This window comes from Aeromicrobium ginsengisoli, from assembly GCF_004134905.2.
Classification (GTDB): Bacteria; Actinomycetota; Actinomycetes; order Propionibacteriales; family Nocardioidaceae; genus Aeromicrobium; species Aeromicrobium ginsengisoli.
In genome coordinates, this window is the sequence record NZ_SDPQ02000002.1 from 57,672 (window position 1) to 169,768 (window position 112,097).

The 112,097-nt window shown below is 69.4% G+C and carries 109 protein-coding genes, 1 tRNA gene and 1 pseudogene (2 of these 111 cut by a window edge); 84 read left to right on the forward strand and 27 right to left on the reverse strand.

Annotated features, from left to right (window positions below; translation table 11 throughout):
• The 7 genes from ESP70_RS07020 to ESP70_RS07050 form a co-directional block, all read left to right on the forward strand.
• Window positions 1-1,193, forward strand: the 3' portion of a protein-coding gene (locus tag ESP70_RS07020) for a glycosyltransferase family 2 protein (RefSeq protein ID WP_149688642.1). It extends 271 nt beyond the left edge of the window; only the last 1,193 of its 1,464 coding nucleotides appear in the window; its start codon lies beyond the left edge, outside the window; it ends in the stop codon at window positions 1,191-1,193.
• A gap of 106 nt (window positions 1,194-1,299) precedes the next feature.
• The gene (locus ESP70_RS07025) at window positions 1,300-2,202 is read left to right on the forward strand and encodes a Rossmann-like and DUF2520 domain-containing protein (protein ID WP_149688643.1); all 903 of its coding nucleotides are present in this window, start codon (window positions 1,300-1,302) and stop codon (window positions 2,200-2,202) included.
• Between the two features lie 3 nt (window positions 2,203-2,205).
• The gene (panC, locus tag ESP70_RS07030) at window positions 2,206-3,039 is read left to right on the forward strand and encodes a pantoate--beta-alanine ligase (protein WP_149688644.1); all 834 of its coding nucleotides are present in this window, start codon (window positions 2,206-2,208) and stop codon (window positions 3,037-3,039) included.
• A 2-nt stretch (window positions 3,040-3,041) separates the two neighbouring features.
• Entirely contained in the window at window positions 3,042-3,476 is a 435-nt protein-coding gene (gene panD / locus ESP70_RS07035; RefSeq protein ID WP_149688645.1) for an aspartate 1-decarboxylase, read from the forward strand.
• 4 nt (window positions 3,477-3,480) lie between these two features.
• Complete coding sequence (locus tag ESP70_RS07040) at window positions 3,481-4,260, forward strand: type III pantothenate kinase (RefSeq protein WP_149688646.1); 780 nt, start codon at window positions 3,481-3,483, stop codon at window positions 4,258-4,260.
• Between the two features lie 191 nt (window positions 4,261-4,451).
• Window positions 4,452-5,909 (forward strand): lysine--tRNA ligase, encoded by a 1,458-nt coding sequence (lysS, locus tag ESP70_RS07045; protein WP_149689692.1) that lies wholly within the window; start codon window positions 4,452-4,454, stop codon window positions 5,907-5,909.
• Window positions 5,910-6,040: 131 nt separating this feature from the next.
• Window positions 6,041-8,554, forward strand: a complete 2,514-nt coding sequence (locus ESP70_RS07050) for an ATP-dependent Clp protease ATP-binding subunit (RefSeq protein ID WP_149688647.1) — start codon at window positions 6,041-6,043, stop codon at window positions 8,552-8,554.
• An 81-nt stretch (window positions 8,555-8,635) separates the two neighbouring features.
• Here the strand turns inward: ESP70_RS07050 and ESP70_RS07055 are convergent, their stop codons facing one another.
• The gene (locus ESP70_RS07055; protein ID WP_149688648.1) at window positions 8,636-8,962 is read right to left on the reverse strand and encodes a DMT family transporter; all 327 of its coding nucleotides are present in this window, start codon (window positions 8,960-8,962) and stop codon (window positions 8,636-8,638) included.
• A 69-nt stretch (window positions 8,963-9,031) separates the two neighbouring features.
• Between ESP70_RS07055 and ESP70_RS07060 the strand changes: the two genes are divergently transcribed.
• Window positions 9,032-9,592, forward strand: a complete 561-nt coding sequence (locus tag ESP70_RS07060; protein ID WP_149688649.1) for a TetR/AcrR family transcriptional regulator — start codon at window positions 9,032-9,034, stop codon at window positions 9,590-9,592.
• Here ESP70_RS07060 and ESP70_RS07065 read toward each other — a convergent pair.
• Entirely contained in the window at window positions 9,574-10,467 is an 894-nt protein-coding gene (locus ESP70_RS07065) for an HhH-GPD family protein (RefSeq protein WP_149688650.1), read from the reverse strand. The genes ESP70_RS07060 and ESP70_RS07065 overlap by 19 nt on opposite strands.
• 80 nt (window positions 10,468-10,547) lie before the next feature.
• On the opposite strand from ESP70_RS07065, the gene ESP70_RS07070 reads away from it, so the two are divergent.
• Window positions 10,548-11,243: a hypothetical protein gene (locus tag ESP70_RS07070; protein WP_149688651.1), complete on the forward strand. Its 696-nt coding sequence runs from the start codon at window positions 10,548-10,550 to the stop codon at window positions 11,241-11,243.
• A 115-nt stretch (window positions 11,244-11,358) separates the two neighbouring features.
• Here ESP70_RS07070 and disA read toward each other — a convergent pair whose 3' ends face one another.
• The 4 genes from disA to ESP70_RS07090 all read right to left on the reverse strand — a co-directional run bounded on the left by disA (window position 11,359) and on the right by ESP70_RS07090 (window position 15,404).
• On the reverse strand, window positions 11,359-12,459 hold the full coding sequence (disA, locus tag ESP70_RS07075) for a DNA integrity scanning diadenylate cyclase DisA (RefSeq protein WP_056209901.1): 1,101 nt from the start codon (window positions 12,457-12,459) through the stop codon (window positions 11,359-11,361).
• 41 nt (window positions 12,460-12,500) lie between these two features.
• Entirely contained in the window at window positions 12,501-13,877 is a 1,377-nt protein-coding gene (gene radA, locus ESP70_RS07080; protein ID WP_149688652.1) for a DNA repair protein RadA, read from the reverse strand.
• Window positions 13,878-13,979: 102 nt separating this feature from the next.
• Window positions 13,980-14,618 carry a VOC family protein gene (locus ESP70_RS07085; RefSeq protein ID WP_149688653.1) on the reverse strand — a complete coding sequence of 213 codons (639 nt, stop codon included), beginning with the start codon at window positions 14,616-14,618 and terminating at the stop codon, window positions 13,980-13,982.
• 42 nt (window positions 14,619-14,660) lie between these two features.
• The gene (locus tag ESP70_RS07090) at window positions 14,661-15,404 is read right to left on the reverse strand and encodes a DUF3109 family protein (protein WP_149688654.1); all 744 of its coding nucleotides are present in this window, start codon (window positions 15,402-15,404) and stop codon (window positions 14,661-14,663) included.
• A 65-nt stretch (window positions 15,405-15,469) separates the two neighbouring features.
• Here ESP70_RS07090 and ESP70_RS07095 point away from each other — a divergent pair, with 65 nt between their 5' ends.
• From ESP70_RS07095 to ESP70_RS07110, 3 genes are all read left to right on the forward strand, one after another.
• Entirely contained in the window at window positions 15,470-16,381 is a 912-nt protein-coding gene (locus ESP70_RS07095; protein WP_149688655.1) for a Ppx/GppA family phosphatase, read from the forward strand.
• 242 nt (window positions 16,382-16,623) lie between these two features.
• Window positions 16,624-17,409 (forward strand): sugar phosphate isomerase/epimerase family protein, encoded by a 786-nt coding sequence (locus ESP70_RS07105; protein ID WP_149688656.1) that lies wholly within the window; start codon window positions 16,624-16,626, stop codon window positions 17,407-17,409.
• Window positions 17,410-17,438: 29 nt separating this feature from the next.
• Window positions 17,439-18,083 carry a LysE family translocator gene (locus ESP70_RS07110; protein WP_149689693.1) on the forward strand — a complete coding sequence of 215 codons (645 nt, stop codon included), beginning with the start codon at window positions 17,439-17,441 and terminating at the stop codon, window positions 18,081-18,083.
• Here the strand turns inward: ESP70_RS07110 and ESP70_RS07115 are convergent.
• Window positions 18,080-19,030, reverse strand: coding sequence for a bile acid:sodium symporter family protein (locus ESP70_RS07115; RefSeq protein WP_149688657.1), 951 nt, complete (start codon window positions 19,028-19,030; stop codon window positions 18,080-18,082). The two genes, ESP70_RS07110 and ESP70_RS07115, sit on opposite strands and share 4 nt — an antisense overlap.
• Window positions 19,031-19,053: 23 nt before the next feature.
• Between ESP70_RS07115 and proC the strand changes: the two genes are divergently transcribed.
• From proC to ESP70_RS07145, 6 genes are all read left to right on the forward strand, one after another.
• Window positions 19,054-19,860: a pyrroline-5-carboxylate reductase gene (gene proC / locus ESP70_RS07120; protein ID WP_149688658.1), complete on the forward strand. Its 807-nt coding sequence runs from the start codon at window positions 19,054-19,056 to the stop codon at window positions 19,858-19,860.
• Between the two features lie 25 nt (window positions 19,861-19,885).
• On the forward strand, window positions 19,886-21,061 hold the full coding sequence (locus ESP70_RS07125; protein WP_149688659.1) for an acetoin utilization protein AcuC: 1,176 nt from the start codon (window positions 19,886-19,888) through the stop codon (window positions 21,059-21,061).
• A gap of 156 nt (window positions 21,062-21,217) precedes the next feature.
• A complete protein-coding gene (locus tag ESP70_RS07130; protein WP_056209883.1) occupies window positions 21,218-21,403 on the forward strand; it encodes a helix-turn-helix domain-containing protein in 186 nt (61 codons plus the stop codon).
• 200 nt (window positions 21,404-21,603) lie between these two features.
• The gene (locus ESP70_RS07135; protein WP_019143756.1) at window positions 21,604-21,705 is read left to right on the forward strand and encodes a 30S ribosomal protein bS22; all 102 of its coding nucleotides are present in this window, start codon (window positions 21,604-21,606) and stop codon (window positions 21,703-21,705) included.
• 6 nt (window positions 21,706-21,711) lie between these two features.
• Window positions 21,712-22,695 (forward strand): NAD-dependent epimerase/dehydratase family protein, encoded by a 984-nt coding sequence (locus tag ESP70_RS07140; protein ID WP_149688660.1) that lies wholly within the window; start codon window positions 21,712-21,714, stop codon window positions 22,693-22,695.
• Entirely contained in the window at window positions 22,692-23,924 is a 1,233-nt protein-coding gene (locus tag ESP70_RS07145; protein WP_149688661.1) for a lysophospholipid acyltransferase family protein, read from the forward strand. The genes ESP70_RS07140 and ESP70_RS07145 overlap by 4 nt, the downstream gene beginning before the upstream one ends.
• A 14-nt stretch (window positions 23,925-23,938) precedes the next feature.
• Here the strand turns inward: ESP70_RS07145 and ESP70_RS07150 are convergent, their stop codons facing one another.
• From ESP70_RS07150 to ESP70_RS07160, 3 genes are all read right to left on the reverse strand, one after another.
• Window positions 23,939-24,991: a DUF5667 domain-containing protein gene (locus tag ESP70_RS07150; protein ID WP_149688662.1), complete on the reverse strand. Its 1,053-nt coding sequence runs from the start codon at window positions 24,989-24,991 to the stop codon at window positions 23,939-23,941.
• Between the two features lie 97 nt (window positions 24,992-25,088).
• A complete protein-coding gene (locus ESP70_RS07155; protein WP_149688663.1) occupies window positions 25,089-25,790 on the reverse strand; it encodes a sigma-70 family RNA polymerase sigma factor in 702 nt (233 codons plus the stop codon).
• Between the two features lie 46 nt (window positions 25,791-25,836).
• Window positions 25,837-26,721 (reverse strand): HAD family hydrolase, encoded by an 885-nt coding sequence (locus ESP70_RS07160; protein WP_149688664.1) that lies wholly within the window; start codon window positions 26,719-26,721, stop codon window positions 25,837-25,839.
• A 53-nt stretch (window positions 26,722-26,774) separates the two neighbouring features.
• Between ESP70_RS07160 and ESP70_RS07165 the strand changes: the two genes are divergently transcribed.
• The 10 genes from ESP70_RS07165 to ESP70_RS07210 all read left to right on the forward strand — a co-directional run bounded on the left by ESP70_RS07165 (window position 26,775) and on the right by ESP70_RS07210 (window position 38,434).
• Window positions 26,775-28,346: a class I adenylate-forming enzyme family protein gene (locus tag ESP70_RS07165; RefSeq protein WP_149688665.1), complete on the forward strand. Its 1,572-nt coding sequence runs from the start codon at window positions 26,775-26,777 to the stop codon at window positions 28,344-28,346.
• Window positions 28,343-28,600, forward strand: a complete 258-nt coding sequence (locus tag ESP70_RS07170) for a glutaredoxin family protein (RefSeq protein WP_149688666.1) — start codon at window positions 28,343-28,345, stop codon at window positions 28,598-28,600. The genes ESP70_RS07165 and ESP70_RS07170 overlap by 4 nt, the downstream gene beginning before the upstream one ends.
• Before the next feature lie 241 nt (window positions 28,601-28,841).
• Entirely contained in the window at window positions 28,842-29,525 is a 684-nt protein-coding gene (locus ESP70_RS07175) for a redox-sensing transcriptional repressor Rex (protein WP_056399605.1), read from the forward strand.
• 79 nt (window positions 29,526-29,604) lie between these two features.
• Window positions 29,605-30,900 carry a glutamyl-tRNA reductase gene (locus ESP70_RS07180; protein ID WP_149688667.1) on the forward strand — a complete coding sequence of 432 codons (1,296 nt, stop codon included), beginning with the start codon at window positions 29,605-29,607 and terminating at the stop codon, window positions 30,898-30,900.
• The gene (gene hemC / locus ESP70_RS07185) at window positions 30,897-31,817 is read left to right on the forward strand and encodes a hydroxymethylbilane synthase (RefSeq protein WP_149688668.1); all 921 of its coding nucleotides are present in this window, start codon (window positions 30,897-30,899) and stop codon (window positions 31,815-31,817) included. The genes ESP70_RS07180 and hemC overlap by 4 nt, the downstream gene beginning before the upstream one ends.
• 47 nt (window positions 31,818-31,864) lie before the next feature.
• Window positions 31,865-33,475: a bifunctional uroporphyrinogen-III C-methyltransferase/uroporphyrinogen-III synthase gene (locus tag ESP70_RS07190; RefSeq protein ID WP_149689694.1), complete on the forward strand. Its 1,611-nt coding sequence runs from the start codon at window positions 31,865-31,867 to the stop codon at window positions 33,473-33,475.
• An 8-nt stretch (window positions 33,476-33,483) separates the two neighbouring features.
• A complete protein-coding gene (gene hemB, locus ESP70_RS07195) occupies window positions 33,484-34,461 on the forward strand; it encodes a porphobilinogen synthase (protein ID WP_149688669.1) in 978 nt (325 codons plus the stop codon).
• Window positions 34,462-34,533: 72 nt separating this feature from the next.
• A complete protein-coding gene (locus tag ESP70_RS07200) occupies window positions 34,534-35,103 on the forward strand; it encodes a PadR family transcriptional regulator (RefSeq protein WP_149688670.1) in 570 nt (189 codons plus the stop codon).
• Window positions 35,100-35,840 (forward strand): ABC transporter ATP-binding protein, encoded by a 741-nt coding sequence (locus ESP70_RS07205; protein ID WP_149688671.1) that lies wholly within the window; start codon window positions 35,100-35,102, stop codon window positions 35,838-35,840. Before ESP70_RS07200 ends, ESP70_RS07205 begins: the two co-directional genes overlap by 4 nt.
• A complete protein-coding gene (locus ESP70_RS07210; RefSeq protein ID WP_149688672.1) occupies window positions 35,837-38,434 on the forward strand; it encodes an FtsX-like permease family protein in 2,598 nt (865 codons plus the stop codon). Before ESP70_RS07205 ends, ESP70_RS07210 begins: the two co-directional genes overlap by 4 nt.
• A 164-nt stretch (window positions 38,435-38,598) precedes the next feature.
• Here the strand turns inward: ESP70_RS07210 and ESP70_RS20065 are convergent, their stop codons facing one another.
• Entirely contained in the window at window positions 38,599-39,753 is a 1,155-nt protein-coding gene (locus ESP70_RS20065) for a lytic transglycosylase domain-containing protein (protein WP_246161950.1), read from the reverse strand.
• 218 nt (window positions 39,754-39,971) lie between these two features.
• Here ESP70_RS20065 and hemL point away from each other — a divergent pair, with 218 nt between their 5' ends.
• The 8 genes from hemL to ESP70_RS07255 all read left to right on the forward strand — a co-directional run bounded on the left by hemL (window position 39,972) and on the right by ESP70_RS07255 (window position 47,965).
• Window positions 39,972-41,297: a glutamate-1-semialdehyde 2,1-aminomutase gene (gene hemL, locus ESP70_RS07220; protein WP_149688673.1), complete on the forward strand. Its 1,326-nt coding sequence runs from the start codon at window positions 39,972-39,974 to the stop codon at window positions 41,295-41,297.
• A gap of 9 nt (window positions 41,298-41,306) precedes the next feature.
• The gene (locus tag ESP70_RS07225; protein ID WP_149688674.1) at window positions 41,307-41,957 is read left to right on the forward strand and encodes a histidine phosphatase family protein; all 651 of its coding nucleotides are present in this window, start codon (window positions 41,307-41,309) and stop codon (window positions 41,955-41,957) included.
• Window position 41,958: 1 nt separating this feature from the next.
• The gene (locus ESP70_RS07230; RefSeq protein ID WP_223148656.1) at window positions 41,959-42,546 is read left to right on the forward strand and encodes a TlpA family protein disulfide reductase; all 588 of its coding nucleotides are present in this window, start codon (window positions 41,959-41,961) and stop codon (window positions 42,544-42,546) included.
• Window positions 42,543-43,295, forward strand: a complete 753-nt coding sequence (locus tag ESP70_RS07235) for a cytochrome c biogenesis CcdA family protein (RefSeq protein ID WP_149688675.1) — start codon at window positions 42,543-42,545, stop codon at window positions 43,293-43,295. Before ESP70_RS07230 ends, ESP70_RS07235 begins: the two co-directional genes overlap by 4 nt.
• On the forward strand, window positions 43,292-44,836 hold the full coding sequence (gene resB, locus ESP70_RS07240; RefSeq protein ID WP_149688676.1) for a cytochrome c biogenesis protein ResB: 1,545 nt from the start codon (window positions 43,292-43,294) through the stop codon (window positions 44,834-44,836). The genes ESP70_RS07235 and resB overlap by 4 nt, the downstream gene beginning before the upstream one ends.
• Before the next feature lie 76 nt (window positions 44,837-44,912).
• Entirely contained in the window at window positions 44,913-45,872 is a 960-nt protein-coding gene (ccsB, locus tag ESP70_RS07245; protein ID WP_149688677.1) for a c-type cytochrome biogenesis protein CcsB, read from the forward strand.
• Window positions 45,873-45,992: 120 nt separating this feature from the next.
• Complete coding sequence (locus ESP70_RS07250) at window positions 45,993-46,895, forward strand: ABC transporter ATP-binding protein (protein WP_149688678.1); 903 nt, start codon at window positions 45,993-45,995, stop codon at window positions 46,893-46,895.
• Window positions 46,892-47,965, forward strand: coding sequence for an ABC transporter permease (locus ESP70_RS07255; protein ID WP_223148657.1), 1,074 nt, complete (start codon window positions 46,892-46,894; stop codon window positions 47,963-47,965). The genes ESP70_RS07250 and ESP70_RS07255 overlap by 4 nt, the downstream gene beginning before the upstream one ends.
• Here the strand turns inward: ESP70_RS07255 and ESP70_RS07260 are convergent.
• The gene (locus ESP70_RS07260) at window positions 47,962-48,231 is read right to left on the reverse strand and encodes a PLDc N-terminal domain-containing protein (RefSeq protein WP_149688679.1); all 270 of its coding nucleotides are present in this window, start codon (window positions 48,229-48,231) and stop codon (window positions 47,962-47,964) included. The genes ESP70_RS07255 and ESP70_RS07260 overlap by 4 nt on opposite strands.
• Window positions 48,232-48,299: 68 nt before the next feature.
• Here ESP70_RS07260 and ESP70_RS07265 point away from each other — a divergent pair, with 68 nt between their 5' ends.
• Both ESP70_RS07265 and ESP70_RS07270 read left to right on the forward strand, forming a co-directional pair.
• The gene (locus ESP70_RS07265) at window positions 48,300-48,566 is read left to right on the forward strand and encodes a DUF4229 domain-containing protein (RefSeq protein ID WP_149688680.1); all 267 of its coding nucleotides are present in this window, start codon (window positions 48,300-48,302) and stop codon (window positions 48,564-48,566) included.
• The gene (locus tag ESP70_RS07270; protein ID WP_149688681.1) at window positions 48,547-49,632 is read left to right on the forward strand and encodes a PLP-dependent cysteine synthase family protein; all 1,086 of its coding nucleotides are present in this window, start codon (window positions 48,547-48,549) and stop codon (window positions 49,630-49,632) included. Before ESP70_RS07265 ends, ESP70_RS07270 begins: the two co-directional genes overlap by 20 nt.
• Here the strand turns inward: ESP70_RS07270 and ESP70_RS07275 are convergent.
• Window positions 49,629-50,123 carry a metallophosphoesterase family protein gene (locus tag ESP70_RS07275; RefSeq protein WP_246161953.1) on the reverse strand — a complete coding sequence of 165 codons (495 nt, stop codon included), beginning with the start codon at window positions 50,121-50,123 and terminating at the stop codon, window positions 49,629-49,631. The genes ESP70_RS07270 and ESP70_RS07275 overlap by 4 nt on opposite strands.
• Before the next feature lies 1 nt (window position 50,124).
• Window positions 50,125-51,015 (reverse strand): 1,4-dihydroxy-2-naphthoate polyprenyltransferase, encoded by an 891-nt coding sequence (locus tag ESP70_RS07280; protein ID WP_149689698.1) that lies wholly within the window; start codon window positions 51,013-51,015, stop codon window positions 50,125-50,127.
• A gap of 73 nt (window positions 51,016-51,088) precedes the next feature.
• Between ESP70_RS07280 and ESP70_RS07285 the strand changes: the two genes are divergently transcribed.
• Together ESP70_RS07285 and ESP70_RS07290 are read left to right on the forward strand one after the other, a co-directional pair.
• Window positions 51,089-51,649: a hypothetical protein gene (locus ESP70_RS07285; RefSeq protein ID WP_149688682.1), complete on the forward strand. Its 561-nt coding sequence runs from the start codon at window positions 51,089-51,091 to the stop codon at window positions 51,647-51,649.
• A complete protein-coding gene (locus ESP70_RS07290; protein ID WP_246161955.1) occupies window positions 51,646-52,686 on the forward strand; it encodes an AMP-binding protein in 1,041 nt (346 codons plus the stop codon). The genes ESP70_RS07285 and ESP70_RS07290 overlap by 4 nt, the downstream gene beginning before the upstream one ends.
• A 28-nt stretch (window positions 52,687-52,714) precedes the next feature.
• Here ESP70_RS07290 and ESP70_RS07295 read toward each other — a convergent pair whose 3' ends face one another.
• Complete coding sequence (locus tag ESP70_RS07295) at window positions 52,715-53,374, reverse strand: SDR family oxidoreductase (protein WP_149688683.1); 660 nt, start codon at window positions 53,372-53,374, stop codon at window positions 52,715-52,717.
• A 37-nt stretch (window positions 53,375-53,411) separates the two neighbouring features.
• Between ESP70_RS07295 and ESP70_RS07300 the strand changes: the two genes are divergently transcribed.
• The 7 genes from ESP70_RS07300 (at window position 53,412) to ESP70_RS07325 (ending at window position 63,295) form a co-directional block, all read left to right on the forward strand.
• On the forward strand, window positions 53,412-54,356 hold the full coding sequence (locus ESP70_RS07300) for an o-succinylbenzoate synthase (RefSeq protein WP_246161957.1): 945 nt from the start codon (window positions 53,412-53,414) through the stop codon (window positions 54,354-54,356).
• Window positions 54,353-55,936: a 2-succinyl-5-enolpyruvyl-6-hydroxy-3-cyclohexene-1-carboxylate synthase gene (menD, locus tag ESP70_RS07305; RefSeq protein ID WP_149688685.1), complete on the forward strand. Its 1,584-nt coding sequence runs from the start codon at window positions 54,353-54,355 to the stop codon at window positions 55,934-55,936. The genes ESP70_RS07300 and menD overlap by 4 nt, the downstream gene beginning before the upstream one ends.
• A gap of 69 nt (window positions 55,937-56,005) precedes the next feature.
• A complete protein-coding gene (locus ESP70_RS07310) occupies window positions 56,006-57,589 on the forward strand; it encodes a GMC family oxidoreductase (protein ID WP_149688686.1) in 1,584 nt (527 codons plus the stop codon).
• Window positions 57,586-59,100: an aldehyde dehydrogenase family protein gene (locus ESP70_RS07315; RefSeq protein ID WP_149688687.1), complete on the forward strand. Its 1,515-nt coding sequence runs from the start codon at window positions 57,586-57,588 to the stop codon at window positions 59,098-59,100. Before ESP70_RS07310 ends, ESP70_RS07315 begins: the two co-directional genes overlap by 4 nt.
• Window positions 59,101-59,215: 115 nt before the next feature.
• The gene (locus ESP70_RS20070; protein WP_188110544.1) at window positions 59,216-59,371 is read left to right on the forward strand and encodes a hypothetical protein; all 156 of its coding nucleotides are present in this window, start codon (window positions 59,216-59,218) and stop codon (window positions 59,369-59,371) included.
• A gap of 41 nt (window positions 59,372-59,412) precedes the next feature.
• Window positions 59,413-62,298 carry a helix-turn-helix transcriptional regulator gene (locus ESP70_RS20545; RefSeq protein ID WP_188110545.1) on the forward strand — a complete coding sequence of 962 codons (2,886 nt, stop codon included), beginning with the start codon at window positions 59,413-59,415 and terminating at the stop codon, window positions 62,296-62,298.
• Window positions 62,299-62,326: 28 nt separating this feature from the next.
• Entirely contained in the window at window positions 62,327-63,295 is a 969-nt protein-coding gene (locus ESP70_RS07325) for an SGNH/GDSL hydrolase family protein (RefSeq protein WP_149688689.1), read from the forward strand.
• On the opposite strand, the gene ESP70_RS07330 is transcribed toward ESP70_RS07325, so the two are convergent.
• Window positions 63,201-63,614 carry a hypothetical protein gene (locus ESP70_RS07330; protein WP_149688690.1) on the reverse strand — a complete coding sequence of 138 codons (414 nt, stop codon included), beginning with the start codon at window positions 63,612-63,614 and terminating at the stop codon, window positions 63,201-63,203. The genes ESP70_RS07325 and ESP70_RS07330 overlap by 95 nt on opposite strands.
• An 87-nt stretch (window positions 63,615-63,701) precedes the next feature.
• On the opposite strand from ESP70_RS07330, the gene ESP70_RS07335 reads away from it, so the two are divergent.
• Window positions 63,702-64,475, forward strand: a complete 774-nt coding sequence (locus ESP70_RS07335; protein WP_149688691.1) for a helix-turn-helix domain-containing protein — start codon at window positions 63,702-63,704, stop codon at window positions 64,473-64,475.
• Here ESP70_RS07335 and ESP70_RS07340 read toward each other — a convergent pair.
• Window positions 64,472-65,734: an isochorismate synthase gene (locus ESP70_RS07340; RefSeq protein WP_149688692.1), complete on the reverse strand. Its 1,263-nt coding sequence runs from the start codon at window positions 65,732-65,734 to the stop codon at window positions 64,472-64,474. The two genes, ESP70_RS07335 and ESP70_RS07340, sit on opposite strands and share 4 nt — an antisense overlap.
• Window positions 65,735-65,761: 27 nt before the next feature.
• On the opposite strand from ESP70_RS07340, the gene ESP70_RS07345 reads away from it, so the two are divergent.
• From ESP70_RS07345 to ESP70_RS07420, 16 genes are all read left to right on the forward strand, one after another.
• Window positions 65,762-66,454 (forward strand): demethylmenaquinone methyltransferase, encoded by a 693-nt coding sequence (locus ESP70_RS07345; protein WP_149688693.1) that lies wholly within the window; start codon window positions 65,762-65,764, stop codon window positions 66,452-66,454.
• Window positions 66,455-66,615: 161 nt separating this feature from the next.
• The gene (locus tag ESP70_RS07350) at window positions 66,616-66,975 is read left to right on the forward strand and encodes an NADH-quinone oxidoreductase subunit A (RefSeq protein ID WP_056209772.1); all 360 of its coding nucleotides are present in this window, start codon (window positions 66,616-66,618) and stop codon (window positions 66,973-66,975) included.
• A gap of 102 nt (window positions 66,976-67,077) precedes the next feature.
• Window positions 67,078-67,632 (forward strand): NuoB/complex I 20 kDa subunit family protein, encoded by a 555-nt coding sequence (locus ESP70_RS07355; RefSeq protein ID WP_149688694.1) that lies wholly within the window; start codon window positions 67,078-67,080, stop codon window positions 67,630-67,632.
• Window positions 67,633-68,382, forward strand: a complete 750-nt coding sequence (locus tag ESP70_RS07360) for an NADH-quinone oxidoreductase subunit C (RefSeq protein ID WP_149688695.1) — start codon at window positions 67,633-67,635, stop codon at window positions 68,380-68,382.
• Window positions 68,379-69,707 (forward strand): NADH-quinone oxidoreductase subunit D, encoded by a 1,329-nt coding sequence (locus ESP70_RS07365; RefSeq protein ID WP_149688696.1) that lies wholly within the window; start codon window positions 68,379-68,381, stop codon window positions 69,705-69,707. Before ESP70_RS07360 ends, ESP70_RS07365 begins: the two co-directional genes overlap by 4 nt.
• Window positions 69,704-70,516: an NADH-quinone oxidoreductase subunit NuoE gene (gene nuoE / locus ESP70_RS07370; protein ID WP_149688697.1), complete on the forward strand. Its 813-nt coding sequence runs from the start codon at window positions 69,704-69,706 to the stop codon at window positions 70,514-70,516. The genes ESP70_RS07365 and nuoE overlap by 4 nt, the downstream gene beginning before the upstream one ends.
• A complete protein-coding gene (gene nuoF, locus ESP70_RS07375) occupies window positions 70,509-71,825 on the forward strand; it encodes an NADH-quinone oxidoreductase subunit NuoF (RefSeq protein WP_149688698.1) in 1,317 nt (438 codons plus the stop codon). The genes nuoE and nuoF overlap by 8 nt, the downstream gene beginning before the upstream one ends.
• Window positions 71,825-74,242, forward strand: a complete 2,418-nt coding sequence (locus tag ESP70_RS07380; protein ID WP_149688699.1) for an NADH-quinone oxidoreductase subunit G — start codon at window positions 71,825-71,827, stop codon at window positions 74,240-74,242. The genes nuoF and ESP70_RS07380 overlap by 1 nt, the downstream gene beginning before the upstream one ends.
• Window positions 74,239-75,465 (forward strand): NADH-quinone oxidoreductase subunit NuoH, encoded by a 1,227-nt coding sequence (gene nuoH / locus ESP70_RS07385; RefSeq protein WP_149688700.1) that lies wholly within the window; start codon window positions 74,239-74,241, stop codon window positions 75,463-75,465. The genes ESP70_RS07380 and nuoH overlap by 4 nt, the downstream gene beginning before the upstream one ends.
• Before the next feature lie 79 nt (window positions 75,466-75,544).
• Window positions 75,545-76,132: an NADH-quinone oxidoreductase subunit NuoI gene (nuoI, locus tag ESP70_RS07390; protein WP_149688701.1), complete on the forward strand. Its 588-nt coding sequence runs from the start codon at window positions 75,545-75,547 to the stop codon at window positions 76,130-76,132.
• Window positions 76,129-76,908 (forward strand): NADH-quinone oxidoreductase subunit J, encoded by a 780-nt coding sequence (locus tag ESP70_RS07395; RefSeq protein ID WP_149688702.1) that lies wholly within the window; start codon window positions 76,129-76,131, stop codon window positions 76,906-76,908. The genes nuoI and ESP70_RS07395 overlap by 4 nt, the downstream gene beginning before the upstream one ends.
• Window positions 76,905-77,198, forward strand: a complete 294-nt coding sequence (gene nuoK / locus ESP70_RS07400; RefSeq protein WP_056209744.1) for an NADH-quinone oxidoreductase subunit NuoK — start codon at window positions 76,905-76,907, stop codon at window positions 77,196-77,198. Before ESP70_RS07395 ends, nuoK (ESP70_RS07400) begins: the two co-directional genes overlap by 4 nt.
• 10 nt (window positions 77,199-77,208) lie before the next feature.
• On the forward strand, window positions 77,209-79,086 hold the full coding sequence (gene nuoL, locus ESP70_RS07405) for an NADH-quinone oxidoreductase subunit L (RefSeq protein WP_149688703.1): 1,878 nt from the start codon (window positions 77,209-77,211) through the stop codon (window positions 79,084-79,086).
• Window positions 79,083-80,630 (forward strand): NADH-quinone oxidoreductase subunit M, encoded by a 1,548-nt coding sequence (locus tag ESP70_RS07410; protein ID WP_149688704.1) that lies wholly within the window; start codon window positions 79,083-79,085, stop codon window positions 80,628-80,630. The genes nuoL and ESP70_RS07410 overlap by 4 nt, the downstream gene beginning before the upstream one ends.
• Window positions 80,627-82,249 (forward strand): NADH-quinone oxidoreductase subunit NuoN, encoded by a 1,623-nt coding sequence (gene nuoN / locus ESP70_RS07415; RefSeq protein ID WP_149688705.1) that lies wholly within the window; start codon window positions 80,627-80,629, stop codon window positions 82,247-82,249. Before ESP70_RS07410 ends, nuoN begins: the two co-directional genes overlap by 4 nt.
• A 21-nt stretch (window positions 82,250-82,270) precedes the next feature.
• Complete coding sequence (locus ESP70_RS07420; RefSeq protein ID WP_149688706.1) at window positions 82,271-83,260, forward strand: polyprenyl synthetase family protein; 990 nt, start codon at window positions 82,271-82,273, stop codon at window positions 83,258-83,260.
• 7 nt (window positions 83,261-83,267) lie between these two features.
• Here the strand turns inward: ESP70_RS07420 and rarD are convergent, their stop codons facing one another.
• Window positions 83,268-84,173: an EamA family transporter RarD gene (gene rarD / locus ESP70_RS07425; RefSeq protein ID WP_246161958.1), complete on the reverse strand. Its 906-nt coding sequence runs from the start codon at window positions 84,171-84,173 to the stop codon at window positions 83,268-83,270.
• Between the two features lie 106 nt (window positions 84,174-84,279).
• Between rarD and ESP70_RS07430 the strand changes: the two genes are divergently transcribed.
• From ESP70_RS07430 to ESP70_RS07490, 13 genes and pseudogenes are all read left to right on the forward strand, one after another.
• Entirely contained in the window at window positions 84,280-84,867 is a 588-nt protein-coding gene (locus tag ESP70_RS07430; RefSeq protein WP_149688708.1) for a class I SAM-dependent methyltransferase, read from the forward strand.
• A 55-nt stretch (window positions 84,868-84,922) separates the two neighbouring features.
• Window positions 84,923-85,765 carry an SDR family oxidoreductase gene (locus ESP70_RS07435; RefSeq protein ID WP_149688709.1) on the forward strand — a complete coding sequence of 281 codons (843 nt, stop codon included), beginning with the start codon at window positions 84,923-84,925 and terminating at the stop codon, window positions 85,763-85,765.
• Between the two features lie 29 nt (window positions 85,766-85,794).
• Window positions 85,795-86,535 (forward strand): YwaF family protein, encoded by a 741-nt coding sequence (locus tag ESP70_RS07440; protein WP_149688710.1) that lies wholly within the window; start codon window positions 85,795-85,797, stop codon window positions 86,533-86,535.
• Window positions 86,536-86,544: 9 nt separating this feature from the next.
• Window positions 86,545-86,910: an NADH-quinone oxidoreductase subunit A gene (locus ESP70_RS07445; RefSeq protein WP_149688711.1), complete on the forward strand. Its 366-nt coding sequence runs from the start codon at window positions 86,545-86,547 to the stop codon at window positions 86,908-86,910.
• On the forward strand, window positions 86,901-87,500 hold the full coding sequence (locus ESP70_RS07450) for an NADH-quinone oxidoreductase subunit B (RefSeq protein WP_425458388.1): 600 nt from the start codon (window positions 86,901-86,903) through the stop codon (window positions 87,498-87,500). Before ESP70_RS07445 ends, ESP70_RS07450 begins: the two co-directional genes overlap by 10 nt.
• Window positions 87,497-88,060, forward strand: coding sequence for an NADH-quinone oxidoreductase subunit C (locus tag ESP70_RS07455; RefSeq protein WP_149688712.1), 564 nt, complete (start codon window positions 87,497-87,499; stop codon window positions 88,058-88,060). Before ESP70_RS07450 ends, ESP70_RS07455 begins: the two co-directional genes overlap by 4 nt.
• Window positions 88,053-89,021, forward strand: coding sequence for a complex I subunit 1/NuoH family protein (locus tag ESP70_RS07460; protein ID WP_149688713.1), 969 nt, complete (start codon window positions 88,053-88,055; stop codon window positions 89,019-89,021). The genes ESP70_RS07455 and ESP70_RS07460 overlap by 8 nt, the downstream gene beginning before the upstream one ends.
• 157 nt (window positions 89,022-89,178) lie before the next feature.
• Window positions 89,179-89,403: pseudogene (locus ESP70_RS20415) on the forward strand (4Fe-4S binding protein); the annotation flags it as partial.
• A gap of 161 nt (window positions 89,404-89,564) precedes the next feature.
• Window positions 89,565-90,062: an NADH-quinone oxidoreductase subunit J family protein gene (locus ESP70_RS07470; protein ID WP_149688715.1), complete on the forward strand. Its 498-nt coding sequence runs from the start codon at window positions 89,565-89,567 to the stop codon at window positions 90,060-90,062.
• Window positions 90,062-90,364, forward strand: coding sequence for an NADH-quinone oxidoreductase subunit NuoK (nuoK, locus tag ESP70_RS07475; protein WP_149688716.1), 303 nt, complete (start codon window positions 90,062-90,064; stop codon window positions 90,362-90,364). Before ESP70_RS07470 ends, nuoK (ESP70_RS07475) begins: the two co-directional genes overlap by 1 nt.
• A complete protein-coding gene (locus tag ESP70_RS07480) occupies window positions 90,361-92,046 on the forward strand; it encodes an NADH-quinone oxidoreductase subunit 5 family protein (RefSeq protein WP_149688717.1) in 1,686 nt (561 codons plus the stop codon). The genes nuoK (ESP70_RS07475) and ESP70_RS07480 overlap by 4 nt, the downstream gene beginning before the upstream one ends.
• Window positions 92,043-93,560 carry a complex I subunit 4 family protein gene (locus ESP70_RS07485; RefSeq protein WP_149688718.1) on the forward strand — a complete coding sequence of 506 codons (1,518 nt, stop codon included), beginning with the start codon at window positions 92,043-92,045 and terminating at the stop codon, window positions 93,558-93,560. The genes ESP70_RS07480 and ESP70_RS07485 overlap by 4 nt, the downstream gene beginning before the upstream one ends.
• A complete protein-coding gene (locus tag ESP70_RS07490; protein ID WP_149688719.1) occupies window positions 93,557-94,963 on the forward strand; it encodes an NADH-quinone oxidoreductase subunit N in 1,407 nt (468 codons plus the stop codon). Before ESP70_RS07485 ends, ESP70_RS07490 begins: the two co-directional genes overlap by 4 nt.
• A 74-nt stretch (window positions 94,964-95,037) precedes the next feature.
• Here ESP70_RS07490 and ESP70_RS07495 read toward each other — a convergent pair whose 3' ends face one another.
• On the reverse strand, window positions 95,038-95,529 hold the full coding sequence (locus tag ESP70_RS07495) for a YajQ family cyclic di-GMP-binding protein (RefSeq protein ID WP_056399438.1): 492 nt from the start codon (window positions 95,527-95,529) through the stop codon (window positions 95,038-95,040).
• Window positions 95,530-95,621: 92 nt separating this feature from the next.
• On the opposite strand from ESP70_RS07495, the gene ESP70_RS07500 reads away from it, so the two are divergent.
• Window positions 95,622-95,703 (forward strand) — tRNA-Tyr (locus ESP70_RS07500).
• Window positions 95,704-95,796: 93 nt separating this feature from the next.
• On the opposite strand, the gene ESP70_RS07505 is transcribed toward ESP70_RS07500, so the two are convergent.
• Complete coding sequence (locus ESP70_RS07505; protein ID WP_149688720.1) at window positions 95,797-96,204, reverse strand: VOC family protein; 408 nt, start codon at window positions 96,202-96,204, stop codon at window positions 95,797-95,799.
• 300 nt (window positions 96,205-96,504) lie between these two features.
• On the opposite strand from ESP70_RS07505, the gene ESP70_RS07510 reads away from it, so the two are divergent.
• Together ESP70_RS07510 and ESP70_RS07515 are read left to right on the forward strand one after the other, a co-directional pair.
• Window positions 96,505-100,404, forward strand: a complete 3,900-nt coding sequence (locus ESP70_RS07510) for a Pls/PosA family non-ribosomal peptide synthetase (RefSeq protein WP_246161959.1) — start codon at window positions 96,505-96,507, stop codon at window positions 100,402-100,404.
• A complete protein-coding gene (locus ESP70_RS07515) occupies window positions 100,371-101,720 on the forward strand; it encodes a M1 family metallopeptidase (protein ID WP_246161960.1) in 1,350 nt (449 codons plus the stop codon). Before ESP70_RS07510 ends, ESP70_RS07515 begins: the two co-directional genes overlap by 34 nt.
• Here the strand turns inward: ESP70_RS07515 and ESP70_RS07520 are convergent.
• Window positions 101,692-102,240: a 4'-phosphopantetheinyl transferase family protein gene (locus ESP70_RS07520; protein WP_149688721.1), complete on the reverse strand. Its 549-nt coding sequence runs from the start codon at window positions 102,238-102,240 to the stop codon at window positions 101,692-101,694. The genes ESP70_RS07515 and ESP70_RS07520 overlap by 29 nt on opposite strands.
• Window positions 102,241-102,332: 92 nt before the next feature.
• On the opposite strand from ESP70_RS07520, the gene ppk2 reads away from it, so the two are divergent.
• Window positions 102,333-103,238, forward strand: coding sequence for a polyphosphate kinase 2 (gene ppk2, locus ESP70_RS07525; RefSeq protein WP_149688722.1), 906 nt, complete (start codon window positions 102,333-102,335; stop codon window positions 103,236-103,238).
• A 29-nt stretch (window positions 103,239-103,267) separates the two neighbouring features.
• On the opposite strand, the gene ESP70_RS07530 is transcribed toward ppk2, so the two are convergent.
• Window positions 103,268-104,545, reverse strand: coding sequence for a DUF6716 putative glycosyltransferase (locus tag ESP70_RS07530; protein ID WP_223148658.1), 1,278 nt, complete (start codon window positions 104,543-104,545; stop codon window positions 103,268-103,270).
• Window positions 104,546-104,803: 258 nt separating this feature from the next.
• Here ESP70_RS07530 and ESP70_RS07535 point away from each other — a divergent pair, with 258 nt between their 5' ends.
• Genes ESP70_RS07535 through ESP70_RS07545 form a run of 3 tightly spaced genes read left to right on the forward strand, consistent with a single transcriptional unit; the run spans window position 104,804 to window position 108,264 of the window.
• Window positions 104,804-106,054: an acylneuraminate cytidylyltransferase gene (locus ESP70_RS07535; RefSeq protein WP_149688723.1), complete on the forward strand. Its 1,251-nt coding sequence runs from the start codon at window positions 104,804-104,806 to the stop codon at window positions 106,052-106,054.
• A complete protein-coding gene (locus ESP70_RS07540; protein WP_149688724.1) occupies window positions 106,047-106,940 on the forward strand; it encodes an N-acetylneuraminate synthase family protein in 894 nt (297 codons plus the stop codon). The genes ESP70_RS07535 and ESP70_RS07540 overlap by 8 nt, the downstream gene beginning before the upstream one ends.
• A 31-nt stretch (window positions 106,941-106,971) precedes the next feature.
• Complete coding sequence (locus tag ESP70_RS07545) at window positions 106,972-108,264, forward strand: DUF6716 putative glycosyltransferase (RefSeq protein ID WP_149688725.1); 1,293 nt, start codon at window positions 106,972-106,974, stop codon at window positions 108,262-108,264.
• Between the two features lie 55 nt (window positions 108,265-108,319).
• Here ESP70_RS07545 and ESP70_RS07550 read toward each other — a convergent pair whose 3' ends face one another.
• From ESP70_RS07550 to ESP70_RS07570, 5 genes are all read right to left on the reverse strand, one after another.
• Window positions 108,320-109,081, reverse strand: a complete 762-nt coding sequence (locus ESP70_RS07550) for an alpha/beta hydrolase (protein WP_149688726.1) — start codon at window positions 109,079-109,081, stop codon at window positions 108,320-108,322.
• 171 nt (window positions 109,082-109,252) lie between these two features.
• Window positions 109,253-110,041 (reverse strand): SAM-dependent methyltransferase, encoded by a 789-nt coding sequence (locus ESP70_RS07555; RefSeq protein WP_149688727.1) that lies wholly within the window; start codon window positions 110,039-110,041, stop codon window positions 109,253-109,255.
• A complete protein-coding gene (locus ESP70_RS07560; RefSeq protein WP_149688728.1) occupies window positions 110,038-110,691 on the reverse strand; it encodes a winged helix-turn-helix transcriptional regulator in 654 nt (217 codons plus the stop codon). Before ESP70_RS07560 ends, ESP70_RS07555 begins: the two co-directional genes overlap by 4 nt.
• A 54-nt stretch (window positions 110,692-110,745) precedes the next feature.
• Window positions 110,746-112,062, reverse strand: a complete 1,317-nt coding sequence (locus tag ESP70_RS07565; protein ID WP_149688729.1) for an SAM-dependent methyltransferase — start codon at window positions 112,060-112,062, stop codon at window positions 110,746-110,748.
• On the reverse strand, window positions 112,059-112,097 hold the final stretch of the coding sequence (locus ESP70_RS07570) for an anti-sigma factor (RefSeq protein WP_149688730.1). 663 nt of this gene lie beyond the right edge of the window; only the last 39 of its 702 coding nucleotides appear in the window; the start codon falls outside the window, past its right edge; the stop codon is at window positions 112,059-112,061. The genes ESP70_RS07565 and ESP70_RS07570 overlap by 4 nt, the downstream gene beginning before the upstream one ends.

The window sequence follows — 112,097 nt, forward strand, 5'->3', positions numbered from 1 at the left end:
GCGTCGGCGAGGCCCGGCGGGCGGCCGTCGCGGTGGCGACGGGGGAGTTCCTGACGTTCCTCGACGCGGACGACTCGCTGACTCGCGGCGGCCTCAGGGCGGCGATGGACGTGCTCGAGGTGACCGGCTCCGACGTCTCGGTGATGCCCTATCAGCGGCAGGAGGGCACGGCGATCCGTCCGCCCGCGCCGTGGATCCGCAACCTGCACGCCCACCCGGCTCGGCACACGACTCTCGTCGAGCGGCCCGACGTGCTCGTCAACGCCGTCGCGTGCGCCAAGATCTTCCGGCGTACGTTCTGGGATGCCACCCAGCTGTCGTTCCCCACGGTGCTGCTCGCCGGCGACCAGATCGTCACGGCGACGGCCTACCGCGACGCCCACGGCATCGACATCTCGGGGGTCATGGGCTACACGTGGCGCCGCCAGGAGTCGTCGATCTCGCAGGGGCAGGTGACCGCCGAGGCCGTGCACGCCCGCCAGGACGCGATCGACGCGGTGCTCGAGGTGCTCGCGCCGCTGCCGGACGTACGAGCCGAGCGGGCGCTGCAGTATCTCCGCTACAACATCCCCAACTCCGTGCTGAAGCTCGAGCGCGCGGACGACACCTACCTCGACGCGCTCGTCGCGCGCGTGCCGCGCATCGTCGAGGCCGCGCCCGCTGACCGCTATGCGCGTGAGGTCCCGGCCCAGTACCGCGTGCTCTACGCGCTGTTCGCGACCGGCGACCGCGAGGCGATCTGGCGCTACGTACGTGCTGAAGGCATGCAATCGGAGATGCATCCTTCGGGCTTTGAGCCGTCCGGCCTCACGTCGTACCTGCCGGGCTGGCAGAGCGACCCGGTGCCGCCTGAGGCGTACGTGCTGACGGCCGAGCAGACCGCGCTGAAGGCGACCGTGCGGGCGATCCACCACGACGGCGCCAACCTGGTCCTCGATGTCGCGGCGTGGTTCCCCAACGTCGACCCGAGCGAGCCGTCGCTGACGATCAAGACCGACGGCGACCTCGTCGACGTCGTCCAGTGGGGCGAGCCGGTGGTCTTCACGTCGCGAACGGGCAGCGAGCGGGCCTACCCGGGCTCCGGCTGGATCGTGACCCTCCGCGGCGCGGCTCGTCGGGCCCCGCGGGCCATCACGGTGACGCTGCAGGACGGCCCGCTCGAGGGCACCGCCACTGCCAAGATCCCCATGTGACTCATGGCATAGGTCGTAGCCCTGTCGCCAGAGCCTCTCGAAGGTAAACTGAAGTCGTCAGTTTGTCTGGTACCCGCTCGCGGGACTGGAACGAAAGGCACCACGCATGCAGCGTTTCTCCATGGGCGTCATCGGAGCCGGCAGGGTCGGCGCCGTTCTCGCTTCACGATTCCGTTCCGCCGGCTATCCCCTCGTGGGCGTGTCCGGCCGGTCCGAGGCCTCACAGCTTCGCATCACCACGCTGCTGCCCGGCGTCGCCGTACGCACGCCCGTCGAGCTCGCTGCCGCCAGTGACATCCTCGTGCTCGCCGTCCCCGACGACGACCTCATCGCGATCGCCGAGGAGCTTGCCGCCTCCGGCGCCGTCCGCCCCGGCCAATACGTGCTGCACACCAGCGGCCGCCACGGGCTCGACGCGCTCGCCTCGCTGACCCGCCTCGGCGCGCGGCCCATCGCGTTCCACCCCGCCATGACGTTCACCGGCACCCCGGTCGACCTCGACCGTGCACCGGTCTTCGGCCTGACCGCCGCCGCGGCTGAGCGCCCGCTCGCCGAGGAGCTCGTCGCAGCACTCGGTGGCACTCCGATGTGGGTCGACGAGGCCGATCGCGTGCTCTATCACGCCGCCCTCGCCCACGGGGCCAACCACCTCGTCACCCTCGTCGCCCAGTCCATGGACCTGCTCCGCACGGCCGGCGCCGCCGATCCCGCCGCGGTGCTCCGGCCCCTGCTGACCGCGGCCCTCGACAACGTTCTCGCCTACGGCGATGCCGCGCTCACCGGGCCGGTCGTCCGCGGCGACGTCACCACGATCCGCGCGCACGTCGACGCACTCGCCGCCGCTGATGTCGACGACGCAACGGTCGACGCCTATCTCGAGATGGCCCGCGCCACGGCCGGCCGCGCCGAGTCCGACGGCCGCCTCGCCCCGGTCCAGGCCAGCACGATCCGCCAGGTGCTCGACGAGGCCGACTGGGACACGCTCGCCGAGATCGCCGCCGGGATCTGAGCCGTGGCAACGCCGGCCATCGCGCGTACGCGCGCGGAGCTCGACGCCGCGCACGGTGACTCGACCGTGTCGTTCGTGCCCACGATGGGCGCGCTGCACGACGGTCACCTGCAGCTGCTCAAGCACGCCCGGCCGCTCGGCGAGACGCTCGTCGCGTCGATCTTCGTCAACCCGACCCAGTTCGCGCCCGGCGAGGACTTCGACGCCTATCCCCGTACGTTCGACGCCGACCTCGAGCGTTGTGCGGAGGCGGGCGTCGACATCGTGTTCGCGCCGACCGTCGAGACGATGTATCCGACCGGTCTCGTCGACACGGTCACGGTCGACCCGGGCCCGCTCGGCTCGGTGCTCGAAGGCGCCGTACGCCCGACGCACTTCCGCGGCGTGCTGACCGTCGTGGCCAAGCTGTTCGGACTCGTACGCCCCGACGTCGCGGTGTTCGGCGAGAAGGACTATCAGCAGCTCACCCTGATCCGGCACATGGCACGCGAGCTCGCCCTGGGCGTCGAGATCGTGGGCTGCCCGACCGTACGCGAGCATGACGGCCTGGCGATGAGCTCCCGCAATCGTTACCTCTCGGCCGACGAGCGTCGGCAGGCTGCCTACCTGTCCGCCGCCCTCCGGGCCGGCGTCGCCGCGGGACCCGACGGCGCCGACGCCGTCCTCGCCGAGGCGCACGCTGTGCTCGAGTCCGCCGGCATCACGCCCGACTATCTCGTCCTCACCGACGCCGACATGGGCGAGCCCCGGCCTGGCGTCGACGCCCACCTGCTCGTGGCCGCCAAGGTCGGCACCCCACGACTCCTCGACAACACCGCCCTCACGCTAGGAGCCTGACGTTGATCCGCACCATGATGAAGTCCAAGATCCACCGCGCGACGGTGACGCAGGCCGACCTGCACTACGTCGGCTCGGTGACGGTCGACCAGGACCTGCTCGACGCCGCCGATCTGTTGCCGGGTGAGCTCGTCCACATCGTCGACATCGACAACGGTGCCCGCCTCGAGACCTACACGATCGCCGGCGAGCGTGGCAGCGGCGTGATCGGCATCAACGGCGCCGCGGCCCACCTCGTGCACCCCGGCGACCTCGTCATCCTCATCGCCTACGCGCAGATGGACGACACCGAGGCGCGTACGTTCGAGCCGAGCGTCGTGTTCGTCGACGCCGACAACCGGGTCGTCGGCACCGGCAGCGACCCGGCCGAGGTGCTGGCCGGGTCGGGCCTCGTACGCGGCGACGTCATCGACAACCCGCTCGTGGCCTCGCGGTGATCACATGACTCTGTTGTGTCTGGACGTCAGCAACAGCCACACGACGATCGGCGCGTTCGACGACGACGAGCTGATCGCGCACTGGCAGGTGTCGTCGGACGAGCGGCGTACGTCCGACGAGTGGTACATGCTGCTGATGGGCCTGGTCGACCAGGAGGGCATCTCGCACATCAGCGCAGTGGCGTTGTGCTGCACCGTGCCGGCGATCCTCGTCGAGCTGCGATCCATGCAGGACCGCTATTGGACCGATCTCCCCGTCGCGATCGTCGGGCCCGGCGTCAAGACCGGCGTACCGATCCACACCGACAACCCCCGCGAGGTCGGCGCTGACCGCATCGTCAACGCCCTCGCGGCTGCCGAGCTCTACGGCGGACCCGCGATCGTCGTCGACCTCAACGGCACCGCCACGATCTTCGACGTGGTCGACGACGCCAACCGCTACATCGGTGGCGCCATCGCTCCCGGCGTCGAGCTCTCCCTCGAGGCTCTGGCCCGTCGCGGTGCCCAGCTCCGCAGCGTCGAGCTCGCCCTGCCGCGCGACGTCATCGGCAAGAACACCGTCGAGGCCCTGCAGTCCGGCATCGTCTACGGCTTCGCGGGCCTCGTCGACGGCCTCGTCACCCGCATCATCGAGTCCCTCGACGCCGATCCCGACCACGTCACGGTCATCGCCACCGGCTCCTATCCCGAGGCCGTCGTCGACCACTGCGCCACCATCACGACTCGCGACCCCTGGCTGACCCTCACGGGCCTGCGCCTCATCCACGAGAAGAACCACGAGTGATGCTGGCTGTCTGACGAGAGAATCTGGTTTTGTCCGCCCATAGCCGGACAAAACCAGATTCTTCGGTCCGGGACCGCGAGCCGGAGCTCTGCGCGGCCGCCGGCTGAGGGCCACCGCCCGCACCGATAGGATCGACCCTCGTGAGCGACGCGACCAGCACCCCTGCCCCCGAGGACGACCTCCCCGAGCAGATGCGCGTGCGGTTGGACAAGCGCCAGCAGCTCATCGACCGCGGCGAGGAGCCCTATCCCGTCGTCGTCGGCCGCACCCACACGCTCAAGCAGATCGTCGACACGTACGACGCAGAGGCGCTCGGCCCGGACACCCAGACCGGCGACACCGTGACCGTCGCGGGCCGGGTCATCTTCGTCCGCGGCACCGGCAAGCTCGTGTTCGTCGCGCTCCGCGAGGGCGACGGCACACCGCTGCAGGCCATGATCTCGCTCGACGGCGTCGGCGAGGACCGGCTCGCGGCGTTCAAGTCGACGGTCGACATCGGCGACCACCTCGCGGTCACCGGCGAGGTCATCACCAGCAAGCGCGGCGAGCTGTCCGTCATGGCGAGCTCGTGGCAGATCGCCGCCAAGACGGTCCGCCCGCTGCCCAACGAGCACAACCCGTTGTCCGACGAGGCCCGTAGCCGCATGCGCTACGTCGACCTGATCGTGCGGCCCGAGGCCCGCGAGAACGTACGCGTCAAGGCCAAGGTCCTGCAGTCGCTCCGCTCGACCCTCGACGCGCACGAGTTCATCGAGGTCGACACCCCGGTCCTGCAGCACACCAACGGTGGCGCGGCGGCCCGGCCGTTCGAGACGCACACCAACGCGTTCGACGAGGACATGCTCCTGCGCATCGCGATCGAGCTCGACCTCAAGCGCGCGCTCGTCGGCGGCGTCGACCGGGTCTACGAGATCGGCAAGACGTTCCGCAACGAAGGCGTCGACAACACCCACAACCCCGAGTTCATGATGCTCGAGGCCTACGAGGCCTACGGCTCGTACGACACGATGGCCGAGCTCACGCGAGACCTGGTCGTCAATGCCGCACGCGCAATCGGCAAGACCGTGGTCCCGGGTCGCGACGGCTCGCAGATCGACCTCGAGGGCGAGTGGAAGCACGCCACGATCCACGAGCTCGTCTCCGCCGCGACCGGCGCGACGGTCGACAACGACACGTCCGCCGACGACCTCAAGGCGCTGGCGGCCAAGCACGAGGTCGCGCTCCAGCCGCACTGGGTCGCAGGCGACATCGTGCTCGAGCTCTACGAGAAGCTCGTCGAGCACACGCTGATCCAGCCGACATTCGTCCGCGACTACCCCGAGGCCGTGCGCCCGCTCGCCAAGAAGCACCGCACCAAGCCGGGCCTGGTCGAGGCGTGGGACCTCATCATCAACGGCGTCGAGCTGGCCCCGGCCTACTCCGAGCTCAACGACCCCGTCATCCAGCGCGAACGGCTCGAGGAGCAGTCGCGGCTCGCCGCTGCGGGTGACCCCGAGGCGATGGACGTCGACGAGGACTTCTTGCGCGCCCTCGAGTTCGGCATGCCGCCGGCCGGTGGCATGGGGCTCGGCGTCGACCGGCTCGTCATGCTGCTGCAGGGCATCGGCATCCGTGAGGCCATCCTGTTCCCGTTGTCACGGGCCGAATAGTCGGTTCTGCCGACAGCGAACTCCGGAACACCAGGACCCTGGTGAAGGTTGGGTTACACATATGGACATCGATGCGTGCAGATTTCCATACCCGACTAAACTGAACTGATAGTCCAGCAGAGGGGGACGCCATGTTCGAAAGATTCACCGACCGTGCTCGTCGCGTGGTCGTGCTTGCCCAAGAAGAGGCACGCATGCTCAGCCACAACTACATCGGCACGGAGCACATCCTCCTCGGCCTCATCCACGAAGGTGAGGGCGTTGCGGCCAAGGCTCTCGAGAGCCTCGACATCTCACTTGAAGCCGTCCGCGGCCAGGTCGAGGACATCATCGGCCAGGGCCAGCAGGCTCCGAGCGGGCACATCCCGTTCACGCCCCGCGCCAAGAAGGTCCTCGAGCTCAGCCTCCGCGAGGCGCTGCAGCTCGGCCACAACTACATCGGCACCGAGCACATCCTGCTCGGCCTGATCCGCGAGGGCGAGGGCGTCGCCGCCCAGGTCCTCGTCAAGCTCGGCGCCGACCTCAATCGTGTACGCCAGCAGGTCATCACGCTCGTCAGCGGCTTCCAGGGCAAGGAGGCCGAGCAGGCCGGCGCGCCCAGCGAGTCCGCCCCGAGCACGTCTGCCGTGCTGGACCAGTTCGGCCGCAACCTGACGCAGGCCGCCCGCGAGGGCAAGCTCGACCCGGTCATCGGCCGGGACGACGAGGCCGAGCGCGTCATGCAGACGCTGTCGCGACGCACCAAGAACAACCCGGTGCTCGTCGGTGAGCCCGGCGTCGGCAAGACCGCCGTCGTCGAGAGCCTTGCCCAGGACATCGTCCGCGGTGACGTGCCCGAGACGCTCAAGGACAAGCAGATCTACACGCTCGACCTCGGCGCGCTCGTCGCCGGCTCGCGCTACCGCGGTGACTTCGAGGAACGTCTCAAGAAGGTCCTCAAGGAGATCCGCACCCGTGGCGACATCATCTTGTTCATCGACGAGATCCACACCCTCGTGGGTGCGGGTGCCGCCGAGGGCGCGATCGACGCAGCCAGCATCCTCAAGCCGATGCTGGCCCGTGGTGAGCTCCAGACCATCGGTGCCACGACGCTGGACGAATACCGCAAGCACTTCGAGAAGGACGCGGCACTCAACCGTCGCTTCCAGCCGATCCTCGTCGACGAGCCGTCCGTGCTCGACACCGTCGAGATCCTCAAGGGCCTGCGCGACCGCTACGAGGCGCACCACCGCGTCTCCATCACCGACGAGGCCCTCGTGGCCGCGGCGACGATGGGTGACCGCTACGTCTCCGACCGGTTCCTGCCCGACAAGGCGATCGACCTGATCGACGAGGCTGGCGCCCGCCTGCGCATCCGCCGCATGGCGACGCCGCCGGAGCTCAAGGAGTTCGACGACAAGATCGTCGACGTCCGCCGCCGCAAGGAAGGCGCCATCGACGCACAGGACTTCGAGGCTGCCGCCTCCCTGCGCGACGAGGAGAAGAAGCTCATCAACGCCAAGGGCGAGCGCGAGAAGGCCTGGAAGTCCGGCGATCTCGACACCGTCGCGGTCGTCGACGAGAACCTCATCGCCGAGGTCCTCGCCAAGGCCACCGGCATCCCGGTCGGCCAGCTCAGCGAGGCTGAGTCCAGCCGCCTGCTCAACATGGAGGAAGAGCTCCACAAGCGGGTCATCGGCCAGGACGAGGCCATCAAGGCACTGTCGCGAGCCATCCGTCGTACGCGCGCGGGTCTCAAGGACCCCAAGCGTCCCGGTGGATCGTTCATCTTCGCCGGGCCCTCGGGCGTCGGCAAGACGTGGCTGTCCAAGGCGCTGGCCAACTTCCTGTTCGGCGACGAGGACTCCCTCATCCAGCTCGACATGTCCGAGTACAGCGAGAAGCACACGGTCTCGAGACTGTTCGGCTCGCCTCCCGGCTACGTCGGCTACGAAGAGGGTGGCCAGCTCACCGAGAAGGTGCGCCGCAAGCCGTTCTCGGTCGTGCTGTTCGACGAGATCGAGAAGGCACACCCCGACATCTTCAACTCGCTGTTGCAGATCCTCGAGGAGGGTCACCTCACCGACGGTCAGGGCCGCGTCGTCAACTTCAAGAACGCCGTCGTCATCATGACCACCAACCTCGGTGCGCGTGAGATCTCCAAGGGTGTCAACCTGGGCTTCAGCCAGGCCGGCGACACCGCGGGGTCCTACAACAAGATGAAGGAGCGCGTGTCGATCGAGCTCAAGCAGCACTTCCGGCCTGAGTTCCTCAACCGCGTCGACGAGATCATCGTCTTCCCGCCGCTGACGCAGGAAGAGATCCTGCAGATGGTGGACATGATGATCGACTCGCTCGAGAAGCGTCTTGCCGAGAAGGACATGAACATCGAGCTGACGATGGAGGCCAAGGACCTGTTGTCCAAGCGTGGCTTCGATCCGGTGCTCGGTGCGCGTCCGTTGCGTCGCACGGTGCAGCGCGAGATCGAGGACGTCATGGCCGAGAAGCTGCTCTACGGCGAGCTCCGCCCCGGTCAGCTCGTGCTGGTCGGCGTCGAGGGCGAAGGCGCGGAAGCGGTCTTCACGTTCGAGGGTCGCAACAAGGCCGACCTGGCGCTCGAGATGCCGGCCGACGTGCCGCCGGCCGTCGAGGCGTCAGCCGAATAACCGCCCGTACGCACGAAGCCCCCGCAGCCTGGCTGCGGGGGCTTCGTCGTGTCTCAGGCGAAGCGCTTCACGAAGGCTGTGTCAGTGCGAGGTCTGGGTGTTGAGCAGGACGACGCCGGCGATGATCAGCGCGATCGCGGCGACCTTGGCCGGGCTGACCGGCTCGTCGAGGAACACGACGCCGACGACAGCGATCGCGGCTGTGCCGAGCCCGGCCCAGATCGCGTACGTCACCGAGACCGGGATCTCCTTGACCACGACGGTCAGCAGCCAGATCGACACGGCGTAGCCGCTGACCACGATCGCGGCCCAGCCGGGATTGGTGAATCCCTCGGCGCGGGGGAGCGCGGCGGTGGCGAACACCTCGGTCGCGATGGCGACCGCCAGCAGGGCTGCTGCGACGAACATGGTTCTCTTCCTGACTTCCTGTAGCACTTGCTACATACCTGAATGTAGCACGTGCTACGTTTGCTGTCGATGACGAAGCGCGACGACCTCACCGAGGCAGCCACCGACTACGCCCTGGCCCACGGGCTGATCGGGTTGAGCCTGCGTCCGCTGGCCGCCGAACTGGGCACCAGCGACCGGATGCTGATCTATCACTTCGGCTCCAAGGACGAGCTCGTCGCCGCGGTGCTCGAGGCGTCCAACACCCGTTCGATGGCCTACATCGACGCGATGGCGCCGGCCGCGTCGCTGGGCAAAGCGGTGCTCGCGCTGTGGGCGACCTACACCGAGCACGACCAGGTGCAGCGCTGCCAGCGCATGTACGTCGAGGCCGCGGCGCTGGGCCTGCTCGGCCGGGAGCCGTATGCCTCGTCGATCCGGGCGTCGAACGCGCTGTGGATCCGGACCCTCTCGGCGTACCTCGAGCGATCGGGAGTGACCGCCACGCGAGCGCCCGGCATCGCGAACTTGATCGATGCGACGTTCAACGGAGTGTTTCTCGACCGCCCGCTCGACGACGAGGCCGAGTCACGCCAGATCGTCCAAGACCTCGCATCGGCCCTGGACCGGCCTCAGCTGGGCAACGAGTAGGTGTCATCGGGCAGGGGCTCGACCAGGCCGTCGGCGACCAGACCGTCAAGGGCGCGTTCGCGTTGCAGGGCGTCGGCCCACACGGCGTCGAGCGCTGATTTCGGCACCGGTCCGGGCGCATCGCGCAGCACCGCCATGAGCTGCCCCCGGCACTGCCGGTCGGTGCCGTGCCAGGCCTGTCCCCGGCGGGCCGGCCGGTCGTACGCCGGATAGCCCGCGGCCCGCCAGCGGCACAGGTCGGCCACGGGGCACGCATCACAGCGCGGTGACCGAGCCGTGCAGACCACGGCGCCGAGCTCCATCGTGGCGGCCGCCCACCGATGCGCATCACGTACGGGCAGCAGCACGGTGGCGAGCTCGCGCTCGGCACTCGTGACTGCGGCTGGCGGGAACTGCTCGCCGCGGACGACTCGGGCGAACACTCGCCGGACGTTGGTGTCGAGGACGGCCTCACGGCCACCGAACGCGAACGACGAGACCGCAGCGGCGGTGTAGTCGCCCACGCCTGGCAGGGCGAGCAGGTCGTCGAGCGACGACGGCACCTCGCCGCCGTGCCGATCGACCATGGCCGTCGCGGCGGCGTGCAGGCGCAGCGCACGGCGCGGGTAGCCGAGGCGGCCCCACGCGCGTACGGCCTCACCGGTCGGCTCCGCGGCGAGTGCGGCTGGGGTGGGCCAGCGGTCGACCCACGCCTCGTACACCGGCAGGACGCGTGACACCGGCGTCTGCTGCAGCATGAACTCCGAGACCATGACGGCCCACGGCGATGCATTCCGCCGCCAGGGCAGGTCGCGGGCCGTGCGGTCGAACCAGTCGAGGAGCTCGTCGTGCAGTCGCGCCAGGTCGGCGACGGGAAGCGGGGCAGGGGTCGTCATGACGCGTCGATCCTCGCACGCGGTCGCGGCGAGGGCGCGTCGGGACGCCGGAGCGGCTGATGCGCGGATAGCGTGGGTCTGTGAGCCAGCGACGGTTGCCTGCGGAGGTCTACTGGCGTCGTCGGCTGCTCGCCCTGGCCGCGGTGATCGCCCTCGTATGGCTGGCGATGCGGTTCGTCGGTGGCGACGACAAGCCGGACGCCGAACCGAAGGCCACGACGCCCACCGCCACGACTGCTGCGCCGACCGTCACGGCTCCGGTCAACGGCCTGGTCGATGTCACGCTCGTGAGTGCAAGTCGCGCGTGTGACCCCGAGAAGGTGCGGATCACCCCGACCGTCGAGCCCGGCCAGCTCACCAAAGGACCGGTCAAGATCGGCCTGGTCGTGAGCTCGACGGAGGCGACCGCATGCACCCTGACTCCCAGCGATGCCGACATGGTCGCCGTCATCAGCGCCAACAAGACCGCGATCTGGGACTCGACGGTCTGCAAGATCTCGCTGCTCGACGACCCGGTCGCTATCTCGCCGCAGTGGGCCTCGCTCGTCACGGCCACGTGGTCGGGTCGTGGCTCGGGATCGAAGTGCTCGCCCAAGGAGGGCTACGCGACGCCGGGCACCTATTCAGTGCAGGTCGGCACGCTCGGCGGCGAGCCCGGCAAGACGTCGTTCACGCTGGCCCGCAGACCCGAGCCCAAGGTCACCCCGACGACCAAGCCGACGCCGACGAAGCCCACCCCGTCGGCCAAGAACACGACCAAGCCCGCTGACGGCTAGATACGTACGCCCGCACGAGCTCGGACGTTCCGAACGACCGGCACTTGAGATCTTCCCAACGTGAGCGACGTATGGCCCACCTTTCGAGATCTGCTTCCGCCTCGTCGGGCTCCGGTCAGACGTAACGCTCGAGGATGCTCGACTCGGCGAGCCGGGACAGACCTTCGCGGACGCCGCGCGCCCGCAGGTCGCCGACGCCCTCGACGGTCTGGAGGTCCTCGATGCTCGCCGCGAGCAGCTTCTGGAGCGAGCCGAAGTGCTCGATGAGGCGCTCGACGACCGTGATCGGCAGGCGGGGGATGCGGGCCAGCAGCCGGTAGCCGCGCGGAGCCAGCGGGGTGTCGAGGGTCTCCTCGGTGCCGATGCGCAGCGCGCGAGCGACCGAGCCGAGGTCGACGAGGTCGGTCGACTCGATCGCGGCGAGCTCGGCGAGGACGGCCTCGGGCGTGCGACCGCGACGCCCGCTGGGCATGTAGTCGCGGATGATCAGCTCGCGCTCGGCGTCGACGCCGCTGATGAGCTCCTCGAGCTGGAGGGCCAACAGGCGGCCGTCGGTGCCGAGCTCGAGGACGTAGGTGTCGATCTCGCCGGCGATGCGGCTGACCATCTCGAGTCGCTGTGCCACGGCTGACACGTCGCGGACCGTGACAAGATCCTCGATCTCGAGGGCCGACAGGGCGTCGGAGACCTCGTCGAGGCGGTTGCGGTAGCGCTCGAGGGTCTGCAGAGCCTGGTTGGCGCGGCCCAGCACGGCGCCGGTCTCCTCGAGCACGTGGCGCAGGTCCTCGAGGTAGAGCGCGATGATGTGCATCGACGCCGAGACCGAGATGACCGGGACACCGGTCTGGCGGGCCACACGGTCGGCGGTGCGGTGTCGAGTGCCGGTCTCCTGCGTGACGATCGACGGGTCGGGCATCAGGTGGACGCCGGCCATCAGGATGCGGGTCGCGTCGCGGTCGAGGATGATCGCGCCGTCCATCTTGGCGAGCTCACGCAGGCCGGTCGCGGTGAACGGCACGTCGAGGGCGAAGCCGCCCGTCGAGATCGCCTCGATCTGGCGGTCGTGGCCCACCACGACCAGGGCGCCGGTGCGGCCTCTCAGGATGCGTTCGAGGCCTTCACGCAGGGACGTCCCGGGTGCGACGGTGGCCAAGGTCGCGCGCAGGCGCGCGGAAGCCTCTGCTGCCGCCGCGGCACGCTCTGCTGCTGACGCCATGGTCACTCACCTCACTCAGGTCGCACACAGTGTATGCGGCATCAGTAGGGTGCTGTGACATCGAGACAGGTCATCGCCGCCTCGATGTTGCTGACCGCCATGATCGTCATCGAGGTGCGGATGCCGTCGAGGCCCTCCGAGCCGGCTGGGACGACCGCCTGACGGAACCCGATGCGCTCCGCCTCGCGCAACCGGGCGACCAGGTTGCTGACCTTGCGGACCTCGCCGGCGAGCCCGACCTCGCCGATCGCGACGAGGTCGGCCGGCACGGCGGACTCGCGCTGGGCCGAGACCGTGGCGATCGCGAGCGCGAGATCGACCGACGGCTCGACGAGCCGTGCGCCGCCGACGGTCGCGGTGTAGACGTCGAGCTCGGACAGGTTGATCTTGCAGTGCTTGGTGAGCACGGCGAGGATCATCGCCACCCGCGAGGAGTCGAGCCCGCTGGACGTACGCCTGGGGGAGGGCGTCGAGGACTTGACCGTCAGGGCCTGCACCTCGGCGAGCAGTGGCCGACGACCCTCCATCGTGACCGTGACGCAGGTGCCGGGGACCGGCTGCTCGTGACGCGACACGAACAGCCCCGTCGGGTCGGGGACCTCGACGATGCCGTCGTCGACGAGGTCGAAGCAACCGATCTCGTCCACGGGCCCGAAGCGGTTCTTGACCGCGCGCAGCAGCCGCAGGCGTGAGCTGCGATCGCCCTCGAACTGCAGCACGACGTCGACGAGGTGCTCGAGCACGCGCGGACCGGCGACCGAGCCGTCCTTGGTGACGTGGCCGACGAGCAGTGTGGCGATGTTGTCGCGCTTGGCCCGCTGGATGACCGCTGACGCGACCTCACGCACCTGGGTGACGCCGCCGGGCACGCCGTCGACGTCGGCCGAGCCGATGGTCTGGACCGAGTCGACGATGAGGAGACCGGGCTTGACCGTCTCGACGTGCGTCAGCACCGCGCCGAGGTCGGTCTCGGCGGCGAGGTAGAGGTTGTCGTCGACGGCGCCGGTGCGCTCGGCCCGCAGGCGCACCTGGGCGGCCGACTCCTCGCCGGAGACGTAGAGCGTACGGCGGCCGGCCCGCGCCCAACGCGCGGCGACCTCGAGCAGCAGCGTGGACTTGCCCACACCGGGCTCGCCGGCCAGCAGCAGCACGGCACCGGGCACGACGCCGCCGCCCAGCACGCGGTCGAGCTCGCCGATGCCGGACGTGGTCGACCGTGCGGACTCGATCGTGACCTGGCTGATCGGGACGGCAGGGGTCGCGACGGGAGCCGCCTGCGTGCGGCCGGTGCGGACGGGGGCCGCGACGTCGACCGTGCCCCACGCCTGGCACTCGCCGCAACGGCCGACCCACTTGCTGGTCGTCCAGCCGCAGTCGGCACAGACGAATGCGGGCCGGGCGGTCTTGGTGGCTGCCATGGCCGCCAGCCTAGGCGCGCCGTATGACAGTCAGGGGCGCCACGCCCACAGCTCAGTTCCTTCGCGCCCGCCCCCCCGAGTTCAGTCGCTCGGGCTCACGGCTCAGATGCGGACGACGCCGTCCGGGGTGCTGAACTCGGCGGCGAGGATGCCGGGGGTGCCGTGCGGGGCGACCCAGCGGACCTCGATCTCCTCGAGCGCCTCGATCGCGGGCTCGCCGAGGTAGTCGGCGAGACGCTTCGGGTCGCCGGCGATCTCGAGCGCCGTGAGTGCGATCTGGGAGTCGGCCATCTGCGACGGGTGCTCGGCCGGGTCCTTCTCCCACTTGATGACGAACGGCAGCTGCGGGTCGGCCTTCATGCCGCTCGTGCCGATCTGCTGCCACTCGAGGTTGTAGCCGTCGGGGCGGCGACGGTTGCCGGGCACGGCGTGCCGGCCCATGCGGTGCTCGACCTCCGTGATGTCGTCGACCGAGACGACCCAGCCGAGCCAGCCGCCGCCGGCGTCGCGCCGGGCGCGGACCGCCTGGCCGAACGCGGCCTTGTCGGCTGCGGGGTGGTCGAGGACTTCGACGACCTCGAGGTACTGGCGGTTCTTGAGGGGCAGGATCATGTTGCGCGTGCCGAACCTGGGGTGGGCACCGCCGTCGATGAACGTGGCATTCAGCAGCCGGCCGAGCTCTGCGGTCGTACCGGCGAGGCCGTCGGGGCCAACGGCGAACGAGACGTGGTCGAGGTGCATACGGCATTGTTGCCTGACGCCGGGTCGGGGTGGTGCAGGGGGTCAGCGGTGCGGGTCGGCCGGGTGTGGTGTATTGGTGCCTCCGGCCTCATGCTCCCTGCAATAGCGGGCCAGCTCGGCATATCCGGCCTCGCCCATGAGCTCGGTCAGCTCGTCGCGGTTGGTGACGTAGACCGGCTCAAGGCCGACGTGCGCCTCGGTGTTGGAGGAGCAGTACCAGTCGAGGTCCGCCCCGCCCGGTCCCCAGCCTGCGCGGGTGTACTCGCCGATCTGTGTCTCGGTGTACGTCGTGCCGTCGCCGCGGTCGACGTCGCGGAACTGGCGGCGCAGCGGCAGCTGCCAGCACACGTCGGGCTTGGTCGTGTGCGGCTTGAGGTCCTGCTCCAGCGCAAAGCCGTGCAGGGCGCACCCGTAGCCGCCCTCGAAGCCGCGCGAGTTGTGGAAGATGCAGGCGCCCTCGAACGCGCGCGTCTTGAGCTCGCCGTCGTCGTCCTTCTCGGTCCACCCGCTCCGCTTGCCCTCGTCGTGGCGTTCCCAGTGGGCGGGAGTCAGCTGGTCGACGATCGCGCCGACGCGTTGGGCGTCGTCGTCATCGGCGAAGTGGGCGCCCAGCGTGCAGCAGCCGGCCTCGGGACTCGTCTCGTAGATGCCGGGGCAGCCCTCGCCGAAGATGCAGGTCCACCGCGACGTGAGCCACGTCAGGTCGCAGCGAAAGACCTCGGTCGGGTCCGCGGGATTGGCGAACTCCACGTACGTACGGGGGAATCCGAGCTCGACTTCTGGCATCGCCCTCATGCTAGTCCGCAGGTGTGCGCCGGCCGCTGGTCTGCTGCCAGTGAGAGGATGGACACATGCGCATGGGCGTCCTCGACATCGGCTCCAACACCGGCCACCTGCTCGTCGTCGACGCGTTCCGCGGCGGCCCGCCCGTCCCGGCACACAGCTACAAGGAGCCGCTGCGCCTCGCCGAGCACCTCGACGCCGACAACGCCGTCACCGAGGAGGGCATCTCCCGGCTGACCAAGTACGTCGTGGACGCCCGCGCCGAGGCTGAGGACAAGGGCTGCACGACGATCCTCGCGTTCGCCACCTCGGCCGTCCGCGACGCGATCAACGCCGACGACGTCATCGGCCGGGTCAACGCGGCCAGCGGCCTCGACCTCCAGGTCCTGGCGGGCGAGGACGAGGCCCGGCTGACGTTCCTCGCCGTACGCCGCTGGTTCGGCTGGTCCGCCGGACGCCTCGGCGTCTTCGACATCGGCGGCGGATCGCTCGAGATCGCAGCGGGCCCCGACGAGACCCCCGACGTCGCACAGTCGATGGCCCTCGGCGCCGGCCGGCTGACCCGTGAGTGGCTCGACGCCGGTCGCACGCACTCCGAGCTGCGGCTGCACATCCGCTCGACGATCGCCGACGAGGCCGGAGCGATCCTGCGCGGCGGGTCGTTCGACCGTGCCGTCGCGACCAGCAAGACGTTCCGTTCGCTGGCCCGCATCTGCGGCGCCGCGTCATCGCATGAGGGCCAGTACGTACGCCGCGTGCTCCACAAGCAGGACCTCTCACACCTCGTCGAGCAGCTCGCGACACTGCCGTCCGAGGACATCGCCGGTATGCCCGGGGTGTCGCCGGACCGGGCGCACCAGATGCGCGCCGGCGCCCTGGTCGCGGAGGCCACGATGGACCTGTTCGGCCTGACGGAGCTGGAGATCTGCCCGTGGGCGCTCCGCGAGGGCATCCTGCTGGAGCACCTCGACGCGCTCTAGGTTGGGTGGCATGCCCCTCGCCCACTGGCGCAGCGCGCGCCAACAGCGAACGTCCTCAACCCCGGCCCCATCGACACGGGGTGGATGGACGACGACACCCGGGGCGGCCTGGCGCCGCACCGCCGGAGGGCCGATGGGTCTCCGGACAGCTGCTGCACGCCGACGGCGGGTTCTCGGCGCGCTTCTGAGATTCACAGCGATCCCCGCGCCCATGGCTGGGAGGCCGCACTAGCCTAGAACTTGTGCCTGATCCCATCCGCGTCTCGTTGTCGACCTCCTCGGTCTATCCGGGGTCGACGGCAAGTGGATTCGAGTCGGCCGCCCGGCTCGGCTACGACGGGGTCGAGGTCATGGTCGGCATCGACGACGTCAGCGCCGACATCACCGCGATCAAGGCGCTCAGCGCGTTCCACGAGATCCCCGTGGTGTCGATCCACGCGCCGTGCCTGCTGGTGACGCAGAGGGTGTGGGGCAGCGACCCGTGGGGCAAGCTGCACCGCAGCGCCGAGATGGCGCACGAGGTCGGCGCGTCGGTCATCGTCGTGCACCCGCCGTTCCGGTGGCAGCGCGACTACGCCCGCGGGTTCGTCGAGGGCATCGCCGACCTCGAGGCCGAGCACGGTGTCACGTACGCCGTCGAGAACATGTATCCGTGGCGCACCGGCAAGCGCGAGTTCCAGGCGTACGCGCCAGGGTGGGACCCGCTGCTGCACGACTACGCGCACGTGACGGTCGACCTGTCCCACAGCTCGACGGCAGGCGAGGACCCGGTCGAGATGGCCAAGGCGCTGGGCGGCCGGCTCGCCCACATCCACATGACCGACGGTTCCGGGTCGGCCAAGGACGAGCACCTCGTGCCGGGCCGCGGGACCCAGCCCTGCCAGGAGTTCCTCGAGCTCGTCGCGGCGTCGGGCTACGACGGTGAGGTCGTCGTGGAGATCAACACCCGCAAGGCCAAGGACCAGAGCGACCGCGAGGCCGATCTCCTCGAGGCGCTGGCGTTCACGCGCCTCCACGCCACTGTCTGAGGGCGCCAGATTCTGCGAGGATGACCGGCATGATCACGGTCGACCAGTTCCTCGCCTTCGGGCTCGCGGCGTTCATCCTCATCGCCATTCCCGGCCCGAGTGTCGTGTTCGTGATCGGCCGCGCCCTGGCGTACGGCCGCGGGGTCGCCCTCGCGACGGTGCTGGGCAACACGCTCGGCCTGCTGACCATCGTGGTCCTCGTGGCGTTCGGGCTCGGCGTGATCGTCGAGGAGTCGATCGTCGTCTTCATGGTGCTGAAGTTCGCCGGTGCCGCCTATCTCGTCTGGCTCGGAGTGCAGGCGATCCGGCACCGCAAGGCGTTCAGCGTGCAGAACGCCGGCGTCGGGGGACACCCGGCGCTGACCTGGCGCAAGGTCATCCGCCAGGGCTTCATCGTCGGCGTCTCCAACCCCAAGGCGTTCATGATCATCGGCGCGGTGCTGCCGCAGTTCATCGACCGCGGCAACGGCCACGTCCAGGCGCAGATGCTGCTGCTCGGCCTGATCGCCGTCACGATCGGTCTCCTGTCCGACAGTCTCTGGGCGGTCATCGCCAGCCAGCTCCGTACGTGGTTCCACGCGTCGCCCAAGCGCGGCGAGGCGATGGGCGCCGTCGGCGGCACCTCGATGATCGGGCTCGGCGTCGGCCTGGCTGTCTCGGGCAACCACCACTAGGGCGCGGTACGCGCCAGCCGCCCGGCGACGACGGCACCGGTGATGATCTGCAGCTGGTGGTAGAACATCAGCGGCAGCACGATCAGCGCGACATCCGGGCCGGCGAACAGCACCGAGGCGATCGGCAGGCCACTCGCCAGACTCTTGTTGCACCCGCAGAACAGCAACGGGATCCGATCAGCGCGTGCGAACCCGAGCAGCCGCCCGAGAAGCACGGTCCACCCCATGGCGATCGTCAGCAGCCCGGCGCACACGACCACCACGGCGAACACGTCCCAGACCTTCAAGGTCGACCAGATGTGGGCCTCGGCGCCCTCGCTGAACGCGACGAAGACGACGAGCAGGATGCTGCTGCGGTCGAACAGGATGAGTCGGTTGTCGTGTCGCGCGATGAAGCCGCCGATCACGGGCCGCAGCATCTGACCGAGCACGAACGGCACGAACAGCTGGAGCACGATCCGCGTGACCGCACCGGCGTCGACGTGCGCGTCCGACGTCATCAGCAGGGCGACGAGTGCCGGCGTCAGGAACACGCCGACGAGGTTGGACAGCGAGGCGCTGACGACCGCACCGGCGACGTTGCCCCGCGCGATACGGGTGTAGACGACGCACGACTGCACGGTCGACGGCACGAGGCACAGCAGCAGCACCCCGTCGGCGAGGCCGGGCGTCAGCACGCCGTGCTCGAGAAGATGCGCACCGAGTCCCAGTAGCGGGAACGCGACGAACGTCGTCGACAGGATCGCGGCGTGCAACCGCCAGTACTTGAGCCCCGCGATCGTCTCGGCCGTCGACAGCCGAGCACCGTAGAGGAAGAACAGCAGGCCGATCGCCACGAGCGAGACGTTCTTGAGGACGTCGAGACCAGAGCCGGTCACCGGCACGAACGACGCCACGATCGCCGTGACCAGCAGGGCGACAATGAACGGGTCGAGGCGGGGGCGCACCCAGCGACAGTAGCCTTGCCCGTATGACTCAACGGATCGCGATCCTCGGTGCCGGCGTGATGGGCGAGACCCTGCTCTCGGCGATCCTGCGGGCCGGCCACTCCGCCGCCGACCTCGTGATCTCCGAGAAGCGCGACGAACGCGCCACCGAGCTCCGCGAGGCGTACGGCGTCACGGTGACCAGCAACGCCGAGGCCGTCGCGGGCGCCGACGTGGTCCTCCTCGTCGTGAAGCCGCAGGACGTCCCCGCGCTCCTCGACGAGATCGCCGAGTCCGTACGCGCCGATGCCACAGTGGTCTCCTTGGCCGCCGGTATCACGATCACCACGATCGAGTCCGCTCTTCCCGACGGTGTCGCCGTCGTTCGCGCGATGCCCAACACGCCGGCGCTCGTCGGCGAGGGGATGTTCGGCATCTCGCCGGGCACGTCCTGCTCCGACGATCAGCTCCGCGTCGTCGTCCGCCTGCTCGAGTCCGGCGGCAAGGTTGTCGTCGTCGACGAGGCCCAGCAGGACGCGGTGACCGCAGTCTCGGGCTCGGGGCCGGCCTACGTCTTCTACCTCGCCGAGGCGATGATCGCCGGCGGCGTCGATGCCGGGCTCGACGAGACCACCGCCCGCACGCTCACCGCGCAGACCCTCGTCGGCGCCGCGAAGCTGCTCGCCGAGTCCGGCGAGACCGCCGACGAGCTGCGGCGTCGTGTCACCTCACCCAACGGCACGACACATGCCGCGATCACGACATTCGACGAGCACGGGGTCAAGGATGCGCTGATCGCCGGCGTCGCGGCGGCTGCCGCCAGGTCCGCGGAGCTCTCGGGCCCGTCCTAGGCCCAGTCCGGCATAGGGTCTACACATGACCGAGCGCGCGTGCGTCGTCTTCGACCAGCACCTGACCGAGTACAACTTCGGTCTGTCCCACCCCATGGCGCCGGTCCGGATCGACCTCACCATGGCGCTCGCCCGCGAGATCGGCATCGTCGACGAGCTCGATGTCGTCGGCGCGACGCCGGCGACGGATGACGAGCTCAGCCTCGTTCACTCCGCGACCTACATCGAGAAGGTCCACAAGCTCAGCGACCATCCGACGTACACCGACCCCAGCATCGGACTCGGCACCGAGGACAACCCGGTGTTCGCCCACATGCACGAGGCCAGCGCCCTGATCGCCGGCGCCAGCGTCGAGGCTGCTCGTCGGGTGTGGACCGGTGCGGCGCCGCGGGCGGTCAACGTCAGCGGGGGACTGCACCATGCGATGCCCGGCACCGCGAGCGGCTTCTGCATCTACAACGACGTCGCCCTCGCGATCCGCTGGCTCCTCGACAACGGGGCGCAACGGGTGGCCTACGTCGACGTCGACGCCCACCACGGCGACGGCGTCCAGCAGATGTTCTGGAACGACCCGCGCGTCCTGACGATCTCGATCCACGAGGGCCCGCAGACGCTGTTCCCCGGCACCGGCTTCTCGACCGAGACCGGGGGTGAGGGTGCTGAAGGGTCGGCCGTCAACATGCCGCTGCCTCCCGGTACGTCCGACGCCGGGTGGCTCCGGGCGTTCCACGCCGTCGTGCCCGCGCTGGTCCGCGAGTTCAAGCCCGACATCCTGGTGACGCAGCACGGCTGCGACTCCCACATGGACGATCCGCTGACCAACCTGATGCTGAGCGTCGACGGCCAACGCGCGTCCTACCTGGCATTGCGCGATCTCGCCGGGGAGGTGTGTGGCGGCAAGTGGGTCGCCACCGGTGGTGGTGGCTATGCCGTCATGGACGTCGTGCCCCGGGCCTGGGCGCACCTGTTGGCCATCGTCGCCGGCTCGCCGCTCGACCCGTCGACCCTGACGCCCGAACGCTGGCGGGCCCGCATCGAGGAGATGCGCGGATCACCCGGTCCGCTGCGCATGACCGACGGCCGGGCCGTGGGCTATCGCGCCTGGGAGCAGGGCTACGACCCCGCGAGCTGGCTGGACCGCTCCATCCAGGCCACGCGCATGGCGGCCTTCCCGCTGAACGGCCTCGATCCACAGCCCTGAGGTGGTGATTGGTGCAGGTTGCGCTCCACACAGGGATTTTCGGCAACTACTGTCCCGGAGGCCTCACGAGGCACTAGTCTCAACCAAGGCACGCGCGCTGTTTCTCCGGTGGGGAAGCCGGAGAGCGCGCGTGCCCCTCAGGAAGCAGGTGGTGACATGGCATCCGGACCGACGTTCTTGACCGTCGCGGAAGTGGCGGCTCAGATGCGGGTTTCCAAGATGACGGTCTACCGTCTCGTCCACTCCGGTGAGCTCGAAGCCGTACGCGTGGGGCGTTCCTTCCGCGTGCCCGAGGACGCCGTCGAGGAGTTCCTCGGCAAGTCCTACTTCCAGGCCGGCTGACCGAGCGCAGCACCGCACGCCGGGGGGTCCCAAACGCATGCGTGGTCGGGGAAAATCCCGGCCGATGTTGCCGTGTAGGCTGTTCGCAGCCAGTACGGGCGACCGCAGCCGCGCCACGCGAGGGTCTGCGATCACCGCAATGGCCACCAATCTCAGGCACCAGCCACTTCGCGTGGCCAACAAGAATTGAGTCGTGACCCGTGGGTTCAGTCATCAAGAAGCGTCGCAAGCGGATGTCGAAGAAGAAGCACCGCAAGATGCTCAAGCGCACCCGAGTGCAGCGTCGTCGTCTGGGCAAGTAGTCCCCTATGGCCCGGTCTGTCCTCGTCACCGGTGTTGCGGGTTCGTTCGCGTCGCTCTTTGCGCGCCGACTCGCAGACCTCGGCGAGGGCGCGGGCATCGGCAAGGTCGTCGGCATCGACACGATGCTGCCGCCAGGTGACCTCGGTGGCGTGAAGTTCGTCCGCGCCGACATCCGCACCCCGGTGGTCGGCAAGGTCATCGCCGTCGAGGACGTCGACACGGTCGTCCACCTCGACGTCAACCCGCCCCGGCGCGGCCGGGCTGGAGGCGCCAAGGAGCTCAATGTCATCGGCACGATGCAGCTTCTCGCGGCGTGCCAGCGCTCGGCGACGGTCCACAAGTTCATCCTCGGCTCCTCGACCGCGGTCTACGGCTCGTCGCCGCGGGACCCCGCGATGTTCACGGAGTCCCTGCTGGCACGTGACGGCGTACGCGGTGGCTTCCCCAAGGACATCGTCGAGGTCGAGTCGTACGTCCGCGGATTCGCGCGGCGCCGGCCCGAGGTCCTCATCACGACGCTGCGTGCGGCGCAGATCCTGCACCCGTCGATCGACACACCGCTGGCGACCTACTTCTCCAGCCCCGTGCTCCCGGCCGTCATGGGCTTCGACCCGCGGCTGCAGTTCACCGACCTCCGCGACGCGTTCGCGGTGCTCGAGCAGTCGATCCTCAAGGACCGGCCCGGCACGTTCAACATCGCGGGCGACGGCGTCGTGCTGCTGAGCCAGGCCGCGCGTCGCCTCGGGCGCCCCGTCATCCCGCTCCCGCCGATCGGCTTCGCGACCGCCTCCCGGCGGGTGCTGCGAGCCGCCGGCTCGGACATTCCTCCGGACCTGCACCGACTGCTGACCTACGGCCGGGTCGTTGACACCTCGGCCCTGCGCGACATCTTCGGCTACGAGCTCACCCGCAGCTCGATGGACACGTTCGACGAGTTCCGCGAATCAGTGAGGCCCGGCATCATGTCGGCTGTGGGGGGACGTGCATGACCGACGAGCGCAAGACCATCGGATCGGCCGGCAAGGCCGGCCGCGGCAACCGCCAGACCTCACCCTCGGCCGCCGCCAGGGCGCTGGCCGGCGGACCCGTGACCAAGAAGCCGGTGGCCAAGAAGCCCGTGGCCAAGGCCGAGCCGGCCACCGAGCCGGTGGCCAAACCGGTCAAGCCGGCCGCCAAGAAGAGCGCGGCCAAGAAGGCGACCCCGCCGCCGCAGCCCAAGCCTCGCCTGCGAGCCGTGACCGACGAGGATGCTGCAGCAGCGGCCGCCGCTGCCGCCGAGGAAGCCGCGAAGCGTACGAGGACCGCCGGTGCCGCACCCCTGTCGGCCGGCATCCCGCTCGACGACATCGTCGTGGCCCTGATCCAGGCCGCCCAGAGGGTCCTGGGCACCGACTGGGAGGCCCGCGTCGCGACACTGCTCGCGACGATCCGCAAGCGCATGAGCGGCGACTACGAGGTCGATGAGTTCGGCTTCGACCCGCAGATCACCGAGGTGCTGACCGCGGCGATCGAGCCGCTGGCCGAGAAGTGGTTCCGGCTCGAGGTCCGCGGCATCGAGAACATCCCGGCCGAGGGTGGCGCGCTGCTGGTCGCCAACCACTCGGGCACCGTCCCGATCGACGGGCTCATCACCGGCTACGCGGTCAAGAAGTACTCCGGCCGCAACCTGCGACCCCTGGGTGCCGACCTCGTCTTCTCGCTGCCGTTCGTCGGCCAGGTCGCCCGCAAGGTCGGCGCAACCCTCGCCTGCACCGAGGATGCCGAACGGCTGCTGACGACCGGCGAGCTCGCGGGCGTGTGGCCCGAGGGCTTCAAGGGCATCGGCAAGCCGTTCGCTGAGCGCTACAAGCTCCAGCGATTCGGGCGCGGCGGCTTCGTGTCGTCGGCGATGCGCGCCCAGGTGCCGATCGTGCCGGTCTCGATCGTGGGTGCCGAGGAGATCTACCCCCTCGTCGGCAACGTCCCGTCCCTGGCTCGCCTGCTCGGCCTGCCCTACCTGCCGATCACGCCGTTCTTCCCGCTGCTCGGCCCGCTGGGCATGATCCCCCTGCCCAGCAAGTGGATCATCGAGTTCGGCGAGCCGATCCGCACGGACGCCTACGACCCGGAGTCGGCTGACGACCCGATGCTGCTGTTCAACGTCACGGACCAGGTGCGCGAGACGATCCAGCAAACCCTCTACGGCCTGCTCGTCGACCGAGGCAACGCGTTCTTCTAAGGGCTGCTGCGCCCTTACTTCTTGCCCAGGAGCCCGTTCAGCAGGCCGGGGATCAAACCCTCTTGGTTCTCGTCACCGAGGACGGCGCCGATCACCGGGTCCGTGAGGTCAGTCAGGCTCGGTGCCTTGGTGGTGGGTGCCGTCGTCGGCAGCGGCAGCGACACGATGGGCTTGTCGGTCGACGTGCTGGCCGCCGGCTTCGCCGGGGTCTTGGGGTCGGAGTCCGAGGGCTTGCCCGACTTGTCGTCGGACGACTCACTGCCCGCGCTGCTGGGGGTCACCGACAGGTCCTTGACCGAGGCGACGAGCTGCTGGAGGTCGCCGGTCGTGCAGGCGGAGCACAGCGACGATGCCTGGGTCGCCAGCTCGGTGATCGTTGCTGTGGCGGCCTCGAACGAGTCGTCGGCGCCCGGGGGCAGCTGCGACGACAGCGCTGACAGGTCGGCGGTGGCCTCGACCGCGAAGTCGTTGACGGTGCGGATCGACTTCTTCTCGCCGTTGCCGGTGTAGGCACTGAACAGTGCGGTCGATCCGGATTCGGCCTGCGAGGAGAAGTCCTCGAGCGTCTGGGCGATGAGGCTCTCGGAGGCGCCCTTGCCGCTGAGCTTGCGAGCCTCGGCGAGGCGCTCGGCGGCCTGACGCAGCTGGAACGAGCCGCGCGAGGCGTCGTCGCGGTGCAGAGCGAGCTCGACGGACTCGACGCTGCGCTTGACCGGATAGAGCATCTCGCCGGGCACGGCGGACGCGCTCGACGCCACGATGCCGACGACTCCGGCCGACGCGACCATGGCGGCGGTGAGGCCGGCGACGCGACGGCGGACGGGGCTGGCCTCGCGGGTCCGGGTGGGCGACGGCGTGGCCGGCATCGGCACGAGGACCGTCTGGGCCTCGGTCATGAGTTGGGTGCGCAGAGACTCGCGGAACATCGGGGTGGGCTCGGCAACTGCCGACTCGCACAAGGTCTCGGCGAAGCGCACGAGCTCGGCGATGTGTTCGTCGCCGGGTGCGCGGCCGCTCCAGGCCTCCTCGAAGGACTGGGCGTCGTCGTGGAAGCGACGGCCGATCATGATGCGTTCCTCACTGCTGTGGACGTTCCACCACGTACAACGACGTGGGCGTCCGCGAAGTTACGGGGAAATGACAGGACAAAGTGGGCAGTGGCGATCATCGCGCGTCCTCCGGCATCGTCTTGGCAAGACTGCGGACGGCACGCAGCTGGAGCTGCTTGATGGCACCCTCGCTGCGCCCGAGGGCGGCGGCGGTCTGGGCGATCGACAGGCCTTGGATGAAGCGCATGAGGATGCAGTCGCGCTGCTCCTTGGGGAGAGCGTTGACGGCCTCGAACAGCATCTCGTTGGAGATGAGGGCGAGGACCTCCTGCTCGGGGCTGGGGACCGTGACCTTGCCCTCGGGAATCGTCTCGGCGACGATCTCGAGCCGGGCCCGGCTGGACTTGAAGTGGTCGGCGACGAGATTGCGCGCGATCGTGGTCAGCCAGGCGCCGAAGTCCTTGCCCTGCCAGTTGAACCGCTGGATGGCGCGGAGGCCGCGGACGAATGTCTCGCTCGTGAGGTCCTCGGCGAGCTGCTGGGACCCGACGCGGTAGTAGACGAAGCGGAACACGCCCGTCACGTAGTGGTCGTAGAGCTGGCCGAACGCCTCGGCATCGCCCTCCTTGGCCAGGTCGACCAGAGCGCGAAGGCGAGTGGCCTCGGGGTCCTGGTCGTCCTGCGGGCTGGAGGAGCCGGTCGACGGCGCGTACGCGGGCGAATCCGCCACGGCGAGCGCGATGAGGAGGGACCTGTCGTCAGGGGTGGCAAGGGCCAGCGACAGCGCGACGCGCAACCGACTCGTGGTGCTTCTCACAGGCCCTCCCTGATCCCCGAAATACTAACCCGGGTCGGAGATGCTGTCAGTTCGTTCGATTTTTCCGATGTCTCAGCACGCGCCAGGCGCCGCCTGCCGCAATCGCTGCCATGACGCCCTTCCCGCCGACCAGCGCGACCTTGCGGCCGGTGCGGTAGTCGCGGATGCGCCAGTCGTTGGCCCGCGCGTGGGCGCGCAAGGTGGAGTCCGGGTTCACCGCGCAGGGATGACCCACCAGCGACAGCATCGGCAGGTCGTTGCTGGAGTCTGAGTACGCATAGCAGTCGGCGAGCACGAGTCCCTCGCGCTCGGCGATGTCCCGGATCGCCGCGGCCTTGCCCTCGCCGTGCAGCATCTCGCCGACGAGCTCGCCGGTGTAGACGCCGTCGACGTGTGCCGACACCGTGCCGAGGGCGCCCGTCAGGCCGAGGCGCCGCGCGATGACGTTGGCGATCTCGACCGGGGCGGCGGTCACGAGCCAGACGCGTTGACCGCGATCGAGGTGCCACTGGGCGATGGCGCGCGTGCCGGGCCAGATCTTGTGTGCCATGTGCTCGTCGAAGATCTCCTCGCCGATCTCCTCCAGCTCCGAGACCCGGTGGCCGGCGATGAACGCCAGCGCCGACGAGCGGGCCTTGGCGATGTGCTCGGGATCCTCGACCCCGGCGACCCGGAAGTAGAGCTGTTGCCAGGTGGCCTTGGCGATGTCCTTGGTCGTGAAGAACTTGCGCCGATGGAGGCCGCGGGCGAGGTGGAAGATCGATGCGCCCTGCATGATCGTGTTGTCGACGTCGAAGAACGCCGCGGCGGTCGTGTCGGGCTCGGTCGACAGTGCGCTCTCGATCTCGGCGGCCGACGCGGCAGCCTGACCGGACAGCACGGATCGCGAGCGCAGATTGCGCGGCTGATCGGGTCGTGCGTCCCGTGACATGTAACCGAGACTAACGTCCTCCGGCGGGTCTCACGTGTGGTTGACTCGGAGGCGTGACAGTCAATGTCAGCGACTACCTCCGCGACGCTGCGTCCACCGATCCAGATGGCGTTGCACTGGTCGAGCATCGCGCCGAACGCCGCGAGATCACCTGGCGTCAGCTCGACGATGCGGCAGACGCCGTCGCGCGCGGGCTGTCCGCCCGCGGGCTCGTCGCCGGCCACCGGGTCGCGGTCGTGATGGCCAACCGGATCGACCTGCCGATCGCCTACTTCGGCATCCTGCGCGGCGGCATGGTCGCGGTGCCGATCAACCCTCGATCCACGACCCGCGAGATCGGTCGCATGCTCGCCGATTCCTTGGCCCGGGTCGTGCTCTGCGACGAGGCCGGTGTGGCCCAGGTCCGCGAGGCGGTCACCGACGACCACCAGATCAGCGTGATCGTCGACGGCGCCAAGCCGCAGAAGGACGAGACGGCATTCGAGGCGTTCCTCGCTGACGCGGCCGGCACCGATCCGGCTGCCCCCGCCGACGCCGAGGCGCTCGCGGTCGTCCTCTACACCTCTGGCACCAGCGGCAAGCCACGCGGCGCGATGCTGACGCACCGGGCCATGATCGCCAACATCGAGCAGATCGCCCAGCTCGATCCGCCGGCCATGACGTCCGACGACGTGTGCCTCGGCCTGCTGCCCATGTTCCACATCTACGGCCTCAACTGCGTTCTGGGCCAGGCCGTACGCCAGGGTGCCCGCGTGCTGCTCGTCGACGGCTTCGACCCCGACGGGCTGCTGGACCAGATCGTCGAGGAAGGCGTCACCAACATCCCGCTGGCCCCGCCCGTCGTGGCCGCTTGGGCCGGGCGCGACGACCTCCGCGACAAGCTCGCCCGCGTCACCACGATCCTGTCGGGTGCCTCGGCGCTCGACCCCGAGCTCGCCGAGACGTTCTTCGCGTCCTCCGGCAAGCACATCGAGCAGGGTTATGGGCTCACCGAGACGGCACCCGTCATCGCGACGACGTTCGGCTCGCTGCGCGAGCCCGACGCGCCACCCAAAGCCGGCTCGGTCGGCCGGCCGTTGCCCGGCATCGAGGTCCGCATCGTCGAGGCCAACAACGCCGACGCGCATGCCGGCGACCCCGCCGAGATCTGGGTCAAGGGCGACAACCTCTTCTCCGGCTACTGGCCCGACGGTGTCGACGGGCCGCGCGACGACGGTTGGTATCCGACAGGTGACATCGGGTTCCTCGACGAGGACGGCGACCTGACGCTCGTCGACCGGCTGCGCGAGCTGGTGATCGTCTCGGGCTTCAACGTCTATCCGTTCGAGGTCGAGGACGTCATCGCGGAGGTCCCGGGCGTCGTCCAGGTGGCCGTCGTCGGCCTCCCCGACGAGGAGACCGGCGAGGCAGTCGTGGCGTTCGTCGTCCCGGAGAACGCCGACACCCCCGAGTCCACGATCATCGAGTCGGTCGAGGCGCACTGCCGCACGCGGCTCGCCAGGTTCAAGCAGCCCAAGCGGGTCGTCGTGGTGCAAGGTCTCCCGCACTCGGCGACGGGCAAGGTCGCCAAGGGCCGGCTGCGCGCGCTCGCGCGGAGCGAGACACTCGGCCTCGACGCATCGTGACGATCGCGCACGCCGACGACGCCCGCGTCGTCGTCTACTCCCGTCCGGGCTGTCACCTGTGCGAGGTCGCCGAGGCGCTGGTCGCGGAGATCTGCGCCGAGACGGGTGACACGTGGGCACGCGTCGACATCACGGACGACGCCGATCTGACTGCCCGGTTCACCGACCAGGTGCCAGTGACGTTCGTCGACGGGGCACAGCATGACTTCTGGCGGGTGGATGCGGCGCGGCTGCGGGGGGCTCTTGAAAGCTGAGGCCTGGGGCTTCGCGCATGTGAGATATGCCATCGCCCTGTGGTGACGTGGGTCACACGTCTCGCGTGGTTTCGACAGACTGGCGCCTGCGGCGCGGATCGCTCAACCTCCTCGGGCGTTCGCTCGCAGGGCTCGCTCAGCCCTCGGATTTTGTTAACGCGTTCACAAACTCTTAAACTGGGCGGGCACCGCGCGCCAGTCCCGACAGGGATAATCCCCGGCCGTGCAGTGCAGGAGCACCGTGACCATACTTCGCACGCCCCTCGCGGACGGCAGCGCTCGTGGCATCCCTGATGCCACCGTCGCACGTCTGCCGGTCTACCTGCGCGCGCTCAACGCGCTGACCGAGCAGGGTGTCTCGACGTGTTCGTCAAACGACCTCGCCGAGAACGCGGGCGTCAACCCGGCCAAGCTCCGCAAGGACCTGTCCTACCTCGGCTCCTACGGCACCCGCGGTGTCGGCTACGACGTCGAGTACCTCCGCTACCAGATCGCCCGCGAGATCGGCCAGACCCAGGACTGGGACGTCGTCATCGTCGGCGTCGGCAACCTCGGGTCCGCGCTCTCGGCCTACCAGGGCTTCAGCACCCGTGGCATCCGCGTGGCGGCCCTCGTCGACGCCGACCCCAAGCGCGTCGGCACCACGATCTCCGGCATCACGGTCTCCTCGCTCGACGACCTCCCGGCGATCGTCGAGGAGCGGGCCATCTCGATCGGCATCATCGCGACGCCCGGCACCGCGGCCCAGGAGGTCGCCGACCGCCTCGTCGCGGCGGGTGTGACGAGCATCCTCAACTTCGCGCCGGCCCTCGTGCAGGTGCCCGACGGCGTCGACGTACGCAAGGTCGACCTGTCGATCGAGCTGCAGATCCTCGCCTATCACGAGCAGCGCAAGGCCGGGAACGACAAGGTGGTGGGCGCATGAGCGAGCGCAGCGAACGAATCATCAAGGCAGCAATCATGCCGACGCCTCCGTATCGTGCCCTTTCCTCGGAGGTGGCGGCATGAGCGTCTTGGTAGTTGGTATGTCGCACAAGTCGGCGCCGATCGACGTGCTCGAGCGCGCGTCGCTCGACACGGACGCCGCGGTCAAGCTCTCGCACCTCGTGCTCGAGGCGCCGTTCGTCTCCGAGTCGGTCGTCATCTCGACGTGCAACCGGGTCGAGATCTACGTCGAGGCCGAACGGTTCCACGGCGCCGTCGAAGAGGTGTCGCGCCTGCTCGCCGAGCACTCGGGCCTCGACCGCGACGACTTCGTCCGCCACGTCTACGTCCACTTCGACGAGGCCGCTGTCGCGCACCTGTTCGGCGTCGCCGCCGGCATGGACTCGATGATCCTCGGTGAGAGCCAGATCCTCGGCCAGGTCCGCGACGCGCTGCACAGCGCCCAGGCCGAGCAGACCGTCGGCTCGGCACTCAACGCGCTGTTCCAGCAGGCCCTGCGCATCGGCAAGCGCGGTCACGCCGAGACCGGCATCGACCGCCTCGCCCCGTCGATCGTCACCGCCGGCCTCGATGCGGCCGGTGCCGTCGTCGACGCCGACGACACCCGCTTCCTGGTCGCCGGTGCCGGCACGATGGCCAGCCTCGCCGTCCGTACGTTGATCAACCGTGGTGTCGCGCCGAGCCACATCATGGTCGCCAACCGCACGTTCCAGCGGGCGTACGCCCTGGTCGCCACGTTCGGCGTCAGCGCGGTCCGCTGGGAGGCCATGGACGTCGAGCTCGCCGCGACCGACGTGCTGATCAGCTGCACCGGCGCGACAGGTGTCGTGTTCGACCGCGAGCGCATCGCCCGAGCCGGTGCCGGCCGCTCGATGGCCCTGATCGACCTGGCCCTGCCCCGCGACATCGATCCCGGCGTCCGTGACGTCGACGGTGTCGACCTCATCGACCTCGTCGTCCTGGCGCGGCTCGGCGAGAACACCGAGCTCGCGGGCGATGTCGAGCAGGTGCGCGCGATCGTCGAGGACGAGGTCCGTACGTTCCTCGCCGCCAAGGCCGCCTCGCACATCACCCCGACCGTCGTCGCGCTGCGCACGATGGCGACCGATGTCGTCGCCGCCGAGCTCGCGCGCATCGAGACCCGGCTGCCCGACCTCACCGCCGACGAGCTCGCCGCGGTCCGCAAGGCGCTGCACCGTGTCGCCGAGAAGCTCATCCATGCCCCGACCGTCCGCGTCCAGCAGCTCATCGACGGCCGCGCCGACCTCACGTACGCCGAGGCGCTCGCCGACCTGTTCGCGCTCGACCAGTCCACCGTCGATGCCGTGACCCAGGTCAAGGGGGAGTCCTCATGACCGTCCTCCGCCTCGGCACGCGCGCGTCCGCGCTCGCCGTGACCCAGTCAGGCCTGATCGCCGACCGCCTCCGGGCGACCGGCGTCGAGGTCGAGCTCGTCACGATCTCCACCGAGGGCGACCGCAGCCGGCAGCCGCTCGTCGAGTTCGGCGGCCAGGGCGTGTTCGTCGCTGCCCTGCGCGAGGCGCTCGTGCGCGGTGACGTCGACATCGCCGTGCACTCGCTCAAGGACCTGCCCACGACACCCGATCCGCGCCTCGCCCTCGCCGCGATCCCGCAGCGCGAGGACCCGCGTGACGTGCTGGTGGCCCGCGACGGGCTGACCCTCGGTGAGCTGCCACAGGGGGCCCGCGTCGGCACCGGCTCGCCGCGGCGTGAGGCGCAGCTCAACGCGCTGGGCCTCGGCGTCGAGGTCGTCCCGATCCGGGGCAACGTCGACACCCGCATCGCCAAGGTCGCCTCAGGCGACTACGACGGCGTCCTGCTCGCCCGTGCCGGTCTGCTGCGGCTCGGCCGCGCCGGCGAGGCGACCGAAGTCCTTGATCCACTGCAGATGCTTCCCGCCCCCGGGCAGGGAGCGCTTGCCTGCGAATGTCGCGCCAATGATGACGCGACGATCCACCTGCTCAGCGTTCTCGACGACAGCGACACCCGCGCTGCCGTCACCGCTGAGCGCAGCCTCCTCGCCACCCTCGAGGCAGGTTGCAGTGCACCTGTGGGAGCTCTTGCCGAAGTCGCCCAAGGCGACGACGGTGACGAGCTCTGGCTTCGTGCCGTGGTCGGAAGCATTTCCGGCTCGCCCACCATCCGACTGTCCGCGACCGGCTTGCCATCCGAAGCCGCAGCGGTCGGGGAGCGTCTCGCTGCCGAGATGCTCGCCGAAGGCGCAGACACCCTTGTGGCTGTCGCCTCATAACCCCCAGGCAGATCGAGAAAAGGACCACCGTGACCATCACCACTGCGATGCGAGAAGCACCGTCCACGGCTCGACCGAGCGCGCACAAGGCCACCCGCGGCCACGTGAGCTTCGTCGGTGCCGGACCGGGCGATGCCAGTCTGCTGACGGTGCGAGCGGCTGAGCTGCTCGCCCAGGCGGACATCGTCATCACGGAGCTGCCCGAGCAGGCGGCCCTCGTCACCAACGGTGCCGAGATCATCGACGGCGGCGTCGGTGAGGACGGCGAGACCCTGACCCACGCCGCTCGGGCCCGGCTCGTCGTCAAGTACGCCAAGACCGGCTCCCACGTCGTACGCCTGATCGCGGGTGACCCGTTCACCTACGCGACGGCGCCCGAGGAGGCCGCGGCCTGCAGCAAGGCCGGCATCGGCTTCGAGATCGTGCCGGGCATCTCCTCGGTCTCGGCGGTTCCCGCCTACGCCGGCGTGCCGCTGACCAACCGCACGCACCGCGAGTACTCCGTCGTCAGCGTCGGCGACGCATCGATCAACTGGTCCGAGCACGCGGGCCAGGACACCCTGGTCCTGCTGTCGGCGGTCGCCCGCATCGGCGAGGTTGCCGCAGGCCTCGTCGCCGCCGGCCGCTCGGCCGAGACCCCGGTCGCCATGACCCGGGTCGGCACGACGACCGAGCAGACCACGGTCGTCTCGACCCTCGCCGACATCGCCACTGACGCCAAGGCGGCCGGCATGACCGCCCCGGCCATCACGGTCGTCGGCCAGGTCGTCACGATGCGCGAGGCGCTGTCGTGGTTCGAGACCAAGCCGCTCTACGGCTGGCGCATCCTGGTGCCCCGCACCAAGGAGCAGTCGGCCAGCCTGGCCGCGCGCCTGCGTGGTTTCGGCGCACTGTCCGAAGAGGTCCCGACGATCTCGGTCGAGCCGCCGCGCAACCCGCAGCAGATGGACAAGGCCGTACGCGGGCTCGTCGAGGGTCGCTACGAGTGGATCGCGTTCACGAGCGTCAACGCCGTCAAGGCCGTCCGCGAGAAGTTCGAGGAGTACGGGCTCGACGCCCGCGCGTTCTCGGGTCTCAAGATCGCCGCGGTCGGTGACAAGACGGCTGAGGCCATCGCCACCTGGGGCATCCGCGCCGACCTCGTCCCCAGCGGCGAGCAGTCGGCTCGCGGGTTGCTCGAGGACTGGCCGCCCTACGACGACCTGCTCGACCCGATCAACCGGGTCTTCCTGCCCCGCGCCGACATCGCGACCGAGACCCTCGTGGCCGGACTCGTCGATCTCGGCTGGGAGGTCGACGACGTCACGGCCTACCGCACCGTCCGGGCCGCCCCGCCGCCAGCGCCGACGCGCGAGGCGATCAAGACCGGCAAGTTCGACGCGGTCATGTTCACCTCGTCGTCCACGGTCCGCAACCTCGTGGGCATCGCCGGCAAGCCGCACACGTCGACGATCATCGCGTGCATCGGCCCGGCGACCGCCAAGACCGCCGAGGAGCACGGCCTGCGGGTCGACGTCCTCGCCGAGTCCCCGTCGGTCGAGGTCCTGGCTGACGCGCTCGCGGAGTTCGGTGCGGCTCGCCGCCTCGCGTTCCTCGACGCGGGCGAGCCGGTGACCAAGCCCTCGCAGAAGCGTCCCTCGACGCGTCGCAAGGCCTAGGAACACGTATGCCCTTTCCTGCCGACCGTCCTCGTCGCCTGCGCCAGTCGCCGGCGATGAGGCGGTTGGTGGCGGAGACACACGTCCAGCCGTCGCAGCTCATCCTGCCGATGTTCATCGCGGAGGGCATCACTGAGCCGCGGCCGATCACGAGCATGCCCGGCGTCGTGCAGCACACCCGCGACACAGCCCGCAAGGCGTACGCCGAGGCGGCCGCGCTCGGGCTCGGTGGGGTCATGCTGTTCGGCGTGCCGGAGCACAAGGACGCGCAGGGCTCGGGTGCCCTCGATCCCGAAGGCATCCTCAACGTCGCCCTCGCCGATGCGCGCGCCGAGGTCGGCGACGACCTGCTGGTCATGTCCGACCTGTGTCTCGACGAGTTCACCGATCACGGCCACTGTGGAGTGCTCGACGCGCAGGGCCGGGTCGACAACGACGCGACGCTCGAGATCTACGCGCAGATGGGTGTCGTGCAGGCCGAGTCCGGCGCCCACGTCGTCGGCCCCAGCGGCATGATGGACGGTCAGGTCGGCGTCGTCCGGTCTGCTCTCGACGCAGCGGGTCATGACGACACCGTGATCCTGGCCTACGCCGTGAAGTACTCCTCAGCCTTCTACGGCCCCTTCCGCGAGGCCGTCGGCTCGTCGCTGCAGGGCGACCGCAAGACGTACCAGCAGGACCCGGCCAACAGCCGCGAGGCGATCCGCGAGGTGCTGCTCGACATCGACGAGGGCGCCGACATCGTGATGGTCAAGCCGGCGCTGTCCTACCTCGACGTGATCGCCGACGTGCGCGCGGCGGTCGACGTGCCGGTCGCGGCCTACAACATCTCCGGCGAGATGGCGATGGTCGAGGCGGCCGCTGCCAACGGCTGGCTCGACCGCGAGCGCACGATCGACGAGATCATCCTGTCGATCCGCCGGGCCGGCGCTGAGATCGTGCTGACCTACTGGGCCGCCGAGCTCGCCGCACGCCTCTCGCGCTGACCTGCTTGCCATCGGTGCATACCCGGTATACCGTCATGCCCAGCGCATGCATACCGAGTATAGGGATGGCCGATGACGATCAGGAACAGCTTGATGGCCCTGCTGATGGAGGGACCACGCCACGGCTACCAGCTCCGGGCCGAGTTCGAGGCGCGCACCGGCGGGACCTGGCCACTCAACGTGGGACAGGTCTACACGACGCTGCAACGCCTCGAGCGCGACGGCCTCGTCGAGGGAGCCGGCGAGGCTGACGCGGAAGGCCGGATCGCGTACGTCCTCACCACCGCCGGGCGGGCGCAGGCTGCCGACTGGTTCACGACTCCCGTCGACAAGACCTCGGACCCCCGCGACGAGCTGTCGATCAAGCTGGCTCTGGGTGTCGGCATGAAAGGCGTCGACATCGCGGCACTCGTGCAGACCCAGCGAGCGGCGACGCTCCGCCAGCTGCAGGACTACACCAGGCTCAAACGCCAGGCCGACGAGGCGCACGACCTGGCGTGGGAGCTCGTGCTCGAACGTCTGATCTTCTCCGCGGAGTCGCAGGTGCGCTGGCTCGACCATGTCGAGTCGCGGGTGAGCCGGGCGCTGCGGGCCGAGCCGGCTTCGGCGACTGCCACCGACGCCGATCGGGTGCGGTCATGAACACGGCCGAACGCGCCGTCGTGCTGGAGCTGCGTGGGGTCAGCCGGGTGCACGGTGAAGGAGCGGCCGAGGTGCACGCCCTCCGCGACGTGGACCTGACGCTCGTCGAGGGCGAGCTCGTCGCCGTGATGGGCCCCTCTGGATCCGGCAAGTCCACGCTCCTGACGCTCCTCGGCGGCCTGGACCGGCCGACCAGCGGCGAGGTGTTCATCGAGGGCCAGGGCCTCGCGGAGCTGTCGACCAAGCAACTCGCCGCGATGCGTCGCCGCAGCGTCGGCTACGTGTTCCAGGACCTCAACCTGATCCCGACGCTGACCGCGGTCGAGAACGTCGGCCTCCCCCTCGAGCTTGACGGGGCGTCACGGCGTACGGCCAGGCGTACCGCACTGAGGTCGCTCGAGGACGTCGAGCTGGTGGAGCTCGCGGACCGGTTCCCCGACGAGATGTCCGGCGGGCAGCAGCAGCGGGTGGCGATCGCTCGTGCTCTGGTCGGACCGCGCAGGGTGCTGCTCGCAGATGAGCCGACCGGTGCGCTGGACTCGCAGACCGGCGAGGCCGTGCTGCGGGTGCTGCGCAAGCGCATCGACCGCGGAGCCGCGGGGTTGCTCGTGACCCACGACGCCCGGCACGCCGCGTGGGCCGACCGCATCGTGTTCCTCCGCGACGGGCAGATCACCGACACGACGGCCTCGGACCTGTCAGCCGAGGCGCTGCTCGGCTCGGGACGGCACGTGTGAGCCAGTTCTCCGCCTCGTGGCGGGTGGCGCTGCGTGCCGGTCGGCGAGATGCGCTCCGGTCGAAGGGGCGCAGCCTGTTGATCGCCGTCATGGTCGGCACGCCCGTCCTGCTCACCGTGATGCTGACGACGCTCGTCGCGACCAACGACGTCGACCAGCGCGAAGGGCTCCCGGACGCGATGGGTGCCGCGGCAGCCTCGGCAACCTTCCTGGGGCCGATTGGGGTGCATCAATCGCCTGACGGCTCGTCGTACGGCATGACTGGCAAGCCATTCGACGCCGGGTCGGGCGCCCAGACAGCCGCCCTCGAACGAGCGACGCACGCGAGGATCTCAACCGTCCACCGCACCTTCCACACCTCGATCGTGATCGGTGACCGCGGCTATCGAGCCGACCTGCTCGCCCTGGATCCCGGCGAAGCCGTGACGCGCGGCATGTATGCCGTCCAGCACGGTCGCGCGCCGCGTGCCGCCGACGAGGTCCTGGTCACCCAGGCTCTGGCCGACCACGGCGCCACGATCGGCACGAACGTGGAGATCGGCGACGGCAAGGCTTCGCGAGTGGTCGGCATCGGCCGATTGAGCACGGTGATCCGGGGCGGCAATCCGTCGGGGGTGCTGGTCCTGCCGGGCTCGACGCCAGGCGACGGCGAGACGACGTACCTGATCGACCGTGCGGCGCCGGTGACGTGGCAAGACGTCCGCGCGCTCAACGCAGCGGGGTTCCTGGTCGTGTCGCGTTACGTCCTGGACCACCCGCCGGCCAGGTCCGACCTGTCGAGCTCGGAGCAGTTCGGTGACGGCGGCGACGACGGCATGCGAGGCGTGATGGTCGTCATCGTGACGGCCATCGTCCTCGAGGTCGTCCTGCTGGCCGGCCCGGCTTTCGCCGTGGGCGTGCGCCGGCAGCGCCGGGACCTCGCGCTCCTGGCGGCGACCGGTGCGTCTCCGGACCAGATCCGCCGGGTCGTCCTGGGACAGGCGCTCGTGCTCGGCTTCATCTCGTGCGTCGTCGGCGCGATCCTCGGCCTTGCGCTCTCGTCGGCGACAGTCTGGCTAGTACCGTCGATCATCCCGAGTGTCGCTTTCGGGCCGTTCGAAGTGCAGTGGGCCTATGTTGCCGCTGCGGTGGTGCTGGGTTCGATCGCGGCGCTTGCCGCGGCGTACGTGCCGGCCCGGCAAGCAGCCAAGCAGCAGGTCGCCGCGGTCCTGGCTGGTCGTCGAGGCACCGTCAGGTCGAGCCGAGGATGGCCGGCGCTCGGCGTGCTCCTGATCGCCGCAGGCCTGGCCATGTGCTTCACGCTCGGCATCAAGCCGGGCGGCGAGACCGCCGTGGCCGGGTCGATGATCGCGATCGTCATGGGCACCGTGCTGCTGACGCCGCTCCTGATCGGCGCGGTCGCTCGCGTCGGCACGGTGCTTCCGCTTCCCCTCCGTCTCGCCATCCGCGACACGGCACGGCAGCGCGCACGAAGCGCTCCGGCGATCGCCGCGATCATGGCGTCGGTCGCCGGCATCACGACGATAGCGATCGGCTCGGCCAGCGACTTCGAGCAGAGCCGCCAGCAATACACGTATGAGTCGACGCCGGGCGGGATGGTCGTGACAGTCGATCCGCGGCGAGCCGGGCATATGCTCGACGCGGCGTCGGCGGCGAGCGGCGGGCTGACGTTCACGCCGATCGGTTCTGCCGGGATCCAGGCCATGGACGACAGTGGTGTGAGCATCTCGGTCCGGACGCCCGACGGCTACTCCGGGTCGAATGAGCTGGTGGTGGCCGACCCGGCCACGTTGCGCGCCTGGGGCGTGCGGCTCGACGCGCGATCGACCCAAGCACTCGAGCGCGGTCAGGTCATCGCCGGCGACCGCCGCGTCGCCAATGGCGGCGAGGTGACGCTCGAGGAGGTGAAGGGGGAGAAGGTGCGGAGGGTCCCCATCAAGGCTGTCGTCGCCGACCTCGGCACGGGTCATGTGCCTCGCGGCCCGGAGCCGACGATCGGCCTCGCGGTGATCTCACCCGCGGCGATGAGGGCGCACCACCTGCCATGGCAATCGGCACGGGCGATCTCGCCGAAGGGCTCGGTACCGAGCCAGGCTGTGGAGGACAAGGTCAATGCCGCGCTCTCGGGACTCGCTGTCGACTACGGGAGCGCGCGGGTCGAACGCGGGTTCCAGGAGACGTACACGCTGCCGTTCCTGGCCCTGCTCGGCTTCGGTGCCCTGGCGGTCCTGATCGGCACGATGACGGCCACGGGACTCGCCCTGAGCGATGCACGGCCGGACTTCTCGACGTTGGCTGCGGTGGGCGCCGCACCTCGTACACGCCGCCTCGTCGCGGGCGCGCAGGCCGTCGTGCTGGCCTCCTTGGGAACGGTGCTCGGCATCGCCGTCGGCTTCGCGCCGGGCATCGCCGTGACCTGGCCACTGACGTCGGCGTCCTATGTCCTGGGCGCCGAGTCGATCGGCGACCCGATCATCCGTGTGCCGTGGCTCCTGCTGGGCGCGATGGTCGTGGTGGTCCCGCTCCTGGCTGCACTCGCTGCGATGCTCTTCACGCGGAGCCGGCTGCCGATCGTCAGGCGGCTCGCGCAGTGACCGGCGCTGTCAGGTCGGCGGCCCGGCGCCGTCGGTTGCTCGCGAAGCGGCGCCTTGCCGTGCTGATCGCGGTGCGTCGCACCGAACGGTCGATGCCGGCGCCGAAGTAGGCCGGACGTGCAGAAGGGGCCCTCCGCCGGAGGGCCCCTTCTGCGTACGTCGTGTCAGCTCAGCAGCGACGTGATGCAGCTCGTGAGCTTGATCAGGTCGAGGGCGGAGATGCCGCTCGCGAGGCACTGCACCTTGGCCTCGGCCCAGGTCAGCGTGGCCGAGCCACCGGAGTCGGTGGTGCCGCCGGAGTCCGTGGTACCGCCGCCGGTCAGGTCGGTGACGAGCCCGTCGACCAGGCCGGTGACGCCGCCGGACGTCGTGCCGCCGGTGCCTCCACCCGTGCCGCCGCCGGTGCCTCCACCGGTTCCGCCGCCGGTGCCGCCACCGCCGGTTCCGCCGCCCGTCGAGCCGCCGCCGGTGCTGGAACCGGGCTTGGGCTTGTTGGCCTTCGCCTCCGCCGCCTTGGCCTTCTTGCGCTCCTCCGAGCTCAGCGTCTGGTCGTTGGACGAGGAGGTCAGGACCGGCGCCGTCGTGTAGCCGTCGGGCGACTGCGTGAAGTCACCTTGGGCGTAGCGGGCCGAGATGGCCAGGACCAGGTCGACGTAGGAGTCGGAGTGGTTGTAGCGCTTGACCGCTGCCGCAGCGCCCGACTGGGTCGACAGGTCGTCCGAACCGGCGCAGAGGTAGATGCCGGCCGAGGTGGCGGCGTCGTCGATGTCCTGCGGGTTCTTCTTGCCGTCGTTGTCGGAGTCGACCGCGACGGACTTCCAGGTGCTGGGGATGAACTGCATGGGCCCGACCGCGCGGTCGTAGACCGGATCCTTGTCGAGCGCACCGCTGTCGGTGTCGGTGATCTTGGCGCGGCCGTCACGACCGTCGAGAGCGACACCGTAGATGCCGGGCGTCGCGACGCCGTCGGCGTTGAGGGAGTTGCCGCCGGTGCGTCCGTGGTTGGACTCGACGCGGCCGATCGCGGCGACGAGGTTCCACGGCAGCTTGCACGACGCGTCGGCCTTGCCCAGGAGGGTCTCGGCGCGGTGATAGGCGTAGAGCGCGGACGACGGGATGCCGTTGGTCGACAGCGTCGAGACCGTGCCGGCGAGACCGGCCTTCTGGTCGATGCCGGCGGGGGTCGGCTGCACGCTGGCGGGGTCCTCGAACGCGGTCGAGGGCACGGCCGGGATGTCGGAGCTGGTGTTGCCGTCGGATGCAGTCGCGAGGTCCGCGTGGGACAGCACGGCGCCATAGGCCCCGACCAGAACGGTCATCGGAACCAGGACGCTGGCCTTTTGCCAACGCGTGAGCTTGCGAGCTCCCATAAGAACGTGCCCTCCATGCTGTCGCGACAGGTGCGACATAGCGTAAACCGATGTTACTGCCACGCAGGACGCGCCGCAAAGCAGTTACCTGGTAGTCAACGACTCCGACGGCCCCTTGGTTACGGTCTGCCGACGCCGCCGACCGGCGCGAAATCCCATTGAGGACAATGGAACGCGTGACGTCACACCCCGCTTCGCAAGGCCTGTTCGACCGCGCCCGGCAGGTTTCGCCCGGCGGCGTCAACTCCCCGGTGCGCGCCTTCCGGGCCGTCGGCGGCACCCCGATCTTCATGCGGTCCGGCTCCGGCGCCTGGCTGACCGACGTCGACGGCAACCGCTACGTCGATCTCGTCGGCTCGTGGGGGCCGATGCTGCTCGGGCACGCCCACCCCGAGGTGCTCGCCGCCGTTGCGGAGGCGGTCGGCCGCGGTACGTCGTTCGGCACGCCGAGTGAGCCGGAGGTGCTGCTCGCCGAGGAGATCGTCGGACGTACGCCGGTCGAGTCGGTGCGCCTCGTGTCGTCCGGCACCGAGGCGACGATGTCCGCGATCAGGCTGGCGCGCGGGTTCACCGGTCGCGACAAGATCGTGAAGTTCGCCGGCTGCTACCACGGGCACGTCGACGCACTGCTCGCCGAGGCCGGCTCCGGAGTCGTCACCCTGGGCCTGCCGGAGACGCCCGGCGTGCCGGCCCACGTCACCGCCGACACGATCGTCCTGCCCTACAACGACCGGGCCGCCGTCGAGGCCGCGTTCGAGCAGTACGGCGACCAGATCGCGTGCCTCATCACCGAGGCCGCCGCCGGCAACATGGGCGTCGTACCGCCCGAGCCCGGCTTCAACCGGTTCCTCGCCGAGACCTGCCGGAAGCACGGTGCGCTGTTCATCAGCGACGAGGTCATGACCGGCTTCCGGGTCACCCGCTCGGGGCACTGGGGACTCGACGGCGAGCCCGAGGGCTGGCGCCCCGATCTGCTGACGTTCGGCAAGGTCATGGGCGGTGGATTCCCGGCGGCGGCGTTCGGCGGTCGCCGTGACGTGATGGAGCAGCTCGCGCCGGTCGGCCCCGTCTATCAGGCCGGCACGCTGTCGGGCAATCCCATCGCCACCACCGCGGGCCTCACGACGCTGCGGCTCGCGGACACCGAGGCGTACGCCCGGCTCGACGACGCGTCGGCTCAGCTGCAGCGGCTCGTCGCCGAGGCGCTCGACGCTGCCGGTGTCACCTACGCGCTGCAGAGCGCAGGCAACATGTTCAGCGTCTTCTGGGGCGTCGACAAGCCGGTGACCGACTTCGCCGGTGCGCAGGCGCAGGAGGCGTGGCGCTACCGGCCGTTCTTCCACGCGATGCTCGACGCCGGTGTCTACCTCCCGCCGAGCGCCTATGAGTGCTGGTTCGTCTCGGCGGCCCATGACTCGGAGGCACTCTCTAGAATTGCCGAGGCACTTCCCGCCGCCGCTCGTGCTGCAGCGCAGGCCACCCCCGAGAACTGAGGAAACCTGATGTCCGAACGTACGATCGTGCACCTCATGCGGCACGGCGAGGTCCACAACCCGATGGGCGTGCTCTACGGCCGCATCGCGGGCTACAACCTCTCCGAGCTCGGCCACGAGATGGCCGCCAAGGTCGCCGAGTCGCTCAAGGGCAACGACATCACGCACCTCGTCGCCTCGCCGCTGGAGCGCGCACAGCAGACCGCCAAGCCGATCTCGGACATCCTCAAGCTCGACATCGTCACCGACGAGCGGGTCATCGAGGCCGGCAACCGGTTCGAGGGCAAGACGTTCGGGGTCGGCGACGGAGCGTTGCGCCGCCCGCAGAACTGGTGGCTCCTGCGCAACCCGCTCAAGCCGTCGTGGGGCGAGCCCTACAAGGAGATCGCCGCACGCATGCGTGCCGCGGTCGACGACGCGCGCGAGGCGGCCCGTGGCCACGAGGCCGTCATCGTGTCGCACCAGCTGCCGGTCTGGACGGCCCGCCGGTCGTACGAGAACGCCCGATTCGCCCACGATCCGCGCAAGCGCCAGTGCTCCCTCGCAAGCCTGACGACGCTGACGTTCGACGACGACCGGTTCGTCGGTCTCACCTACAGCGAGCCGGCCGGCGACCTCATCCCGGACGCGCTGCGCAACAAGTTCGTCGGCGGCGCCTAACGTGCTCTCCACGATGCGCACGCTCCGCGTCATGGTGGCGGTCGGGGCGTTGGTCCTGCTCGCCGCCTGCAGCGGTGGCGGCCGGGACCGCAACACCGACGGCTACGTCGGCGCCAACGGCTCGTTCGTCACCGTCGTGCCGGTCAAGGACCGCAAGCCCGCGCCGACGCTCGAGGGCGACGGTCTCGACGGCAAGCCGCTGTCGACCGCGGACTTCGCCGGCAAGACTCTCGTGATCAACCTCTGGGGACCGTGGTGCGCACCGTGCCGGGCCGAGGCGCCGGCGCTCAAGGAGGTCTCCGAGCAGTACGCCGACAAGGACGTCCAGTTCATCGGCATGCTCACACGTACGCCCGACACCTCGTCGGCGATCGCGTTCAACCGCAAGAAGGGCATCACCTACCCGAGCTTCGCCGACGAGGGCGGCAGCCTGGAGCTCGAGTTCGTCAAGACCCTGCCGACCCAGGCGATCCCCACGACGTGGGTCATCGATGCCAAGGGCCGGGTCGCCGCCCGCATCATGGACGACAAGCTCAGCGCCTCGACGCTGGCCGGCGTCATCGACGACGTGCAGAAGAGCACGTCGTGACGGACTGGTTCCGCGACACCGCCTTCTCGGGCAACCTCCTCCTCGCCGTGCCGGTCGCTGCGCTCGCCGGCCTGGTGTCGTTCTTCTCGCCGTGCGTCCTGCCGCTGCTGCCGGGCTACCTTTCGTACGTCTCGGGCGTCGCGGCCCAGGACCTCGAGACGGCTCGGCGTGGCCGGCTGCTGGCCGGCGCGCTGCTGTTCGTCCTCGGCTTCAGCACGGTGTTCGTGCTGGGCGGTGCCCTGTTCGGATCCGTGGGGCTCCGGCTCGAGGAGCACCGGCACACCCTGTCGATCATCACCGGCATCCTCGTCATCATCATGGGGCTGGTCTTCATCGGTCTCGTCCCGTTCATGCAGCGCGAGGCCCGGGTGCACGCCGTGCCGGCGGTCGGGCTCGCGATCGCGCCGATCCTCGGCATGTTCTTCGGCCTCGGCTGGACGCCGTGCATCGGGCCCACACTGACGGCGGTGCTGAGCCTGTCGTTCGCCACGGATGACGCCTCGGCGACGCGGGGTGCCTTCCTCACGCTCGTCTACTGCCTCGGCCTCGGCATCCCGTTCGTGCTGGCGGCGCTCGGCTTCGGCAAGTTCATGCGCACGGTCTCGTGGTTCAAGCGGCACCAGCGCGGTGTCTCGATCGCCGGTGGGCTGCTGCTCATCGCGGTCGGCGTCATGCTCGTGACCGGCACGTGGAACGACCTGGTCGGCGAGATGCAGACCTGGATCACCGGATTCGAGGCGCCCGTATGAGCTCGAATGCGGTGCCCGCGCTCGGTCGTCGGGAGTTCACGCGGTGGTTCTGGCGCCAGCTGACCTCGATGCGTACGGCCCTGTTCCTCCTGCTCCTGCTGGCGATCGCCGCGGTGCCTGGATCGCTCGTGCCGCAGCGCGGGGTCGACGCCCGGGCGGTCGAGGCCTACTTCCTCGAGCACCCCAAGAGCGCTCCGACGCTCGACAAGCTGGGCTTCTTCAACGTCTACACGTCGCCGTGGTTCAGCGCGGTCTACCTGCTGCTGATGGTGTCGCTCATCGGGTGCATCGTCCCCCGGTCGTTCGTCTACCTCCGCGCCCTGCGGGCCCGGCCGCCCAAGGCACCGCGCAACTTCTCGCGCCTCCCGGCCTCGGCGTCGTTCGAGACCTCGGCGTCGGTCGACGAGGTCATCACCGCTGGGCGCCGGGCGATCGGCCGGGCGCGGGTCGACGTCGTCGACGGCGAGCTCAGCGCGGAGCGAGGGTTCCTCCGGGAGGCCGGCAACCTGGTCTTCCACATCAGCGTCGTCGTGGTGCTGGTCGGCGTCGCGGTCGGCACGCTGTTCGGCTATCGCGGGTCGGCGATCGTCACGGAGGGCCAGGGCTTCGCCAACTCGCTGACGCAGTACGACGAGTTCGGCTCCGGGTCGCTGTTCAAGGCCGACCAGCTGCCGCCGTTCTCCCTCAAGCTCGACAAGTTCACCGCCAAGTTCCAGGCGCTCGGCAGCCAGCAGGCCGGCGCACCACGGTTGTTCCGCGCGCAGGGGACCTACACGCCCAAGCCGGGCGCCGACGCACGTACGTTCGACATCACCGTCAACCACCCGCTGGAGATCGGCAGCACCTCGGTGTTCCTGGTGGGGCAGGGGTACGCCCCCGTCATCAAGGTCACCGACGCCAACGGCGACGTCGTGTTCAACGAGGCCGTGCCGTTCCTGCCGAACGACCCGTCCTACACGTCGACCGGCGTCGTCAAGGTCCCCGATGCCGAGCCCGAGCAGCTCGGCTTCCAAGGGTTCTTCCTGCCGACCGCGGCCACCGGCTCCGATGGGGCGTCGATCTCGGTCTATCCCGCCGCCGCCAACCCGTTGTTGGGGCTGTTCGTCTGGCACGGCGACCTGGGGCTCGACAAGGGCACCCCGCAGTCGGTCTACATCCTCGACAAGTCGAAGATGAAGCAGTACAAGGACGGCGACAAGAGCTATCGCGTGAGCCTCCAGGCGGGCCAGTCGCAGAAGCTGCCCAACGGCGGCACGATCGAGTTCGCCGGCCTCCGGCAGTTCGCGCGGTTCCAGATCAGCTCGTCACCCGGGGTCAAGGTGCCGCTGATCGGCATCATCGCCGGGCTCGCGGGCCTCGTCACGTCCCTGACGATCAAGCCGCGGAGGACCTGGATCAGGGCGCGTCGCGAGGGCTCACGTACCGTGGTGGATGTCGCCGTGCTCGACCGCGTCCCCCGTGACGACCTGCCGGCCGACCTGGACGCCTTCCTCGAGCGGTTCCGCGAATTGCTCGGAGAGACAGAGGAGAAACACACATGAGCGAGCGCCAGCGAGCGAACCGTATGTCGGTCATGCCGGCGCCGCCGTACGGTGGTTGTGAAACGGAGGCGACGCCATGACGGCTGCGCAGTACGAGCAGTTCTCCAACTATGCCGTCGCGTCGGCCACCGGCATCCTGGCGCTGGCATTCGTCGCGTACGTCGCCCAGTGGGGCTTTGCCCGCAAGATCGCGCCCGACCGCACGCTCGTGACCTCCTCGGTCGATCAGCATGATTCGGTCCTTGAGCCTGTCGAAAGGACGTCGACTGATGCACAAGCCGAGCGCAGTGACGTCGCCGGCGGCATCGGCTTCTCACTCACGGGTCTGGCCTGGCTCGTCCTGCTGGCCGGCGTCATCACTCGCGGCCTCTCGGCCCAGCGGGTGCCGTGGGGCAACATGTACGAGTTCGGCTGCGCCGCGACGCTGATGGCCCTCACGGCATACATCGTGCTGGTGCGGATGTGGGCGATCGACTGGGTCGGCCCGATCATCACGGGCTTCGGCACCGTCGTGCTCGGCCTGTCGGCGCTGGTGTTCGTGCCGCCCGGCCCGCTCGTGCCGGCCCTGCACTCCTACTGGCTCGTGATCCACGTTCTCGGTGCCATGATCGCCGGCTCGGCGTTCCTCGTCGGTGCCGCGGCGTCGGTGCTCTACCTCGTCAAGGCGCGCGCCGAGCGTACGACCGCCGAGGAGGACCGCGTCGGCTTCCTGTGGCGCATCCCGCCGTCGGCCAAGATCGACCAGATCGCCTACCGCGTGCACGCCTTCGCGTTCCCGATCTGGACGTTCGCCGCGCTGATCGCCGGGCCGATCTGGGCGCAGTACGCGTGGGGTCGCTACTGGGGCTGGGACCCCAAGGAGGTCTGGGCGTTCATCACCTGGGTCGTCTACGCCGGCTATCTCCACGCACGCGCCACCGCGGGCTGGAAGGGCAAGGCCGCCGCGATCATCGCGCTCATCGGGTTCGCCACGTTCGTCTTCAACTTCGTCGGCATCAACCTGTTCGTGTCGGGCATGCACTCGTACGCCAAATAGGGCGCGCGGCTCCTTCGTCGCCGCTCCAGCCGCTCGTGCCTCGCGGCTGCCGGGCTGCGCCCGGGCGCCTGCCTTCGCTCGCTGCGCTCGCTCGGCCCATGGCCCAGTAGGGTCGGATCTATGGGCGCGGAGATCACGGCCGAGGGCCTCGTCATGACCTACGGCGACGTGCGCGCGGTCGACGGCGTCAGCTTCACGGTGGCGTCGGGGGAGTTCTTCGGGCTGCTCGGACCCAACGGTGCCGGCAAGACCACGACGCTCGAGATGGTCGAGGGGTTGCGCAGGCCGCAGTCCGGCTCGGTCCGCATCGACGATCACATCCCGTCGAAGCGCGAGCCCGAGCTGCAGCGCCGCATGGGCGTGCAGCTCCAGGCGTCGTCGTTCTTCGAGCGGCTCACGGCCCGCGAGCAGCTCGACACGTTCGGCGCGCTCTACGGTGTGGCCGCCGGTCGTACCGACGAGATGCTCGAGCAGGTGGGCCTGGTCGACAAGGCGGACGATCGCACCGAGGACCTGTCCGGCGGGCAGAAGCAACGGCTGTCGATTGCATGCGCACTGATCCACGACCCCGACGTCGTGTTCCTCGACGAGCCGACCGCCGCGCTCGACCCGCAGGCCCGCCGCAACCTGTGGGACGTGCTGCGCAGCATCAACGACTCCGGCCGCACCGTGATCCTGACGACGCACTACATGGACGAGGCCGAGGCGTTGTGTGACCGGGTCGCGATCATGGACGCCGGCAGGATCCTCGAGCTCGACACCCCGGCCGCCCTCGTCCGCGGCCTCGACGCGCCTGTACGCATCAGCGTCGCGCCGGGCACGCTGGACGCCGACGAGGCACGCGCGATGGCAGGCTCGGACGACGTCGCCGACGAGGAGTCCGGACTCACGATCACGACCCGCGACCCCGCCCGCATCCTCACCGAGCTCGCGCACCGCGACGCGCTGGACGGGCTGAGCGTCAAGGGCGCCTCGCTCGAGGACGTGTTCCTCGACCTCACCGGCCGGGAGTACCGAGCGTGAGTTCACCCCGGATGGTCGCGTTCAAGAGCCTCGCCGTGGCGATGCTCAAGGGGTTCTTCCGCGACAAGATGGCGGTCTTCTTCGCGGTGATCTTCCCGCTGATGTTCCTGGCCTTGTTCGGCGGCCTGCTGGGCGGATCCGGCGGGTCCGAGATCGATGTCGAGCAGGTCGGCAAGGTCTCGGTGCTGGACGACGCGCCCAAGGAGGTCCGGGCCTACCTCAAGGAGAGCCTCGACATCCACCGCACGTCCGACGAGAAGGCGGCGATCCGCAAGGTGCGCACGGGCGACGCCGACGCCATGATCACGCAACGCGGTGACACGCTCGTCGTACGTTTCTCGCAGGCCGACCAGGTCAAGGCCGCGACGGTCCAGGGCACGTTCCAGGGGATCGTCCAGTCGGCCAACATCGCCGTCACGGGCCAGCAGCCCAAGTACGCCCTCGAGGCCGACCAGGTCGAGGACGACTCGTTGTCGACGATCCAGTTCTTCACCCCCGGCCTGATGGGCTGGGCGATCGCCTCCGGCGCGACGTTCGGCGCGGCCACCAATCTCGTCGTCTGGCGCAAGAACGGGTTGTTGCGACGCCTGCGGCTGGCTCCCGTCCCGACGTGGGCCGTCGTTTTGGCGCGCATCGCGGTCAGCGTCGCGATCGCGGCGGTCCAGGCCGCGATCTTCATCGGTGTCGGCGTGGGTCTCTTCGGCTTGCAGCTGACCGGCTCGTGGCCCATGATCGTCCCGCTGCTCGCGGCCGGCACGCTGTCGTTCATGGCGATCGGCCTGCTCGCCGGCGCGGTGGCCAAGAGCGAGGAGGCAGCGGTCGGCATCGCCAACTTCGTCGTGCTGCCGATGGCGTTCCTGTCGGGCTCGTTCTTCCCGCTCGACGGTGCTCCGGGCTGGGTCACGGCGGTCAGCGAGGTGCTGCCGCTCAAGCATCTCAACGAGGGCATGCTCGACACGATGGTCCGCGGCGAGGGGCCGGGCGCCGCGTTGCTGCCCATCGTCATCCTGCTGGGCTTCGCCGTCGTCGTCTCAGCCGTCGCGAGCCGCGTCTTCCGCTGGGACGACTAGAGGCCGCGGAGGTAGTCCGGGTCGTCGTCGGGGCCGCGCGGGCCGGGGCTCGGCGGGCGGGGTGGTCGCGCGCGACCACCACCCGGCGCGGAGCGCTCGCGGCCGAGGAGCAGCCACAGCAGCGGGCCGATGCCGATGACCAGGACGACCACAAACCAGAGCGGCTTGGGCAGGTAGCGGACCCGTTGGCGCGGCGTCGCGACGAGGTCGAACAGGGCGTAGACGAACAGGGCCAGACCGATGACGATCAACACGAACTTGCCCATGCGTCAACCGTACCGGGGACGGCGCAACCCGCTCCCTGGCTGACGCCGCGAGCGATTAGGCTGCGGTCATGAAGGCTTTCTGGACCTACACGCTCGCCCGCCTCGCCGTGTTCGGGGCGACGTTCGGGGTGGTCTGGCTGATCGCGTCGATCTGGGTCGAGTGGGGCAACCTCACGTCGCTCCTCGTCCTGCTGATCTCCCTCGTGCTGTCCTCGGTGATCTCGATCTTCGCGCTCGCCGGGTTGCGCGACAAGCTCGCTCAGAACGTCCAGGAGCGAGCCGCGCGCATGACGCAACGCATCGAGGAGTCTCGCCATGCCGAAGACGTCGACTGAGAGCCGAGCCTGGATCGCGGAGGCCATCCGCCGCGTCGACGCCGACGCCAACCGCAGCGCCGACACCCACCTGCACGTCCTGCCGATCCCGGTGCCGGGCATCGACCTCTATCTCAAGGACGAGTCGGTCCACCCGACCGGCAGCCTCAAGCACCGCCTCGCGCGCTCCCTGTTCCTGTATGCCTTGTGCAACGGCTGGCTCAAGCCCGAGACGACCATCATCGAGGCGTCGAGCGGCTCGACCGCGGTCAGCGAGGCCTACTTCGCCCGCCTGATCGGCCTGCCGTTCGTCGCGGTCATGCCGGCGACGACGAGCCCCGAGAAGATCGACCTCATCGAGTTCTACGGCGGCCAGTGCCACCTGGTCGACGACCCCGGCACGGTCTACGACGTCGCCCAACAGCTCGCGAGCAGGTGCAACGGGCACTACATGGACCAGTTCACGTTCGCCGAGCGGGCGACGGACTGGCGGGGCAACAACAACATCGCCGAGTCGATCTTCGAGCAGCTCGCCGCTGAGCCGCACCCGTGCCCCAGCATCATCGTCGTGGGCGCCGGTACCGGCGGGACGTCCGCGACGATCGGCCGGTTCGTCCGCTACCGCCGTCACGACACCCGTGTCGTCGTCGCCGATCCGGAGAACTCCGCGTTCTACGGCGGGTGGGAGTCCGACCGCTCTGACGTCACGACCGACCAGCCCTCGCGCATCGAGGGCATCGGCCGCATGCGGGTCGAGAAGTCGTTCGTCGGTGGCGTCATCGACGACATGGTCCATGTGCCGGATGCGGCATCGATCGCGGCGATGCGCTGGGTGTCCGCCATCCTCGGTCGCCGCGTCGGCGGCTCGACCGGCACCAACGTCTGGGCGTCGTTGCAGCTGATCGGCGAGATGCGCGCCGACGGTGAGACCGGAAGCGTCGTCACGCTGCTGTGCGACGGCGGCGAACGCTATGCGCACACCTACTACGACGACGGCTGGCTGCAGTCGCACGGTCTCGACATCGGCCCGTACGCCGATGCGCTCGCCGAGTTCGACGCGACCGGCGTGCTGCCGGTCGGGCGTTAGCTCACTGGGATGATCTCGGCGGACACCAGCACTCCGTCGTCGATCACGAGCCGGCCCATCGTCCCTCGGGGTTGCCTGCGCTTGTCGGTCGGCGAGCCGGGGTTGAACAGCCGCTGACCGTTGTGCTCGGTGTCCCACGGGATGTGCGAGTGGCCGAACACGACGAGGTCGGCGTCGGGGAACCGGCCACGCATACGGGCGGCCCGACCGACCTTGTCGCCGCTGATGTGGAGCATCGCGACGCGCAGCCCGTCGAGATCGAGCTCCAGCGTCTCGGGTGCGCCCCACGCAGCGACGTCAGGGCCGTCGTTGTTGCCCAGGACGACGTGCACCGGGGCGTACGCGGTGAGCTCGTCGAGCACGCTCGGCACGCAGACATCGCCGGCGTGCAGGATGACGTCGACGTCGGTGAGCTGTTCGGCGACGGCGGGCGGCATGGACTTCCAGAAGCGCGGAGCGTGGGTGTCGGCGAGCACCGCGACGCGCAGCACGTCAGGCCCCGATGAACAGCCCGAGTGCGAGCCCGACGGCGAACACGAGCTCGGCGAGACCGGTGTCGCGCAGCACGGGGATCAGCGCCATGCCTTGGGCGCCCGACGCGACTGCCTGCCGGGCGCGTACGGCCAGGGGTGCCATCGCGAGGCCGAGCAGCGCCCAGAGCGTGAACACCGAGGCCCAGATCAGCGACCCGACCGCGACGAGCAACAGGAGCGTGTAGAACCGCCGGGTCCAGGTGTCGCCGAGCACGACCGCAAGGGTCTTCTTGCCGGTGACGGAGTCGGTCGGGATGTCGCGCAGGTTGTTGGCGACGAGGAGTGCGCAGGCCAGTGCCCCGACGCCGATCGCGCAGGCGAAGGCCAGCCAGGTGAAGTCCTCGATCTGCACGTACGCCGTGCCGAGCACCGCGACGAGGCCGAAGAACACGAACACGCTGACCTCGCCGAGCGCGCGATAGCCGTACGGCGAAGGCCCTCCGGTGTAGGTCCAGGCCGCCCCGATCGCGGCCGCGCCGACCAGCAGGAGCCACCAGCTCGAGGTCGCGGCGAGGGCGAAGCCCAACGCAGCGCCGAGGGCGAGGAACAGCAGTGCCGCGCGCTTGACCGACCGTGCCGGCACGAGGCCCGAGCCGACGAGCCGCAGGGGGCCGACGCGGTCGTTGTCAGTGCCCTTGATGCCGTCGGAATAGTCATTGGCGTAGTTGACGCCGATCTGCAGCGAGAGGGACACCCCGAGAGCGAGGAGTGCCTTCCACCAGACGAACGCGTCGGCGTAGGCCGCGGCGCCGGTGCCGGCCAGGACCGGCGCGACCGCGGCCGGGAGCGTACGAGGCCGGGCGCCGGCGATCCAGAGCTGGGTGGGCGAGAGCGAAGGGGTGGTCACGATCGACCAGTCTGCCACCTGACAGCGCGTCAACGTCAGGTTGACGCTCGTTGAGTGTCAAGCTAGCGTTGACGGCATGGCGATCGACGACCAGGAATTCTCGGACCTGATCGGCCGGGCGATAGCCCGGCTCGATCCCACGATCGAGCGTCGGCTCGAGAGCGAGCCGGAGGCGCACCTCGATCTCGTGGTGCTGACCCACCGTACGTATGAGGAGGTCGGCCGCCTGCTGCGGTCCGCCGTGACGTCGGCCCGCGCCGCCGGATCGAGCTGGGAGGCCATCGGCTCGGCGCTGGGGATGTCCCGACAGGCGGCGCAGCAGCGCTTCGGCCACCGGCCCGTCCCGATCCCGGGCACGGCTGAGCTCCGGCAGCTCGTGGGCCTGACGGCGTTCAACGAGATCGACGTGCTCAACGCGTGGGGACGGCACGGCTGGCACTCGATCGGCTACGGGCCGCTGTTCCACGACGTCGAGAAGTCGCCGGTGCAGTGGGAGCACAAGCGAGCCGTGATCGGCAGCCGCAAGGCCAAGGACCTCGAGTCCAAGGGCTGGGAGCGCATCGGCACGATGTGGTTCCCGTGGACGTACCTCAAGCGGCCGCTCGACGCTCCGGCCGAGCCGGGGGAGCCGGAGTGACCGGGCTGCGACCCGTCGTGGGATCGCCGCGAGACGTGTTCGCACTCGTCGAGCCCTGGGTGCGTGAGGGCGGCGAGCCGATCGTCATCCGTACGTCCGGCAGCACCGGCGAGCCCAAGGACGTCGTGCTGTCGCACGCGGCGATGCTGGCCTCGGCGCATGCGAGTCTCGACCGGCTCGGCGGTCCCGGCGGCTGGCTGCAGGCCATGCCGGTCACCGGCGTCGGAGGCCTGCAGGTCCTCGTACGTTCGGCAGTCGCCGGACTCGAGCCCGTGTACGCCGACGAGCACGCGTCGCTGGGTGCGGCGATCGCCGCGATCCCCGGCCCCCGTCGCTATGCCTCGCTCGTGCCGACGCAGGCGCACCGGCTCGTCGCGTCGGGTGACGTCGAGGTCCTCGCCGGTCTCGACGCCCTGCTGATCGGCGGTGCGGCGGTGCCGGCCGACCTCCTCGAGGCGCTGCGGGCGGCTGGTGTGCGCGTCGTGCGGACGTACGGGATGACCGAGACCTGCGGGGGCTGCGTCTATGACGGGCTGCCGCTCGACGGTGTGCAGGTGCGGATCGACGAGGCGGGCCAGGTGCAGCTCGCCGGCCGGATGCTGTTCGACGGCTACGCCGATCCTGCGGCGACAGCTCAGGTGCTGCGCGACGGCTGGTTCGCCACGGCCGACCTCGGCACGATCGACGACGACGGCCGGCTGCACGTCACCGGCCGGGTCGACGACGTCGTGATCAGCGGCGGCGTCAACATCTCGCTGCCTGCAGTGACGGCGGCGCTCCGGACGTACGACGGGGTGCGCGACGCGGTGGCGCTCGGCGTGCCCGATGAGGAGTGGGGCGCGCGGGTCGTGGCCTTTCTCGTGCCCGACGACGCGGTGTGCCTCGACGGACTCCGTCTCGATGAACTGCGGGACGGCGTCGAGGAGGCGGGGTTGCCTCGTACCTGGGCGCCTCGTGAGGTCGTCCTGCTCGACGCCCTGCCGCTGCTCTCCGGCGGCAAGCTCGACCGCGAGAAGCTGAGGCGCGCCGTCCGCTGAGGAGTCTCTCGTCAGCGTGGTGAGGTCGTCAGGCGACCGCGCCGGCGATGGCGTCGTCGATCGGGTGCTCGCCGCTGACGAGCTCCCACTGGCGGTTGATCGTGGCCGGCTCGTCGAGTGCCGCGACGATCACGGCTGCCACGTCGGCACGCGGCACCTGCCCGCGTTCGACCGTCTCGGCGAGCTCGACGAGGCCTGTCGGCGGGTCGTCGGTCAGGCCACCGGGCCGGATGATGGTCCAGTCCAGGTCGCTGTCGCGCAGCGCGATGTCGGCGTCGCGTTTGGCCTCGACGTACGCCGTCCACACGTCGCCGGCCCCCGCGTCGAGGGGCTGGTCGACGCCGATCGCCGACACCTGCACGAACCGGCTGACGCCCGCTGCCAGTGCCCCCTCGATCGACTTGATGGAGCCGCCGAGGTCGACCGTCCGCTTGCGCTCGATGTTGCCGTCGGGACCGCCGCCGGCCGCGAACACGACCGCATCGGCGCCGGTGAACGCTTCCGCGAACGCTTGGGCACTGTCCTGCTCGATGTCGAGGATGCCGACCTCGGCGCCGAGTCCTTCGAGCTCGGCGGAGTAGTCGGGATTGCGGACGAGCGCCACGGGCTGGTGCCCGGCGTCGACGAGGAGCGGGATGAGGAGGCGGGCGATCTTGCCGTGGCCTCCGACGATCGCGATTCGAGTCATGTCCCCACGCTACGGACCGCGCGGTAAGTTGCCACTCGTGCAGTTCCGTACGTACGCCATCGCGATGCCCACGCGGTTCCGCGGCATCGACCGGCGCGAAGGGATGCTCGTCCAGGGACCCGCAGGCTGGGCCGAGTTCAGCCCGTTCCTCGACTACGACGCCCGCGAGAGCGCGCCGTGGCTCGCCGCCGCCCTCGACTCCGCCGAGCGCCCCTGGCCCACGCCCGTACGCTCGCAGATCGCGGTCAACTGCACCGTCCCGGCGGTCGGCCCCGAGCAGGCACAGAGCATCGTCCGCAGCAGCGGCTGCACGACCGCCAAGGTCAAGGTCGCCGAGAGGGGTCAGGCCCTCGCCGCCGACGTCGAGCGCGTCGAGGCGGTCCGCGACGCCATCGGACCACACGGCAAGGTCCGCATCGACGCCAACGGCGGCTGGTCCGTCGATGAGGCGATCAGCGCGGTCGCCGCCCTCAACATCGCCGCCCACGGCCTCGAGTACGTCGAGCAGCCGTGCGCCTCGGTCGAGGACCTGGCGACCGTGCGCCGCAAGGTCGGCGTGCCGATCGCGGCTGACGAGTCGATCCGCCGGGCCGACGACCCGTTCCGTGTGGTCGAGCTCGAGGCCGCCGACATCGCGGTGCTCAAGGTCGCGCCGCTCGGTGGTGTGCACGCGTGCCTGCGGATCGCCGAGCAGATCGGCCTGCCGGTCGTCGTGTCCAGCGCCGTCGAGACGTCGGTCGGCCTGGCCGCCGGCCTCGCCCTTGCCGCCGCGTTGCCCGACCTGCCGTACGCCTGCGGCCTCGCCACGACGTCGCTGCTCGCCGGCGACGTCGTCGCCCAGCCGCTGAAGCCTGTCGACGGGTTCCTCCCGGTCGGCCGTCAGGCGCTCGACCCCACGGCGTACGACTCGGTGGCGGCGGACGGCGAGACGGATGCGCGCTGGCAGGCCCGGCTGTCGGCCGTACGCGCGGTGCTGGGATGAGCTCCACTGACACGGCTCGGGAGCTGGTCCGAGAGCTCGTCGCCGCCAGAGTCCGCGAGGTTGTGCTCTCGCCCGGATCACGATCGGGGCCGCTGGCACTGGCATTCGCGGCTGCGGACGAGCAAGGCCTCATCCGACTGCACGTGCGGGTCGACGAGCGCGAGGCCGGATTCCTCGCGCTTGGCATGGCGAAGGCATCGCGCAACCCGGTCCCCGTGGTCACGACGTCGGGCACTGCGGTTGCCAACCTGCACCCCGCGATGCTCGAGGCCAGCCACGCCGGCGTCCCGGTGCTCGCGGTCACCGCGGATCGACCCGCACGGCTCCGCGGCACGGGAGCCAACCAGACCACGGACCAGCGCGCCATCTTTCCCGGTGTCTCCTTCGTCGAGCGGGTCGATCAGCTCGCCGGGGGACCGGCCCACCTGAACCTCGAGCTCGACGAGCCGCTGGTCGAGCCGATCGAGTGGGAGTTCGCGCCGTCCGAGGATCCTTTCGACGAGCTCAAGGAACGGGACGAGCTCAAGGAGCGGTCCTTGAGCCTGTCGAAAGGACATCCCCTCGTCGCCGGGCCTCGCACCGTCGTCGTCGCGGGTGACGATGCGAAGCAACCCGCACGAGTCCTCGCGCGCGACGCCGGCTGGCCGCTGCTCGCCGAGCCGAGCTCGGGGTCGCGCAACGGCGAGGCCCTCATCGCCTACCGGATGCTGCTGGCCCACTCGCTGCTCGCCGACCAGATCGAGCGCGTCGTCAGCTTCGGCCACGCCACGCTCTCACGTCCGGTCACCCAGCTGCTGTCCCGCACCGACATCGAGATCATCCACGTCGGCACGCAGGAGACCTTTCCGGTGCCGGCCGGTCCGAACGTGCAGCTCGTCGAGGCCGTCGACCACACCGGCACAGGGGATCCGCAGTGGCTCGCCGCCTGGCACGACGCCGACGCCCGGGCCACCGCCGCGATCGACGCGCTGCTCGCCGGCACCACTCCGTATGACGTCGCCCGGACGATCAATGCCGCCGTCCCACCCGAGGGGCTGTTGTTCATCGGCTCCTCAAGCCCGATCCGTGACCTCGACCTCGTCGCCCGGCCCTACGTGGTCGGCGAACGCCGCCTGATCATCGCCAACCGTGGACTGGCCGGCATCGACGGCGTGCTGTCCAGCGCGATCGGCGCCGCGCTCGCCCGTACGTCCAGCCGCGCGATCGCCTACGTCGGCGACCTCACGTTCCTGCACGGCAGCAATGGCCTGCTGATCGGCCCCGGTGAACCCCGGCCCGACCTGACGATCGTCGTCGCCAACGATGACGGGGGCAGCATCTTCTCGACGCTCGAGCAGGGCGCCCCGGAGTATGCCGCGACGTTCGAACGCGTCTACGCCACACCGACCGGCGCAAACATCGCAGCGCTCTGCCAGGCGTACGGCGTGCCGCACCGGCGCGTCGCGCCCGCAGAGCTGGCGAGCGCGCTCGACGAGGAGGTCACCGGGATCAGGGTCCTCGAGGTGCCCGTCGACCGGGCCGGCCGTCGCGACCTGACCGCAAGGATCGGCGCCGCGGTCAGAGCCGCCCTCCGACCCTGACACTGGTTGTGTCAGCGACATACCCGCAGTAGGTTGTGTGGCACGCGTCACGGCCGCTGAAAGGGACTCATGGGCGACGACAGCTACGACTACATCGTCATCGGATCGGGCAGCGCCGGAGGAGTCGTCGCGACGCGCCTGACCGAGGACCCGTCCGTGTCGGTGCTCCTCCTCGAGGCCGGCCCCGACGATGACGACGACATGATCCACCTGCCGGCGGGCTTCCCGGCACTGTTCAAGACCAAGTGGGACTGGGGCTACCAGACGACTCCGCAGAAGCAGCTCGACGGCCGTCGCGCCGACTGGCCGCGCATGAAGGCACTCGGCGGCTGCTCGTCGATGAACGCCATGATCTACATCCGCGGCAACCGCGCCGACTACGACGAGTGGCGCGACTCCTACGGTGCGACCGGCTGGGGCTACGACGACGTGCTGCCCTACTTCAAGAAGGCCGAGGGCAACACCCGGCTGCACGACGAGTTCCACGGCACGAGCGGACCGCTGCACGTCGAGGACCGCCGCTACAGCCACGAGCTGAGCCACGCGTTCGTCGAGTCGGCCGTGTCCGCGGGGTTCAAGCGCAACGACGACTTCAACGGCGCCGAGCAGGAGGGCGCCGGGCTCTACCAGGTGACGTGCAAGAAGGGTCGCCGCTGGTCGGTCGCCGATGCCTACATCCACCCCGCCCGCAAGCGGCCCAACCTGACGGTGCTCACGGAGGCGTTCGTGACCCGCATCGAGCTCGAGGGCACGCGCGCGACCGGTGTGACCTACCGCCGCGCGGGCGTGACCCACACGGCTCGCGCCAAGGCCGAGATCGTCCTGTCGGCAGGCGCCATCGCGAGCCCGCAGATGCTGATGCTGTCCGGCATCGGCCCCGGAGCACACCTGCGCGAGCACGGCATCGACGTACGTGTCGACCTGCCCGGCGTGGGCCAGAACCTGCAGGACCACCCCGTCTCCGGTGCGCTGTTCTACACCAAGAACACCACCGACCTGGCCGAGCTCCTGTCGCTCGGCAACGTCCTCAAGGCGCAGAAGGCCGGGCGTGGGCCGCTGACCTCCAACGTCGGCGAGGCCGGGGGATTCTTCCGGACCCGCGACGACATGGCGGCGCCCGACATGCAGTTCCACGTGGCGCCGTCCGGGTTCTACGACAACGGCCTGCACGAGCCCGTACGCCGAGGGCTCACGATCGCCTCGACGCTCGTACGCGTCGAGAGCAAGGGCCACGTCCGATTGCGCTCGGCCGATCCGACGTGGCACCCCGAGATCGAGGCGGGCTACTTGACGGATGGCGCCGACCTCGACGCGATGATCGCCGGCTATCGCACCGTGCAGCAGATCGTCAGCCAGGGCCCGCTGGCCAGGCTCATCGACGAGCCATGGATCCCGGCCTCGGCCGATCCGACGACCGACGAGATCGTCGCCGCGATCGGTCAGCTGTGCCAGACGCTCTACCACCCCGTCGCGACCTGCGCGATGGGCACGATCGAGGGCAGTGTCGTCGATCCCGAGCTCAAGGTCCACGGCGTCGAGGGCCTGCGGGTCGCCGACGCCTCCGTCATGCCGCGCGTACCCCGTGGCAACACCAACGCACCTGCCATCATGGTCGGCGAGAAGGCCGCCGACCTCATCAAGGAGTCACGATGACCGCAATCCTGGAGCCCACTGTCGACAGCGGCACGACGCCGACCTTCGACTCGCTCAACCCGGCCAACGGCGACGTCGTCGGCACCTATCCCATCCAGGGCCGAGCCGAGGTCGACGCCGCAGTCGCCCGTGCTCATGACGCGTCGGCATGGTGGGGTGGCCTGACGTTCAAGGAACGAGGCGACTACCTCCTGACCTGGCGCAGCGTCATCACCCGCCGCATCGCGCAGCTCGCCGAGCTGTCGCACCGCGAGACCGGCAAGCCGCACGGCGACGCGCAGCTCGAGATCATCATCGCGATCGACCACATCGCGTGGGTCGCCAAGCACGCCAAGAAGATCCTCGGCCCGCAGAAGGTCTCCTCCGGACTGCTCATGGCCAACCAGGCCTCGTCGGTCGAGTACCACCCGCTCGGCGTCGTCGGCGTCATCGGCCCGTGGAACTACCCGGTCTTCACGCCGATGGGCTCCATCGCATACGCCCTCGCCGCCGGCAACGCCGTCGTCTTCAAGCCGAGTGAATACACGCCCGGAGTCGGCCAGTGGCTCGCCGACACGTTCACCGAGGTCGTCCACGGGCGTCCCGTGCTGCAGGTCGTCACGGGACTCGGCGAGACCGGCAACGCGCTGTGCACCGCCGACATCAACAAGCTGGCGTTCACCGGGTCCGGCCCGACCGGCAAGAAGGTCATGGCGGCGTGCGCGCAGAACCTCACTCCCGTCCTGATCGAGGCCGGTGGCAAGGACTCGCTGATCGTCGACGAGGACGCCGACCTCACCAAGGCCGCCGAGGCAGCGTTGTGGGGCGGTATGTCCAACGCCGGCCAGACGTGCATCGGCACCGAGCGCGTCTACGTCCACGAGAAGGTCTTCGACGCGTTCGTCACCGAGATCACCGAGCAGGCCAAGGACCTGCGCGCCGGCGACGACGCCGGCGCCAAGCTCGGACCCATCACGATGCCGTCGCAGATCGGCATCATCAAGAGCCACATCGACGATGCGATCGCCAAGGGTGCCACGGTCGTGATGGGTGGCTCGGACGCCGTCGGCGAGCGGTTCGTGCAGCCGACGATCCTGACGCACGTGCCGGAGAACTCCACGGAGATGACCGAGGAGACGTTCGGTCCGACCCTGGCGATCAACCCCGTGAAGAGCATGGACGAGGCGGTCGAGCTGACCAACGCCACGTCGTACGGGCTGGCGGGTTCGGTGTTCGCCAAGAAGAACGGCGTCGACATCGCCCGTCGGGTCCGTTCGGGCATGACGTCGGTCAACTCCGTCATCGCGTTCGCCGCGGTGCCCGGCCTGCCGTTCGGCGGGGTCGGTCAGTCCGGCTTCGGCCGCATCCACGGCCCGGACGGGCTCAAGGAGTTCACGTACGCCAAGGCGATCACCCGCCAGCGCATGAAGCCGCTCATGATGCTGACGTCGTTCGCGCGTGACGCCAAGACCGACAACAAGGCGCTCAAGCTCATCACCGTGATGCACGGAGGCAGCAAGACCCTCAAGTAGGCGGATCTGAGGTACCTGGGTTCCGAATCTGGTAGGTCGCCCGATGTGGGGGCCTACCTCATGCGACGACTCTGGAGTCATGATCCTGAATCCAGAAACCTTCGTCCCTGTTGAGATGAGCCGCCACCATGCCGTGGCACAGGCCCTGACCGAGCTGTCGCGCCACGAGCGTGACCGCAGCGGATTCGCCCCCCGGCGGACCCGCAAGGCGCGCCGCGGCTTCGTCGTACGCCTCGTGAGCATGACGGTGGGGCGGACGGCGCACGTATGACCGTCGCCCCCATGTCGGCTCCGTCCGACATGATTGGGGACATGGCTCATGACCGCACCCCCGCGACACCCCTGATCGGCCGGGTGCGCGAGCTCGAGCAGCTGCTCGAGGCCGCCGGCGTGACCAACCCCGCGGCCCGCGACGTCGTGCTGATCGGCGGCGACGCCGGCATCGGCAAGACCCGGCTGCTGCGCGAGCTCGGAGCGCGCGCCAGAGCGGCCGGCCACCGTGTCCTTGCCGGGCACTGCCTCGACCTCGGCGACAGCGCACCGCCCTACCAGCCATTTTCCGAGGCCTTCGCGTCGATCGCCGACGCCGAGCGCGACGAGCTCGCCGCTCGCTTCCCGGCCCTCGGTCCCCTCCTGCCCTGGCCCTCGTCGGCGCCGGGCGACGGCGTCGAGCGCGCCGAGCTGTTCGCCTCGGTCGTCGCCGGCCTCGACTCACTCGCCGCCGACCAGCCGCTCCTCCTGGTGATCGAGGACGCCCACTGGGCCGATGCCTCGACCCGTCACCTCATCCGCTTCGTGCTGTCCCACGGTTTCCACGGTCCGGTCCACGTCGTCGTGAGCTATCGCGCCGACGACCTGCACCGCCGCCACCCCCTGCGCCAGGCGCTGTCGGAGTGGGTACGCCTACCGGGTGTGCGCCGCATCGAGCTCGAGCCGCTCGACGACGGCGACGTGGTCGACCTCGTACGCGCCCACGGCGCCGACGCCCTCGACAGCGACAGCCTGCTGGCCGTCGTACGCCGCGCCGCCGGCAACGCGTTCTTCGCCGAGGAGCTGCTCGACGCGGGCCTCGCCAACGTCGACGGCGCGCTGCCAGAGACCCTCGCCGACCTGCTGCTGATGCGGCTCGAGCGGCTCGACGACAACGCCCGCCGGCTCGTACGCGCTGCTGCGTGCTCCGACGCCCGCCACGACTACTCGGTGCTGACCCAGGTCGTCGGGCTCGCCGAGGACGAGCTCGACGAGGCCCTCCGCTCGGCGATCGACCACAAGGTGCTGACCCGCGTCGGCGAGGACTCCTACTGGTTCCGGCACGCCCTCCTCGCCGAGGCGGTGCGCGACGACCTGCTTCCGGGCGAACGGCGGCGCATCCACGCGGCCTACCTCGAGGCGCTCACCTCGGGCAGCCGCCGCGGTCCGGCCGCCGAGATCGCCCTGCACGCGCTCGGCGCCGGCGAGCGCGAGACGGCGTTCCTGGCCAGCGTCCAGGCCGCCGAGCAGGCCCAACGGCTGTCGGGCTACGACGAGGCGGCGCAGCACTACGAGCAGGCGCTGACCCTCGTCGATGCCGCGTCACCCGGCCTCGACCCGGTCAAGCTCGTGATCGATGCGTCCTCCGCGCTCGTCACGTCGGGCCGGCTCCTGCGCGCTGTCGAGCTGCTGCGCGACCACCTCGGACAGCTCCCGCCGGACGCGCCCGCCGAGGACCGTGGGCGTCTGCTCGTCGCGATCGGTGACACGGCCTACTACGCCAATCTCGACAACGAGTCCGAGCAGGCGAGCCTCGAAGCGGTCACGGTCGTGCCCGACGAGCCGACCGAGCTGCGGGCCGAGGTCGCGGCGTTGCGGGCGCGCACGGCGTCCAACCGCAGGCGCCACGACGAGGCGATCGAGTGGGGCGAGCGCGCGCTGGCGATCGCCGAGCAGATCGGCGCGGCCGACGTCATCGCCGACGCCAAGGCCACGCTGACCCGCGTCATGGTCCGCACGGGCGACGATCCCGAGAAGGCCAAGCGCGGCTTCGTCGAGCTCGTCGAGGTCTCCCGGGCCGACGGGCACGTGTTGGGTGAGCTCCGCGGTCTGCACCAGCTCGCGTTCGTCAACTACAACGCCGGCGAGCTCGACGACGCCGAGGACGCGTTCCGTCAGGGCATGGTCCGCGCCTCCGAGACGGGCTGGGCGTGGGGTCCCTACGGCTTCGACGGCCGGTTCTACTCGGCGCTCATCTGCTACATGCGTGGGCGCTGGGACGAGGCCCTGGCACTGCGCGACGTCGGCGCCGACGCCCCCGCGATCCCAGACGCGTCGCTGGCCGCGATCGCCCTCATGGTGCATGCCGGCCGGGGCAATGTCGACGAGGTCGAACGCACCCTCACGATGCGGTCGCTCTGGCGCCACGAGATCTCGGCCTCGGTGCACTCGACCTCAGCCCTGATCGAGCTCCACGGCGTCGCCGGCGACCTGTCGGCCGCGCGGCGGGCGTTCGACGATCTCGCCGACCTTCAGGTGCGGGCCTGGGACGAGCCGCTGTTCTCCGGCGGCATCCGGCTCTCGGCACTGCTGATCGGTCAGTACGCGACAGCGGTGTCGGTGCTCGAACGCGCCGACCATGCACCCTTGCTCGCCCAGGCAGCAGAGCTGGCCGACTTCTCCGACCGCGTCGCCGCCGGCATCCACCCCATGGGGCCCGAAGGCGTGGCGTGGCAGATCCGGGTGCACGCCGAGCACGCACGACTGCGGTGGCTGACCGGCGTCGACGTGCCGGAGGTCGACGAGCTGACCGACCTGTGGCGCCGTGCCCACCAGGCGTTCATCGGCATGGACGACCCCTACGAGACCGCGCGCTCCGCGACCCGGCTGGCCGCGGTGCTGCTGACCACCGGCGGCGAAGCCGAGGGCAAGCAGCTGCTGGCCGACGCCCGGGCCACCGCTGAGCGTCTCGAAGCCAGGCCGTTGCTCACCGAGATCGGGGGGCTCACCCGGCGGCCGACCAGGTCCGACATCGAGCTGACGCCGCGTGAGCGCGAGGTGCTCGAGCAGGTCAGCGCCGGGCTCAGCAACGGCGAGATCGCGGCCAGGCTGTTCATCAGCACCAAGACCGTGTCGGTGCACGTCTCCAACATCCTGGCCAAGCTCGGCGCCTCGGGTCGCACCGAAGCGGCCGCCATCGCTCGCCGGCGCGGGCTCCTCGACGACTGACGCCGGCGTCACTCGCTAGCCTGAGCCCGTGCCATTTCACCGTTACGTCGCGCTCGGCGACTCGTTCACCGAAGGAGTCGGCGACCAGGACGCATCCCTGCCCAACGGGGTGCGCGGCTGGGCCGACCGGGTCGCCGAGGTGCTGGCCGGCGACGACTTCACGTATGCCAACCTCGCGATCCGCGGCAAGCAGCTGTTGCCGATCCTCGCCGAGCAGATCGATCCGGCGATCGAGATGAAGCCCGACCTGGTCAGCATCTATGCTGGCGCCAACGACGTCCTGCGCCCGCGCATCGACATCGACCGGCTCGTCACGGCGTACGACGTGGCGCTCGGCCGGCTGGTCGATGCCGGGGCGCACCTGCTGCTGTTCACGGCGTACGACCCGGGGGGCTCACCGGTGTTCGGTGCCCTGCGCGGCCGCTTCGCGATCTACAACGAGCTCGTCCGCCAGGTGGCCGAACGGCACGGGGCGACGTTGGTCGACTTCTGGCGGCTGCGCGACTATCGCGACGACCGGTTGTGGGACGTCGACCGCATGCACATGTCGAGCCTGGGCCACCAGCGCATGGCCATCGCGGTGCTGGACGCACTCGGCGTCGATCACGAGCTGGCGATGCCTGAGCTGCCGCCGGCTGCGACGCTCACCGCCAAGGAGCGGCGCGCCGCCCATCTCGACTGGGCCAAGGCGCACGCCGCACCGTGGGTCAAGCGCCGGCTCACGGGCGTCTCGTCCGGCGACAACCTCAGCCCACGCTGGCCGACCCCCACCCCCGTCGAGGGGGGGGGGGGGGGGGGCCCTGGGGGGGGGGGGGGGGGGGCCCGGCACCCCCCCCCCCGTGGGGGGGGCCGCGGGCCCCCCCCCGCGCGTTTGCTGGGCCCCCCCGCCCCCCGCCCCAGGGTCAGGGCGTACGCCGTAGAGCCGTCAGCTGCAGCGTTGCGAAGACCGCGACGAGTGCTGCCTGCATCAGCGTCCAGACCTCGCCGGTCGTCGTGAGGTCGAGCCAGCCGAAGGCGACGACCGCGACCGAGCCGATGGCCCATGCGACGTTGACCTCGGCCGCGAACGTCGCCCACCCGCGAGGGATCGGCCGGCGCGTGCCGGTGACCGCGAGGATCGTGGCGCACACCGCGAGGAAGGCGCCGATGAGGACGAAGTGCGTCGGCGATGGCCCGAGCAGCGAGTCGAGGACCGCGGCACCGGCGACGTACGCCAGGCCGTTCGCCCCGGTGACGGCGGCATCGAGCAGGAGCGCGGTCTTCAGGGTGACCGGGCCCGTGGTGGCAGTGGTGGTGTCAGCTGTTGTCGTGTTCATGCCGATGAGTCTGGGCAGTGCAGGTAAGCGTCGCAATTACCTCTGAGGTCATCGCCCAGCAGCGGTGGATCCGCGAGAGTGGGGGACATGACCACCGCGACCGCTGCCTCGCCCGTCGGCCCACTCCTGCGCGAATGGCGCCGGCGCCGCCACTTCAGCCAGCTCGACCTGTCGATCGAGGCTGGCATCTCGTCGCGCCACCTGAGCTTCGTCGAGACCGGTCGGTCGCGCCCCAGCCGATCCATGGTGCTGCAGCTGGCGCAGACCCTCGAGGTGCCCAAGCGTGAGCAGAACCAGCTGCTCATCGCGGCCGGGTTCGCACCTGCATTCCCGGAGCGGCCACTCGACGATCCCGAGCTCGCCGCGATCCGGGCCGGCCTCGACCGGGTCCTGGTGGCGTACGAGCCCTATCCCTGCCTCGTCGTCGACCGCGGCTGGAACCTGGTCATGGCGAACGCCGGTGTCGCTCCGATCCTCGAAGACGTGGCGCCCCACCTCATGGAGTCGCCGAACGCGCTGCGCATCAGCCTGCACCCCGAGGGCCTGGCGCCACGCATCCTCAACCTCGCCGAGTGGCGGTTCCACGTGCTCGGCCGCCTGGCCCGTGAAGCCGCAGCGAGCGGCTCGGAGCTGCTCCGCGCCCTGCACGAGGAGCTGGTCGACTATCCCGGCGGGATGCAGGCCGGCATCGACGACGGCGGGGTCGCCGTGCCCATGGTGCTGGACTCGCCCGACGGTCCGCTGTCGTTCATCAGCACCGTCACGACATTCGGCACGGCGTTGGACCTGACCGCGGCCGAGCTCAGCATCGAGGCATTCCTGCCGGCCGACGACGCGACAGCGCGCGCCCTGCAGGGCTAGCCGCGCGGCGTGAGGGCGTCGCGCACCGGTATGAGCTTGGCGTTGGACTCGGCGAGCTCGTCGGCGGGAACGGAGTCGGCGACGATGCCGCAGCCGGCGAACAGGCGTACGACCGACCCGTCGTCCTCGATCTGCGCGGACCGCAGGCCGATGCCCCACTCACCGTCGCCGGACGCGCCGATCCAGCCGACCGGACCGGCGTAGCGCCCCCGGTCGAGCAGCTCGATCTCGGCGATCAGGCGTACGGCCTCGGCTGTCGGCGTGCCGCCCACAGCCGCAGACGGGTGCAGGGACGCGGCGAGGCTGAGGGCGCTGGCATCGTCGCGGATGACGCCGGTGACGTCGGTCGCGAGGTGCATGACATTGGGCAGGTGCAGCACGAACGGCGTCTCGGGCACGTTCATGCTGGTGCAGTGGGGAGCGAGCGCCTCGGCGACGGATCGCACGGCGTACTCGTGCTCCTCGAGGTCCTTGCTCGACCGGGCCAGTGACCCGGCGAGGGCGAGGTCGTGCGCATCGTCGCCCGTACGCCTGATGGTGCCGGCCAGCACGCGCGACGTGACCAGCCCGCGCTCGAGGCGTACGAGCATCTCGGGCGTCGAGCCGAAGAAGCCGTCGACGTGGAACGTCCAGCAGCTGGGGTAGTCGGCGGCGAGCCGGGCCAGCGGAGCGCGTACGTCCAGGGGCTCGTCCAGCGAGGCGACGAGGTCGCGGGCGAGGACGACCTTGTCGAGGCCACCCTGCTCGATGCGCCTGACGGCCTCGCCGACCAGACCCTGCCAGGTGACGCTGTCGACCGGACCGTCGGCGAACGTCGTGCCGACCGGCTCCGACGGCGTCGAAGCCACGAGCTCGGGTGCTGAGCTGATGCCCAGACCGATGACGGTGACCCAGGCGACGCCGTCGCGGCGGCCGATGACGACCTCGGGGACGACGAGGGTGCTGCCCTCGGCATCGTCGGTGAACGTAAACGAGCCGAACGCCACCAGCCCGGAGCCCGGGACGTCGATGTCGTCACGCACGACGGCGTGCGCCGACAGGTCCTGCCACCACGCGGCGGCGTCGGTGAATCGCTCGGACCCGGCCGTGGAGAACTCCGCGGCCCGACCCCACCCGACGAGCCCGTCGCCCCCGTGGACCCACGCGAACGCGTCGGCGGAAGGGAGCAGTGACAGCAGCGCGCCAGGGTCGTCGATCGGTGAGGAGCGGACCAGGAGTGGCGCCGTCGCAGCATCGACAGCAGGGTTGCTCACAGTCATTGAGCGTACCCGTGGCAAGGTGGGAAGGTGAGCCGAGCCGGTCTGGACAAGGAACCCCACGACGTCGCGAAGATGTTCGATGGGGTCGCCGAGAAGTATGACCTGACCAATGACGTCCTGTCTCTCGGACAGGACCGTCGCTGGCGCAAGCGGGTCGTCGAGCTCGTCGCCCCGCAGCCCGGCGAGACGATCCTCGACCTGGCCGCAGGCACCGGCACGTCGAGCCAGCCGTTCGCCGACGCCGGCGCGACGGTCGTGCCGTGTGACTTCTCGATCGGCATGCTCGAGGTCGGCAAGCGCGAGCGCCCGCAGCTGGCGTTCACCGCCGGTGACGGCATGCGGTTGCCGTTCGGCGACGAGACGTTCGACGCCGTCACGATCTCGTTCGGGCTGCGCAACATCGTCGACCCGATCGCGGGGCTCCGCGAGCTCTTCCGGGTCACCAAGCCGGGCGGCCGCATCGTGGTCTGCGAGTTCAGCACGCCGACGTGGGGGCCGTTCGACGCGGTCTACACCAACTACCTCATGCGCGCCCTGCCCACGATCGCCCGCAAGGTCTCGTCCAACCCTGAGTCGTACGTCTATCTCGCCGAGTCGATCCGCGAGTGGCCCGACCAGAAGGGCCTCGCGCTCCGCATGGTCGAGGCGGGCTGGGGCAAGGTCGAGTGGCACAACCTGTCGGGCGGCATCGTCGCCCTGCACCACTCGTTCCGCCCCTGACTCCCAGGCCGGCCGCAGCGGGACGTTGTTACTTAGTGTGACCTAAGTGACACTGCCGAAATCCCGGGCGTAGGGTGAGACCGTGATCACGTTGTGAAGCGATTCACAAGCGCACGAACACACACAGCTCTTGCTCTGTCGGTTGACGCCTGGGAGGTGCCGTGACGGCTTACACGCCGATCATCGTGCTCGGAGCCATTGCGGCTGCATTCGCCATCGGCAGCGTCGCGATCGCCCCGCTGACCGGGCCCAAGCGCTACAACCGCGCCAAGCTCGACCGCTACGAGTCGGGCATCGAGCCGAGCCCGCTGCCCGAGGGCGGCGGCAAGGTCTCGATCCGCTACTTCATCATCGCGATGCTGTTCATCGTCTTCGACATCGAGATCATCTTTCTCTACCCGTTCGCCGTCGCGTTCGACGCGCTCGGGTGGTTCGGCCTGATCGAGATGTTCATCTTCATGCTGACGGTGTTCATCGCCTATGCCTACGTATGGCGCCGTGGAGGCCTCGAATGGGACTGAGCGAAGCGAAGGACCAATTCAGCACAGCACGTTCGGGGCCCCGCGTCGGGCACGCCCCTCGAGCGACGACGCAGGCGCACGACGAAACGAGGAGTGGCCGACGTGGGAATTGAAGAGAAGCTGCCGAGTGGAGTTCTGCTCTCGACTGTCGAGGGGCTCGCCGGCTACATGCGCAAGGCCTCGTTCTGGCCCGCCACGTTCGGCCTCGCGTGCTGCGCGATCGAGATGATGACGTTCGGGGCCCCGCGCTTCGACTCGGCCCGCTTCGGCATGGAGGTCTTCCGTCCCTCGCCGCGCCAGGCCGACCTGATGATCGTCGCCGGTCGCGTCAGCAACAAGATGGCCCCCGTCGTCCGCCAGATCTACGACCAGATGGCCGGTCCCAAGTACGTCCTCGCGATGGGCGTCTGCGCCAGCTCGGGCGGCATGTTCAACAACTACGCGATCGTCCAGGGCGTTGACCACATCGTCCCGGTCGACATGTACCTGCCGGGCTGCCCGCCCCGCCCCGAGATGCTGATCGACGCGATCCTCAAGCTGCACGACCAGATCCAGCACGAGAAGCTCGGCGTCAACCGCCTCAACGAGATCAAGCAGGACGAGAAGGTCGCCCTCCTCGCCACGCCGACCTCGGCGATGAAGGGCTTGATGAGGTAGATGGTTGACGCAAAGGGCAACAAGGACGAGCGGGACCAGGGCACCAAGACCCAGGACGGCTCGCACGAGACCCAGGCCGAGCTCGTCAAGAGCGACGCCGTCGAGCTCGAGATCGTCGAGGTCCGCGAAGGGGCCTTCGGCATCCACGGCACGGGTGACACGTCGGGCTTCGGCGGCCTGACCCGGCCGGTCATGATGCCCGGCGCGAGCCAGCGACCCTATGGCGGCTGGTTCGACGAGGTCGCCGACCAGATCGCCACGATCGGTGAGCTCGACCAGGCGATCGAGAAGGTCATCGTCGACCGGGGCGAGATCACGTTCTTCATCCGCCGGCACAAGCTGCTCGAGACCGTGACTCACCTGCGCAACGACCCGGTGCTGCGCTTCGAGTTCTGCTCCAGCGTCTCGGGCGTGCACTTCCCTCACGAGACCGGGCGCGAGCTGCACGTCGCCTACCACCTGCTCTCGATGACCCACAACCGCCGCATCCGGCTCGAGGTCGTGGCTCCCGACGACGATCCGCACATCCCGAGCGTCGTCAGCATCTACCCGACCGCCGACTGGCAGGAACGGGAGACCTGGGACATGTTCGGCATCATCTTCGACGGCCACCCCGCCCTCGCCCGCATCCTGATGCCCGACGACTGGCCCGGCCACCCCCAGCGCAAGGATTATCCGTTGGGCGGCATCCCCGTCGAGTACAAGGGCGGCACGATTGCACCACCGGACCAGCGGAGGAGCTACTCATGACCGCGACGACCGATCCGTACGCCAGCACGACCGACTCGGCCGAGGGCCCGGTCTTCACCGTCACCGGCCAGGACTGGGACACGATCGACGCCTCGGCGGTCGAGGGTGACCACCTCGTCATCAACATGGGCCCGCAACACCCGTCGACCCACGGCGTGCTTCGCCTGATCCTCGAGATCGACGGCGAGACCGTACGCGATGCCCGTGCCGGCGTCGGCTACCTGCACACCGGCATCGAGAAGAACATGGAGTACCGCACCTGGACGCAGGGCGTGACGTTCTGCACCCGCATGGACTACGTCGCCCCGTTCTCCAACGAGGCCGCCTACGTCATGGCGGTCGAGAAGCTGCTGGGGATCGAGGCGCCCGAGAAGGCGCAGGTCATGCGCGTCCTGCTGCTCGAGCTCAACCGGGTGTCGTCGCACCTCGTCGCGCTCGCCACCGGCGGCATGGAGATCGGCGCCCTGACGGTCATGACCTGCGGGTTCCGTGACCGCGAGCTGATCCTCGACCTGTTCGAGATGATCACGGGCCTGCGCATGAACCACGCGTTCATCCGCCCCGGCGGCGTCGCGCAGGACATGCCCGCAGGCGGCATCGAGAAGCTGCGGTCCACGGTCCGGCTGCTCAAGAAGCGGCTGCCCGAGTACGCCGCACTGTGCAATGCCAACCCGATCTTCAAGGGCCGGCTCAAGGGCGTCGGGCACCTCGACCTCTCCGGCTGTCTCGCCCTCGGTCTCACGGGCCCGATCCTGCGCGCGACCGGCTACGACTGGGACCTGCGCAAGAAGCAGCCCTACTGGGGCTACGAGACGTACGACTTCGACGTCGTGACCCGTGACGAGCCGGACGCCTACGGCCGGTTCCGCGTACGCCTCGACGAGATGTGGGAGTCCATCAAGATCGTCGAGCAGGCCACCGAGCGGCTCGCCGCGATGGAGGGCCAGCCCGTCATGGTCGCCGACAAGAAGATCGCCTGGCCATCGCAGCTCAGCGTCGGGTCCGACGGTCAGGGCAACTCCGCCGAGCACATCAAGCACATCATGGGCGAGTCGATGGAAGCGCTGATCCACCACTTCAAGATCGTCACCGAGGGCTTTCGCGTGCCGGCCGGCCAGGCCTACGCGAGCGTCGAGGCGCCACGCGGCGAGATCGGTTGCCACGTCGTCTCCGACGGCGGCACCCGGCCCTATCGCGCCCACTTCCGCGATCCGTCGTTCGTCAACCTGCAGGGCACGTCGGTCATGAGCGAGGGCGGCATGCTGTCCGACGTGATCGTGGCGATCGCCAGCATCGACCCCGTCATGGGAGGCGTTGATCGATGATGGGTCAGGAACGTTCGTTGTCACCTTCCACGATCGGCGAGCTCAAAGAGATCGCGGCGAGATATCCCGAAGCGCGGTCAGGTCTGCTGCCGATGCTCCACCTGATCCAGTCCGTCGAGGGCAACGTCACGAACGAGGGCATCGAGATCTGCGCCGAGATCCTCGGCATCAGCGCCGCCGAGGTCTCGGGCGTCGCGACGTTCTACACGATGTACAAGCGCCGTCCCATGGGCGAGCACCACGTCGGCGTCTGCACCAACACCCTGTGCGCCGTGATGGGTGGCGACCTGATCTTCGAGCGACTCAAGGGCCACCTCGACGTCGGCAACGACGAGACGACCGAGGACGGCAAGGTCACCCTCGAGCACATCGAGTGCAACGCGGCGTGCGACTTCGCGCCGGTCATGATGGTCAACTGGGAGTTCTTCGACAACCAGACCCCCGACTCCGCCGTCGAGCTTGTCGACAAGCTGCGCGCCGGCGAGACGGTGCAGGCCACGCGCGGCGCGACGATCACGTCGTGGCGCGAGGCCGAGCGCGTGCTCGCCGGGTTCGAGGACGGGCTCGTCGACGAGGGACCTGCTGCTGCCGGACCGTCGCTCGCCGGCCTCGAGATCGCCGCCGAGCGGGGTTGGACCGCTCCGTCGGTCGACGAGGCCAAGGTTTCGACAGGCTCAACCGGTGGTGCTGACGCTACTGCTGACACCAAGACCGGTGCGGCCGAGCAGGCCGACACGTCGCGCGCCGAGTCCGAGACCAAGCTCGAGGAATCTCCCGCCGACACTGCCAAGGAGGGCGAGGATGACTGACACCCTCACACCCGTGCTCAGCGCCGACTGGGGCACGGATCGCGCGTGGACCCTCAAGGCCTACAAGCAGGCCGGCGGCTATTCCGCGCTCGAGACCGCGCTCAAGATGGCGCCCGACGACGTCATCGCGATGGTCAAGGACTCCGGCCTCCGCGGCCGTGGCGGGGCGGGCTTCCCGACCGGCATGAAGTGGAGCTTCATCCCGCAGGACAACCCCAAGCCCAAGTACCTCGTGGTCAACGCCGACGAGTCGGAGCCGGGCACCTGCAAGGACATCCCGCTCATGATGGCGACGCCCCACACGCTGATCGAGGGCGTCATCATCGCGGCCCACGCGATCCGCGCCAAGACCGCGTTCATCTACGTACGCGGTGAGGTCCTGCACGTCGTCCGCCGGCTGCGCGCCGCTGCCCGCGAGGCCAAGGAGGCCGGCTACCTCGGCACCGACATCCTCGGCTCGGGCATCGACGTCGAGCTGATCATCCACGCCGGCGCCGGCGCCTACATCTGCGGCGAGGAGACCGCGCTCCTCGACTCGCTCGAGGGTCGCCGCGGCCAGCCCCGACTCCGTCCGCCGTTCCCGGCAGTCGAGGGGCTCTACGCCTCGCCGACCGTCGTCAACAACGTCGAGTCGATCGCCTCGGTGCCGTCGATCGTCAAGAACGGCATCGACTGGTTCGGCTCGATGGGCACCGAGAAGTCCAAGGGCTACACGCTCTACTCACTCTCGGGCCACGTCGCCCGCCCCGGCCAGTACGAAGCGCCGCTCGGCATCACGCTGCGCGAGCTGCTCGACCTCGGCGGCGGCATGCGCCCGGGCAGCGAGCTCAAGTTCTGGACCCCCGGCGGCTCGTCGACCCCGATCCTGACAGCCGAGCACCTCGACATCCCGCTCGACTACGAGGGCGTCGGGGCAGCCGGCTCGATGCTGGGCACCAAGGCGCTCCAGGTCTTCGACCAGACGACCTCGGTCGTACGTTGCGTGCTGCGGTGGACCGAGTTCTACAAGCACGAGTCGTGCGGCAAGTGCACGCCGTGCCGTGAGGGCACGTGGTGGCTCGTCCAGACCCTGCAGCGCCTCGACGAAGGACAGGGCAAGGACGGCGACATCGAGCTGCTGCTCGACCTCTGCGAGAACATCCTGGGCCGCTCGTTCTGCGCCCTCGGTGACGGTGCGACGAGCCCGATCACCTCGGCGATCCAGCACTTCCGCAGCGAGTTCGAGTCCGGCCTGCACACGCCGTCGCGCGAGCTGTTCCCGCCGGCCGCCTCGACCCTGTTCGCCCCCCAGACCGTCGGAGGCAAGTGATGACAGTCGACGAGGTTTCGACAGGCTCAACCGGCACAGCGCCGGTCGAGCTCGTCACGCTGACGATCGACGACGTCGAGGTCAGCGTGCCCAAGGGCACGCTCGTGATCCGCGCCGCCGAGCTCATCGGCACCGAGATCCCGCGCTTCTGCGACCACCCGCTGCTCGACCCGGTCGGCGCCTGCCGCCAGTGCCTCGTCGAGATCACCGATGCCGGCAACGGACGTGGCTTCCCCAAGCCGCAGGCATCGTGCACGATCGAGGTCGCGGCCGGCATGGTCGTCAAGACGCAGGTCACGTCGCCCGTCGCCGAGAAGGCGCAGCGCGGCAACATGGAGTTCCTGCTGATCAACCACCCGCTCGACTGCCCCGTGTGCGACAAGGGTGGTGAGTGCCCGTTGCAGAACCAGTCGATGACGCACGGCCAGGGCGAGACGCGCTTCACCGAGGTCAAGCGCACGTTCCCCAAGCCCATCAAGGTCTCCGAGCAGGTTCTGCTCGACCGCGAGCGCTGCGTCCTGTGCGCCCGGTGCACGCGGTTCTCCGAGCAGATCGCCGGTGATCCGTTCATCGCGCTGGTCGAGCGTGGTTCGCAGCAGCAGGTCGGCATCTACGAGGAGGAGCCGTTCAACTCCTACTTCTCCGGCAACACGATCCAGATCTGCCCTGTCGGCGCGCTGACCAGCGCCGACTACCGCTTCCGCGCCCGGCCCTTCGACCTCGTCTCGACCCCGTCGATCGCCGAGCACGACTCGAGCGGCTCCGCGATCCGCGTCGACCACCGTCGCGGCCGCGTCATGCGTCGGCTCGCCGGTGACGACCCCGAGGTCAACGAGGAGTGGATCACCGACAAGGACCGCTTCGCGTTCTCCTACGCGACGGCCGGCGATCGCATCACGACCCCGCTCGTACGCAATCCCGAGACCGAGCAGCTCGAGCCCGCCTCGTGGCCGGCCGCGCTGGCCGTCGCCGCCAAGGGCCTCGCTGCTGCCGAGGGCAAGGTCGGCGTGCTGCCCGGTGGTCGCCTGACCTCCGAGGACGCGTTCGCCTACAGCAAGTTCGCGCGCACCGTCCTGCGCACCAACGACATCGACTTCCGTGCCCGGGCGCACTCGGAGGAGGAGGCGCAGTTCCTCGCCTCCCGCGTCGCCACGACGTCGCTCGACGTCACGTTCGGCGACCTCGAGAAGGCGTCGACCGTGGTCCTCGTCGGCCTCGAGCCCGAGGACGAGAACGGCAGCATCTTCCTGCGTCTCCGCAAGGCGTCCCGGTCCGGTGTCAAGGTCGTCGCGATCGCGAGCCACGCGACGCGGGGCCTCCGCAAGATGAACGGCGAGCTCGTCCAGACCGTCCCGGGCCAGGAGCCCGTCGCGCTGGCTGCGCTCGAGCTCGGCCAGGATGCGATCTTCCTGGCGGGTGAGCGGCTCGCGTCCGTTCCCGGCGGGTTCAGCGCCCTCGTGGCCGCCGCGGACAAAGCCAAGGCCCGCATCGCCTGGGTCCCACGACGGGCCGGTGAGCGTGGTGCGATCGAGGCCGGTTGCCTGCCCGACCTGCTGCCCGGTGGCCGCCCGCTCGACGACGTCGAAGCGCGTACGGATCTCGCCGCCGCGTGGGGCGTCCGCACGGTGCCCGCACGACGGGGTCGCAACACGACCGAGATCTTCGAGGACACCCGTCTCGGCACGGTCCACGCGCTGCTGATCGGCGGCGTCGAGATCACGGACCTGCCCGACCCGGCTGCGGCCCGCAGGGCGCTCGCCAAGGCCGAGTTCATCGTGAGCCTCGAGGTCCGCGAGAGCGAGGTCACCGAGGTTGCCGACGTCGTGCTGCCCGTCGCGCCGGTCGTCGAGAAGCCCGGCAGCTTCGTCAACTGGGAGGGCCGCGTCCGTACGTTCGACGCCGTGCTCCACGAGCCCAACTCGCTGACCGACATCCGCATCCTCGCGGGTCTCGCCGAGGAGCTGGGCCAGCCGCTCGGCTTCCGCACGGTCGCCCAGGCGCGCGCCGCCATGGTCGAGCTGGGTCCGTGGGACGGCGCGCGGGTGCCGGTGCCGACGGTCGGGCCCGACACGACGGCCGCACCCAAGCGGGCCGTCGTGCTCGACACGTGGCGCCTCATGATCGACGACGGGCGTGGCCAGGACGGCCAGCTCGAGCTCAAGGCGACCGCCCGTCCGGCGGTCCTGCGGGCCAGCGCGGCCACGCTCAAGGCGTTCGACGTCGACCCCGGCGGCATGGCGACGCTGTCGACCGACGCCGGCATCGTCAGCTTCCCGACCGAGGTCGCCGAGCTGCCCGACGGTGTCGTCTGGGCCCCGGCCAACTCCGGCGCCAGCCTGCGCGCCGCCCTGGGCGTGGGCTATGCCGATCACGTGACGCTTTCGTCAGGCTCGACCGACGGGCAGGTGACGGCATGAACCCGCTGTTCGGTCACGACCCGTTCTGGGTCGTCCTGCTCAAGTCCGTCCTGATCTTCATCGTGCTGGTCGTCTACACGCTGTTCAACATCTGGTTCGAGCGCCGCGTCGTCGCCAAGATGCAGCACCGCATCGGCCCCAACGTGCACGGCCCGTTCGGCCTGCTGCAGAGCCTCGCCGACGGCGTCAAGCTCGCGTTCAAGGAGGATCTCGTCGTCAAGGCGGCCGACAAGGTCGTCTACGTCCTGGCGCCGATCCTCGCCACGATCCCGGCGTTCCTGGCCTGGGCGGTCATCCCGTTCGGCCCCGAGGTCACGATCCCGTTCACCGACCAGAAGACGATGCTGCAGCTCACCGACCTGCCGGTCGCGGTGCTCTACATCCTCGCCGTGACCTCGATCGGGGTCTACGGCATCGTGCTCGCTGGCTGGTCGTCGGGCTCGATCTACGCCCTGCTCGGCGGTCTGCGCTCGAGCGCCCAGATGATCTCGTACGAGGTCGCGATGGGCCTGTCGCTCGTCTCGGTCTTCATGTATGCCGGCTCGATGTCGACGTCGGAGATCGTGTCGGCGCAGCACAGCATGTGGTACTTCGTGCCACTCTTCCCGTCGTTCGTCATCTACGTCATCGCGATGATCGGCGAGACCAACCGCGCCCCCTTCGACCTCCCCGAGGCTGAGGGCGAGCTCGTGGGCGGCTTCCACACCGAGTACTCCTCGCTGAAGTTCGCGCTGTTCTTCCTCGCCGAGTACGTCAACATGGTCACCGTCTCGGCGCTGGCCACGACGATGTTCCTCGGCGGCTGGCGCGCACCGTTCGGCATCTCGCACGTCTGGGAAGGCGCCAACGAGGGCTACTGGCCGCTGCTGTGGTTCTTCGGCAAGACGCTGTTCTTCATCTTCATCTTCGTCTGGCTCCGCGGCACCCTGCCGCGCATGCGCTACGACCAGTTCATGAGCTTCGGCTGGAAGATCCTCATCCCGGTCGCGCTGGCCTGGATCGTCGCGGTCGCGTTCATCCGCAAGCTCAAGAGCGAGGACATGCTCGGCGGACCGACGTTGCTCATCGTCGCGGGTGTTGCCGGTGTGCTCGTCCTGTTGACGTTCCTGATCCCGGAGAAGAAGGAACCCGAGCCAGAGCCGGAGCCCGACGAGGTCGACGCCTTCGCCGGCGGCTACCCCGTACCGCCCATCACCGAGCCCCCCACGAGGAATGCCAGATGAGTGAGCGCCAGCGAACGAATCATGTGGCAGCGATCATGTCGTTGCCTCGATACCGTGCCTTTGCAGTCGAGGTGACGACATGAGCAACCCCATACGTGAGACGCTCTGGGACCCGATCGCCGGATTCGGCGTGACGTTCCGGACGATGTTCCGCAAGACCGTGACGCAGCAGTACCCGTTCGAGAAGGTGCCGACGGCGCCGCGGTTCCACGGCCGGCACCAGCTCAACCGCTGGCCCGACGGCCTCGAGAAGTGCATCGGCTGCGAGCTGTGCGCCTGGGCCTGCCCCGCCGACGCGATCTACGTCGAGGGCGCCTCCAACACCGAGGGCGACCGGCACAGCCCTGGTGAGCGCTACGGTCGCGTCTACCAGATCAACTACCTGCGCTGCATCCTCTGCGGGCTGTGCATCGAGGCGTGCCCGACACGCGCACTGACGATGACCAACGAGTACGAGCTCGCCGACAACAACCGCGCCGACCTGATCTACGAGAAGAACGATCTCCTCGCCCCGCTGCTGCCCGGCATGGTCGAGCCGCCGCACGAGATGATGATCAGCGACGACCACCAGGACTACTACCGCGGCAAGTCGCTGCCGATCTTCCCGATCGACTCGGCCATGAACGCCGAGGTCAACCCCGCCGGTGAACCGGGGGGTGCCGTGTGACCGCGTTCTGGTTCCTCGCGCCGATCATGGTGATCGCCGCGTTGGGTCTCGTCTTCGCCCGCAAGGCCGTCCACGCCGCCCTCTGCCTGGCCGTCGTGATGATCAGCCTCGCGGTGCTCTACGCCGCACAGGGCGCACCGTTCCTGTTCGCGGTGCAGATCATCGTCTACACCGGCGCGATCATGATGCTGTTCCTGTTCGTCCTGATGCTGGTCGGCGTCGACTCGTCCGACGCGGTCAAGGAGACGATCGGTGGCCAGCGCCTCGCTGCCGGCATCATCGGGCTGATCTTCGGCATCACCGTCGTGCTCGCGATCGGCCAGACCGTCTCCGGCGCCGTCGTGGGACTCAAGGCCGCCAACGGCAACGGCAATCCGTACGGGCTCAGCGAGCTCTTGTTCGGCAAGTACGTCCTGGCGTTCGAGTTCACCAGCGCTCTACTGATCACTGCGGCGCTGGGCGCGATGGTGCTGGCCCACAAGGAGCGCCTGACCGTACGCCACTCGCAGGCCGACATCGCCGCCCGTCGCATGCGCGAGTACGCCGAGTCCGGCCGCCACCCCGGCCCGTTGCCGGCGCCCGGCGTCTTCGCCCGGCACAACGCGGTCGACACCCCGGCTCTACTGCCTGACGGCTCCCCGCTCGAGAACTCGGTCTCCGACAGCATCGTGGGTCGCGGCCAGGTGCGTCAGGGGTTCGAGGACGACATCGACAAGCTCGTCGAGCAGGTCGGCGACGAGCAGCCGTCCGACGAGTTGTTCGGAGGCGAGAAGTGAACGAGTACATCACGCTGTCGCTCATCCTGTTCACGATCGGCTCGGTCGGCGTCCTCGTGCGTCGCAACGCGATCGTCGTCTTCATGTGCATCGAGCTCATGCTCAACGCGACCAACCTCGCGTTCGTCAGCTTCTCGCGGCAGAACGGCAACCTCGACGGGCAGGTGGCGGCGTTCTTCGTCATGGTCGTCGCGGCCGCCGAGGTCGTCGTGGGCCTGTCGATCATCGTGTCCATCTATCGCGCGCGTCGTTCGGCCTCGGTCGACGAGGCGAGCCTCTTGAAGTCCTAGGGGGACCACGATGTTCGATCTCCAATGGCTGCTGATCGCCATCCCGCTGGCCAGCGGTCTCGGCCTGCTCGTGTGGGGCAAGGAGGGCGACCGCTTCGGTCACCTCATCGGCACGGCCGCCTCGGCGCTGTCGTTCCTGTTCGGCGTGGTGCTGTTCGCGTCGCTGCTCGGCAAGGACGGCGAGGACCGGTCCCAGTCCACCAAGCTCTTCACCTGGATCGACGCCGGCTCGTTCCACGTCGACATGGGCTTCACGTTCGACCAGCTGTCGGGCCTGTTCGTCCTGCTGATCACGGGCGTCGGCACGCTGATCCACGTCTACTCGATCGGCTACATGGCGCACGACGAGCGGCGCCGCCGGTTCTTCGCGTTCCTCAACATCTTCATCGCCGCGATGCTGACGCTGGTGCTCGCGTCGGACTACCTCGTGCTGTTCCTCGGCTGGGAGGGTGTCGGCCTGGCGTCCTACCTGCTGATCGGCTTCTGGCAGCACAAGGACTCGGCCGCGGCGGCCGCCAAGAAGGCGTTCGTCGTCAACCGCGTCGGTGACCTCGGCATGGCCACCGGCATCATGCTGATGTTCTCCGAGTTCGGCACCTCGTCGATCCACGCAGTCAACGGCGCCATCACGAGCGCGTCGGGCTCGGTCGCCACGGCGCTCGGCCTGCTCCTGCTGCTCGGTGCGTGCGGCAAGTCCGCCCAGGTCCCGCTGCAGAGCTGGCTGCTCGACGCGATGGAGGGCCCGACCCCGGTCTCGGCCCTGATCCACGCCGCGACGATGGTCACCGCCGGCGTCTACCTCGTCGTACGCTCCAACGGCATCTTCGACGCGTCGGAGGCGGCTCGTATGGCCGTCATCGTCGTCGGCCTGGTCACGCTGCTCGCCGGCGCCTGGATCGGCTGCGCCAAGGACGACATCAAGAAGGCGCTCGCCGGCTCCACGATGAGCCAGATCGGCTACATGATGCTGGCCGCCGGCCTCGGCCCCGCCGGTTACGCGTTCGCGATCTTCCACCTCATCACCCACGGCTTCTTCAAGGCCAACATGTTCCTCGGCGCCGGATCGGTCATGCACGGCATGAACGACGACGTCGAGATGCGCCACTACGGCGGCCTTCGCACGTTCATGCCGATCACGTTCGCGACGTTCGGCCTCGGTTACCTCGCGATCATCGGCGTGCCGCCGTTCGCGGGGTTCTGGTCCAAGGACAAGATCATCGAGGCGGCGTTCGGCGAGAACTTCTGGGTCGGCCTCGGCGCACTGCTGGGCGCCGGCGTCACGGCGTTCTACATGACCCGCCTGATGATCATGACGTTCCTGTCCGAGAAGCGCTGGCGCGAGGACGTGCACCCGCACGAGTCGCCCAAGGTCATGACCTGGCCGCTGATCGGCCTCGCCGTCCTGTCCGCGCTCGGCGGCGTGCTGCTGGTGAGCAACTGGATCACCGAGTGGCTCGAGCCGCTCACGGGCCATGCCGAGCACGAAGAGCTCGCGGTCCCGGCGATCGTCCTGACGCTCATCATCACGGTCGTCGTCGCGATCGGTGTCTTCGCCGCGGTGGTGTTCTACCGGCGCGAGCCGATCGCCGCCGAGACCCCCGCCGACAGCTCGGTGTCGTTCTTCGCGCGTGCGGGTCGCCACGAGCTCTACGGCAACGAGCTCAACGACGCGATCGTCGTACGCCCGACACGTCACCTCACCCGGTTCCTGGTGTGGTTCGACGGCAAGGGGGTCGACGGCTTCGTCACCGGCGTCGCCGACCGGCTCGGTGACACCTCACAGTTCCTGCGCAAGCCGCAGACCGGCTATGTCCGTTCGTACGCACTCACGATGTTCGGCGGCGTTGCCGTCCTCGTCCTTGCCCTCCTGGCGGTGACCCTCGCATGATCCTGTCGATCCTCGCCGCGACTCCGATCGTGGGAGCGGTGCTCCTCGCGCTCCTGCCCCGTGAGCCCGCACCGCATCACCGGGCCAAGTACGTCGCGCTCGGCGTCTCGCTCATCACGCTCGTCCTGTCGCTGGTCGTCATGGCCAGGTTCGACCAGGACGCCGGCGGCTACCAGCTGACCGAGAAGCACGAGTGGATCAAGGTCTTCGGGGCCTACTACTCGCTCGGCGTCAACGGCATCGGCATCACGCTGATCCTGCTGACCACGATCCTGACGCCGATCGTGATCCTCGCGGCGTTCGGCGACCGGCTGCCCGATCCCAAGAGCACCAACGCCTACTTCGCCTGGATGCTCGCGGTCGAGGGCCTCGCGATCGGCGCGTTCGCCGCGACCGACGCGTTCTTGTTCTACGTCCTGTTCGAGGCGACGCTGATCCCGCTCTACTTCCTGATCGGCTCGTTCGGCGGGCCCAACCGGTCGTACGCCGCGGTCAAGTTCTTGATCTACAACCTCGTCGGCGGACTGCTGATGCTGGCCTCGATCGTCGGCCTGTACGTCATCAGCGCCCGCCAGGGCCAGGCATCGTTCCTGCTCAGCGACCTGCAGAATCTCGACTTCAGCACCAACACCGAGCGGCTGCTGTTCCTCGGGTTCATGGCCGCGTTCGCGATCAAGGCCCCCCTGTGGCCGCTGCACACGTGGCTGCCGGACGCCGCAGGCCAGGCCACGCCGGGGACCTCGGTGCTGATGGTCAGCGTGATCGACAAGATCGGCACGTTCGGCATGATCCGCTGGTGCCTCGGACTGTTCCCGGGTGCATCGGACTGGGCCAGCCCCGTCGTCATCACGCTCGCGGTCATCAGCATCCTCTACGGTGCGCTGCTCGCGATCGGCCAGGACGACATCCGCCGGCTCATCGCGTTCACGTCGGTGTCGCACTTCGGCTTCATCATCCTCGGCATCTTCGCGTTCACGACGACGTCGCTTGCCGGCTCGACGCTCTACATGTTCAACCACGGCCTCTCGACCGCGGCGCTGTTCCTCGTCACCGGCATGATGATCGCCAGACGTGGCTCGGCGCGGATCTCCGACTTCGGCGGCGTGCAGAAGATCGCCCCGATCATGTCCGGCGTCCTGCTCGTGGCCGGCCTCTCGAGCCTGTCGCTGCCGGGCCTCGCGCCGTTCATCTCGGAGTTCCTCGTGCTCGCCGGTACGTTCACGAGATCGATCCCGGCGGCGGCGTTCGCGACGCTCGGCATCGTGCTCGCGGCGCTCTACATCCTGATCATGTACCAACGCGTCATGACCGGACCGCTCAAGGCCGGCAACGAGGGCGTGAGCGACCTCGACCACCGGGAGATGGCGTCGTTGACCCCTGCGATCATCCTGATCGTCGGGCTCGGGTTCTTCCCGCAGCCGCTGCTCAACGTCATCAACCCTGCGATCGACGAGGTGATCAGCCACGTCGGCAAGGGTGACCCGGCGCCCAAGACACCCGTCCAGATCGATGCCCCAGCCACGCAGGAAGGAGGACACGAATGATCGCCACGTTCGCGTCCGCGACCGACCTGCCCCCGATCTCCGCGCCGGACATCGAGTACTCGCTGCTGGCTCCGGTCTTCATCATCGCCGGCGTCGCGGTCCTCGGCGTCATCGTCGAGGCCTTCTGGCCCCGCAGCTCACGCTTCCTCGTACAGGCCGGCATCGCCGTGCTCGGCATCGTGGCGGCGTTCGCCGACACGATCTGGGTGTTCGTGCACCTCGACAAGCTCGACGGCTCCCGGCTCGCCCGTGGCCAGGTCGCTGCTGAGGGTGCCTTGGCGGTCGACGGCCCGGGCGTGTTCGCCTGGGGCATCCTGCTGATCTTCGGCCTGCTGAGCATGCTGCTGTTCGCCGAGCGCCGCCTGGAGGGTGGGCTCAGCGGGTTCACCGGCCGGGCCGCCGATGCGCCGGGCTCGGCGTCAGAGGCCGAGGCCATCAAGCACCGCGTCGAGCACACCGAGGTCTTCCCGCTCGCGCTGTTCGCGCTCGTCGGCATGATGCTGTTCGCGACGTCCAACGACCTGCTGACGATGTTCGTCGCGCTCGAGGTCCTGAGCCTGCCGCTCTACCTGCTGTGCGGCCTCGCCCGTCGTCGCCGGCTCATGAGCCAGGAGGCCGCGCTCAAGTACTTCCTGCTGGGTGCGTTCTCGTCGGTGTTCTTCCTCTACGGCATCGCCCTCACGTACGGCTACGCCGGCAGCTTCCGGCTCTCCGACATCGATGTCGCGGTGACCAACCGCACGGGTGGCGAGAACATGCTGCTCGCCGCCACGGCCCTGATGGCGGTCGGCCTGCTGTTCAAGATCGGCGCGGTGCCGTTCCACACCTGGACCCCGGACGTCTATCAAGGCGCGCCGACGCCCGTCACGGCGTTCATGGCGGCCGGCACCAAGGCTGCGGCCTTCCTTGCGCTGCTCCGCGTGTTCTTCGTGGCGTTCGGCGGTTCGTCGTGGGACTGGCGACCGATCATCGTCGCGATCGCGATCATCACGATGTTCCTCGGCGCCGTAGTCTCGATCTCGCAGACCGACGTCAAGCGCATGCTGGCCTACTCCTCGATCGCCCACGCTGGCTTCCTGCTCGTCGGGTTCGTCGGTGCGTACGCCGGCAGCCAGGACTCGTCGCGGATCACCTCGACCTCGAGCATCTTGTTCTACCTCACGGTCTACGGCGTCTCGTCGATCGGCGCGTTCGCGGTCGTGACCCTCGTACGCGACTCCGGTGGCGAGACGACGCACCTCTCGAAGTGGGCCGGCCTCGGCAAGACGTCGCCGGTGCTCGCGGGCTCGTTCGCGCTGTTCATGCTGTCGTTCGCCGGCATCCCGCTGACGGGTGGCTTCATCGGCAAGTGGACCGTGTTCAGCGCCGCGTGGTCGGGTGGCTTCTGGTGGCTCGTCGTGATCGGTGTGCTCGTCAGCGCCCTGGCGGCCTACTTCTACGTGCGGGTCATCGTGCTGATGTTCTTCACCGACCCCGTCGGCGAGGGCCCGACGGTCGCGGTGCCGAGCGTCCTGACGACCACGGTGCTCGCCGTGGCTGTGATCGCCACCCTGGGACTCGGTATCATTCCGGGACCGCTGCTGGATCTTGCTCAGCATGCAGGCGCCTTCGTGCGCTGATCCATTCCCTAGGAGCTCCGCGTGTCCCGTCTGGGTGTCTCGTTCACCGACCCGACCCTGGAGGCGCGCGTCCTGGCGGGCGTCGAGCAGGTCGAGGTGCAGCTCGCTGCCGCCGTCGACAGCCCGGAGAAGTTCGTCGCGGAGGCGGCTGCTCACCTGCTCAATGCGGGCGGCAAGCGCTTCCGCCCCCTGCTGGTGATGCTCAGCGCGGAGTTCGGCGAGTCCGCCAACCCTGACGTCGTGCGCTCCGCGGTCGTCGTGGAGCTGACGCACCTGGCCACCCTCTATCACGACGACGTGATGGACGAGGCCGACAAGCGCCGCGGCGCCCCCAGCGCCAACGCGCGCTGGGACAACTCGGTCGCGATCCTGGTCGGCGACTACCTCTTCGCCCAGGCTTCCGACCTGGTGTCCGACCTGGGACCCGACGCCGTGCGCATCCAGGCGCGTACGTTCTCCCGTCTCGTGCAGGGCCAGATCCGCGAGACCCTCGGCCCGTCGGAGGATGACGACGCCCTCGCGCACTACTTGTCGGTCGTCGCGGACAAGACCGGATCGCTGATCGCCACGGCGGCCCTGTTCGGCGCCAAGATGGCCGGCGCCTCGGTCGACGTGCAGGAGACGCTCAGCGAGTTCGGCGAGCGGATCGGCGCGGCGTTCCAGCTCAGCGACGACATCATCGACATCGCCAGCGAGACGGGCGACTCGGGCAAGACGCCCGGCACCGACCTGCGCGAGGGCGTCCCGACGCTGCCGACCCTGATCGCCTTGCGGTCGACCGACGCCGGGAGCGAGCGGCTGCGATCCCTGCTGGCCAAGCCGTTGACCGACGACTCCGAGCTCGACGAGGCGATCCGGCTGCTGCGCCTGCACCCGGCGATGACCGAGGCCCGCACCTATGTCCAGGCCGAGGCCGATGCGGCAAGCGCCCTGCTCGCCAAGCTGCCCGACGTACCGGCTCGCGCCGCTCTGCAAGCCCTCTGCGACACCGTCGCCACCCGCCTCGGTTGAGCCCGAGCTAGATCGGGGCGACTTCGGTCGGGACCACGCGGCGGCGTCGACTCGTGATCGCGTCGACCGTGAAGATGACGAGGGCGATCCAGACCAGGATGAAGCCGATCCACCGCTCGGTCGTCATCGTCTCGTCGAAGATCGTCAGGCCCGTGATGAACTGGATGATCGGGCCGAGGTACTGCAGGATCCCGATCGTCGTCAGGGTCAGGCGCGTGGCCGCGGCCCCGAACAGCAGGAGCGGGATCGCAGTGACCACACCCGTGCCGACCAGCAGCGCAGCATTGCCGGGGCCGTCGTGCCCGAACGTCAGGTCGCCGCGGAGCTGCAGCACGACCAGGAACGCCACGGCGACGGGGAACAGGATCGCGGTCTCCATGCCGAGGCCCTCGAACGCGCCGAGGTTGGCCTTCTTCTTGAGGAACCCGTACGCCGCGAACGAGAATGCCACGAGCAAGGCGATCCACGGCAGACGTCCGTAACCGATCGACAGCACGACGACCGCGAGGACGCCGATGCCGATGGCACCCCACTGCGCCGGCCGCAGCGTCTCCTTGAGCACGAACACACCGAGCAGCACCGTGACGAGCGGGTTGATGAAGTAGCCCAGCGAGGTCTCGACGACGTGCCCGTTGGTGACGCCGTAGATGAAGCCGCCCCAGTTGAGCGCGATCGTGATCGACGCGAACGTCAGGATCACCATGAGCCGCCGGTCGCGGGCGATCGCGATGAACGTCGACCACTTGCCCATCGCGGTGATCGAGACGAGCACGAAGACCATCGACCACACGAAGCGATGCGCCAGGATCTCCAGCGAGCTCGCCGGGTCGAGCAGCGGCCAGTAGAGCGGGAAGAATCCCCAGCAGAGATAGGCGGCGACTCCGAGGCCCACACCGCTCTTGGAGTCGTTCACCAGATGAGGGTACGCCCGACCCGGCCCGCCCCGTCCCGACGCTGGCATCGCCGCGAAAGGTTGGCTGGAATTCGCCGAAGTCTGACCGTCGGTGCACCATGACCACATGAGCACGACGCCGCGCTGGTTCACCGACATGAAGGACGGCCACTCCGAGTGGTACGTCGAGCGCTTCCGCACGATGGCCGCCGAGGGTGCAGATCTCGGCGGCGAGGCGCGCTTGATCGACGCGATCGCCGCGCCGGGTTCACGCATCCTCGACGCAGGGTGCGGTCCCGGCCGGGTCGGCGCCGTCCTGCACGACCGCGGCCACACCGTCGTCGGGGTCGACGCGGATCCGGTCCTGATCGCCGCCGCGCGCGAAGACCATCCCGGGCCGCGTTGGCTGGTCGCTGACCTGGCTGAGCTGGACCTCGACGAGGAGCCGTTCGACGTCGCCGTCGTGGCCGGCAACGTCATGGTCTTCGTGGCGCCGGGCACCGAGGCCGAGGTGCTGCGCCGCCTGCGGGCCCATCTACGTACGGACGGCCGGATCGTGCTGGGCTTCGCGCTCGACCGGGGCTACGGCCTCGAGCAGCTCGACGCCGACGTCGCGATCGCCGGGCTCGAGCTCGAGCAACGCTTCGCGACGTGGGACCTGGTGCCGTTCACCGACGACGCCGGCTTCGCCGTCACATTCCTGCGTGTGCCCTGAGTCACCGCGGTCGCGGCTTGCGCTGGAGTGCGCTCCAGGTCATACCGTCGAAGGCATGGACAGCACCAGCACTTTCACCGGCAAGACCTGGTTCATCACCGGCACCTCGCGAGGCTTCGGGCGCGAGTGGGCCGCGGCCGCCCTGGGCCGCGGCGACCGCGTCGCCGCCACCGCGCGCGACACGAGCAGCCTCGACGACCTGGTCGACACGTACGGCGACGCGATCATGCCGATCGCCCTCGACGTCAACGACCGGGATGCCGACTTCGCCGCCGTCGCGGCCGCACACCAGCACTTCGGTCGGCTCGATGTCGTCGTCAACAACGCCGGCTACGGCCACTTCGGCTTCATCGAGGAGATCACCGAGAGCGAGGCCCGGGCGCAGCTCGAGACCAATGTCTTCGGCGCCCTCTGGGTGACCCAGGCGGCGCTGCCGTTCCTGCGCGAGCAGGGCTCGGGGCACATCGTCCAGGTCTCGTCGATCGGCGGGATCTCAGCGTTCCCCATGGTCGGGATCTATCACGCCTCGAAGTGGGCGCTCGAAGGCTTCTCGCAGGCGCTGGCGCAGGAGGTCGCCGACTTCGGCATCCGCGTCACGTTGATCGAGCCGGGCGGGTTCACGACAGACTGGGCGGGCGACTCGGCCGCACGTTCCCAGACCCATCCCGCGTACGACGAGATGCGCGCCAAGACCCAGCAGTGGCGGGCCCAGCGCAACGCCACGCCCGGCGATCCCGTGGCTTCGGCGGCGGCGATACTCGAGGTCGTCGATGCGGAGGAACCACCGCTGCGGGTCTTCTTCGGCGCGGCGCCCCTCGACATCGCGAAGGCCGACTACGCGGGGCGGCTCGAGACCTGGGAGCAGTGGAACCACGTGTCGCTCCTCGCACAGGGCTGACGCCGTCGCTGATCGGCTAGCGTCATCGCATGCTGGCCGCCGATCGCTTCGAGACGTACGGGCCGTCACACCTGACGGTGCTCGCGATCTTCGCGGTCGGCGCCGTGCTGGTCGTGCTGGCCGGTCGGCGCCTGGATGGGACGGCGGAGCGGACGGTGCGGCGTACGTTCGCGGTCGCGATCCTCGCGGTCACGGTGCCGCTGCAGATCCTGCAGTTCACGCCCGACGAGTGGAACCTGCAGACCTCGCTGCCGTTCCAGCTCTGCGACCTCGCCTGGATGTTCGCCGTGCATGCGCTCTGGACCCGCAACCGGCTCAGCGCGACGATCACCTACCTGTGGGGCATCACGCTCACGACCCAGGGCATGCTGACGCCCGACCTCGCGTCGGAGTTCCCCGAGGCGCGGTTCCTGATGTTCTGGGGCATGCACCTGCTGATCGTCTGGTCGTCGCTGTTCCTCGTGCCCGGCCTGCGGATCCTGCCCACCTGGCACACGTACCGGCAGACCGTCGCGATCACGCTGGCCTGGGCCGTCAGCGCGTACGTCTTCAACGTCGTCGCGGACACCAACTACGGCTACCTCAACCGGCTGCCCAAGAACTCTTCGCTGCTGGACTACCTCGGGCCGTGGCCGATGTTCGTCGTGCTCGAGATCGCGATCGTCGCGGTCGTGTGGGCGCTCCTGACCTGGCCGTGGACCCGCACGGAGTCCGCATCGTCAGGCGACCCAATCGGCGGGGTCGGACATCGCGGGACCGATCTTCCCTAGAGTGTTCCCATGGACGCCTACCTCGACGACTACACGGCGGTCGGCGTCATCATCCTCGCCGGCATCGTGCTCGCCGCAGGGATGCTCGGGGTCAACCGCCTGATGCGTCCGCGGGTCGCCGCCCGCGAGAAGCAGCTGACGTACGAGTCGGGCGTCGACCCGGTCGGCGCAGGCTGGGCGCAGTCGACGGTTCGCTACTACGTCTACGCGTTCCTCTACGTGATCTTCGCGGTCGACGCGGTCTTCCTGTTCCCCTGGGCGGTGGTGCTCGAGGACATCGGCCGGGCCGCCGCGGTCGAGATGGGCATCTTCATCGGGATCCTCGTCGTGGGGCTCGCGTACGCCTGGCGCAAGGGAGTGCTGTCGTGGACCTAGACCGTCCCGGCCAGGTCGACCTGCCGATGCCGACGCTTGCTCCGCCGACGCTCGGAGCCGGATCGGCGTACGCGCCCAAGCCCGCGCGCTACCTGCTCAACTGGGGTCGCAAGTACTCCCTCTGGGTCTTCAACTTCGGCCTCGCGTGCTGCGCGATCGAGTTCATCGCGACGTCGATGTCGCGCCACGACTTCATCCGGCTCGGCGTCATCCCGTTCGCGCCCGGCCCGCGTCAGGCCGACCTGATGGTCGTGTCGGGCACCGTGACCGACAAGATGGCGCCGGCGATCAAGCGGCTCTACGACCAGATGCCCGAGCCCAAGTACGTCATCAGCTTCGGCTCGTGCGCCAACTCCGGCGGGCCCTACTGGGACTCCTACTGCGTCACCAAGGGCGTCGACCAGATCATTCCCGTCGACGTGTACGTCCCCGGCTGCCCGCCGCGTCCCGAGGCGCTGCTCAACGGCATCGTCACGCTGCAGGATAAGATTGCCGGCGAGAACCTCGCGGACCGCTACCAGCGCCCGGCCACCTCGCTGCTGTCCCCTCGCATGGCCCTTCGACAGGCTCAGGAACCGGGGGATTCGTGACGCTGGAGGACAATGGCTTCGGCCCGCCGCACCGCGTCGTCGAGGCAGCCGAGTGGCACGACGCCGTCGCGCAGCTCAAGCGCGACGGTTACACCTACTTCGACTGGCTCTCGGCCGTCGACGAGCACCCCGAGGGCTTCCGGCTCGTGCTGCACGTGGCGCGGGTCCCTTCGACGAGCTCAGGGGGCGGGGGCCTGGACCACCTGCTCATGGTGACGTACCTCGACCGCGATGCCGCTGCGGTGGCGTCGATCGCCGATGTCTACGCAGGCGCTTCGTGGCACGAGCGCGAGACGCACGAGATGTTCGGCATCGACTTCGGCCTCGAGTTGGAGCCGCTGCTCCTCCCGGACGGCTTCGAGGGGCATCCGCTCCGCAAGGAGTTCGTGCTGGCGTCGCGCGTCGCCAAGCCGTGGCCCGGAGCCAAGGAGCCGGGGGAGAGCGATGCCGAGTCGACGCACTCACCCGGCCGCCGCCGGATCAAGCCGCCAGGCGTGCCCGATCCCGAGGACTGGGGTCCGGGCAAGACCTCAAGGACCGAAGGGGACGCCGATGCCTGACGTCGTCGACGTGGTCCTGCGCTGCGTCCTCGTGCTGGCCGTCTTCATGGTGCTGCCGCTGGTCATCGGCCAGATGGAGCACAAGGCCATGGCGCACATGCAGAGCCGGGTCGGCCCGATGGCGGCCGGCGGGTTCCACGGCTGGGCGCAGCTCCTCGCCGACGGCGTGAAGTTCGTCCAGAAGGAGAGCATCACCCCGGTCGCCGCCGATCGCCGGGTCTTCGAGCTCGCGCCGGCCGTTGCGCTCGCGCCCTACCTCGTGGCGCTCCTGGCGATCCCGCTCGGGCCGTTCTTCGGGCAGGGCAACCTGATCGGCCAGGACCTCGACCTCGGCCTGTTCTTCGTGCTCGCGGCGATGAGCGTCGGCGTGCTCGGCACGCTGATGGGCGGCCTCGGCAGCGGCAACAAGTACTCCTACATCGGCGGCATGCGGGTCGCGGCCCAGCTCATGTCGTACGAGCTGCCGATGGTCCTCGCCGCGGCCAGCGTCGCGATGGCCGCCGGCACGCTCTCGCTCGTCGGCATCGCCCAGCAGTGGGAGCCGTGGTGGCTCATCACCCAGCTGCCGGGGCTCATCGTGTTCTTCGTGGCGGGGCTCGCCGAGCTGCAGCGTCCGCCTTTCGACGCGCCGCTCGCTGACGCCGAGCTCGTCATGGGACCGCTGACCGAGTACGGCGGCATGCGCTTTGCGATGTTCCTGCTCGCCGAGTACGCCGGCATCCTCGTGCTCTCGGCGCTCACGACGGTGCTGTTCCTCGGCGGGTGGGCCGGGCCGTTCTCCGATCACATCGGCTGGCTGTGGACGTTGGTCAAGGTCATGGCGGTGGCGTTCCTGGTGATCTGGGCACGCGTCGCCTATCCCCGGCTCCGCGAGGACCAGGTCAACTCGCTGGCCTGGAAGGTCCTCGTGCCGGTCGCCCTCGCCCAGATCACGCTGACAACAGTGCTGGTGGTCGCATGAGCGAGCGCCAGCGAGCGAATCAGGCGGCGGCATGAGCATGTTCGGAAAAGGCCTGCTGCAGGGCCTCAAGGTCACGTTCAAGAACCTCACCCGACGATCCGTCACGGCGCACTATCCCGACGTGCAGCCCGACCTGCCACCCCGCAGCCGGGGCGTCATCGCGCTGCAGGAGGAGAACTGCACGTCGTGCATGCTGTGCGCCCGCGAGTGCCCCTCGTGGTGCATCACGATCGACTCGCACAAGGAGACGATCCCCGCGACGACCGAGGGAGGTCGCGACCGCAGCCAGAACGTGCTCGACACGTTCGACATCGACTACTCGCTCTGCATGTACTGCAGCATCTGCATCGAGGTCTGCCCGTTCGACGCCCTGCACTGGTCGCCGGAGTTCGCGTACGCGGAGGGTGACATCGTCGACCTCACGCACGACATGAACCGGCTGCGCGAGTGGATGTGGACGGTGCCCGCGCCCCAGGCGCTCGACCCCGGGGCCGAGCCGTCCAAGGAGCTCGCCGCCTACGAGGCCGCCGCGGAGGAATCCGAGTGAGCGCCACCGAGATCGTCTTCCTGCTGTTCGCCGCCCTCGCCGTCGGGTCGGCGCTGCTGGCCATGACGACCAACCAGCTCGTCCACTCGGCCCTGTGGCTCGTCGTGACGCTCGGCGCCGTCGCCGGTTGCTTCGTGCTGATGACCGCCGAGTTCGTCGCGTGGGTGCAGGTGCTCGTCTACGTCGGGTCGGTCGTCGTGCTCGTGATCTTCGCCCTGATGCTGACGCGCCAGCAGTCGACGATCTCCGCCGAGGTCACCGGCAACCGGTGGACCGCCGCGGTGCTCGGACTCGTCGCCGCCGTCGGGCTGGGCGCCACGGTCATCAGCGGATTCCACGGTGAGCGCATCGAGGGGCACCGCATCGGCACCGCCCGCTCGCTCGGCGACGCCTTGTTCAACGACTGGGTGCTCCCGTTCGAGATCCTCAGCGGTGTCCTGCTCGCGGCGCTGGTCGGCGCGATCGTCATCTCCCGGTCGGGAACCGAACGCTGATGCCCCTGCTCTATCCGCTGGTGCTGTCGGCCGCGCTGTTCGGCATCGGGCTCTACGGCGTCCTCGCCCGCCGCAATGCGGTCCTGATGCTGCTTGGCGTCGAGCTCATGCTCAACGCGGTCAACCTCAACCTCGTGGCGTTCGATGCGTGGTTCGCCGACACGATCCACACCGGTCAGGTCCTCACGCTGTTCACCATCACGCTCGCGGCCGCCGAGATCGGCCTCGGCTTGGCGATCGTCCTCGCGCTGTTCCGCGCCGTGCGCACGGTCGACGTCGACGAAGTCGGTGCTGAGCGGTGAGGCGCAGCTGGCTCTACGTCGTCCTGACCGCCGCGCTCGCCGTGGCGGTCGCCGTGTGGGCGGTCCCGCACCTCGACGGTGACCCGACGACCAAGGTCTGGATCGAGGGCAACGACCTGCTCGCCGTCTCGCTCGCGACCCACGTCGACAGCCTCTCCGCGCAGGTGCTGCTGCTCGCCGTCGGCGTCGGCCTGCTGGTGCAGATCTACTCCACGGCCTACCTCGGTCATCACCCGCGCTATCGCTCGTACGCCCTCGTGATCGTGCTGTTCCTGCTCGGCATGATCGCGGTCGTCGTTGCCGACGACCTGTTCGTGCTCCTGATCGGCTGGGAGGTCATGGGGCTGTGCTCCTACCTGCTCATCGGGCACGAGTGGCAGACCCCGATCGCCCGGTCCGGCGCCGCCAAGGCGTTCCTCATGACCCGCATCGCCGACCTCGGGCTGCTCGTCGGGATCCTGGCGATCGGTCAGACGTACGGCACCTATCGCATCAGCGAGGTGCTGGCGCAGGAGCCCAAGAACTCCACCGCGATCGGGCTGCTGCTGCTCGTCGCCGTGGTCGGCAAGTCGGCGCAGTTCCCGCTGCACACGTGGCTGCCCGACGCGATGCCCGGCCCGACGCCGATCACCGCCTTGATCCACGCCGCGACGATGGTCGCCGCCGGCGTCTACCTCGTCGCCCGGCTGCTGCCGATCCTCGAGCCGTCCGAGCTTGTCATGACGTTGCTGGCGGTGATCTCGGCGATCACGATGCTGCTCGGTGCGCTGTTCGCACTGGTGCAGACCGACCTCAAACGCGCGCTCGCGTGGTCGACGGTCAGCCAGCTCGCGTTCATGTTCGCGGCGCTCTCGGTCGGCGACAGCGACGCCGGCACCGACCACCTGCTGTCGCACGGTGCGTTCAAGGCACTGCTGTTCCTCGGCTGCGGCTGTGTCATGCACGCGGTCGGATCGAGTGCGCTGTCGGCGATGGGCGGGCTGCGTCTGCGCATGCCGGTGACGTTCTGGACCATGACGATCGGCTTCGCCGCCCTCGCCGGGGTCATCCCCACGGTCGGCTTCTTCACCAAGGACTCGGTGCTGCACGCGCTCGAGCACGGCCGTGACGAAGGACCGCTGCCCGGCGGCATCGCCGTCGCCGTCTTCTGCGTCGCGCTGGTGACGTCGTTCCTCACCGCGGCGTACGCCACGAGGCTCTGGCTGTTGGCCTTCCTTGCGCCGGCTGCCGAGGGCCGGACGGAGCCTCATGAGGCGCCGCGCGCGATGACCGGCCCACTCATCGTCCTCGCCGTCGCGACCTTCGCACTGTCGATCGGGCAGCCGTTCCACCTCGGCATCGGCCTGCTCTCGACGGCGGTCGCCGTGGCCGGCATCGGGGCGGTGCTCGCGCGTTGGCGTCGCGGCCGCTCACTCGACCTCGCGGCGCCATGGCTGGTCGCCGAGCTCGCTCTGGACCGCCCCTACTCCCGCTGGATCCCCGCGGGCCTCCGTTCGTCGGCCCGCGCGGTCGTCGACGTCGATCGTGACGGCATCGATGCATACTCCTACGGCTCAGCCAGCACCGCGCAGGTCGCCTCGCGCGTGCTCGGCCTGGTCCAGTCCGGCAACGTCCAGCGCTACGCCACGGTCATCGCCGCGGGCGTCATCGTCGTCACGGCAGCGGCGGTGATCTGGACATGATCGCCGCTGCGCTCACGATCCCGTTCGTCGTCGGGCTCGCCCTGCTGTTCCTCCGCACGCTGGTGTCCGGTCGTACGGCGGCCTGGCTCGGCGCGGTCGCGATGGCGGCGTCGCTGGTGCTGTTCGCGCTCGTCTGGGAGGGCAAGGACGCGATCTCCGGCGAGGTCGACGTCGAGTGGATCGACCTGCTCGGTGCGCGCCTGCACCTCGGCGCGACGGCGATCTCGTGGCCGTTCCTGCTGATGACGGCGTTCATCGGCGTGCTGTGCTGCGTCTGGCTGATCGCCGACGACACCGCGCCGGCGCTCGTCGGGCTCGTGCTGATCATCAGCGCGTCGTCGCTCGGGGTGTTCGCGTCGCTCGACTTCCTGCTGTTCTTCGTCTTCTTCGAGCTCGCGCTGATCCCGATGTGGTTCGTCATCGCGTGGTGGGGGAGTTCCAGCGTTGAGCCTTCGGCCGAAGGCGATCGCGGAGGGGGTCTCAAGAACGTTCCAGGCCCGGACCCTCGGCTCGCTGCTCGTAGCGCGGCCACGCGGTTCTTGCTGTTCACGGTCACCGGCTCGGCGCTGCTGCTGGTCGGCATCGTCCTGGTGGCCCGCGACAACGACTCGTTGCAGCTCACCGAGATCCGCGGCGGCCCACTCGCGGCTGCCGTGCTGATCGTCCTCGGCTTCGCCGTCAAGACCCCGCTCGTGCCGCTGCACACCTGGCTGCCCGATGCCCACAGCAAGGCGCCGACCGTCGGCTCGGTGCTGCTCGCCGCGGTGTTCCTCAAGCTCGGCACGTACGGGCTGATCATCGCCTCGTCGGTGCTCCCCGAAGGGTTCGCGGACGTCGCTCCGTACGTCGCGGGCGCCGGAGTCGTGGGCATCGTCTGGTCGGCGCTCGCCTGCTATGCGCAGGACGACCTCAAGCGGCTCATCGCCTACTCGAGCATCGGCCACATGGGCTTCGTCGCGCTGGCCATCTCGACCATGAGCCCGATCGGCATCGCCGCCGCCGTCTTCGGTTCCGTCGCCCACGGCGTCATCACGGGGCTGCTGTTCTTCCTGTCCGGCTCGCTCAAGGACCGGTTCGGCACCGCCTCGATGCGGGCCATCGGCCGCGGGCTCTATGCGCGTACGCCCTGGCTCGCCGTGGCGTTCGTGTTCGCCGCCGTCGCCAGCCTCGGGCTGCCGGGCCTCGCTGGGTTCTGGGGCGAGCTGCTGTCGCTGCGTGCCGCGTACGAGGTCGGTGAGGTGCTCGACAAGCCGTTCGCCTGGACCGCCGTCGGGTTCGCGGTGCTCGGCGTCGCGCTCACCACGGCCTACTTCGTCAGGGCGATCCGCCTGCTGGCGCAGGGTGAGCCGGTCGCGCAGGACGCCGACCGCGACCTCACCGTGCGTGAGACTGTCGTCGCCGTCGCGCTCGTGGCCTCGATCGTCGTGCTCGGCCTCGCGCCCGGGCTGATCGTCGGTCTCTACGACTTCTCGGCCGTCACGTACTCCGGCACCTACACCCCGGTGGCGCCATGAACATCCCCGTGGAGTGGAGCGTCGCCGGTCCGGCCGTCATCGTCGCGATCGGCGCGCTCGTCGCCTTGCTGGTCGACGCGTTCTATCCCCGTCGCACGTGGCTCGGCTCGGGCCTGCCGTCCAGCGTCGCCCTGCTCTGGGGCGGGATCGAGCTGATCCGCTTGCGGGACGACATCGTGCCGTCGACGTTCGCGCTCTCCCTGATCGTGCTGGCCGGCACGCTGATCGTCGTCGTGGCGTCCAACGTCATGAACTTCGAGAACGCGATGCCGCCGGGGGAGTACCACTTCCTCGTCCTCGCGGCCGCCAGCGGAGCGCTGATGATGGTCGCCGCGCGCGACCTGGTGACGTTGATCGTCGCGCTCGAGCTGCTGTCGTTGCCGTCGATCGCGCTCGTCGGGCTGCGCCAGGGCGACAGTCGCGCGATCCGCTCGGCGTGGACGTTCTTCCTCGCCTCGGTGGTGTCGACCGCGATCACGCTGATGGGCGTCTCGCTGCTCTACGGCGTCGCCGGGACGCTCGACTACGACGGTCTCGCTGCGGGGCTGCGTGACACCGAGATGCCGGACGGCGTCGTCGCGGTCGCGGTGGTGCTGACGATCGTCGGGCTGCTGTTCAAGCTCGGCGCGGTGCCGTTCCACGTGTGGATCCCCGACACCTATCTCGGTGCTCCCGTCATGGTCGCGGGCTTCCTGTCGTCGGTGTCCAAGGCCGCGTCGCTGGGCGCGGTGCTGACCTTGTTGTCGGCGGCGTTGCCGCACACGTACGACACGTGGCAGCCGCTCATGGCGATCATCGCCGCGGCCACCATGACCGTGGGCAACCTCGGCGCGCTGCGGCAGACCAACGCCGTCGGGATGCTGGCGTGGTCGTCGGTCGCGCAGGCCGGGTTCCTGATCGCCCCCGCCGCGGCACTGCTGACCACCGACGGTCTGAGCGCGCCGGTGCAGTATCTCGCGGTCTATGCCCTCGCCAACCTCGTCGCGTTCGCGGCCCTCGCCGTCGTGCTCCGGCTGCGCGGCAGTCTGGACTACAGCGAGCTCAAGGGCCTCGCGCGCACGGACCCGCCGACCGGCGTGCCGCTCGTCATGGCGGCCCTGACCCTTGCCGGCTTCCCGCCTGCGGTCATCGGGCTCGTCACCAAGTACGTCGTCATCCGCCCTGTCATCGAGGGCGACCACGTCTGGCTCGCTGTCGTCATGGCGGTCAACGTGATGCTGGGGCTGGCCTACTACCTGCGGTTCGTCGCGGTGCTCGTCGACCGGCCGGCGATCGACGACCCCTACCGCAGCCCGTCCCCGCCGGTCTCGATCCGCATCTCCAAGGCCGCCGTGCTGATCGGCACCGCCGGCCTCGTGGCGCTGAGCGCCTGGCCCGACCTGCTGCTGTCGAACCTGCCCTGATTCCCGCTGGGCCTGACGTTTCTGTCGCGAATCGCCGTGTCGACCCAGCAGAAACGTCAGTCTCAGCGGGTCGCCTAGCGGTAGTTGACGAACTGCACCGCGAAGTCGAGGTCGGCGCCCTTGACCAGCGCGATGACCTCCTGCAGGTCGTCGCGCTTCTTGCTGCTGACCCGGAGCTCGTCGCCCTGGATCTGGACCTTGACGCCCTTGGGACCCTCGTCGCGGATCAGCTTGGAGACCTTCTTGGCCTGCTCCTGGCTGATGCCCTCGGTAATTGTCGACGAGATCCGTACTTCCTTGCCGGACTGGCGGGGCTCACCCTCCTCGAGGGTCTTGAGCGAGATGCCGCGCTTGATCAGCTTGTCCTTGAAGACGTCCAGGACCGCGAGGGCTCGCTCGTCGGCATTGGCCTTGACCTCGATGCCGAACTCGCCGCTCCAGTCGATCGACGCGCCGGTGTTCTTGAAGTCATAGCGCTGGTTGATCTCCTTGACCGTCTGGTTCAGCGCGTTGTCGACCTCCTGGCGGTCGATCTTGTTGACGATGTCGAAGGAAGAGTCGGCCATGAGTGCTCCTGGTCGTGCGCCGCGGGGATCTGATTTCTCTCACCCTAATCGGCTGCGATAGTCTTGCTTGTCGTTGCCCCGGCAACACCCCCGGCAGGTTGCCCGAGTGGCCAAAGGGATCTGACTGTAAATCAGACGGCTCAGCCTACGCAGGTTCGAACCCTGCACCTGCCACGGGAATCGAGAAGGGCCTCCTTCCAGCGGAAGCGCTGGCGGGAGGCCCTTCTTCGTTGGCTTCTCGACTCGGCCAGGTGCCCTTTCCAGCCGTCAGATCACCAGGTGGGCGTAGTGGTCGGGCAGCTCGAGGTCGCCTCGCAGGATGCAGAACTCGTTGCCTTCGGGATCGGTGAGGGTCACCCAACCGCCGCCGTCCGGTCGGCGATGATCCGCGAACTCCGTCGCACCGAGAGCCAGCACCCGGTCGACCTCGTCATCGCGACTGAGGTCGAGGGGGCGAAGGTCGAAGTGGATCCGGTTCTTGATCTCCTTGCCCTCGGGCACCTCGATGAAGAGCACCCGTTGGCGACCGTCCGGCGAGAAGATCATGCACTCCTCGTGTCCGGGGAGATTGGGATCGGCGGGATCTTCCTTCATGTCGAGCACCTGCGCCCACCACGCCGACTGGGCGTAGGCGTTGCGAGAGTCGATCGTGGTGTGTGAGATACGCGATGTCATGACACCAAACCCTATGCCTGGAGTCGCGTTGGCCCGTCGGAACAGAACAATCGGCGACGGGATGGCCGCCGGACATGACGGAGCCCCTCGAGCCGGGTGGTCGGCGAGGGGCCCAGTCGCTCAGGACACCCATGGAGGTTGAAGGGGGCCTGAGCCTGTGTGCACCGGCAGGGGCGTGTTCACCCGCCGGCTCGTCATTCAATCTAGGGTCGGCCCGGGCGGCAGACAACCAACGCCAGGCAAACGTTCGGGGGCCCGCGATTCACCGGGCGTTCACGTCGTTGCGCCAAGGTGTGTTCAGTGTCGACATCAGACCTGAGCCCGCTGGTGTCCGGGAGCGCTTCGCCGCTCCTGCGATCGCCGCAGGCGCCGCCGGTGCGTACGTTGGTCGACATCCTGCGCCAGACGGCACTGGACAACCCCGACGCCTCCGCGCTCGACAACGGCTCGAACGTGCTCACGTACGAGGAGTTCTGCGAGGCGTCGGATGCGTTCGCCTCCGCTCTGCGCGAGCGGGGCGTGGGGCGCGGCGACCGGGTGGGGGTCCGGGTCGACTCGGGCACCCTCGACCTCTACGTCGCGATCATGGGGATCCTCGTCGCCGGCGCTGCCTACGTGCCGGTCGACGTCGACGACCCGGACTCCCGCGCTCGCACGGTGTTCGCCGAGGCGGATGTCGCGGCAGTGGTCGGCAACGAGCTGGTGATCACGTCACGACGACCCGGCAGCACAGCTTCGATCGACGAGGAGCCGTTGCCCGCCGACGACGCCTGGGTCATCTTCACGTCGGGCTCGACGGGTACGCCCAAGGGCGTCGCGGTCTCGCATCGGTCCGCCGCGGCGTTCGTCGACGCCGAGGCCGCACTGTTCCTCCGTGACGCGCCGTTGGGCCCCGGCGACCGCGTCATGGCCGGGCTCTCGGTGGCGTTCGACGCGTCGTGCGAGGAGATGTGGCTCGCCTGGCGGCACGGCGCGTGCCTGGTGCCGGCGCCCCGGTCGCTCGTCAAGAGCGGCAGCGACCTCGGCCCGTGGATGGTGGCCAACAGCATCACGGTCGTGTCGACCGTTCCGACCCTTGTCGCGCTGTGGCCGCCCGGCGTGCTCGACGACGTACGACTGCTGATCGTCGGCGGCGAGGCGTGCCCGCCTGAGATCGGCGAGCGGCTGGCTGCTCCGGGTCGCGAGCTGTGGAACACGTACGGTCCGACCGAGGCGACCGTGGTGGCGTGCGCTGCGCCGCTGGAGGCCGGCGTTCCGGTGCGCATCGGATTGCCGCTCGCCGGTTGGGACCTTGCCGTCGTCGATGCGAACGGCGAGCACGTCGGGCCCGGTGAGACGGGCGAGCTGATCATCGGCGGCGTCGGCCTGGCGCGCTACCTCGACCCGGTCAAGGACGCCGAGAAGTACGCGCCGATGCCGAGTCTCGGCTGGGATCGCGCCTATCGCAGCGGCGACCTGGTCGCCTACGACGGGGAGGGCCTGGTCTTCGTCGGCCGCGCGGACGAGCAGATCAAGATCGGCGGCCGGCGCATCGAGCTCGGCGAGATCGACAGCGCGCTGCTGGGGTTGCCCGGGGTCGCCGCAGCTGCTGCCGCGATCCGGACGACCGAGGCCGGCAACCGCATCCTCGTCGGCTACGTGGCGACCGAGCCCGGCTTCGACCTGGCCGCTGCGCTGACGGTGCTCCGTGGCCAGATGCCCGAAGCGCTCGTGCCGCGTCTTGCCCGGCTCGACACGATGCCCACCCGCACCTCCGGCAAGATCGATCGCGACTCGCTCCCGTGGCCGTTGCCCGGCCTGGACGCGTCGGCGGAAGAGAGCCACTTCGAGGGCACGAGCGCGTGGCTCAAGACGCTGTGGCTCGACCTGCTCGGCGCGGTCGTGACGAGTCCGGCCGACGACTTCTTCGTCCTCGGCGGTGGCAGCCTCAGCGCGGCCCAGCTGGTGGGCCGATTGCGGGAGAAGTTCCCCGAGGTCACGGTCGCCGACGTGTACGAGCATCCGTCCGTTGCGGCGCTCGCCGCGACGCTGGACGCGATGTCGAGCGAGCAGGCCCGGCAGAACTCACCGGTACGCCCGGTGCGCACCGTGACCCAAGCTGCCCAGATCATCCTGACGATCCCGTTGCGGACGTTGAGCGGCCTGCGGTGGCTGACCTGGCTCGCCGCCGGCAACCACGTCGCCGCCTCGATGCTCGACTGGACGTGGCTGCCGCAGATCGCGTGGGGCTGGATCGCGTTGGGGTGGCTGCTGCTGATCGCGCCTCCGGGCCGCATGCTCCTGGCCGCACTCGGCGCGCGTCTCCTGCTGCGCGGGGTCTCGCCGGGCGCTCACCCGCGCGGCGGCGGGGTGCACCTGCGCCTGTGGCTCGCCGAGCACCTGGCCGACGAGCTGCGCGCCGGCTCGCTCTCGGGCGCGGCGATGCTGACGACGTACGCGCGAGCGCTCGGCGCGCGCGTCGGATCGGACGTGGACCTGCACTCGTTGCCACCTGTCACGGGCCTGATCGACATCGGCAACGGCGCCTCGATCGAGCCCGAGGTCGACCTCAGCGGCCATTGGCTCGACGGCGACACCCTTCACATCGGCACGATCGCGATCGGCGCGGATGCCCGCATCGGCGTGCGGAGCCTGCTCGGTCCGGGCTCGCAGATCGGCGCCCGCGCGGAGATCGGACCGGGCTCGGCAGTCTTCGACACCGTCCCCGACGGCGAGTACTGGTCCGGTGCCCCGGCGCGTCTCAAGGGCCCCGCGCGTGGGCCGTTCACCAGCACCCGGGCCCCGCGTCGCCGTCGCTGGACCGCCGCGTACGCCATGGTCGCCGGTGGCATCGCGCTGCTGCCCGTGCTCGCCCTGGGCGCGGGCGCGCTCGCCGTCACCCCGTTCGTGGGATCCGCGGACAGCCTCGGCGAGGCATTCGCCCGCCTTGCGCTCGCGGCGCCGCTCGGCGTGCTGACGGGATTCGTCACCCTCGCCCTGCTCGTGCTGGCGGCCGTACGACTGCAGTCGATCGGCCTGGCCAGTGGCACGTACCCGGTGCACAGCTTCCGCGGCTGGCAGGCCTGGTCGGTCGTACGGCTGATGGACGACGCGCGCACCTGGCTGTTCCCGCTCTACTCCAGCACTGTCACCCCGGCGTGGCTTCGACTGCTCGGCGCCAAGATCGGTGAGGGAGTCGAAGCGTCCACCGTGCTGATGCTCCCGTCCCTGACGTCCGTCAACGACGGGGCGTTCCTCGCCGATGACACCATGCTCGGCATGTACGAGCTCGGCGGTGGCTGGCTGCGCATCGAGCAGGTCAAGATCGGCCGCCGCGCATTCGTCGGCAACTCGGGCATGACCGCGCCGGGACGCAAGGTGCCCAAAGGTGGGCTGGTCGCGGTGCTCTCGGCTGCGCCGCGTCGGTCCGAGGCCAAGGCCGGCACGTCCTGGCTGGGCAGCCCGCCGCAGAAGCTCCGACGATCCACCGACCCGACCGACGTCAGCCGGACGCATGCGCCGCCGCGCCGCGTCCGCGCGTGGCGGGCGCTGGTCGAGCTGGCGCGCGTCGTCCCGCTGATCGTGAACGGACTGCTCGGCCTGGTGGTCGTCGTCGGGCTGGAGCGGCTTGTCGGTGAGACCTGGCCGGTCGCCGCCGCGATGTCGGGTCTGGTGCTGATCGCTGCCGGTGCGGTGGCGGCTCTCGTCGCCGCTGGTGCCAAGTGGTCGCTGGTCGGCAAGGTCCGCTCAGCCGAGCATCCGTTGTGGAGCAGCTTCGTCTGGCGCAACGAGCTCGCCGACACGTTCGTCGAGGTGCTCGGCGCTCCGTGGCTGGCGCGAAGCGCGTCGGGCACCCCGGTGCTCAACCTCTGGTTGCGGTCGCTGGGCGCGCGCGTCGGCCGGGGCGTGTGGTGCGAGACGTACTGGCTGCCCGAGGCCGACCTGATCACCCTCGGGGCGGGAAGCACCGTCAACCGGGGCTGCGTGGTGCAGACCCACCTGTTCCATGATCGGATACTCAGCATGGACACCGTCACGCTCGAGCCCGGATCGACGCTCGGACCCCACAGCGTCATCCTCCCGGCCGCGACGATCGGTGCGCACGCCTCGATCGGCCCGGTGTCGCTCGTGATGCGCGGCGAGGCCGTCCCGAAGAAGACTCGCTGGATCGGCAACCCGATCGGGCCGTGGGCCGACGCCGACATCGCGGCACCGCGGTGACGCGCGCCGCTGCCGTAGGAGTGCAGGACGACCGCTACGTCCCGGACCATGGCGACCTGTCGTACGACGTCACGCACTACGACCTCCAGCTCGACTACAGCGTCGAGTCCAACCGGCTCTCGGGTCGCGCCACGATCACGGCCATCGCCGCGAGCGACCTCGACGAGCTCGAGCTGGACCTCTATCGCCTGCGCGCCTCCAAGGTCAGCGTCGATGGAGCGCCGGCCGCGAAATACACCCAGCGCAAGAATCGGCTGGTCGTACGCCCCCGCAGCACCGTCGCGGCCGGTGACACGTTCACGCTCGTGGTCGCCTATGCCGGGTCGCCCCAGCCCATGCCGGGTCTCGACGGCGACGCCGGCTGGGAGGAGCTCGCCGACGGCGTGATCGTCGCGTCGCAGCCGCACGGCGCCCCGTCGTGGTTCCCGTGCAACGACCGGCCGGCCAACAAGGCGACGTACGCCATCGAGATCACCGCGCCGTCCAACTACCGGGTCGTGGCCAACGGCGTCCTGGAGAGCAAGCGCCGCCGGTCGGCCGGAACGACGTGGCGTCACGTCGAGGAGGCGCCGATGGCGACCTACCTCGCGACGGTCCAGATCGGTCGCTACGACGTGGTGGAGACGGACAGCGACGTGCCGGTGCGCACGGTCTATCCCGCCGGCAAGAAGGCGACCAGCGGCGGGCCGTTCGCCCGGCAGGACGAGATGCTGGCGACGTTCGAGCGGCTGTTCGGGCCCTATCCGTTCGCCGCCTACACCGCCGTCATCACCGCGGACGAGCTCGACATCCCGTTGGAGGCGCAAGGCCTCGCGGTCTTCGGCTCCAACTTCGCCACTGACGAGTGGGACAGCGAACGTCTCGTCGCCCACGAGCTTGCCCACCAGTGGTTCGGCAACAGCGTGACCCTCGCGGGCTGGCGCGACATCTGGCTGCACGAAGGCTTCGCCTGCTACGCCGAATGGTTGTGGTCCGAGGAGTCGGGCCGTGAGCCGGCCGCGGACCACGCACGACTGCACTGGGATCGCCTGGCCGGGCTGGACCAGGACTTCCTGCTGGGTGACCCCGGCCCCGACCTGATGTTCGACGACCGGGTCTACAAGCGCGGTGCGCTGCTCCTGCATGCCCTCCGCACGGAGGTCGGCGACGATCGGTTCTTCGACGTCCTGCGGGCGTGGACCGAGCGGCATGCCCACGGCTCGGTGTCGACCGACGACTTCATCGCGTTGGCCGGTGAGGTGTGTGGTGCGTCGGTGGGTGGCGTGTTCGACGTGTGGCTGCGCGAGGTCAGCCTTCCGGCGATGCCGGAGTCATGAGCAGCTCGGGCGCTGCGTTCGACAGCACGGCGGCAGCGGCGACGTAGCCCGCAGGGCACTCGACGTCGTACATCCACACAGGTGAGTCCAGTGGTTCGGTCTCCGGCCATGCGACGAGTGCCGGTGCCGAGCCGGGCGGTGTCACCTCGACGAGGTCGGGATCGATCGTCAGCCCGTGACCCGTCGCCTTGACGACGCACTCCTTGCGGACCCACGTCGCCACATCGGGAGTGCCTCCCGGATGCAGGGCCTCGACATCGATCCCGACCGGACCGGCGTCGCAGACCGCGAGCACGGCGATCCCACCGGACCTGCTGAGGTTCACGTGGATCGGGCCATCGAGCCCGACGACGTACGGCTTGCCGTGCCGGTCGCTGCCGCACGCACGGCAGGCGCGGACGATGCGGGCGTTGCCGCTCACGGCGCCGGTGACGGCCTCGGCCAGTCGCGCCAGCCGCTCGTCGGCGGAGGCCGTCGAGGCCCACGCAACAACGAGCCGTCCGCTGACTCCATGCCTCACGTGTCGGGTCTATCACGCTCGCATGAGCGGTGTTCACTCCGTCGTCGCCGGACATCCACCCCGACGCCGCCGCCGAACCCTAGGTTGCACGCATGACCACTGACTTCGGGACGCCGACCCGCGTCGACATCGACCGCCTGGGCGACTACTCCGTCGTCGACATGGAGGACGACGACCCGGTCCTGCTCGACCACCGCGGGCAGCCGATCGACACCTGGCGCGAGGGCTATCCGTACGCGACCCGCATGGACGTGCAGGAGTACGACATGCAGAAGCGCTTGCTGCAGATCGAGCTGCTGAAGCTGCAGAACTGGATCAAGAGCACCGGTGGGCGGCTGGTGATCGTGTTCGAGGGCCGCGATGCAGCCGGCAAGGGCGGCACGATCAAGCGGTTCACCGAGCACCTCAACCCGCGCGGCGCACGGGTCGTCGCGCTGGAGAAGCCCAGTGAGCGCGAGGAGACCCAGTGGTACTTCCAGCGCTACGTCCAGCACCTGCCCGCCGCCGGCGAGATCGTGATGTTCGACCGGTCCTGGTACAACCGCGCCGGCGTCGAGCGGGTCATGGGGTTCTGCACGGACGACCAGTACGACGAGTTCATCCGGCAGGCGCCGACGTTCGAGAAGATGCTGGTCAACGACGGCCTGCACCTCATCAAGTTCTGGTTCTCGGTGTCGGCGTCCGAGCAACGTACGCGCTTCGCCATTCGTCAGGTCGATCCCGTCCGGCAGTGGAAGCTGTCGCCGATGGACCTGCAGTCGCTCGACAAGTGGGACGCCTACACCCGTGCCAAGGAGACGATGTTCGCGCGCACCGACACCGCCGTGGCGCCGTGGACCGTGGTCAAGAGCAATGACAAGAAGCGTGCTCGGGTCGAGTCGATGCGCCACGTGCTGGCCCAGTTCGACTACGACAACAAGGACCACGAGCTGGTCACGGCGCCCGATCCGCTGATCGTCGGACCCGCCGCTGAGCTGTTCCGCGACGCCACCGACTGACACGTCGCCAACGCCTTGCGTTGCAGCCTTCAGCGCGAGCTCACGCGGCGGAGCACCCAGCGTATGGGCCGGATGATGACCGGCGGCAGGAGCAGGTGGGCGCCTTGCGCCACGGTGCCGAGCACCGGACCTCGTGCGCGCATCCGTCGCGCCCAGGCCGGGGAGATGCGGGACGTGCCGATCGCGTCCTTCGCGCGGACCATCTCGACGGCGCTCCGGAAGTAAGGGGTCCCCCAGATCTGGTGCGAGGGACGGTCTCCCGACTCGAGCAGCTCCTCCACCCGATCGACGATGGCTCGCTTCGCCGGTTGGGTGCGGTCGCCGAAGTATCCGTCGAGCCACGCGGGGTCCGGCGAGCCGATCTCGTCCTTCTTGATCTCGTCGAACGTCCGCAGGAGGCCGCTGTCGAGGAACACGTGGTTGCCATAGCGCTCGTGTACCCCGAGGTCGAGGACCAGCGCGACCCGGCAGCCGTTGTCGATGGCCTCCAGGCACGCAGTGGACGACATCGTGAGGAGCAGGTCGACATGCGGCAGCTGTATGCCGATCGGCGTGTAGTCGATGAGGAAGTTCGCCGGGAGCTCGTCGCCCTTCAGCAGGTCGGCGGGGTGGTGGGCCATCCGGTGGAAGGTGTCCTCGCCAGGACGGTGGCGAGGCTTCAGGATGACCAGCCGGTCAGGGTGCTCACGTGCGTAGTCGATCAGCCGTCGGTAGACGTACAGCCGTTCGACCCGACTGCCGGGAACGGTCGGCTGGTCGGCGAACAGCACGCGCTGGATCTCACCGGTGCGTTCGGGCGCCGGGTCGCTCGAGAGGAACGGCAGGCCACTCAGCAGGAGATTGCCGTCGGACAGCCCGAGTGTGCCGGCCGTGCGCCGAAAGTACGCCAGGTCATGCGCGGAGTTGACGGCGACGACGTCCGTGCCGGCCCGGTCGAGATATCCCGCGGTGATCTTCTCGATGATGACGCCGACCCAGCCGGAGACGAGCACGGGCCCCGGGGCGCCGGGTCCTGTTGCCTCGGACAGGTCGATGCTCAGTCGCTGGGTCATGGGGCCCGCCAGGGCGCAGACCACGACGTCGGACCGCAGGGAGTCCTCGACCAGCTCGGGCCACGTCCGCAGGTGGACGTCCTCGAACCCGGCGTCGCTGATCTGCCGGATCGACAGCGCGGAGCGCGTCCGAGGGACCGTGACCTGACAGGAGAACCCGCGAGCCTTGAGCTCATCGCGAATGCCGGCGCACCACTTGAGCTGCGAGTCGAACGCAGCGATGAGCAGGGCTGACCGGGGGGCGACGGATGGCACGTGGGAACCGTAGCCGCGGATCGCGACGATGACGGGTCTCGCGGTCGACCCTTCATCGACTGTTGGTCTCGCGTTCTGCCTGACGGCGACATGTTCATGCACAGGTGCCCGATTCCCCCGCAGGACTCGGGACGTTCCCGGTCGCGCGGTGCCGCGTTCACGCCCCGGTCGCCAGCTCTTCCTAACGTCATCGACGCAGCCCGAACCCACCACGACGTCCGTGTGGCGACGCCGAGGTGTCCACGAAGAGGGAGTCGCATGAGCCAAGATCTCGCTCCAGCCCCGACGTTCGTCAGCACCAGGCCGCCGGCGGGCGTGTGGGTCGTGATCCCCGCGCGTGGTGGCTCCAAAGGCGTCCGCCGAAAGAACCTGCGTCCGGTCGGGGGTGAGCCCCTGGTCGAGCGCGCCGTTCGCGCGGTCCTGGCCGTGTCGCAGGTCGACGACGTGTATGTCTCGACGGATGACTCCGAGATCGCGGATGTCTCGATGCGAGCGGGAGCGCGGGTCGTCCATCGACCGGCCCGGATCTCGGGCGACGAAGCATCGTCAGAGTCAGCGGTCTCGCACCTGCTGGCTGAGATGGCCGAGGTCGCTCCACTGCCCGGAGTGATCGTGCTGGTGCAGGCAACGAGCCCGTTCATCGAACCGGCCGATCTCGGCCGAGCCATCGACCTGGTACGCAGCGGGGAGTGCGACGTCGCCTTCAGTGCCACTCGTGCCGACCTGCACCTCTGGCGCGAGGGCCCCGCAGGGCCCGAAGGAGTCAACCACGACGCTCGACGCCGGCAGCGTCGCCAGGACCGGCCGGTCGAGCACCGGGAGACCGGAGCGTTCTACGTCATGCGTACGGACGGGTTCCTCGAGCACGGGCACCGCTTCTTCGGCCGCATCCGGCTCGTGGAGGTCGAACCGCTCGGCAGCCTGGAGATCGACACCGAGGCGGACCTCCGGCTGGCCGAGCTCGTGCACCTGGCCCGACAGTCAGAAGCGATCGGATCGTCGCCCATCCCCGCTCGTGCCGTGGTGACCGATTTCGACGGCGTTCACACCGACGACCGGGTCCTGGTGGATCAGCACGGGGTCGAGTCGGTCACGGTCAGCCGCTCCGACGGCATGGGCATCGCACTGCTGCGCCGGGCCGGCATACCGCTGCTGATCCTCTCGGCCGAGACCAACCCGGTGGTCGCAGCCCGGGCCGCCAAGCTCGGCGTCGAGGTCATCGCCGGCTGCCACGACAAGCTGGCGGCTCTGACGGCCTGGGCAGCGGCCCGCGCTATCGCCCTGGACGACGTGGCGTACCTCGGCAACGACGTCAACGACGTCGAGTGCCTGACGGCGGTCGGCTGGCCCGTCGTGGTGGCAGATGCCCGACCAGAAGTCCACGCTTCAGCGCCGATCGTCCTCCGCCATGGCGGAGGCGCGGGCGCGATCCGCGAGCTCGCCAATCGCGTACTCACCAGTCCACCGCACCACGACAGCACGACCGAAAAGGGGCTAGATCATGGCTGAATGGATCCAGATCGGCGACGAGATCGTCGGGCACGGCCGTCCGACGTACGTCATCGGTGAGATCGGCATCAACCACAACGGAGATCTCGACGTGGCGAAGAAGCTGATCGACGTCGCGGCCCTGGCCGGAGCGCAGGCCGTCAAGTTCCAGAAGCGCACGCCGCACATCTCGACTCCCGAAGACATGAAGAGCACGCGTCGGGAGACGCCGTGGGGTGAGATGAGCTACTTGGACTACCGCTATCGCGTCGAGTTCGAGCGCGACGAGTACGCCGAGATCGCACGGTACGCCGCCTCCCAACGGGTCGACTGGTTCGCCTCGCCGTGGGACATCCCGTCCGTCGAGTTCCTCGAGTCGATGGGGGTCTCGACGCACAAGGTCGCCTCCGCATCGGTCACCGACCTGCCGCTGCTCCGGGAGCTCGCAACCACCGGCAAGCCCATCATCTTGTCGACCGGCATGAGCACGATGGAGCAGATCGACCGCGCCGTCGAGATCCTCGGGACGGGCAACCTCGTCATCCTGCACGCCACCTCGACCTACCCGCTGCCGCCGGACGAGGCGAACCTCAACATGATTCCGGTCCTCGCGGCCCGCTATCGGGTGCCGGTCGGCTACTCCGGGCACGAGCGGGGCCTGCAGATCTCGGTCGCCGCCGTGGCGCTGGGCGCCGTCGCAGTCGAGCGGCACATCACCCTCGACCGGACGATGTGGGGCTCGGACCAGGCCGCGAGCTTGGAGCCGCACGGCTTCATGAGCCTCACGCGCGACATCAGGGTCATCGAGAAGGCCATGGGTGACGGCGTCAAGCGGGTCATGCCCGGCGAGCTCAAGCCGATGCAGCGGTTGCGGCGCGACCCCGACTCCACCGTCATCCCTGCATGACGACGGCGAGGGCAGCAGGAGGGGGCGCCGAGTGACGGAGACCCCGCGTGTGCTGGTCTTCACGGACTCCGACTCCTACGTCAAATGGGGTGCCTCGCTGGCCAACCAGATCCCGAAGGACTGGTCGGTGCGGCTTGCCGTTGCCCGGAGCAAGGCCGAACCGAGTCCTCGCCAGATGGCCGAGGCGCTCGTGGATTCGCGATTCGAAGGTGACCCGCCCGTCCGAGTGGGCCGCGACGAGCTGCGAAGCATCCTTGACGAGTGGCGCCCCGACGTCGTCGTGGCCGCATCGCGGGGTCCGGCTGTCCATGCCCTGGTCAGCCTCATCGACAACGTGCCGGGCCGGCCCGTGCTGGTGAGCGGTCTGGCCGGCATCGCGGTCCCGGTCATCCCGTACGGGCTGGGGTTTCGCCGCGCTGTCGACGTCTTCGTCCTGCACAGCAGGCGCGAGCTGCGCGAGTTCGCGGTCGCCAGCAAGGAGCTCGGCATCCCGCACACGTACGAGCTGGCCACCCTGCCGTTCCTCGCATCTGCGCCACGACCGGTCATAGCGGACACGATGCGACAGGTGGACGAGCCTGGGCCCGTGCGCAACCGCATCGTCTTTGCCGCACAGGCATTGGTCCCGGGCGCGCGCCGCGAGCGCACGTGGCTGCTGCAGCAGCTCATCGAGACGGCACGCGCACATCCGCATCTCGAGGTCGTGATCAAGGTGCGAGCGCGGTCCGGCGAACCCCAGACGCATGCCGAGCAGTTCTCGTACGAGGATCTGCTCGCCGAGATCGCAGCATCCGGTGAGCAGGTGCCGGCCAATCTCGTCGTCGAGAGCGGTGCGATGGCGCGGCACCTGCGACGAGCGATCGGACTCGTCACGGTGAGCTCGACCTCCCTGCTCGAGGCGATGGCCGAGGGGGTGCCATGCCTCGCTCTCACCGATTTCGGGGTCGGCGCCGACCAGATCAACCTCGTGCTGGCGCAGAGCGGGCTGTTGGGGACCACGCGCGATCTGGTCGCGGCCTCGTTCCGTCATCCCGAGCCCGACTGGCTCGAGGACAACTACTTCCATGACTCGTCGGACAACACCTGGTTGGCGCGGGTCGAGCTGCTCCTGGAGCGTCGTCGGCTCGTCGGTCTGCCGCCCTATCGCGTGCCGCCGCGGACGCTCGCGAACCGGGCGCGTGCGCGGGGCTACCGGCACTTTGCCTTCACGTCTGCCGAGGGGAGCCGCCTCGAACGCGTCGAGTCACGGGCGCTGGCCCTGGGAATCTGGGGCAATCGTCGGCGCCGCGAGATCCTCCGCGCGGTCCGTCGCCGCAGGGTGTGACTCAGATCCCTGGCCTGCGCTCACGTGCAGGCCAGGGACCCGAAGGTCTCCGTGCTCAGCCGGTGGCGCTCACCAGTCCTGCCCCGAGCTTCCTGGCGAAGAACCGGGTGTCGAACTGCTCGGCGGGTACGCGGAAGTGCGAGCCGGGGAACGCGATCAGCGTCTTCTCCTCCGAGGCGAAGGCGTCGAACACCGCCAACCCGGACTCACGGGATATCTCGGCGTCGTCCCACGGCAGGAGGAACTCGACCGGGATCGTGAGGTTGCGTGCGGCCTGCAGCACGGCGTCGTACACGAAGACGCCGCCGAAGATCGCCGCGCGGATGCGAGGCTCGGCCACCGCGAGCGGGATGCCGATCGCGCTCGCGAGGGTCATGCCCGAGTAGCCGACGGGTGCATCCTCAGCGATCTCCGGCAACGACTGAAGCGCGTCGATCGTGGCCCGCCATTCGGGCACGCTGCGTTCGGCGAGCGACGTGTTGTACGGCTCGATGGACGGCGCCAACGACTCGCCGTCAGCCCGGGCCTGGAGCATCGCGTCGACCCATCGCTGATCCTGGTCCGAGCGTGGTCGGTCGCCGTGTCCAGGGGCGTCGATCGCCGCGACGTGGAACCCATCGCGTACGACGGCGTCCCGGGCCCGGGCGACGAGGCCCGCGGCCCGCTTGTGCAGGCCGCCGCCGTGGCCCATGAGGAGGAGCGGTGCGCCGGGAGCCGGTGACTCCGGCGACCAGAGGACGCCGGGAACGTCCCCGACGGTGAAGCTGCGATCGACGACGCCGTCCGACGAGGTCTCCGCGGTGAAGTGAAGCTGCATGGTGGTGCCTTTCGAAGAGAGTGCGTAAATGAGGCACTCCCGGCGACACCTACAGCGGCCGCGCGATCGTGAACGCGAGGGGGAGCACCCATGGGGTTGCAGTGTTCACAGGGCTCACCTCCTCGATCAGGTCACGAACGGTGCGAGATTACCAGCGGCCCCGCTGCCGCATCAACGCCCCACGAGCCTGAATGCGCCGCGGTGGACCGTGAGGATGCCGTCGGCGAGAGCGGCCGCGAAGTTCAGCATCCGGGCGTAGCCGTCAGTCAGCAGCGCCGGCAACGTGGCTGCCGTGTCGGCGTCGGCGAGGCGGGCCCCGAGCTCGTCGAACCACTGCAGGATCCAGGCGGTCTCGTCGACCCACTCGACCGCCGTGAAGCCGCCGCTCTCGATGTTGGACCGCAGGTCTGCCGGGGTGGCCAGGAAGTTGTCGCTGCCGTCGATCGACCACGGCAACGGGAGGGCAGGATCGCGCCGGCCAGCCCGGCACACCTCGAAGACCGCCAGGTGTGCGCCGGGGCGGAGCCGCCGGCCGATCTCGGTGAAGAACGCCGGCTTGTCCGCGACGTTCATCTGGACGTGCATCGTGTACGCCGCGTCGAAGTTCGTGCGCTCCAGGGTGGCGATGTCGGTCTCGACGAACTGGACACGGTCGGTGAGGCCGGCGACCGACGTCAACGACGTGGCAGCCTCGACGTACGCCCGGGTGATGTCGACGCCGACGACATCACACCCCGCCGATCGGGCGATCTGGCGTGCGGGTCCACCCAATCCCGAGCCGACATCGAGGACGGTCATCCCCGGTTTGAGGCCGAGCCCGGGGATCAGCCGGTCGACGGCTTCGGCTCCGCCGCTGTGGAACTGGTCGATCCCGTCGATCTGGGCTTGGGTCAGATCGTGCAGATCGGCGCCGGCGAGGTCGCTGATCGTGGCGGTCAGATCGGTCTCGACATACGTCATGCGGTGGCTCCTGCCTGGGTGGCGGCGATGAGGTCGTTCAGCTGGTCGACGTGGCCGGTGATCGTGAGGCCGAGCTCGGTCGCCTGCTCGACGGAGAGGAGTCCGGTGAGCAGGCCGCCGACGAGGACGGCGTCGCCACGCAGCGCGACGTCCTCGCCGTCGCCCGACAGCCGGTCGATCCCGAATCCGTCGTTGCGCAGGCGCGCTCGTACGGGCGCGTCCCCGGTGTCGATCAGGAGCACGAGCTCCGCGCCGGGCGCGACGTTGCCCGCCAGGTTCAGGCCCGCCAGCAGGGCGATCCACTGCGGTTGCACCGCGTCGGCGGGTCGCGGTCCCGACGGCATCGCCGGCAGGCTCCACCGCGACAAGGCGCGCACCACGTCCTCCAGGTCTCGACCGCGCTCGGTGAGCTGATAGACCCGGGAGCCGATCGGCGCCGGAGCCTCGCGATGCTCGACCAGGCCGTCGGCCTCCATGGCCTTGAGCCGTTCTGCGAGCAGGTTGGTGGCGATGCCCGGGAGCCCACGCTTCAGGTCGCTGTAGCGGCTTGGCCCGAACGCCAGCAGCTCGCGGACGATGAGCAGGACCCATCGGTCCCCGACCGAGTCCAGGGCGCGGGCCACGGAGCAGTACTGCTGGTAGCTCTTCATGCGGAACACGATAGACGATACTGGTTGATTATTTCAACCAGCAAGTTGCAGGATTCAAGTCGCCGAGCTGAGCCAGTGCAACGGCGAAGCCGGCATGCCACTGACGCCGCGTGCGCTCGGCTTGACCGCGAGGATCTGGTCGACCCCCATGCGGTTCTCCTCGAAGGCCAGCGCACCGCCGGTGAGGTAGAGCCGCCACACGCGCGCGTACTCCTCGCCGATCAGCTTCACGGCACGGTCCCAGTTGTCCTCGAGGTTCGCCGCCCAGGCCGCAACGGTCTGCGGATAGTGCTCACGCATGGCCTGCACGTCCCGGATCTCGAGCCCGGCCGCCGCGATCAGCCCGAGCGTCTTGGGCAGAGGCTTCATGTGCATGTCCGGAGCGATGTACGTCTCGATGAACGGACCGCCGCCGGGGCGGTCGCCCGGAGCGTCGTTGCTGCGCGACATCTGCTGGATCAGGACCCGGCCGCCCGGCTTGAGGTAGCGGTGGATCGACTCCGTGAACACGACGTACTCGGCATCACCGACGTGCTCGCCCATCTCGATCGAGGCGATCGCATCGATCTCGGCATCGCGCACACCTGATGCTTCGAGGTCGCGAAAGTGGCGCAGGCTCACCTGGACGCGGTCCTGGAGCCCGCGCTCGGCGGCCCGGTCCATCACGTAGTCCCGCTGCTCGACAGACAGCGTCACTCCCGTGACGTGGACGCCGTAGTGCTCGGCGGCGAACAACGTCAGCGAGCCCCATCCGGAGCCGATGTCGACCATCCTCATGCCGGGCTGCAGGCCGAGCTTGCGACAGACCAGGTGAAGCTTGGCGGTCTGCGCCTCCTCGAGAGTCACCTCGGGGGTGATGTGGAAGCCGCTCGAGTAGGCCATGTTGGGGTCGAGGATCAGCTCGTAGAAGTCGTTGGAGAGGTCGTAGTGGTGGGAGATCGCGGCCAGGTCGCGCTCCTTGCTGTGCAGCTCACCCGTCAGGGCCGACTCGGCTGCGGGCCGCGGTGGGCGTCGTCCGACCGCACCCAGGCGCAGGGCGAGCGCGGCCGCGCTGGCGACCTGACGGGGACGTACGCGCGGCCGGCCGGCTGCTCCGTCGGCGGCTCGGGCATCCCGCACCGCATCCCAGATCGCCCGCAGACCCTCGCCGAGATCGCCCTCGACGTCGAGGTCTCCCTGCACGTACGCGCGGGCGATGCCGAGCTCGCCGGGGCTCCACAGGACGTGCCGCAGGGCTCGCCGGTTGCGGATCACGACCACGGGAGCGCCGAGCGGTCCCGCCTCGCTGCCGTCCCACGTGCGCAGGCGAATGGGGAGGGACAGACCGATCGTGTCCTCGACCAGGCGGAGGAGGGCGGATGCGTGGGTCATATCGCGATCGTCACGATCGGAGCCGTGGTCGGCTG

What these genes read in the sequence shown, in the direction of transcription:
- ESP70_RS07025 (WP_149688643.1), top strand. Translation starts at nt 1,300, where the DNA reads ATGCAGCGTTTCTCCATGGGCGTCATCGGAGCCGGCAGGGTCGGCGCC.
- ESP70_RS07040 (WP_149688646.1), top strand. Translation starts at nt 3,481, where the DNA reads ATGACTCTGTTGTGTCTGGACGTCAGCAACAGCCACACGACGATCGGC.
- lysS (WP_149689692.1), top strand. Translation starts at nt 4,452, where the DNA reads ATGCGCGTGCGGTTGGACAAGCGCCAGCAGCTCATCGACCGCGGCGAG.
- ESP70_RS07050 (WP_149688647.1), top strand. Translation starts at nt 6,041, where the DNA reads ATGTTCGAAAGATTCACCGACCGTGCTCGTCGCGTGGTCGTGCTTGCC.
- ESP70_RS07055 (WP_149688648.1), bottom strand. Translation starts at nt 8,962, where the DNA reads ATGTTCGTCGCAGCAGCCCTGCTGGCGGTCGCCATCGCGACCGAGGTG.
- ESP70_RS07060 (WP_149688649.1), top strand. Translation starts at nt 9,032, where the DNA reads ATGACGAAGCGCGACGACCTCACCGAGGCAGCCACCGACTACGCCCTG.
- ESP70_RS07065 (WP_149688650.1), bottom strand. Translation starts at nt 10,467, where the DNA reads ATGACGACCCCTGCCCCGCTTCCCGTCGCCGACCTGGCGCGACTGCAC.
- disA (WP_056209901.1), bottom strand. Translation starts at nt 12,459, where the DNA reads ATGGCGTCAGCAGCAGAGCGTGCCGCGGCGGCAGCAGAGGCTTCCGCG.
- radA (WP_149688652.1), bottom strand. Translation starts at nt 13,877, where the DNA reads ATGGCAGCCACCAAGACCGCCCGGCCCGCATTCGTCTGTGCCGACTGC.
- ESP70_RS07085 (WP_149688653.1), bottom strand. Translation starts at nt 14,618, where the DNA reads ATGCACCTCGACCACGTCTCGTTCGCCGTTGGCCCCGACGGCCTCGCC.
- ESP70_RS07090 (WP_149688654.1), bottom strand. Translation starts at nt 15,404, where the DNA reads ATGCCAGAAGTCGAGCTCGGATTCCCCCGTACGTACGTGGAGTTCGCC.
- ESP70_RS07095 (WP_149688655.1), top strand. Translation starts at nt 15,470, where the DNA reads ATGCGCATGGGCGTCCTCGACATCGGCTCCAACACCGGCCACCTGCTC.
- ESP70_RS07110 (WP_149689693.1), top strand. Translation starts at nt 17,439, where the DNA reads ATGATCACGGTCGACCAGTTCCTCGCCTTCGGGCTCGCGGCGTTCATC.
- proC (WP_149688658.1), top strand. Translation starts at nt 19,054, where the DNA reads ATGACTCAACGGATCGCGATCCTCGGTGCCGGCGTGATGGGCGAGACC.
- ESP70_RS07125 (WP_149688659.1), top strand. Translation starts at nt 19,886, where the DNA reads ATGACCGAGCGCGCGTGCGTCGTCTTCGACCAGCACCTGACCGAGTAC.
- ESP70_RS07130 (WP_056209883.1), top strand. Translation starts at nt 21,218, where the DNA reads ATGGCATCCGGACCGACGTTCTTGACCGTCGCGGAAGTGGCGGCTCAG.
- ESP70_RS07140 (WP_149688660.1), top strand. Translation starts at nt 21,712, where the DNA reads ATGGCCCGGTCTGTCCTCGTCACCGGTGTTGCGGGTTCGTTCGCGTCG.
- ESP70_RS07145 (WP_149688661.1), top strand. Translation starts at nt 22,692, where the DNA reads ATGACCGACGAGCGCAAGACCATCGGATCGGCCGGCAAGGCCGGCCGC.
- ESP70_RS07150 (WP_149688662.1), bottom strand. Translation starts at nt 24,991, where the DNA reads ATGATCGGCCGTCGCTTCCACGACGACGCCCAGTCCTTCGAGGAGGCC.
- ESP70_RS07160 (WP_149688664.1), bottom strand. Translation starts at nt 26,721, where the DNA reads ATGTCACGGGACGCACGACCCGATCAGCCGCGCAATCTGCGCTCGCGA.
- ESP70_RS07180 (WP_149688667.1), top strand. Translation starts at nt 29,605, where the DNA reads ATGAGCGTCTTGGTAGTTGGTATGTCGCACAAGTCGGCGCCGATCGAC.
- hemC (WP_149688668.1), top strand. Translation starts at nt 30,897, where the DNA reads ATGACCGTCCTCCGCCTCGGCACGCGCGCGTCCGCGCTCGCCGTGACC.
- ESP70_RS07190 (WP_149689694.1), top strand. Translation starts at nt 31,865, where the DNA reads ATGCGAGAAGCACCGTCCACGGCTCGACCGAGCGCGCACAAGGCCACC.
- hemB (WP_149688669.1), top strand. Translation starts at nt 33,484, where the DNA reads ATGCCCTTTCCTGCCGACCGTCCTCGTCGCCTGCGCCAGTCGCCGGCG.
- ESP70_RS07200 (WP_149688670.1), top strand. Translation starts at nt 34,534, where the DNA reads ATGACGATCAGGAACAGCTTGATGGCCCTGCTGATGGAGGGACCACGC.
- ESP70_RS07205 (WP_149688671.1), top strand. Translation starts at nt 35,100, where the DNA reads ATGAACACGGCCGAACGCGCCGTCGTGCTGGAGCTGCGTGGGGTCAGC.
- ESP70_RS20065 (WP_246161950.1), bottom strand. Translation starts at nt 39,753, where the DNA reads ATGACCGTTCTGGTCGGGGCCTATGGCGCCGTGCTGTCCCACGCGGAC.
- hemL (WP_149688673.1), top strand. Translation starts at nt 39,972, where the DNA reads ATGGAACGCGTGACGTCACACCCCGCTTCGCAAGGCCTGTTCGACCGC.
- ESP70_RS07225 (WP_149688674.1), top strand. Translation starts at nt 41,307, where the DNA reads ATGTCCGAACGTACGATCGTGCACCTCATGCGGCACGGCGAGGTCCAC.
- resB (WP_149688676.1), top strand. Translation starts at nt 43,292, where the DNA reads ATGAGCTCGAATGCGGTGCCCGCGCTCGGTCGTCGGGAGTTCACGCGG.
- ccsB (WP_149688677.1), top strand. Translation starts at nt 44,913, where the DNA reads ATGACGGCTGCGCAGTACGAGCAGTTCTCCAACTATGCCGTCGCGTCG.
- ESP70_RS07250 (WP_149688678.1), top strand. Translation starts at nt 45,993, where the DNA reads ATGGGCGCGGAGATCACGGCCGAGGGCCTCGTCATGACCTACGGCGAC.
- ESP70_RS07260 (WP_149688679.1), bottom strand. Translation starts at nt 48,231, where the DNA reads ATGGGCAAGTTCGTGTTGATCGTCATCGGTCTGGCCCTGTTCGTCTAC.
- ESP70_RS07265 (WP_149688680.1), top strand. Translation starts at nt 48,300, where the DNA reads ATGAAGGCTTTCTGGACCTACACGCTCGCCCGCCTCGCCGTGTTCGGG.
- ESP70_RS07270 (WP_149688681.1), top strand. Translation starts at nt 48,547, where the DNA reads ATGCCGAAGACGTCGACTGAGAGCCGAGCCTGGATCGCGGAGGCCATC.
- ESP70_RS07285 (WP_149688682.1), top strand. Translation starts at nt 51,089, where the DNA reads ATGGCGATCGACGACCAGGAATTCTCGGACCTGATCGGCCGGGCGATA.
- ESP70_RS07295 (WP_149688683.1), bottom strand. Translation starts at nt 53,374, where the DNA reads ATGACTCGAATCGCGATCGTCGGAGGCCACGGCAAGATCGCCCGCCTC.
- menD (WP_149688685.1), top strand. Translation starts at nt 54,353, where the DNA reads ATGAGCTCCACTGACACGGCTCGGGAGCTGGTCCGAGAGCTCGTCGCC.
- ESP70_RS07310 (WP_149688686.1), top strand. Translation starts at nt 56,006, where the DNA reads ATGGGCGACGACAGCTACGACTACATCGTCATCGGATCGGGCAGCGCC.
- ESP70_RS07315 (WP_149688687.1), top strand. Translation starts at nt 57,586, where the DNA reads ATGACCGCAATCCTGGAGCCCACTGTCGACAGCGGCACGACGCCGACC.
- ESP70_RS20070 (WP_188110544.1), top strand. Translation starts at nt 59,216, where the DNA reads ATGAGCCGCCACCATGCCGTGGCACAGGCCCTGACCGAGCTGTCGCGC.
- ESP70_RS20545 (WP_188110545.1), top strand. Translation starts at nt 59,413, where the DNA reads ATGGCTCATGACCGCACCCCCGCGACACCCCTGATCGGCCGGGTGCGC.
- ESP70_RS07330 (WP_149688690.1), bottom strand. Translation starts at nt 63,614, where the DNA reads ATGAACACGACAACAGCTGACACCACCACTGCCACCACGGGCCCGGTC.
- ESP70_RS07335 (WP_149688691.1), top strand. Translation starts at nt 63,702, where the DNA reads ATGACCACCGCGACCGCTGCCTCGCCCGTCGGCCCACTCCTGCGCGAA.
- ESP70_RS07340 (WP_149688692.1), bottom strand. Translation starts at nt 65,734, where the DNA reads ATGACTGTGAGCAACCCTGCTGTCGATGCTGCGACGGCGCCACTCCTG.
- ESP70_RS07360 (WP_149688695.1), top strand. Translation starts at nt 67,633, where the DNA reads ATGGTTGACGCAAAGGGCAACAAGGACGAGCGGGACCAGGGCACCAAG.
- ESP70_RS07365 (WP_149688696.1), top strand. Translation starts at nt 68,379, where the DNA reads ATGACCGCGACGACCGATCCGTACGCCAGCACGACCGACTCGGCCGAG.
- nuoE (WP_149688697.1), top strand. Translation starts at nt 69,704, where the DNA reads ATGATGGGTCAGGAACGTTCGTTGTCACCTTCCACGATCGGCGAGCTC.
- nuoF (WP_149688698.1), top strand. Translation starts at nt 70,509, where the DNA reads ATGACTGACACCCTCACACCCGTGCTCAGCGCCGACTGGGGCACGGAT.
- ESP70_RS07380 (WP_149688699.1), top strand. Translation starts at nt 71,825, where the DNA reads ATGACAGTCGACGAGGTTTCGACAGGCTCAACCGGCACAGCGCCGGTC.
- nuoH (WP_149688700.1), top strand. Translation starts at nt 74,239, where the DNA reads ATGAACCCGCTGTTCGGTCACGACCCGTTCTGGGTCGTCCTGCTCAAG.
- nuoI (WP_149688701.1), top strand. Translation starts at nt 75,545, where the DNA reads ATGAGCAACCCCATACGTGAGACGCTCTGGGACCCGATCGCCGGATTC.
- nuoL (WP_149688703.1), top strand. Translation starts at nt 77,209, where the DNA reads ATGTTCGATCTCCAATGGCTGCTGATCGCCATCCCGCTGGCCAGCGGT.
- ESP70_RS07410 (WP_149688704.1), top strand. Translation starts at nt 79,083, where the DNA reads ATGATCCTGTCGATCCTCGCCGCGACTCCGATCGTGGGAGCGGTGCTC.
- nuoN (WP_149688705.1), top strand. Translation starts at nt 80,627, where the DNA reads ATGATCGCCACGTTCGCGTCCGCGACCGACCTGCCCCCGATCTCCGCG.
- ESP70_RS07430 (WP_149688708.1), top strand. Translation starts at nt 84,280, where the DNA reads ATGAGCACGACGCCGCGCTGGTTCACCGACATGAAGGACGGCCACTCC.
- ESP70_RS07435 (WP_149688709.1), top strand. Translation starts at nt 84,923, where the DNA reads ATGGACAGCACCAGCACTTTCACCGGCAAGACCTGGTTCATCACCGGC.
- ESP70_RS07440 (WP_149688710.1), top strand. Translation starts at nt 85,795, where the DNA reads ATGCTGGCCGCCGATCGCTTCGAGACGTACGGGCCGTCACACCTGACG.
- ESP70_RS07445 (WP_149688711.1), top strand. Translation starts at nt 86,545, where the DNA reads ATGGACGCCTACCTCGACGACTACACGGCGGTCGGCGTCATCATCCTC.
- ESP70_RS07460 (WP_149688713.1), top strand. Translation starts at nt 88,053, where the DNA reads ATGCCTGACGTCGTCGACGTGGTCCTGCGCTGCGTCCTCGTGCTGGCC.
- nuoK (WP_149688716.1), top strand. Translation starts at nt 90,062, where the DNA reads ATGCCCCTGCTCTATCCGCTGGTGCTGTCGGCCGCGCTGTTCGGCATC.
- ESP70_RS07485 (WP_149688718.1), top strand. Translation starts at nt 92,043, where the DNA reads ATGATCGCCGCTGCGCTCACGATCCCGTTCGTCGTCGGGCTCGCCCTG.
- ESP70_RS07490 (WP_149688719.1), top strand. Translation starts at nt 93,557, where the DNA reads ATGAACATCCCCGTGGAGTGGAGCGTCGCCGGTCCGGCCGTCATCGTC.
- ESP70_RS07495 (WP_056399438.1), bottom strand. Translation starts at nt 95,529, where the DNA reads ATGGCCGACTCTTCCTTCGACATCGTCAACAAGATCGACCGCCAGGAG.
- ESP70_RS07505 (WP_149688720.1), bottom strand. Translation starts at nt 96,204, where the DNA reads ATGACATCGCGTATCTCACACACCACGATCGACTCTCGCAACGCCTAC.
- ppk2 (WP_149688722.1), top strand. Translation starts at nt 102,333, where the DNA reads ATGACCACTGACTTCGGGACGCCGACCCGCGTCGACATCGACCGCCTG.
- ESP70_RS07535 (WP_149688723.1), top strand. Translation starts at nt 104,804, where the DNA reads ATGAGCCAAGATCTCGCTCCAGCCCCGACGTTCGTCAGCACCAGGCCG.
- ESP70_RS07540 (WP_149688724.1), top strand. Translation starts at nt 106,047, where the DNA reads ATGGCTGAATGGATCCAGATCGGCGACGAGATCGTCGGGCACGGCCGT.
- ESP70_RS07550 (WP_149688726.1), bottom strand. Translation starts at nt 109,081, where the DNA reads ATGCAGCTTCACTTCACCGCGGAGACCTCGTCGGACGGCGTCGTCGAT.
- ESP70_RS07555 (WP_149688727.1), bottom strand. Translation starts at nt 110,041, where the DNA reads ATGACGTATGTCGAGACCGATCTGACCGCCACGATCAGCGACCTCGCC.
- ESP70_RS07560 (WP_149688728.1), bottom strand. Translation starts at nt 110,691, where the DNA reads ATGAAGAGCTACCAGCAGTACTGCTCCGTGGCCCGCGCCCTGGACTCG.
- ESP70_RS07565 (WP_149688729.1), bottom strand. Translation starts at nt 112,062, where the DNA reads ATGACCCACGCATCCGCCCTCCTCCGCCTGGTCGAGGACACGATCGGT.